The following is a 115,343-nucleotide window of genomic DNA, read 5'->3' as shown; positions in this document are numbered from 1 at the left end:
GCAGCTTCCAGAACCCTTGCCGCGTGAAGCCCGAACCCCGGGGCGTCACGAACAGGGCCCGCGACTCACGCCGACCGAGCATCGCCGGGCGGGAGTTGCCCAGATATTCCTGCGTCTTCTCCACCGCCACGCGCCCCAACGGCACCACGCGCTCCTTGGAGCCCTTGCCCTTCGCCACCAGGTAGCCCGCGCTCAACTGCACGTCGTTGACGCCCAGCCCACACAGCTCGCTGACACGAAGGCCCGTGGCGTAGAGCACCTCCAGCATCGCCTTGTCGCGCAGCCCCGCAGGTGTCCGCTCGTCCGGCGCGGCCAGCAACTGCTCCACCTCTTCCAGCGTCAGGAACGACGGCAGCCTCTTCGCCGAGCGCGGCGTGTCCACATCCTCGGTCGGGTCCTTGTCCGCCAGTCGCTCGGCGACCAGGAAGCGGTGGAAGCTCCGAAGCGCGGCCAGGTGCCTCGCCTGACTGCGCTTGCCCAGCCCGCCCTTGGACAGCGACGACAGGTGCGCCGTCACATCCTCCTGCCGGACCCGCGTCGCATCCTCCACGCCCCGTGCGCGCAGGTCCTCGAAGTAGACGGTGAGATCCGAGGCATAGGCGTCCACCGTCTTGCCGGACAGCCCACGCTCCGCGCGGATGAAGGCGATGAACGCGTCGAGCAATCCTTCCATGCCCCCCAGGCTAGCGGAGCCCCGCGCGGAGGCAATCTGGCGACGTACGTGTCACGACACCCAGGCCCCAGGCCAGCCGACCCCACGGGCCCCGGACTCAGGGATGCGGCCCGCCCGCGCCCTCCGTCGACGCGCGCTCCAGCGCCTGCACCACCCACGGCCAGCCCACCAGGATGTTCCCCGGCGAGCGCAGGCAGGCATCCGCCACCGCGAGCACCTCCGCGGGCCGCGAGCGCACCGCCAGCGCCAGGTGTCTGCCCAGGAACGGATGCGGCAGATAGCTCAGGTTGTGGTGGCGCACGGGAACCCACTGCAGCGTCGGGCGCCCCGTCCACCGCTCCACGGCGTAGGCCACCGCCGAAGCCAGCACCTCCAGCGCGTAGAGCGGCAGTCGGAACGCGCTGACCAGGAAGACCACCAGCGCCGCCGCCGCCACCGCGCCCGCGAAGGACACATTGGCCTGACGGCTCCACACCAGCATGGGCACCAGGCTGGTGATGATGGCCGCCGTCTGCACCCGCCACACGGACGGGCCTCGTCCACCGGAGATGCTCGCGATGCTCCCCACCGACAGCCCGGACACCATGCCCAGGCAGGCCCCCACCGCGATACCCGCCCCGCCCCCGAGCACCGGACCGAAGGCCCCGGCCGCCGTGGCATGCAACCCCACCAGCATGGACAGACTCGCCAGCGAACCCAACAGCACCCCGGCCGCGAGTCCCGATACCTGTGCGAGCGCCAGACCCACGGCCGAACAACACAACGCGGACACCGCCCAGCCGCCGCGAAGTGGAATGCCGGCACAGTACAGCCCCAGCCCCACCAGCGCCGTCACCAGCGGCGAGCCCACCACCAACAAGAGCAACATCCGCCGGACATAGAGCCCCGCGGCGCGTCCACCCTCACCTTGCTCTCGCCACAACTGGCCGATGCGCCCCCCTGGCGCGAGGATTCCCGCCGCCCGGAGCCTGTAGTGCAGGTCCACCGGGCGAAACAACAGCAGCAATAGCAACCTCACAGGCGAAGGGACTTGGTGTGACATGTCCGTTCGCGCTGGCTCCGCGGCCCCTGATTCCACGGTGGCCCCCCTCTTCTTGTTCGAGTTTCAGTCCTCCAGCCTACCCTTGCCCTGCCGGAGGATTTCAAGCGTATCGCCGATGAGTGAAACCACTGTCGACGGTTCGTTCAACGTCACACCCCCGTCAAGGATGAGCTCCAGCCCGTGGCCGAACTCCTCCTTGATCTCCCTTGCGTCCGTGAGCGGCTCACCCTGAGTATTGCTCACCGACGTCGTCACCAGAGGGCGCCCCAGTGCCCGAGCCAGTTCGCGAGCCAGGGGGGCATCCGGGACCCGGATACCGACCTGCTTCTGCTTGGTCATCATCAAATCGGGCACCAATCGCGTCGCTTCGAGGACGAAGGTAAACGCACCCGGGGTGAGACCCTTCATTGTTCGATACGCGAAATTGCTGACGTGGGCGTAGCGAGCGACGTCCGACAGGTCCGGGCACAGGAAGGACAGGGGCTTCTTCTTGTCGCGCCCCTTGAGCTGGTAGAGCCGCTCGATGGCCCGCTTCGAGCCCAGGTCACAGCCCATGCCGTAGTACGTGTCCGTCGGATAGGCGATGAGCCCGCCGCGCTCGAGCACCTCCACGGCGCGCTGGATGTGGCGCGGTGAGGGGTGCTCCATGTCCACCTCGAGGATGGGTGCGGCCATGATGTCCTTCCTGCCTCCTGCGTGGGGCTGTCGAGCCTACGCGGTTCCCGGCGCCTCGTCCGTCCTGACTTCGCCACTGGCCGTCAGTGCACGTCGCGTGAGCACCGGGCCCACGAGTTCGTGCGCGGTGATCATCGCCACGATGAGCACCTCCACATGCGGGCCGAACGAGGGAAACGTCCTCGACACCAGCGCCGCCAACCCGAACGTCACGCCCGCCTGGGAGATGAGCCCCATCCACAGGTGGCTCTTCAACCGAGGATCCTCCTTGGGCGCGAAGCGTCGACAAGCGAACCAGATGGCCGCGCCTCGCAGCACGACGAGCAGCAGCGCCGCCGGCCCCACCGTCACCAACGCATCCAGCTTCAGCCCCGCGCCAGCCGCCGCGAAGAAGAGCGCGAACACCGGCAGGCCCGCGCGTTGAATCGCGTGGTGGATGCGCTCGCCCTCGCGCTCATCCAGGTTGGCGATGAGCGCCCCGGCCGCCAGCGACACCAGCAGCGGCGACAGGTGCAGGCGCGTGCCACCCTCGGCCGCGGCGAAGGACAGGCCCACCAGGAACAGCGGCAGCTCCTGCTTCACGCCCCGCATGTAGACGAGCATCGCCACCGCGAGCAGGCCTCCCACCACCACCGAGCCGAACAGCTCCCACCCCACCCCGCTCAAGAGCCCCGCCACATCCAGGCCGCCGCCGAAGCTCGCGCGCGTGAGTCCCGCCGCCAGCGCGAAGGCCACCATCACGAACAGGTCGCCGATGATGACCAGCGCCATCAGGAACTCGGTGAACGAGCCCCGCGCGCTCGTCTCCTGGACGATGGCGATGGTCACCGTGGGCGAGAACGACACCACCACCGTGGACATCAACGCGCTGACCGCCAGCGCCTGCGGCAGCGTCAGGGGCGCCAGGAAGGGCAACAGGGGCTTGAGCGCGATGGTCGCCCCGAAGCACACGACGAACGTCACGCCACACACGGCCGCGCACAAAAGCGCCACCCGCGCGCCGACACGGCGGATGAGCCCCAGGCGCAGCTCCGTGCCCGCCACCAGCGCGATGAGGCTCACCGCCAGCCCCTTCACCAGGTCCAGGCCCTTCACGCCCTCGCCCGGGATGAAGCCCAGCACATACGGCCCCACCGCCACGCCCACCAACAGATACCCCGTGAGCCGGGGCAACCCCATCCCCTTGGCCACCTTGCCCGCGAACAGGCCACACAAAAGCAGCGCCCCCGCCGCCAGCGTCACCGGCGTGCCGGAGTCCGCGCGCAACACCTGGGCCCGGCTGATGATGGCCAACAGCCCCATCAACAACAGCAGCCGCAACACCGCGCTCTTCATGTCGCCACCCCCACGTCCGGAGGAGCCACGGGCCGCGGGCGGGGCGACGGCGCGGTGACCTGGCGAAAGGCCTGACCGGCCAACAGCTCGTTCACCACCGCGCCCACCACCACCACGTCCAGCACGCGGCGCGACAGTCCCCCCGGGACGAGGAGCTGGTACTCGGCGACCAGACACAACGCGAGGCCGCCCTGGGCGATGAGCGCGTAGCCCACCCGGGGTGGCAGCTCCAACACGCCCTGGGCCAGGCGTTGCGCGAACGTGCCGCCCACCACCTTCCCCAGGAAGCGCAGCCCCACGAAGCCCGGCACCAGCGCCCACGCCGCCCAGTCGCGCGTGTACACCCCGCAGCCGACCAGGAACACCAGCACCAGGAATACCGGCCGCTCCACCCTCCCCAGGGCCCGCGCGACCCGCTCCGTCGTCCGCCCTCCCACCAGCGCCAGCGTCGCCCCGCACGCCACGCCCGCGAGCAGCGCGGACACCCGGAGATACGCCGCGGCGCCGCCCACGAGCGCCACCATTCCCAGCGTCACCGTCGCCAGCTCCGCCGGGTCCTTCAGCGCGTGGGTGAGGTACGCCAGGAGCGCGCCACACAGGATTCCCAGCAGCAGCGCCAGGCACACCAGCCCCAGCCCCTCGCCCACCGTGGGCGCCGCGCCCAGGAGCAGCGCCAGGGCCAGCACCACGAGCCCCACCGCGTCATCCAGCATCGTCAGCAGCGCCACGCCCAGGCCCCGCGCGCGGTCCATCCGCCCACCCCGGTACGCCAGCACCGCGAAGTGCCCCGAGGACAGGCTCGCCGCCGCGCCCAGGAGCGACGCGGCTCCCACCGCCGCATGGAACGACGGCCTCAAGGTCAACAGCAGCGGCACGAACAACGGCACCGCCACGAAGAGGAACGCCGTCCCCGCGTGCGCCAGCGCCGCCGAGTACACCGGCCGGGGCAACAGCCGCAGCAGCCGGGGCTCCAGGTTCAACCCCAGGATGACGCCCGCCGTCCCCAGCCCCAGCGCCATCACCGGCCGCAAGAGGCGCAGGTCCTCCACCGACAACACCCCCACCACCGACGGGCCCAGCACGACGCCGAAGAGCAGGAACAGGAACCCGCCCGCCGCCAGCCGCGCCAGCGCCGGGAATCGCGCGGAGTCCAACGCCGGACTCGAGGCGAGCAGGGACAGCGCCGCGATGGCGAGAAAGACGAGCAGCGCTTGCACGAGACTTGCTTACACCGGCCGCGACTTCACGTCACGAGCGGCGGTGGGTCGGCGCGGCGATCACCGGCAGGGCGACCAGGCGGCCCATGGGTGGATCGTCCGCATCCATCTCCAGTTGCACCCGTTGAATCATCCGCTCCATCTCCTCGGCGGAGACGGCGGGCAACATGCTCACCAGCAACACGCGGTCTTCGTCCGCGCCCAGGGCCAGACTTCGCAGCCCCGCGAACACGGGCACCTCGGCGGACAACGCCGCGGCCGCGCTCCGAGCTCGGACCACCAGCGGCTCCGGGATGCCAAACTCCCGGAGCCGACGGATGGCTCGCTCGGTCCCTTCCATCTGCTCGAGGAACGTGATGACCAGGTACACGCGGCCGTCTTAGCGGGTCCGCGCGCCAGGCGCCACGCTACTCGTTCTGGCCGGGGCCCGCCGTCTCACCGGAAGGAGCCGCCGGAGTCGCAGGAGTCGTTGGAGTCGTCGGTGCGGCTCCCTCTTGCGCCGGTGCCGCGCCTTCCTGGGCCGCCATCGCCGCACGAGCCGCGCGCTTGCCCTCCTCGATGAGCTTCTTCACCTTCTGCCCACCCTTGCGGCCAATCTCCTCGTAGAAGTTCGGCCCGCGGGTGGCCTTGACACGGTCCCCGCCCTTCTTGCCGATCTCCTCGTAGAACTTCGCGCCGCGCTCGGCTTTCACCGTCTCGCCGCCCTTGCGGCCGATCTCCTCGTAGAACGAGCGACCCCGCTCGGCCTTCACCGTGGCTCCGCCCTTGCGACCGATGGTCTCGTAGAACTCGCGACCCCGCTCGTTTCGGACCGTCTCTCCACCCTTACGTCCCGCCTCGGCCACCGTCATGCTGCCCTTGTTGTCTTTGTCCGACATTGCGCCCTCTCCTCTCTTGGCTGCCTGCCCCCATCCCGCGCCTCGATGCCCCTTGCCTGAAACCTTGGGACGGAAGCGCCCCGATGCAAGCAAGCTCCGTACACCGCCAGCCGTTCTCGCCTGACCCACCACACCAAAACCCCAATGGTTTCATGCGGTTGGACAAGCTCGCCCTGCTTACTTTCCGGGCGGAGGCATGCCCGGCAGGACGCTCTCTTGTTGAAAACAATTCCCTCTGCATTGCCGATTCCCGGACCGGCACTCACCTTCATGCCCGCGGCGCGCGCTTCAGGGCGCCCGAGGGAGGCGTTGCGTGGCGCAGGTGGCGAAGACATGGCTCCGAGTCCTGGCACCGATGCTCGTGTCCGTCGGTGGACTGTTGATGCTCCGTCTGCTCGGACCGGACTTCATCGATCAGCGCTACATCGCGGATCTGCTGTCCCCTCTGGGTAAAGCCGCGCCGTTGGCCTACATCGCGTTTCTTGCCGTGCGCCCCCTGACGCTACTGCCCGGGCAGCTCTTGACCGCCGTGGGCGGAATGATGTTCGGGACGCTCGCAGCGACCCTCTATTCACTAACGGGCAGCTTCCTGTCTGCCATGTTGCTCTTCGTGCTGGCACGCAAGCTGGGGACTCGGCCGATGAAGCGCCTGGCTGGGGGCAAATATCCAGCGCTGGTGCGCGCGGCCAAGCGCCACGATTTCCTCTTCGCCTTCATGGCGTGCATCAACCCGCTGTGTCCCACCGACGTCATGCTGGTGGCCGCCGCGGCGAGTGGCGCACGGTTCTGGCCCTCGGTCGCGGGCGTGATGTTGGGCACCATTCCAGGGACCTTTCTCACCGCGCAGTTCGGCAGTGGGCTGGCCCAGGGGCGCACGGTGATGACCGCGGTGTCCGCCGCCGGTCTCGTCGTCTCGCTGGTGCTGGGCGTCTTCATCGGGCGTCGTTTCTACAAGGAGCTCACCGAGGAGTCGGAGGCCACCTCACCCGAATCAGATGCGCGAGACGAGACAACGGTTCCCGGCCTCGGCGGCTCGCCGACGATGCCGCGCACGCCCCCGAAGAGCGATGGTGTTCCAGCCACCTGGTGACGCCGCGCGACGCGGACACCCGCGCGGCATCGAAGGTTCCCCTCAATCCGTGTCGTTCGTCGACTTCGGCTTCGACCCGCGCGTCGTCTCGCGAGTGAGTCACGCGGCGACGGCCGGGAGGCCGCGCGGGTTCTTCACGGCCTCCCGGTGGTGACGACGCGACGTCAGTCGAAGCGGCTGGTGAGCTTCACGGACCACTCGCGCAGCGTGCCGCTCCCCTGCCCCGCGGGGTTGGAGATGTGCAGCTTCCACTTGCCGTTGAGGGTCCCATCGCGCGGGATTCCACGCGTCACCGGGATGCGGGACGGGGGCCTGCCCTCGGTGGGCCCGTTCCACAGCAAGGCCGTCTCACCACCCGGGTCCTCCAGCGTGAGCACCAGGTTGGACGACGAGGAGTGCAGCAGGTCCAGCACCACGGTGATGTCCTCGGGCACGGTGGCGAGGCCCACCACGCCGACCACCGACACCAACTGCACCGTCGAGCCGGGCAGCGCCAGGTCCGAGTAGTTCGTGAAGGTGCCCGCCATCCACGCCGGACGGCAGATGCCCTCGGGAGAGCCGGACTCGGAGCCCGAGCACACCAGCCCCGGCTGGCACGGACGCATCACCGAGCAGCTGTCGCTGTCACCCGCGATCGGCGGGTTGCTCCGGCAGCGCCCGTAGGCGATGGGGCCTCCGAACGCCAACCCCTGACACGCCAGTCCGGCCTGACACGTCGCCGGGCCCGTGCATGGATCACCATCGGGAGCCAGGGCGACATGATTCTTGAGCGCCTGAAGCGCGGCGCCATTCATGAACGCCACCCGCGACAGCTCCACGATGTGGTCGATGCGACGCGCGGCGACGATGGCCTGCGCCTGACTCGCGCTCAGTCCCACGGTGTTCTGGAGGGCCGCCAGGCTCTCCGTGTTCGCCGCGGCCACGACCCGCCGGGCCTCGGCGAGGTTGAAGGCCACGCCATGGAAGGTGCCCACCTGCTCGTCCAGGGGCATCTCCACGCGGCCCGTCCCACGGACGTAGGCCTCCAGCGTGGCCAGCGCGGCCGGGCCCACCTGGGCAATCGCATCCACCTGTTCGATGGAGACGTAGTGGCGATCATCCGCCGTGAACTCCACACCATCTGGACCGTTGCGGTGGGCGATGATGCTCTGCGCGGTGAGCGCGTTGAGCGGAACCCCGAAGTCCAACACCGCCAACGTCGTGGAGCGACTGTTGAGGAAGGCCAGCACCCCGGTGGACGCCGGCGTGCCCGTCGCGAGGGACTGCGCCTGTGTCTCCATGAGGGCGGGCGCCGCCTCCTCGGAAGGAACGCCACAGCTCAACATCAGGGGAAGAACGGAAAGCGGTATAAACCGCATCAAGTTGTAGGTCATGCTCCCCGTGTACTCCAGGTCTCCGACCCTGTGTCCAACAGAGACGTCACAACCGGGCCCCCGAGGGCCTTTCAGGGGGCCTTCAGCCTTGCGGCCGAGATGAAGGCCCCCACGGCGGCGATGAACGTGGCGAAGCTCAGCCAGGGCCCCGCTGGGAGCTGAAGGATGGCCACCAGGCCCCCGAGCACGGAGAGCGAGAGAAAGGCCCGGCGCGCCAGGACCCGGCCCTTGCGCCAATGCCCCGCTGCCACGGTGAAGAGGAACGCGGTGGCCCCCGCGAGGAACTGGAGGCCCAGCACCTTGAGGGACGTGTCCTTCACCAGGCCCACGTAGCCAGTGAACCAGCGCGGCTCGGGTGGGAGCTGAAGGGCCACGGCATCCGGGTGATACATCATCGGGTCGAACGGTCTGTTGACGGGGGCCCCCAGCGTGACGACGGCCACCTGCGCGATGACCACGAGGAACAGCGTCACCAGGATGGTGAGCCACGGCAGACCGGTGCGCTCGCGCTCCCAACGGCGCAGGGCCTCCAGGTGCTGGGGGTCGACCTCGAGTGCGCTCGGATAACCCAGGTCCAGCAAGGCCTTCGTGGCGGCGATGCTCGCGGGCATCTTCTCCGTGCCCAGTCCCACCAGCGCGCCGTCATCCAGGAGCCTGCGCAGCAGCGCCGCGCTCGCGTCGCGCTCGGGCTCCAAGGGGAGTCGGAGCAGGAGCGCATTGAGGTCATCCCCCAGTCGCGCCCCCTCCTCCGCCGATGACGCGGACAGGGCCCGGGGAACCAGGGCCTTGATGCGCTCCGTGGCCGGGGACTCCTCCGCGCCAGCAGGCGCCTGCGCCGTCCTCTGAAGCTCGCCCACGGTGTGCCTCCCACGCCCGCTGACTCCACGGCGCGGAGCCCATCGTAACGAGGGGACACGGATTCGTCACAGCCGGACGGCGACGACACGCTTCTTCACGAATGGAGCACGGGCTCCAACTGCGCCGCGATGCGCGGCGGCATCCGCTCCCCGGGCCCCACTCCGGTGGGCCGCATGATGGCGCGCGCGCGGTCCTCACCGTGGCGGATGCGCATGCGCGTCATCTCCGGTGAGAAGTCGAGCGTGTCGCCCATGGGCGCCGTCGGCTCGATGACCGTGATGCGGCAATAGACATACGGTTTTCCATCCGGAGCCAGGAGCGTGGTGCCCTGTTCGTGGGCCTGCCTGACCATGTCGTTGATGCGGACGAACACGTCCACGTCGTTCATCAGGATTTCGTTGAGGGTGATGTCGGTGAGGCTTCGCCGGGCCACGTCCAGGATGTTGGAGGGATAGCGCATCGGCTCGATGCGGGACGACGAGCAGGCGATGACGACAATCTCCGTGGGTGCATAGCCGAGCGCATCGCCGAGCGGCGTGACGTTGCGCAGCCCACCGTCGACGATGGCCTGAGGACCGATGGGCTCCCAGATGACGGGCATTGTCGCGCTCTGCCAGACGGCCGGGATGAAGTCGCTCGCATCGCTCGACACCAGCTCGTACAGGCCCGAGGTGAGCGAGACGCGACCCACGTGCGCGGGAATGGCGAAGGGACGTCCGGCGAGGTTGCGCTCGACGAGGTCCCTCAAGGGTGTGTTGTCGTAGAACCCCAGCTTGTTGAGCACCCCGAGCCGCAGTGCGACGACGAGCCACGGGAACTTCCGGTACACGTCCGACTCGCGGAGGTTCATCCAGAGGTTCGTGAGTCGCTCATATTCGTTCTGGGCGATGACGGCGGCGTTCAGCGCGCCCACCGACACGCCGAAGACGCGCTCCCATCGAAAGCCATGCACCTCGCGCAGCACCCGCTCCGCGCCCACCTGGAAGGCACCCTTGCCGCCACCACCTGAGAGCACGAGCGTCGCGGGACGATCCGTCATGGCATACCTCGCTGGGGATTCGCGCGAACCGCCCGGAGAAGGCCCGTGCCCGCGCATCAGCGGGACGAGATAGGCACGCCCTCTCCCTTCCAGAATCGCCCCGAGGCACGGGCCCGCTGTCCGGCGGTGGGCCCTGGACTCGTACGCGCGTCAGCCTTCGGCGGCCCGCACCGCGCGCATGAACCGCTGAAGCTTCTCCTCATCCAGGTGCCCGCCCGTGCGCAGCCCACTGCAGACATCCAGCCCGAACGGGCCCACGGCGCGAATCGCCTCGCCCACGTTCTCCGGATTGAGGCCGCCAGCCAGGAACACGGGCACCGACACCGCCTCGCGAATGCGCCGACTGAAGGCCCAGTCATGCACGCGGCCGGTGCCGCCCAGCTCCTTCACGGCCAGGGCCGGGTTGCCCGAGTCGAGCAACAAGGCATCCACCTCACGCGCCACGTCACACGCCTCGTCCACGGAGGCGGCATCGACCACGTGGACCACCTGCACCAGCTTCACCGAGGGCAGCGAGGCCCGCACGTGACGGAGCACCGCGGTGCCCACCCGGTCCACCACCTGCACCGTGTTCACCCGGGTGCGGCGGGCCTGCGCGACGAGACGGTCGGCGTCCTCCTCGCACGTGAGCAGGAAGGTGGAGATGCCAGGGGGCGCCTGGCTGGCCAGTTCCGTGATGAGCCCCTCGTCGATGACACCCGGGCCGCTCGGCATCTTCGACACGAGCCCCAGCGCGGCCGCGCCACATGACACCGCCAGCCGTGCCTCCTCCCGCGAGGAGATGCAGCACACCTTCACCCGGACATGTCGAACCGGTTCCATTTCCGTCCTCCGCGCCAACGCGCCCGACAGGTATCACGCACAGACACCGCGACCACACGGCGCCCGAGCCGCGCGCCTCGGGACGCGAACGCCCCTGGAATTCACGGGCCGTATGGATCCAGGATGTCGCCCCTGGAGACGAGATGAACCGAAAAACACTGTTCGTGGTCGCACTCCTCGCGGTCCTCGTGGGCGCGGTCCTCTGGTTGCGCGGGAGCCCCGCTCCGGTTGGCACTTCAGCCGCCCCTGCTTTGGATGCACCTCCGCTTGCGAAGGCGCCAACGAGTTTGGGAGCCTCGACGGGGACCACGACGGTCGGGACGCCCACGGCGGAGTCGGGCACGCCCCCCGTCACCGACCCGATGCGCGAGGACGAGGGCACCGTGTACGTCGAGGTCCTCGATGGCACAGGTCCCCTCGCGGGCGCCCACGTCACGCTCTACCTCCAGGGACCGCGTGTCCCGGCGACGGGCCGTCCCGCGTGGTTCATCGCGGGCAAGGGCACCACCGATGCCTCGGGCACGCTTCGACTTCCCGCGCGACCGGGGCACTACCTCATCGCCGCGAAGTCCTCGGGACGCGCCCCCGCTCGCGCGGCCTTCACCCGCCCTCGGGGCGAAGCGCGGACGCAGGTGCGACTGGTACTCGGGACCGGAGCCATCCTGGAGGGCACCGTCGTGGAGCGCGCATCCAAGGCGCCCGTGCCCCTCGCGCAGCTCATCCTCACCCCACGCACGCTGCTGTCCTCGGCCGCCAGGGACACCGCCTTCGTTCCCGAGGAGGAGCGCTACGTCACCTCCGCCGATGCGCGCGGCGTCTTCCGCGCCGAGGGCCTCGCGCCCGGTGAGTACCAGCTCGAAGCCCTCGCTCCGGGACATGCCGCCCGGCGACTCGCGCGGGTCCTGGTCCCCACTTCGGGACTCCTCGTCGAGCTGGACGGGTCGGCCTTCATCGAGGGCTTCGTGGAGCTTCCGGATGGCAAGCCCGCGCCCGGAGCACGCATCACCGCCACCGGCATGGGCGAGACGCTCGAAGCCGAGTCGAGCGCGGGAGGTGGCTTCTCGCTCGACGTCCCGCCCGGCGTCTATCGCGTCACCGCGCGACATGGAGACCTGACGGGCACGGCCCCCGAGCGCGTCATCGTGGGCGCGGGGATGACGGTGCGTGACGTGCGCATCCGCCTGGGGACGGCGGCCTCGCTCTCGGGAGTCGTGCGTCGCAAGGGCACCGGAGAGCCCATCGCCGGCGCGAACATCTCCCTCACACCGAGCGCCCTGGCCTTCTCGTTCGACGCGGCGCCCGCCGAGGTCGGCAGCGCGCTCTCCGGCGCGGACGGACGGTTCCAGGTGGGCAGCCTCGCCCCGGGTGCGTACACCGTGAATGTCCAGGCCAGGGGCTTCCGCTCGCTCAAGCGCGACGGCGTCACCGTGCTCGACGGGCAGCGCTTCGAGTTGCTCGCGGAGCTGGATGCGAATGGGCGAATCGAAGGCACGGTGGTGGATGAGCAGGGAAAGCCGCTCGCGGGCATCCACGCCACGCCCGAGCGGCGCTGGCGCATGGCCCCCGTGGAAGGCGCCCTGACGGCGGTGACGGATGCCCAAGGTGCCTTCACGCTCGAAGACGTCCCGCCCGGGGAGATCCACGTGGCGGTCAATCATCCTGGAAGCCAGACCCACGTGCGCGAGCGGGTGATGGTGAACCCCGGGCAGACAAGCCAGGTCCGCATCCAGTTGTCGAGCGAAGGCACACTCGAGGGGACCGTCAAGATGGAGGACGGACGCGCTCCAACGGGCCCCGTCACCGTCTACGCGCTGCGGGTCAAGGACGCGCGTACGGAGGCGCACCAGATCTCCGCGGCGGCGGATGGCGCCTGGTCCATGCGCGTTCGCGCGGGCACGTATCACGTCGCAGCGTGGCTCTCCGAGACAGGCAATCAGAGCGGAGACCAGGAGAAGGTGGTGGAGGTGGCCGCCGGCCAGACGCAGCGCGTGGACCTGCGGGTGCGCGAGGCGAAGCGGGCCCTCGCCGTCACGGTGCTCGAACCGAACGGCGCGCCCAGTGTCTCGGCGACCGTCATGGGCAGCGAGGCGGGCCGCAGCGAAATCCTCCTCGAGGACATGACGGATGCCTCGGGACAGGTCCTGCTCGTCGCGGACTCGCTGGGCACCAAGGCCCTGCACATCTGGGCGACGAATGGCGGACGACGGGGTGACCTGCTCTCCGTGCCCGACACGCAGAGAACCCTGGTCATCCAGCTCCAACCCGGCGGGCGACTGGCGGGAGCGGTGCGCTCGGCGGGAGGACGCGACATCGACGGCTTCAAGCTGGTGGTGTCATCGACGAAGAGCGAGGACGACTTCCTCTCACGTCAGGAGCTGGAGCTCGCGGGTGCTCGCTTCGTCGTCGAGGACGTTCCGGCGGGACAGGTGGCCGTCTCGGTGACGCTGCCGGATGGCCGGGCCGGAAAGGTGGAGGCCACGAGCGTCGCGGGGAAGACCACCCAGGTCGACATCATCGTCGAGGCCGGAGGCGTCATCTCCGGACGGCTGGTCGATGCGACCGGCGCGCCCCTCGCGGCGGCGTTCGTGGATGTAGACGGACTCACCTCTCCCCCCACCGGAGCGGATGGTCGCTTCCGTGTGGAGGACGTCGCGCCGGGTGAGCACCGGCTCATCGCGTGGAGCCAGAAGACGGAGCGCGCGGAGAAGACCCTCAAGCTGACCGCGGGCAAGGCGCTGGACGTGGGCGACTGGAAGCTGGGGCCTCCCCGAGTCGAGCCCGGTCGCCTCGGTGTCTTCTTCAGCATGGATGGAGACGAGGTCCTCGTGCGAGGAGTCCAGGACGGCCTTCACGGAGACGCCATCCGCGCGGGGGACGTGGTGAAGGCCATCGACGGGGCCACCGTCGTCACCGCCGGAGAGGCACGCGAGCGGGAGCTGGGCGCACCCGGCAGTCCCGCCACGCTCCTCATCCGCCGCGACACGCGGACCTACCCCATCACCCTCACCCGCGCCCCCTGAGCGGACACCGCCCCCCAGGGTGAGGCCCCGTGCCCCACCCATCCACCACGCGACATCCCGCGACGGGAATCGTCCGGAGCCCGACGACGCCCTCTCACGAACTCCCCGCGAGGCGCTGCGTCGGGCAGCCTCGACCTCCACCATCCTCGGCAAGTCGCGCCACCTCGCGGCCCCGACTCGGGAGGTCCACCGTGGGAGTCCTCGACCTGCTGTTGCGCTGGCCCGTGCTCCGGCAGCTCGCGCGCAAGGACCTCACCGCGCTGGGCGAGACGGCGATGTCCGAGCGCGGCCGACGGTTGGAGGCGCGCACGGCCCGCGCCGACCGCGTCGTCAAATCCATCTGTCCCTACTGCGCCGTCGGCTGCGGCCAGGATGTCTACGTCAAGGACGAGCGCATCATCGACATCGAAGGGGACACCGACTCGCCCGTGTCACGCGGGCGGCTGTGCCCCAAGGGCTCCGCGACGTTCCAGCTTGTCACCGGCACCCACCGCGTTCAGCACGTCCTCTACCGTCGCCCCGGTGGCACCGAGTGGGAGCGCATCCCCCTGGAGCGCGCCATGGACATGGTCGCCGAGCGCGTGAAGCACACGCGCGACGCGACGTGGGAGTCCACCGACGTCAACGGGCTGAGCGTCCAGCGCACGCTGGGCATCGCGCACCTGGGTGGCGCGACGCTCGACAACGAGGAGAACTACCTCATCAAGAAGCTCTTCACTTCGCTGGGGATCGTCCAGGTGGAGAACCAGGCTCGAATATGACATTCGTCCACGGTGCCCGGTCTGGGCATCACGCTCGGGCGTGGCGGGGCCACGACCTTCCAGCAGGACCTGCGGAACTCTGACTGCATCCTCATTCAGGGCTCCAACATGGCCGAGTGTCACCCGGTGGGCTTCCAGTGGGTGATGGAGGCCAAGGCCCGGGGCGCGACCATCATCCATGTCGACCCGCGCTTCACTCGCACGAGCGCGATGGCGAACCAGCACGTTCCCATCCGCGTCGGCTCGGACATCGCGTTCCTGGGCGGACTGGTGCGCTACGTCCTGGAGCACGAGCGCTATTTCAAGGAGTACGTCGCCCACTACACCAACGCCGCCAATCTCGTCCGCGAGGACTTCCAGGACACCGAGGACCTGGACGGCCTCTTCAGCGGCTTCGTGCCCGAGGAGAACAAGTACGACGTCACTTCGTGGGGCTACGAGGGTGTGCAGGGCCCCGCGCCCGCGGCGGGCCACAAGGAGCTGTACGCGGAGCCCGGCGCCGGCGAGGGAGAGCCCCACGCCACGCGGCTCAAGGACGCGGCGAAGGACTTCACGCTCCAGCACCCGCGCTGCGTCTTCCAGGTCCTCCGTCGTCACTTCCAGCGCTACACCCCGGCCATCGTCGCGAAGGTGTGCGGTGTCCCGGAGGAGCAGTTCCTGAAGGTCGCGGAGACGCTCTGCGCCAACTCCGGACGCGAGCGCACCACGGCGTTCTGCTACGCGGTCGGGTGGACGCAGCACTCGGTGGGCGTGCAGTACATCCGCACCGCGACCATCCTCCAGCTCCTCCTGGGCAACATCGGACGGCCTGGTGGCGGCATCCTCGCGCTGAGAGGCCACTCGTCCATCCAGGGCTCCACGGACATCCCCACCCTCTTCAATCTGCTGCCCGGCTACCTGCCGATGCCGAACGCCCAGCCGTCCCCGCACCTGGACGACTACCTGAAGTCCCACACCTCCGGCACGGGCTGGTGGAGCAACTTCCCCAAGTACGTCGTCTCGCTGCTGAAGGCGTGGTTCGGTGACGCGGCGACGCGGGAGAATGAGTACGGCTTCCGCCACCTGCCGCGCCTCACCGGCAACCACTCGCACATGCAGACGGTGGCCGACATGGCCGATGGCCGCGTGCGGGGCTACTTCGTCATGGGCGAAAACCCGGCGGTGGGCTCCATGAACGGAGCGCTCCAGCGCAAGGGACTGCGCCAGCTCGACTGGCTGGTCGTGCGCGACTTCACGCTCATCGAGACGGCGGAGTTCTGGCGCACCGCTCCCGAAATCCAGCGCGGCGACGTGAAGACGGCGGACATCCAGACGGAGGTCTTCTTCTTCCCCGCGGCCGCGCACACGGAGAAGGACGGTTCCTTCACCAACACGCAGCGGATGCTCCAGTGGCATCACGCGGCGGTGGAGCCGCGCGAGGACGTGCGCAGCGAGCTTCACTTCATGTTCCACCTGGGCCGTCGGCTGAAGCGCCTGTATGCCGACTCGCGCGAGACGAAGGACCAGGCCCTCCGTGAGCTGACGTGGGACTACCCCACGCGGGGCGCACGGGAAGAGCCTGGCGCGGAGGCCGTCCTCCGGGAGATCAACGGCTACACGCTCCAGGATGGCCGACCCGTGAGCGGCTTCACGGCGTTGAAGGACGACGGGACCACCGCGTGCGGCTGTTGGATCTACTCCGGCGCCTACGCGGAGGGCGTCAACCAATCGGCCCGCCGCAAGCCCGGACACGAGCAGACCTGGGTGGCCCCCGAGTGGGGCTGGGCGTGGCCCGCCAACCGACGCATCCTCTACAACCGCGCGTCAGCGGATCCCCAGGGCCGCCCCTGGAGCGAGCGCAAGAAGTACGTCTGGTGGGACGAAGCCCAGCGACGGTGGACCGGCGAGGACGTGCCGGACTTCCTCGTGGACCTCCCACCAGATTACCGCCCATCTCCAGGCGCATCCGGCGTGGAGGCCCTGGCGGGCGATGACCCGTTCATCATGCAGGCCGACGGCAAGGCGTGGCTCTTCGCGCCGAGCGGGATGATGGATGGTCCGCTACCCGCGCACTACGAGCCCATGGAGTCGCCCGTGAAGAACGCGCTCTATGGGCAGCAGTGCAACCCGACGCGGCTGGAGTGGTCTCGCAAGGGCAACCCCTATCACCGGGCCTGGGGAGATCCTCGCTACCCGTTCATCCTCACCACGTACCGCCTCACAGAGCACCACACGGCGGGAGGCATGAGCCGCTGGCTGTCGTGGCTGAGCGAGCTTCAGCCGGAGCAGTTCTGCGAGGTGTCACCGGAGCTGGCCCGCGAGCGCGGCCTGAGCAACGGAGGTTGGGCGACGCTGCGCACGGCGCGGGGAGACCTGGAGTGCCGGGTGCTCGTCACCGAGCGACTGCGGCCCATGAAGCTCAACGGCACGTCGGTGCATCAGGTGGGCATTCCGTACCACTGGGGCGTGACGGGGCGCATCCGAGGGGACGGCGCGAACGAGCTGCTTCCGCTGGTGGCCGACCCCAACGTGGACATCCAGGAGTCCAAGGCCCTCACCTGCGACGTGGTCGAGGGACGCCAGGCCACGAGGGCCCGAGCCGCCACGGGCACCACCCAACCCGCCCTGCCCGAAGGACTGACACTCCATCGACGCGACAGCCTCCGCGCGGGCGAGGTCGACCACGCGCCCTGGCAGGAGAAGAAGAAGGACGAGGAGCGATAGCCCATGAGCCGCAAGGGATTCTTCACCGACTCGACGGTGTGTATCGGCTGCAAGGCGTGCGAGGTGGCCTGCAAGCAATGGAACCAGCTCCCCGACGACGGTTTCCACTTCACGGGGATGTCCTATGACCAGACCGGAGACCTGGGCTGCTCGACCTGGCGACACGTGGGCTTCGTGGAGCGACCGGTGCCCCTTCCGGGCCACGACACCGGCGTCGGGGACTTCTCGTGGCTGATGGTCTCCGACGTCTGCAAGCACTGCCAGCGAGCCGGCTGTCTGGAGGCCTGTCCCACGGGCGCCATCGTCCGCACCGGGTTCGACACCGTCTACGTGCAGCCGGATATCTGCAACGGCTGCGGCTACTGCGTGACGGCGTGTCCCTTCGGAGTCATCGACCGGCGTCCGGATGACGGGCGCGCCTGGAAGTGCACGCTTTGCTACGACCGACTGGGTGAGGGCATGACGCCCGCCTGCGCCAAGGCGTGTCCCACCGAGTCCATCGCCTATGGCGACCTGGACGTGCTGCATGAGCGCGCGGAGAACCGGGTCCGCCAACTGCACGAGCAGGGAATCATCAGCGCGTATCTCTACGGCAAGGACGCGGCGAACCAACCGGGGACGGGCGGGCTCAACGCCTTCTTCCTGCTCGTGGACAAGCCGGAGGTCTACAACCTGCCGCCAGACCCCGTGGTCCCGACGATGAAGGCCCGGGAGGCCTGGGGCGCCGTGGCCGTGGGCGCGCTCGGCATGGCCGCGGTGGCCGTGGGCGCGGTGCTGTTCGGTCGCCGGGGCACACCATGAGTTCGTCAGGGAAAGAGGGGCCGTCGTTCCTCGACACGCTCCAGCGACGGAGCGACGGGCGCAACGTGAACCCTTCGCTGGGGACCCTGCTTGGAGAGGGTGCGCAGCAGCGTGTGACGGACCTGGACGGCGCGAACCCCGCGCGCACGCTGCTGTCGTCGATTCCCTCCCGCTCCGGCGTGGATTCGCCCGATGCGCCCAGCTACCACGGGCTCCCGGTCCTCAAGCAGCCGGTCTGGATTGCCACCGTCCCCGCCTATCTGTTCGTGGGCGGCGTCGCTGGCGCGGCGAGCCTCATGGGGCTGGCCATCGATGTGCTCGGCGAGAAGGCCTTGGATCCGCTCGCGAGGCGGTGCCGTCAATTGGGCACCGTTGGTGACATCCTGAGCGCGGGGCTGTTGATCGCGGACCTCGGGCGGCCCGAGCGCTTCCTCCACATGCTGCGCGTGTTCCGGCCGACCTCGCCCATGAGCGTGGGCTCCTGGGTGCTCGCGCTGTCGGGGGGACTGAACACCGTGGGGCTGGTGTTGGGACGCTCTCGTGGGGTGCTCGGGGCGGTGGGAAAGGTGTCCGGTTACTCGGCCGCGCTGCTGGGCATGCCGCTCGCGGGCTACACGGCCGTGCTGCTGAACAACACGGCGATACCGCTGTGGCAGGCGACGCGGCGCACCCTGCCCCTGTTCTTCATGGCCTCGGCAACGGCGAGCGCGGGCAGCCTGCTGTCCCTCCTCCCCCACTCGCCGAGAGAGGCGGGGGTGCTACGTCCGTACCGGCTCGCGGGCAAGGTGGCGGAGCTAGCCATGGGGTACGCGGTGGAGCGCGACGCCCGACGCGCGCCGGAGGTCGCCCGGCCCCTGGACGAGGGCCTGTCGGGGACGCTGTGGAAGGCCTCTCGCGCCTGCTCCGTGGCGGGGCTGGTGGTGGACGCGCTCCCGGGGCGGCGGCGCTGGAAGCAGGTGGCGGCGGACCTGCTGACCACCGCGGGCGCGGTGACGGCCCGCTTCGCCATCTTCCACGGGGGCAAGGCCTCCGCCCGGGACCCGCAGGCCACCTTCAGGCCCCAGCGCCGGGGCCACGGCGCCGCCGAGGTGTCTGGCCATGCCATGGCCTCGGACGGCAAGCCGTTCAGCTTCCCCCTGCCCGTGGTGCGCTGAGCGGCGCGGCGGGTGCCCGACTCCGGGAGTGACCTGCCCCTGGGGAGGGACGCAGAATTTGCACCCAGGGAGAGAAGCCCACGAGGCCCTCCCCTTTGGCCGCGAGGAGCGATACACCTGGGGGAACCATGGCCGAGACCTCTTCTCTGAACATCCCGACTGTCGACCTCGCAGACCTCGCCTCGGGAGATGCGCCCCGCATCGAGCGCGCCGCGATGGCGCTGCGCGAGGCATTTGGTGTCTTCGGTCTCGTCTACATCAAGAATCACGGCGTCGACACGCAGGCGCTCCATCGCTACTACGACGCCTTCGCCGCCTTCATCGCGCGCCCCGCCGAGGAGAAGAAGCCCTACGGCAGAGCCGACCTCTGGTACCAGCGCGGCTGGACGCCGCCGAACACCGAGGTCGCCGTCGCCGGCAACGGCCAGCCAGACTTCAAGGAGTGCTACTTCGTCGCGCCCTACCCCAACGACGAGGTGGCGGCGATGGAGTTCCCGGAGCTGTATCCGGAGAACGTGTGGCCCTCGGATGCGCCCGCGTACTTCCAGGAAGGAATCATGACCCTGGGCCGCTCGCTCCACGAGGCGGGCCTCCAGTTGCTGCGCGGCTCGGCCATGGCCCTGGGACTCCCCACGGACACCTTCACGTCCCTCTGCGAGAAGGCCCCGCACATCACCCGCGCGCTCCAGTACCTGTCGCTCAAGCCGGAGCAGGTGAACACGGACATCGTCTGGGGCGAGGAGCACACGGACTTCAACCTCCTCACGCTGCTGCCCGGTGGGCGGTTTCTCGGCCCCGACGGGAAGGCGGCGCCGAGCCCCGACGACAAGAGCGGCCTGTATCTGCGCACGCGCGCGACTCCCGAGGAGCCGCAGGGCCACAAGGTGCGTGGCACCGCGCCCGCGGGCTGCATCGTGGCGCAGGTGGGCCAGCAGTTGGAGATCCTCACGGGAGGCACGTTCCTCGCGACGCCTCACGTCATCACCGCGCCGGGCGTCTCCGGCTGGCAGCGCCAGTCCGCCGCGCACTTCATCCACGTGCACACCAGCAAGGTCCTCTTCCCGCTGGAGAAGTTCCGCACGCCCACGGCGATCCGGAGCTACGCGCCCCCTGTCCTCACGGGCACGTACGACATCAAGACGCTGGTCGACATCGGCCTCGCGCCGCCGCACGCACTCGACAAGCTGGGTTACCGGCACTACGACCGGCTCAACCGCCAGCGTTCGGGTGAGTAGACTTCGCGTCTGTCATTGAGCAATCACAGACAAATCAATCCCTGACTTGATAGCGATTGCTTCAGGGGCGCGGTGTAATCGCGCTCCCGTCGAGAGCGCTTGTCCTGACGGCTCGACGCCCTCGACAGGTCGGCCAGCCTGCGTTCGTTGCCCTGCGAGCATGGGTACAAAAATGCCTGATGTTGCGTTCAGGTAGGCATTGCGCGCAAACCTAGGCCAGAACCCTATGCTGATGGGGTCGGAAATGCCTGAAGACGCGTTCATGTAGGCATGGCCCTCCATTTCGAGCGAGAACCGGTGACGAGTTGGGGCCAGACATCTGTTCAGGTGGGCGTCGCCCCCGATATCACCGGCGGATGCGACAGTTCGCCTGGCCAGAACAGGCCATTGGACTCACTGAACATGGGGACATGTAGGCATTGCCGTTCACTGAGCCGCCTGGGCCTGAATCCGCCATCGCGAGCGCCTCTGAAAAATGAAGGGAGCCTTCGGCACGACAGTGTTCGGGCGGGACAGGACTCATGGACCCGCGTGTGAGCCTGCCGGCCCACGGCATGTGCTTCGCTGCGGCCATCCCCACGGTGGGGTGATTGGACAGGGAGGTACCGGGTGGAGACCCAGGTGACTGAAATCGCGCCGAATATCTATCGGCTGTCCACCTACGTCAGCAGCTCCAACATTCTCTTCAACCAGTTCCTCATCGAGGCCGAGGAGCCATTGCTGTTCCATTTGGGGCCGCGGGCGCTGTTCCCCTCGGTATCGGCCGCGGTACGGCGGGTGCTCCCGCCCGAGCGGCTGCGCTGGCTCACCTTCGGGCATGTCGAGGCAGACGAGTGCGGGGCGATGAACTCCTGGCTGGCCACCGCGCCGCATGCCCAGGTCGCGCATGGGGCACTGGGCTGCCTCGTATCGGTGAACGACCTCGCGGATAGAGCGCCACGCCCGCTCCAGGACGGCGAGGTCCTCGACCTGGGCGGCAAGCGGCTGCGGCGAATCGAGACACCCCACGTGCCGCACGGCTGGGATGCCGGACTGCTCCTCGAGGAGTCGACCGGGACGCTGTTGTGTGGGGACTTGTTCACCGCGCTGGGCGACGCGCCAGCCCTGACGGAACAGGACCTCGTCGGGCCCGCGCTCGCGACCGAGGACCGCGCCCTCGCAACCTGTCTGACTCCCGCGACCGGGCCCACGCTCCGTGCGCTCGCGGCGCTGCGTCCGCGAACGCTCGGCCTCATGCATGGTCCCTCATATGTCGGGGACTGCGCGCAGGCCCTGAACGACCTCGCGGCGGCCTATGACGAGCGGCTCGACGCGGCCGTCGCCCGCATGCGTGGGCCGAGGCATTGACCCGGCCCACCCTTTCGCCACGGCGCTAAGCGCCGATTGCCCCGCACGCGAGCGTCAGAGCACGCGCATGAATGCGACCAGGTCCTTCTTCTCCTGCTCGTTGAGCCGGGTCTCCAGCACGAGGTTGAAGAACTCCACCGTATCCTCCAGCGTCAAGAGCCGCCCATCATGGAGATAGGGCGGAGACTCCTTGATGCCGCGCAGCGGGAACGTCTTGATGGGGCCGTCCGCGCCCATCATCGCGCCGTTCACCAGGCGTGGCTTGTAGAAGCGCTCCGCCCGCAGGTTGTGCATCAGGTTGTCCGTGTAATACGGCGGCGTGTGACACACGGAGCACTGTGCCTTGCCGAAGAAGAGCGTCTGGCCGCGCACCTCCGACTCGCTGGCCTTCTTCGGGTCCAGCTTCCCGTCGAAGCGCAGCTTGGGCGCGGGAGGGAAGTCGAGGAGTGCTTGAACCTCCGCCATGAAGTGCACCTGGCTGCCTCGCTCCAGGATGTTGACGCCCTTCTTCGTGGCGATGACCGGATCTCCGTCGAAGTAGGCGGCGCGCTGCTCGAACTCGGTGAAGTCCTCCACCGTCTTGAGGGCTCGCTGCGAGCCGAACAGCCGCTGGATGTTCACCCCACGGAGGGTCGGCGTCTCGATGCGGTGTCTGAACTCCTGGGGGCGGATGTCTCCCACCAGGTGCGTGGCGCCATTGGAGTGGCCATTGACGTGACAGTCGAAGCACGTCACGCCCCTGCTGGGCAGCTCTGAGCGACGGTCAGCGGTCTGATTGAACTGCTGCTGGGGGAACGGCGTGACGAGCAGCCGGAGTCCCTCCAGTTGCTTCGGATTCAGGAGGCCGTTGAACAGCTCCTGGACATTCATGATCGTCACCAGCTTGCCTTGCGAGACATCCCCCAGGTCCGGGCGCGTGGTGAGGAAGATGGGCGGAGGGAACTCCGGCAGCAGGTGGTCCGGCAGGTCGAAGTCGAGGTCGAACCGCGTGAGGTCCCTGCCCTCCTGCCGCTTGATTTCATCGATGTGGAACTTGGGGAAGAGCATGCCGCCTTCCGGATGATTCGGATGGGGCAGCGGCATGAGGCCCCCGGGGAAGACGCCCTTCTCGCGGACCGCCTCCGGACTCATGGCGGCGAGGGAGGCCCAGGTGACGCCCTGCGGGAGCTTCACCCGGACGCCTTCCTGGACGGCCTTCCCACGAGACATGGTGACGCCCTGGGCAGGGCGGTTTCCCAGGTCATAGCGCTGAGTGAGCAACTGCTGGTGGCGCGCGGTGACCTTGGGCTTCTCCGCCTTCATCCGCGACATGACGTCGGCGAAAGGCTCCGTCTGGTCCACGGGCATATAGCTGGTGAGGCCTCGCCCCGATGTCTCCTGCGCGTCGGCCGCTCCCATGGACATCAGGAGCAACCCCATTCCAGCGACTGTGAGATGCGGACGAATCCAGAACGGCTTCATGTGCGCTCCCTCCGTCTGACATCCAGCGGATTGACGCCCCACCGTCCGTGCAAGAGCTATTCGATTTACGCCGCATCCCCCCACATCGCGCGACGAACCGTTGACCAGTTCATTCCAGGCGCACTGTTCTGTCCTGTTGTGTTCCATTGGGCCCCACTCCAAGGCCGGGAATCCAGGCGCGAGGAATGGGGCCCTGGCCCCGTGACGTCAGTCTTCACGTCCCCGGCACTACAGCCGGGAGCGCTCCTCGACCAGGGGCGCGACGTCTCCCGCGGCCTCGGTGGCCAGGCCCTGAGCGCCGACGGCCGGCGGCGTGACGCCCATCCAGGTGTAGAGGCGCGACAAGGCCTGTGTGCGCTCCGCCTCGGGCAGTCGGGTGATGCGTGCATTGGCGTGGTTGGAGTCCGGGACATCGAAGCGGAGGGAATCGTTGCGCTCCCGCACCTCGAAGGCGCCAGCGGACCATGGGTCATTGTCTCCGTAGAGGAACAGCATCCGTTCACCCTCGCGGCGCACCCAGTGCTCCACGCGGCGCATCAAGCCATGGTCGAACCGCTCCTCCACGGGAAAGGACAGGTACGCGGTGGGCACGTCCTCGCGAGGGTAGCGCAGCAGGCGGCGCAGGTGCCTCGTGGGGTAGCCGGTCCAGCCAAGCTCCGTGGCGGACTGGTAGTAGTAGGCCGCGTAGTAATCGAGATCAGCGTCCCCATAGGAACCACTCACGTCGACGACCGCATCGAGGAAGGCGAAGACTGCTTCCGCCGGAGCACCCGGCGCGGGGATGAACTCGCACACCGACGCGTTGGCGTACTGCCAGAAGTAGAAGGGCATCTCGACGACGGCGAATTCGAGGGTCCGATCCAATCCAATCAACTCGAAGGTCGCGCCCGTCGAGGTGGTCAACTCCTCCACGAAGGGGAGCAACTCTTCGCGGCGCGCCTGAGCAGCGTCCAGTCATTGGAAGCCGGTCGCGAGGGACCGAAGAAGCGGTGCTCCAGCGAAAGCTGGTTGGCACCGAGCAGCGCGGTGGGCTCGTACTGAAACGGTCGTGAGTTCAATCCGTAGCCACCGGAGTACAGCACCACGGGCGCGGCCACGGAGCGGTGCAGCAGTGTGCCGCGCAGTTGGAACCGCTCCCCGTTGGGGTTGCGATGGTCCGCCAGTTGCTCGAAGTAGAACTGGAAGAAGCGCGTGCCCGGAAAGGGAGAGACCTGCTCGCTCACCACCGTGAGGCCGGGGACGGACAGGAGCCTCGTGTAGATGTCCTCCGAATCCAACCCAGACTTCATCACTCCCGCGGCCTGCACTGACGGCGCGGAGCTGGGGCCGGACTCCTCCACGGCCGAGCCACCACATGCTTGCATCAGCATGGCAGCCACCAGCAAACACACACCACGGAAAATGCCAGTGCCTCTCGACGGACTCATTCACGCTCCTTGAGGTGAGAGTGACGCCTCTCAGTTGGAATGAACGCGGAAGAGCTGACCGCCATATCAGCCGCTTATGCTGTTTCCGCTGCCACGGCCATGCATTCACCATGGAGTTGCGGCGCATCAAGTCGAGGCCGAAGACAATCGTCTGATTCGCCACAATCGTCATGACCTTACGCGCCCGATACGAGCAGGACAGCGGACGCAATCAGGAGCCCACCCATCACGGCATCGAACGCGCGACGGAAGGACTCCCGGGCCAGCACGGTCGACATCAACGAGCCCAGGGTGGACCAGAGAAGCAGACACACCACGGGGATGACCGTGAAGAGCACGACGAGCTGAATGAAGGCGACGGCCGCCGAGGCTCCGCTTCGCACCGCCGAGGCCGCCGTCAGCACCGTCACCCAGGACTTCGGATTCAGGAACTGGAGCACGAACGTACCGATGAAGCCGTCGGACGAAGCGCGCGTAGGAGTGTCGCCGCCGCTGGCGCCTCTACCCAGGCTCCTCGCGATGAGTCGGGCGCCGAGCCAGACAAGGTACAGGCCACCGCAGCGAGTGATGGCTGTTCCCACCCGAGGGTCCGCCGCGAAGGCCACGCCGACACTGGTCATCAACAGCGTCAGCAACACCGCCGTGCCGAGCACGACGCCCGCGATGGCTGGCAGCGCCCCCACCACGCCGCCACGCCCGCCTGCCCTCATCACCACCATGTTGTTGGGCCCCGGGGTGATGGCCGACACGGCGACCAGACCGGCCACGCCCATCAGCGCGTCCATGTCGTTCCTCCATCTGGCCTGTAACAGGGACCATTCCAGGTCGCGCCGGCGTATCCGTTCATGCGCTGAAAGTAACGGCCCAGGGTGTTCTGAAGGTGGCGATGAATGGTCTAGATTCCAGACCATGAAGGAGCTTCCACTCAACGCGCTCCGCGCCTTCGCGGTCGTCTACGCCAGCGGTGGGGTGCGGGCGGCGGCGCGCGAGCTGGGCATCGCGCACTCCGCCGTCAGCCGGCATCTGGCGGAGCTCGATGCCTGGCTCGGCGTGCCCATCATCCATCCACCGGCCGGACGGCGAGGCCTCACCTTCACGCCACAGGGCGAGGCACTGGGGCGGGCCACCCTCTCCGGGCTCCGTGAAATCGCGCGGGCCGTCGCCTCGATTCGTGAGACGCGCTCCGAGGGCTCGGTGACGATCTCCACCACACCTTCCTTCGCGGCACGGTGGCTCCTGCCGCGCTTGCCCGCCCTCGAGGAAGCGCATCCCCACATCGAAGTGTCCGTGGTCGTGGACTCGCGGATCATCGACCTGGGCACTGGTGAGGCCGACCTCGCGATTCGGATGGGCCGTGGCCCCTGGCGGGATGTCGACTGCGAGCCCTTGATGGAAGACTCGCTCTACCCGGTCATGAACCCGGCGCTCTGGAAGAAGTCTGGCCGCCCGGACAAGCCTGGCGGCCTCACGCGCCTGCGCCTCCTCCATGACCGGGACCCGGAGACCCCGTGGGAGCGCTGGAAGGCGGCCCATGGCCCCGCCTCGCTCGACGTTCACGGTGGCCCTCGATTCGCTTCATCGGATCTGGTGCTGCGAGCGGCCCTGTTGGGACAAGGCGTCGCCCTGGCGCGCCATCAACTCGCGGCCGATGACGTGGCCTCCGGAGCACTCCTCCGCCCGCTGGGTGACCTGAGCGTGGAGCTCGGCACCGCGTACTGGGTCGTGCTCCCCAAGTACTCACAGGTCAAGCCCGCGACCAGGACCGTGGCGGACTGGCTCAAGGATCAGGCATCCCTCTCACCCGTTGGCTGACCTCAAGAGGCCATGAGGGGCTCACCATCGAATCTGCCCCTCGTGGGTGCTTTTGCCTTGCAACGGGGAGAATGGATAGACTCAAGCCCCAGGAGGTGGACATGACACTGATGCTCCAAGCCGCCGTAGTGCTGGCTGTCGTGTTGTCGCTCCTGGGAGCCGGCTGGGCTGTCGTTCTCGGTTACCGCTTCGCGAAGGCACGTCGAGAGGCGGCCGCGGCAGCGGCCATCGACATCTATGGAAGCAGCCTGATCGACCTCACGGGCTTTCGCGGCTGGCTGGCGGATCTGGTCGATGGCAACACCAGCGACGGCTGCGCCTCAAGCTCGGAGCATTCGTCCGACATGTGCGCGGACACGTCCGACTCAGGCGCTCAGTCCACGGACTGACAAGTCCAGCGAAACGTCTCGCGTCACAGGGCTCGGGCAAGCCACGCGCTCGCCCGAGCCGGACCGACCCCGCTACTGGCAGTTCGCGGGCTCCTTGCAGGAGTACGTGACACGCATCGCCGCTTCGTATCCGTCGGCGGGGTTCGAGCCAAAGCGCCTGCAGTCCAGTTCCTCCTCCAAGACATTGCAGGCGCCCGACGGGCAGGTCGTATTCATCCGGACCTCGAGCGCATCCCGCGCGTTCATGAAGGCAATCTGGCAGCGCTCCCCACGCGCGCTCTTGGAGCTCACGTGCCGAACCGCGCCGCAGGTACACGCTTGCGGGCAGTAGGTCCGTCGGTCATCACACTGGACCCAACCACCGCTATCCGCCCCCGAGGAACAGACGTCTTGTGTGGAGGTGCAAGAGATGGACGTCCCATTGGCGCACAGCAGCGAAATGTTACAGCTCAACTCCCCTTCCGAACTCTCCAGGACAGCGTCCTCCTGGACCGGAGTGCCCGCACCACAGGCAGCCAGGGCGACGAAGGACAGGATCACCCCACCACGCGACAGCCAGCTCGATTGTATTTGCATCCATGTAACGCTAGCCACTTGAATGTCCGGCGTTCCATCGTGGATATCCACGACATACGAGGCCACGGTGCCCGTGCGGGTCAGAACGACTGACGCAGCAGGGCCTCCACCGCCGGCTTCCGCCCCGGGCTCAGTCGCAGTCGCGTGCCATCCCTCAGCACCACGACCCAGCCCTTGTCCACGTCGGGCTCCAGCTCGCGGATGCGGTTCACATTGACCAGCGTGGAGCGGTGCACGCGGACGAAGCACTTGGGGTCCAGCAGTTGCTCCACGCGGTTGAGCGTCTCGCGCAGCATGGGACTGCGTCCTCCCGAGTGCAGCACCACGTAGTTGCCCTCCGCCTCGCACCAGTCCAGCTCCGCGACGGGCAGGAGCAGCACCTTGCCGTCCGTCTTCACCGCGATGCGCTCCAGGAAGGGCGCATCGGACGGCCCCGCCTCCACGCCGGCAGGGGTCGGTGCCCGGTACGTCTCCAGCAGCGAGGACAGTCGCTCCAGCAGCGCCCTGTCTCGCCCCGTGGCCCGCTGCCTGCGAGCCCGCTCCAGCGCCTCCTGGAAACGCCCGTCACTGAAGGGCTTGAGCAGATAGTCGAGCGCATTCGCCTCGAACGCCCGCACCGCGTAGCGGTCGAACGCCGTCACGAAGATGACGGGCGGCATCCGCTCCGGCCCCACCTCCTGCAGCACCTCGAAGCCGTCCACCTCCGGCATCTGCACGTCCAGGAAGACCAGGTCCGGGCGGTCGCGGAGAATCGCCTCCACCGCCTCCTGGCCTCCCTCGCACTCCCGGATGGACGTGACGTCGGGCGCCCGCGCGAGCAGGTGCCTCACATTGTCCCGCGCCAGCGGCTCGTCATCCACCACCAGCACTCGCCAGCCACCTTCCACGATTGCCCCCTCACGCATTCAAAACCACGAACGGCAGCTCCACGCGGGCAATCACACCCCCACCCGGCGCATCCTCCAGCGTCAGGCCATACCGCTCGCCATAAAGCTGCTGGATGCGCGCCCGGGTGTTCGCCACGCCAATCCCCGTGCCCCCTGCCCCACCCGCGCGAAGGCCCGGCCCATCATCCCGCACCTCGAGCACCAGCCTGTCCCCCCGTCGCCAGGTCCGCACCCACACGTGCCCTCGAGACGCACGCCGCGAAGTCCCATGCTTGATGGCGTTCTCGACGAGTGGCTGAAGGACGAGCGCGGGAACCCGAGCCATCAACGTCTCTGGCTCCGGCTCCAGGTGCGACTCCAGTCGTCCACCGAAGCGAAGCCGCTCGATGCCCAGATAGCGGCGGACCAGCTCCAGCTCCTCGGACAGCGGCACCTCGTGGTCCCCACGTCCTTCCAAACTGGCCCGCAGCAAATCCCCCAGCTCCACGAGCGCCTCCACGGCCTCCGGGTTGCGCGACTGGCGAACCAACCCGACGACGGCGTTCAGCGTGTTGAAGAGGAAGTGTGGATCCAACTGCGCGCGCAGGGACTGGAGGCGGGACTCGGCCAGCCGCGCCATCAACCGGGACTCCGCCAGCTCCCGCTCCCGCGCCCGACGGGCAGCATTCAGCGCCGCCCAGGCCGCGAGAAACAGCAGGTACTCAAAATATCCCAGCGCTCCCCGCTCCAGGAGGAGCGCTCGCAGCCCCTCGCTGAACGCCACGCCCCGGGCGGCCCACTGTTCGAGCCCGGAGCGCACCAGTGCGAGCAGGAGCGCATGCACCAGGACGAAACCACTCCCGATGGCGATGAGCGGCCCCACCTCGCGAACCCCAGGAGTCGCATCGCGCGTTACACGGCGAAAAGTGGCCAGGATGAGAGGCCCCAGGAGCGCCCAGACGCTGTAGGGCACCATCGCCAGCGCCAGCTTGAAGCCAAAGTCCCGAGGCTCGAGTGCATACGCGCCCACCGCATGAGGCAGCGCGGCGAGCAATCCCGCGCCCATGCCGAACATCCACACGCGCCGAGGGGACAGGGCACGCGTCGGGGCTCGCGCGTCCGGCGCCTCCCCCTGGTTCACGGCATCCCTCGCGGCCACGGTGACGCAGCGTAGCGGAAGCGCCTGGTTTCGAGAGCCCCCCGCGAAGCGAAACACGTGCTTCGGCTATGCTGCTCGCGCTCCGTGAACAGGACCACTCCGGGCCACGAGCCCGATGAAACACGCCCACCGTCTCCACCGTCATCCCATGTGCGCGCCGGCACTCTGTACGAATTGGACGACACACCCGACACCGCCCCTCCTCCTAGCCAGGCCGCGCGAGGGCTCCGTGTCACGGGTATCGGCACGGCCTTGCTCATCGCCCTGGGACTCGCAGTCCCCGGCGTGGCCGCGTTCCTGCTCCGTCCCAGCACCACGCCCCCCCTCACCGCCACCCCGACCGGGAACACCGCGCCTGCGCCCGAGCCCCCGCTTCCCACCCCCACGGGTCCCGTGCGGGTCTGCGTGTTGAAGTTCCGCAACCTGAGTGGAGACACCTCACTCACGCCCCTCGAACTGGCCCTGTCCGAAGCAGTGGTCACCGACGTGGGCCACCAACCCGGGATGCGGCTCATCGAGCGCGGGCAGTTGGACCTCCCGATGGAGGAGCAGGACTTCACGCAGGGCGCGCGGGTGGACCCGGAAACCCGGGCCCGCCTGGGTCGCATCGTCGGCGCGGAGGTGGTGGTGCTCGGCGGCTTCCAGCAGGCGGGCGCCGTGCTGCGCATCTCCGCGAGGTTCGTCCACGTGGAGACCGGCGAGGTGCTCGACACGGCGCGCGTGGAGGGGCCCGCGAGCAAGCCCTTCGAGGTCCAGGACGCGCTCACCGCCGAGGTGCGCGCGCTGCTGCCCCGCCTGCCCGCGAGGCTGAGACCATGAAGGCCCCACACGCGCTGCTGCTCCTCCTCGTGTGCTCCCACCTGGCGCACGCGGCGGCACCCGCGAAGCCTCCGCCAGGGCCCGCGGCGGTGATGCCGTTCCGCAACCTCAACACGGACACCTCGCTGGACTGGCTCGCGCGCGGCATGACGGAGACGCTCATCTCCGACCTGCGCGCCAGCGGACGCATCCAATTGGTGGAGCGCGAGCAGCTCGACGCCGCCCTCGCCGAGCTGGACCTCCAGGACCGAAAGCAGTCCACGGAGTCGACAGCGGTCCGCGTGGGCCGCCTCGTCGGAGCCCGCACCGTCGTGCTGGGCAGCATCCAACGCGCGGATCAACAAGTCCGCATCAACGCGCGCTTCATCGACGTGGAGACCGGCGTCGTGCTGGACACGGCGAAAGTCACGGGCCCCGTGGACCGCATCTTCTCGCTGCAGGACCAGGTGGCGGCCCGGCTGATCGGCTCGCCGGTGAAGCCGCGCGCGAAGCGTCCCTCGGGGAGAGAAGCGGTGCTGGCCCTGGAGACCTATGGTCGGGCACTCCAGGCCCCCACCGAGGACGAACGCGCGTGGCTTCTTCGAGCGACGTTGGCGGGCAGCCCGAGCTTCGAGTACGCCCGAGAAGAGCTCTCTCGTCTGGAGAAGCGGCTTGCCGAGCACGCCCTGCGCGCCACCCCCGGTCGCGAGGCCGCCGACGCGGAGTTGCGGGCCATGATGCTGGACCCCCAACGCGCCTCCGAGGAGCGCTCCTCGGCCGCGTTGCGGTTGTTGGACGCGAACTACATCCGGGGCCGCTGGCGCACGCTGGTCCAGGACACCGAGCGGGTCCTGCCGCTGGGGCTTCCGCTGTATCAACTTCGCCTCCCAGCCGAGACGGCCTTGTGGTTTCGCATCATCGCGCTCGGCAAGCTCGATCAATTGGACGCCGCGCGGGACGCCGGTGACACCTTCCTGCGGACCTATCCCCAGAGCCTGATGGCCGACGGCGTCGACTCCATGATGCGAGCCTCCGCCCTGGCCCGTGCCGCCAACGAGCAATCCCACAAGGCGATGATCGAGGGGCTGGCGACCGAGGAACTCCTCTTCGCCCGGCGCATCGAGGAGCTCGAGCGGAAGGGACAGCCCACCGTCTCCGTGCGGATGGAGCGCGACTACAACCGCTGCTTCAAGCCCGCCACCCATCACGTGAATGCCCAGACCCTGGTGGCCTGCCGGGCCTTCTACGAAACGTGGGGAGGCGGAGCCTCCGCCATCGAGAAGACCTACGCCAGGAACGCACGCGAAGCGGAGATTGCCGCCCTCGTCCGCCTGCGCCGCTACAACGAAGCACGTGAGCGGCTGGCCGCCTACCGCGCCATCGACCCCAACGGGGAACAGGCCAGTGTCGCGCGCGTCCTCGTGGTCAACATCCGCGCCAGCGACGAGGAATGAAGGCGCGGCACCTGTCCGGCGTGCCGCGCCTCCAGTGCCCTGGCTACGGGGCGATCTTCGTCAGGAACGAGTCGGGGGCACCCTGCAGCGTGTTGCCCTCGAAGTTCCCGTCCAGGTAGCCGCCGACGTACATGTTGTCGTTCTGGTCCACCACGACACCCATGCTGCGCACGTCCTTCTCCACGCCGTTGAGCACCGCGGTGGGCTGCTGCTTGATCCACTGGAGCGTGCCGGAGAAGGTCACCTTCGCCACGTAGTTGTGGACCATGCCGCCCGTGGTGTCGGTCGTCTGCGTCACGTCCGCCACCCCGCCGCCCGTCACGTAGATGCCGTCGTCATGGGCGAAGATGCCCATGCCCCACGAGCCAGAGCCCGAGTCCAGCTCCCACACCCACTGCTTGACGCCCGCCGGGTTGAACCGCGCGATGAAGACGTCGATGGCCGGGGTGACGTTGGGCACGCCGTCCATGCCACCGCCGCTGTAGCCCGTCAGGTACACGTTGCCGTTCGCATCCAGCGTGGAGCCATAGAGCCACACGGCCGTGGCGGGAGCCCCCGCCAGCCGCGTCCACTGCTTCACGCCGTCCGCGTCGTACTTGGTGATGAAGGCGTCCTGAGGCCCGGTCAGCGTCTGGCCGTCCAGGTTGCCGTCCGTCCAGCCGGAGACGTAGACGTTGCCGGAGTTGTCGGCGGAGGCCCGCCGCGCATGGGTCGACTTCCCCGCCACGCCCAACAGGCGCGTCCACTGCTTCACGCCCGTCGCGTTGTACTTGGTGACGAACGCATCGTAGTTGCCGGTGCGCACGTTGCCATCCAGGTTGCCGTTGGTGGAGCCCACCAGGAAGGCGTTGTCCGCCGAGTCGAGCGACACGCCGTAGCCCTCCGTCTGCGCTCCCGCCAGGCCAATCTGCCGCGTCCAGCCAAACACGCCGGTGTAGCGGTAGCGGGTGATGAACGCGTCCCGGCCCCCGCTGCTCGTCGCGCCCGGCAGGGCGCCATCCGTGAAGCCCGCGACGTAGATCTCCTCGAACGACCGGTTGCGCGCGATGCCGTAGCCCAGGGTGACAGTGCCCGCCACGCCGAGCTGCTTGTGGAACTGGAGGTTGCCGTTCCAGTCGCGGGCCGTGAGGAAGCCGTCCATCAATCCGGCCATGGGCTGCCCCTCCACGCCCACCGTCGTCATGCCCGTGGAGTACGTACGCCCCGCCGGGTCGCCGGCCAGGTCATGGATGCGGGTGAAGCCACCCGGGGCGCCGGACGTCTTCGTCCACAGGTCCACCACCGTGGGGAACGCGTCACACTGGTACAGCTCCAGCCGACCAATGGACAGGACGACGATGCCCGCGCGGTTGTCGTTGTCGTCCGACACGTTCAGCCGGTACTTCTTGTACTGACCGGGGTGGGCCACGTCGTACTCGCGCCGCTCGTTGGTCCAGCCCGTCACGTTCGTGCGCGTGTCCACCACCACCCAGGTGCTGCCGTTGGAGCCCTCCAGCGTCCAGTTCTTCGGGGACCGCGTGGTGATGGAGCCGTTGGAGTAGGAGATGGCGTAGCGGCGCACCGTCTTCATCACGCCACTGCCGAACTCGTACCCCAGCCATGCGGGCGTCTGGTTGGCCGTGGAGAGCCAGAAGGTGGTGGCGTTGTCGAACGCCTTCCAGGGCTCGTAGGCGGCCGGATTCGAGCCGTACACGCCCGAACTCGTGACGAAGCCCGAGGGCGCCGAGTTGCTCGTCATCACCGGCACCAGGCTGGTGCAGTTGGTGAGCTGCTGCTCCTGGCTCCCCGGCGCGTCCGTCGGGGCATCCTCGCCCGGCTCCCCACCCTGGCAGCCCACGAGCGCCAGCGCGCTCGCCAGGAACATTCCTCGTACCGCGTTCAAGAATCTCATGGTGTCTCCCCTCGTTCCGCGAGCGCGAAGGTGCGCGCGGCCATCCGGCGGCCCTGTGACTCCAGGCCCCCGGTGGACCAGGGAGATACCGACCCCGGGGCGACCCCTGGCGCGGGATGTGACGAAACCGCCCTGGCGCGGGACGAAACCGCCTCACCCGGGGATGAGACCTGAATCACGGTTCATATTTCCCGGAGCATTGCAAGCCAGCCCGAGTTGCACGCGCTGCGTCGAAAGAATCGATCTTGCTCGCGACGAACCAAACCCATTGAATCGCGCCCATGAAATTCCTGCGTGAGCTGCGCTCGGTCCTGAACCTGACGGTGCTGGTGGCCGGGCTCGGCTACTTCGTCGACCTCTTCGACATCACGCTGTTCGGCGTGGTGCGCGCCGCGTCGCTCCGGGACATCGGCATCACCAGTCCGGAGGAGGTGCTGTCGAAGGGCATCCTCATCTACAACTGCCAGATGGTGGGGATGATGGTGGGCGGCCTCTTGTGGGGCGTGCTCGCCGACAAGCGCGGCCGGCTGTCGGTGATGTTCGGCTCCATCCTGCTGTACTCGTTCGCGAACCTGGCCAACGCGTTCGCCTGGGACGTGACGAGCTACGCGGTGTTCCGCTTCCTGGGCGGCGTGGGCCTCGCGGGCGAGCTGGGCGCGGCAATCACCCTGGTCGCCGAGTCGCTCCCCAAGGAGAAGCGCGGCCTGGGCACCACCATCGTCGCGACGCTCGGCATGCTGGGCATCGTCGCGGCGGCCCTGGTGGGGCAGCACCTGCACTGGAAGACGGCCTACTTCACCGGCGGCATCATGGGCCTTGCGCTGCTGTTCGCCCGCTTCAAGGTCTCCGAGTCGGAGCTGTTCACCAAGAAGACGGACCCGTCGCGCGCCAACCCCTTCCTGCTGCTCCAGGGGGGCCGGTTCCTCAAGTACATCTGCTGCATCCTGATTGGCGTCCCCATCTACTTCACCACCGGCATCCTCTTCACCTTCGCGCCCGAGCTGACGGCGGGCCTCAACGTGCAGGGCACCGTCACGGCGGGCAACGCCATCCTCTATGGCTCCATCGGCCTGACGATTGGCGACCTGCTCGCCGGCCTGTTCAGCCAGTGGCTCAAGAGCCGCAAGCGCGCGGTGGCGCTGAACCTGGTGGGTGGCTTCCTGCTGATGCTCGTCTACGGGCTGGTGCCCGGGCTCACCAGCACGACGGTGTACCTCCTCAGCTTCCTCATCGGCATCATGGTGGGCTACTGGGCGGTGCTGGTGACGATGGCGGCCGAGCAGTTCGGCACCAACATCCGCGGCACGGTGGCGACGACGGTGCCCAACTTCGTGCGAGGCTCCGCCGCGATTGCCGCCAGCGGCTTCGCCGTCCTCAAGGGCTACATCTCCGTGCCCATGGCGGCCATCACCGTGGGCAGCATCTGCTTCGGACTCGCGCTGATCGCGCTCACGCGAATCGAAGAGACCTTCCACCGCGACCTCGACTTCGAGGAGGCCGGGCCGGACGCGGCCACCGAGGCCGCCGCGCGCTCCCAGCCCTCCTGAAGGGCCGGCGTCAGCCCTTGCGGGCGCTCACCCGCATGGGCATTCCCCGCTTGGGCACGAAGGTCAGCCGCGTCTGCCACTCCACGGGGTTCTTCCCCAGGTACTCCACGTCGCACTGCTGGAGCAGCGTGGCCAGCGTCTGCACCGTGTCCACCTGGGACATGTGCTGGCCCACGCAGATGCGCTGCCCCGCCCCGAAGGGCACGTAGGCGCACTTGTGCATTCCCGTCATGCGCTCCGGCAGGAAGCGGTCCGGGTCGAACGTGTCCGCGTCCTTCCAGTGGTCCGGGTGCCGGTGGATGGCGTACGGGCACATGAGGAGCTGGGTGCCCTTGGGCAGGAGCACCCCGCCCACCTCCACCTCGCCCGCCGTCTCCCGGAGGATGGTCCACGCGGGCGGGTTCAGCCGATTGATCTCCTGCACGACGCGGTTCGTATACGTCAGCTTCGCCACGTCCTCGTACTTCGGCGGCTCGCTGCCACAGACCGAGCTCACCTCCTCGCGGATGGCGCGCGTCACCTCCGGGTGCTGCGTACACGCGTGCACGGCCCACGTCAGGGAGGTGGCGATCATCTCGAAGCTGGCGCCGAAGAGGTTGACGATTTCGTCGCGCACCTGCTTGTCCTCCATCGGCTCGCTGGTGTCCCGGGCCCGCGCCTCCACGAGCGCGGACAGCAGGGTGATGTCTCCGTCCTGCGTCCCCCGCTCGCGCCGCCGGGAGAGCCGCGCGTAGATCCACCCGTTGATGAGCCACAGCGCCGTGCCTATCCGCTCGGGGTTCGGGTCGAGCCGGGGCAGCAGCTTGAAGTACAGCGTGCCCCAGGGCCCTCGCCGACGACCGAACACGTCGATGGCATCCATGATGCTCGCGAAGAACTCCTCGCGCGGCGTCTCATCGAAGCACGTGCGCCACATCACCCCGAACATCAGGCGGGCCGCCTCCGTGTACATGTCGAAGGACTCGCCCCTGGCGCCCAGGTCGGACCACCGCCGCACGCCCTTGGACAGCTCGTCGCTGAAGATGCCCGCCCACTGCCGGACCTTCTCCTTGTGAAACATGGGCTGAACCATGTGTCGCTGCCGCTTCCAGACGTCCCCCTGGCTCACGGTGAGCCCGTTGCCATTGAAGGGATTGACGATGCGCGGTTTGGGGAAGACCAGGGGCTCGTCGATGAGCACCCGCTTCACGTCCACCGGGTTCCTCAGGAACGCGATGGGGTAGCCGTAGACGCGAACCAGGGACACGTCGCCGTATTCGGCGTGGAGCTTGTTGGCCAGGGCCAACGGCTCTTGGAGCATGGGAAAAAAGCTACCCAGCACGGGCAATCCCCGAGGGCCGGCCTTGCGGCGCACGGAGGGCGAAGGAGCAGAGGTGTCCATGACCCCCGATTTGTTCCGGTCGGCTCCGCACCGTCAAGACCGCCATGCACTGACTTGAAACCGACGTCCCGAAACGGGCCAGTTGCGCTGGGAGGGGGAAGCGCCCTATCCCCTCTACCCAGCCATGGCTTCCGCCCCCATCCGACCCATCCAGAAAGTGCTGTGCGCCAACCGCGGTGAGATCGCCATCCGCGTGTTTCGCGCCTGCAACGAGCTTGGCATCCGCACCGTCGCCATCTACAGCGACGAGGACCGGACGCACGAGCACCGCCACAAGGCCGACGAGGCCTACCGGGTCGGCCACGGCAAGCGCCCCGTGGAAGCCTACCTGGGCATCGACGAAATCCTCGACGTGGCGGAGCGAGCCGGGGTGGACGCCATCCACCCGGGCTACGGCTTCCTGTCGGAGAACGCCGACTTCGCCGAGGCCTGCGAGCGCCGGGGCATCCGCTTCATCGGCCCCCGCTCCGCGGTCGTGCGGACCATGGGAGACAAGGTCGCCGCCAAGGCGCTCGCGCAGCAGGTGGGCGTGCCCACCGTGCCGGGCACGACGCTGGAGGGTGACGACGCCCAGGTACTGGCCCGCGCGCGGGAGTTCTTCTCCACGCACGGCGGCCCGGTGCTCGTAAAGGCGGCCCACGGCGGCGGCGGGCGCGGCATGCGCGTGGTGCGAGAGGAGAAGGAGCTGGAGGCGGCGCTCGCCTCGGCGCGCTCGGAGGCGAAGAGCGCCTTTGGCTCCTCGGCCGTGTTCCTGGAGAAGTTCCTGGAGCGGGTGCGGCACATCGAGGTGCAGCTGCTCGGAGACCTGCATGGGCAGCTGGTCCACCTGCACGAGCGCGACTGCTCGGTGCAGCGGCGGCACCAGAAGGTCATCGAGATCGCGCCCGCGCCCAACCTGGCCCCGGCGCTCAAGCACGCCATCTGCGACGCGGCGGTGCGGCTGGCGAAGGAGGCGGGCTACAGCAGCGCGGGCACGGCGGAGTTCCTCGTCGGCGACGACCACTTCTACTTCATCGAGTGCAACGCACGACTCCAGGTGGAGCACACCGTCACGGAGCAGGTGACGGGCGTGGACCTGGTGCAGAGCCAGATTCGCATCGCGGAGGGCCACGCGCTGAACTCGCCCGAGGTGGGCATCCCCTCGCAGGAGTCCATCCAGCCACGCGGCTTCGCGGTACAGCTGCGCGTCACCACGGAGGACCCGTCCAACAACTTCATGCCGGACGCGGGAGTCATCACCGCCTGGCGCGCGGCCACCGGCTTCGGCATCCGCTTGGATGGCTCGAACGGCTACACCAACGCGCACATCTCCCCGTTCTACGACTCCATGCTGGTGAAGGTCATCGCCTACGCGCCCACCTTCCAGGGCGCGGTGATGAAGGGCCAGCGCGCCCTGCGCGAGTTCCGCATCCGAGGCGTGAAGACGAACCTCCCGTTCCTGGAGAACGTGCTGCACCACCCCGACTTCCAGGCGGGCAAGACTTACACGCGATTCATCGACGAGACGCCGGAGCTGTTCCACCTGGCGCCCCGGAGAGACCGCGCCAGCAAGCTGCTCACCTATCTGGCCGAGGTCATCGTCAACGGCCACCCCACCATCAAGAGCCACCAGCGGCTCAAGCCCACGCAGTTCATGGAGCCGCGCCTGCCGGTGGCGCCTCCCGGCCCCCCGCCCCGAGGCACCGCGCAGATTCTCGCGGAGAAGGGTCCTCGGGGACTGGCCGAGTGGGTGCTCGCGCAGAAGCGCGTGCTGCTGACGGACACGACGATGCGGGACGCGCACCAGTCGCTGCTGGCGACCCGCATGCGCACCCGGGATGTGCTGCGGGTGGCCCCCGCCACGGCGCACCTGGCGTCGGACCTGTTCAGCCTGGAGAGCTGGGGCGGCGCGACGTTCGACACCGCGTACCGCTTCCTCAACGAGGACCCGTGGGCCCGGCTGCGCGCGCTGAAGGCCGCGGCGCCCAACCTGCTGCTCCAGATGCTGCTGCGTGGCGCCAACGCCGTGGGCTACACCAGCTATCCGAACAACGTGGTGGAGGCGTTCATCGACGAGGCGGCCGAGGCGGGCGTGGACGTCTTCCGCATCTTCGACAGCCTCAACGACCTGGGCAGCATGGACGTGTCCATCCGCCGTGTGATCAAGACGGGCAAGGTGGCGGAGGTGGCCATCTGCTACACGGGCGACGTCGCCAACCCCAAGCGCAAGAAGTACACGCTCGACTACTACGCGGACCTGGCGAAGCGCATCGAGGACTCGGGCGCGCACTTCCTGTGCATCAAGGACATGGCTGGCCTGTTGCGGCCGCGCGCGGCGGCCATGCTGATGGACCGGCTGCGCGAGGTGACGAAGCTGCCCATCCACCTGCACATGCACGACACCGCGGGCAATGGCATCGCCAGCTACCTGGAGGCCATCGAGCACGGGGTCCACATCGTCGACGTGGCCCTGGGCAGCATGGCGGGCCTCACCAGCCAGCCCAGCCTCAACGCGCTGGTGAGCGCCCTGCGCGGCCATCCGCGTGAGACGGGCCTGGCCAACGCGCGGCTGCAGCCGCTCGCCAACTACTGGGAGGACGTGCGCGAGTACTACGCCCCCTTCGAGAGCGGCCTCAAGAGCACGACGAGCGAGGTCTACTACCACGAGATTCCGGGCGGTCAGTACTCCAACCTCCGGCCGCAGGTCGCGGAGATGGGCCTGCTCAGCCGATGGAACGACGTGAAGGACGCCTTCGCGCTGGTCAACGTGCTGGTGGGTGACATCCCCAAGGTGACGCCGTCGTCGAAGATGGTGGGCGACTTCGCCATCTTCCTCCTGAAGAACGACCTGATGGTGCGCGCGCCCACGCTGGCGGAGGCCGCCACGCTGACGCACGTGAAGCTCATCGCGGAGGCGCCCCGGTTGGACTTCCCCTCCAGCGTGGTGGGCTACTTCCGGGGCGAGCTGGGCCAGCCGCCCAACGGCTTCCCCGAGGATCTGCGCGCCGCGGTGCTCAAGGGCCTGCCGCGCGTGGAGGGCCGCCCGTCCGCGAGCCTCCCCGCGTTGGACCTGGAGGCCCTGCGCGCCGAGCTGTCGAAGAAGACAGGCCAGCCGCTGTCGCGCGTGGACGCCATCTCCAGCGCGCTCTACCCGCGCGTCATGGCGGGCTACCTGGACGATGCCGCGCGCTACGAGGACGTCTCCATCCTCGACACGCCCAACTACTTCTACGGCATGGAGGTGGGCCAGGAGATCTGGGTGGACCTGGAGCCGGGCAAGACGCTGGTCATCAGCCTGTCCGCGGTGGGCGAGCCGGACGAGGACGGCCTGCGCACCGTCTACTTCGCGCTCAACGGCCACAACCGCACGGTGCAGGTGCGGGATCGCAGCCGCGCGGCTCGCGTGGAGTCGCGCCGTCAGGCAGACCGCGCCAATCCCAACCACGTCGCCGCGAGCATGCCGGGCACGGTCATCGCCGTGCACATCAAGGCGGGGGCCAAGGTGGACGCGGGTGCGCCGCTCGTCACGCTGGAGGCGATGAAGATGGAGACGGTGGTGCGCGCCCCTCGCGCGGGCACCGTCGCGGAGGTGGCGACGACGCTGAAGGCCTCCGTCCAGGGCGGAGACCTGCTCGCGGTGCTCCAGTAGGGCCGCGAGAAGGAACAGCCGGCCGTTGAGTGTGGGCGCGGCCTTTGACATGGTCGCGCCCCATGAAGCGTGCACTCCTGTCCTTCCTGGCCCTGGTGTCCTGCGCCACTCCCTCCAACACGTCGCCGTCGACCTCCGAGACCGCGGCGAGCTCCGGCCCCGCTGGCACCGCGCCCCAGGTGCCCGCGCTCCCGGAAGAAGTCCGGCTGGCGGACCTGCGGCAGATGACCTTCGGCGGAGAGAACGCCGAGGCCTACTGGTCCTTTGACGGCAAGCAGCTCTCGCTCCAGGCCCGGCACGAGGGCATGGGCTGTGACCGCATCTACCGCATGGCGGTGGACCCCACGAGCGGCGCCGCCGCCACGGTGACGCCGGTCTCCAGCGGCCAGGGCGCGACGACGTGCGCGCACTTCCTGCCCGGCGACCAGGCGATCATCTACGCCTCCACGCATTTGGGGGGCGAGGCGTGCCCGCCCAAGCCCGACCACTCCATGGGCTACGTCTGGGCTCTCTACGACACGTACGACATCTTCAAGTCGAACGCGGATGGCAGCGGGCTGACGCGACTGACGGAGACGCCGGGCTACGACGCGGAGGGCACCGTCTGCGGCAAGGATGGCTCCATCATCTTCACGTCCGTGCGGGATGGCGACCTGGAGCTGTACCGGATGGACCGCGACGGGAAGAACGTGAAGCGACTGACGCACACGCCCGGCTATGACGGCGGCGCGTTCTTCAACGCGGACTGCTCCAAGATTGTGTGGCGCGCGTCGCGTCCGCAGGCCGGCAAGGCGCTGGACGACTACCAGGGACTGCTCAAGCGCGGCCTGGTGCGGCCGACGAAGCTGGAGCTGTACGTGGCCAACGCGGACGGCTCGGAGGCGAAGCAGATCACCTGGCTGAACGGCGCCGCCTTCGCACCCTTCTTCCACCCCAATGGCCGGCGCATCCTGTTCGCCTCGAACCACGGCGACCCCAAGGGCCGTGAGTTCGACATCTGGGCGGTGGACGTGGACGGCTCCAACCTGGAGCGCATCACGTATGCGCCGGGCTTCGACGGCTTCCCCATGTTCTCGCCGGACGGCAAGTGGCTGGCCTTCTCCAGCAACCGCGCCACCGCGCAGGGCAAGAGCGACACCAACCTGTTCATCGCCCGCTGGGTGGATGACGTGAAGCCGGCCTCGGGTGCGCCGTCTGCCGCCGCGGACCGCATCCGCGAGGACGTCTCCTTCCTCGCGGCGCCCGCACAGGAGGGCCGGGGCATTGGCACGAAGGGAATCGAGGCCGCCGGAGGACTCATCGAGACGCGGTTCCAGGAGTTGGGCCTGACGCCCGCGGGTGACACCGGGACGTTCCGGCAGGCGTTCCCCGTCACCACCGCCGTGCAGCCCGGAGCGGGGACTCAGGTGCGGCTCGGGAAGACGGTGCTCCCGACGGATGCGTACACGGTGCTCGGGTTCTCCGGGCAGGGCCGGGCGCAGGGCGCGCTGGTGTTCGCGGGTTACGGAATCGTGGAGCCGTCGCTCAAGGTGGATGACTACGCGAAGCTGTCTGTGAAGGGGAAGATTGTCGTGGTGCGCCGCTTCGTCCCGGACGCCCCCGAGTTCTCCGACACGGACAAGCAGCGCCGCTTCGGTGACCTTCGCTACAAGGCCTGGCAGGCGGCGCAGCGTGGCGCGAAGGCGCTCATCGTCGTGGACTGGCCCCAGGCTCCCACGCCCGCGCCCAAGGAGTGGAGGATGCCTCCCGAGGCCACCCTGCCCGTCCTGCATCCCGAGGGCGTGGGCGACGCGGGGCTCCCGGTCGTCGTGGTGAAGCGCGCGGCGATGGAGCCGGTGATGGGCTCACTGCTGGCGCGCAAGCGCGTGGACGCGCAGGTGGACGTGAAGCTCGAGTTCGAGCAGCGCGCGGCCTTCAACGTCGCGGCGGTGCTGGAGGCGGGCGAGGGCAAGCTACCGGGCCTCGTCGTGGTGGGCGCGCACTATGACCACCTGGGCTTCGGTGGACGTGGCTCGCTGATGCCGGACCGGCACGAGGCGCATGGCGGCGCGGATGACAACGCCTCGGGCGTCGCGGCGCTGCTGGAGATTGCCCGCACGCTGAAGGAGCGCCGCGCCGCGCTGAAGCACGACGTGCTCTTCCTGGCGTTCTCGGGTGAGGAGACGGGCCTGCTCGGCTCCACGCACTTCACCCGGCAGCGAGGGGACGCGGGGATGAAGCAGGTCACCGCGATGCTGAACCTGGACATGGTGGGCCGGCTGCGGTCCGGTGGCCTGTCGGTGCTGGGCGCCGAGTCCGCCACCGAGTGGGGGCCGCTGCTCGCGCGTGCGTGCGACGAGGCTCGCGTCACCTGCAACCCGAGCGGTGACGGGTATGGCCCGAGCGACCACTCGCCCTTCTACGCGGCGGGCGTGCCGGTGCTGCACTTCTTCACAGGGACGCACTCGGACTACCACAAGCCGACGGACACGGTGGAGGACATCAACGCCGTGGGAACCGCGCAGGTGGCGCGCATCGTGTCGGCCGTGACGGTGGGCCTGGATGGGGCGACGGCGCTGACGTACCGCAAGGTGCCCTCCCCCGCTCCGCGCGGAGACCTGCGCAGCTTCAACGCGTCGTTGGGCACGGTGCCTGACTATGCGGGCCCGCCCAACGGACAGAAGGGCATGCTGCTCGCGGGTGTGCGCGCGGGAGGCGCGGCGGACCAGGCTGGAATGCTGCGGGGTGACATCCTCGTGCGACTGGGCAAGCACGTCATCGGCGGCGTGGAGGACCTGATGTTCGTGCTCAATTCCTCCAAGCCGGGTGAGACGGTGGAGGCGCGAGTGCTGCGCGAGGGCAAGGAAGTCCCGCTCGAGGTGACGTTCCAGGAGAGCAAGCGCCCTCGCTGAGCCGGTTTGCAGGGAGGCTCGCGCAGAGCCCCAGAAGTTGAATCACAGAGCGGGCCCGGCTTTCGTTCCCATAGGACGCCCCGGGCCCGCGTTGTTTCCGAGCACCTGAGTCAGCGGGACTCAACCCCACGGACCAGGTCCGGGCCGTGTCGAAGCTTGAAAGCAAGACAGTGGGCACGGACACGAGGTCGACAGCCAAAAGCCATCGTCTCTCGTTGGGTCGATCACTCCTTGACTGCCGTTCCTTGACGCCTCGCCTGGACGGGCAGTTGCAGATAGGAGGCGTGCTTGCCGCCGGTGTGGACGACGTGCTGTCCGCTGTTGGCAGGCGTGTACTCGCGGATTCCGGGCATCATCGTTCCCAGAAGGCTCCTGCCGCTGATGACGAAGCGGAGCTGTTCGCCGGAGTGGAACGCGAGGCCGATCGGGAGCAGATCGATTTCGACCTCGACGACCTCACCAGGTGAGAGCTTCTCGACCCTGTCGAAGCTGTGGGCGGGCACCGCATCGGTCGACAGCGTCTCGTCCAGGTGGCGCAGAGAGACACGCAGGCGTCCGTCCGAGCCCTTGTACCGGAGAATCGAGGCGCCGCGCTCGGTGATGTCCTGCACCAGCGCGCTCTGGTTGGGTACGGTGAACTGCTGCAGTGGCGTGCCGTACGCATCGAGCTTCTGGACGAGGATGAAGAGGTCCATGTCGTCCGAGCCGCGTGCTTCGACCCAGAGGTACGCCTTCGGGTAGCCGACCAGGACGGTCTCCTTGTCGAAGCGCGTGATGAACGACACCGCATCGGGGTTGGAGCTCACGTCGTAGACCGCCGTCGCTTCAGCGCTCGGGGCTGTCGTGGTCAAGGCGCGCGAGCGGCCGTCGAGGTAGTACTTCGTCGGCGTGACGTCCTTCGGGGGGAACTCGCCCGCACCGACCGCGACCTGATCGCCGCCTTCGAGATTCAGGACCGAGTACCGGACGCGCGGCGTCTGCTCCCACCCGTTGTCCTCGCCCTTCAGGTAGCGGTCGAAGAAGCGGCGCAGCTCCTCCCGGTTCGCTTCGTCGTAGTAGTCGGGCCACTCCTGGGAGTTGTGGATGCGGAGCCACTTCTCCTTCGAGGCCATCCGGCGCCATGCGCGGAACGTGCCCGCCGTGTGCAGGGTGTTCGAGTAGCTGGCCACCACGTATGCCGGAACGGTGATCTGCTCGAAGCGCGGGATCTTGTTCTCCCACAGCTCGGTCATGAGGGGATACCGCTCGGCCTCCGCGAGGATGTCCTCTTTGCGCCCCTTGCCCCAGTAGCTGTTGTCCTGCAGCTGCCTCGCGAACCCTGTGTCAGGCATGCCGCCGCGCAGGACGAGGTCCCTGTAGACGTCACTGACGCCCTCCCAGGGGTTGATCGCCGCGAGGTGCGGGGGCTGTTCGGCGGCGGTGAACCACTGCGACACCGCGAGATAGGACGTCCCGCTCATCGCGACCTTACCGGTGCACCACTCCTGGACGGCCAGCCACTCGATCAGGTCGTAGCAGTCGCGTCCCTCCTGGCGATCCCAGATGACGCTGTCCCCGTCGGACTCGGCCACGCCCCGAATGTCGGGATTGCAGATCGCGTAGCCCCGCGCGCACCAGTACGCCGGGTCCGGCCCCTCGAACTTCTCCAGCCCCGACACAATCCCGTTGTCGAGCCCGACCATCTGGAAGATGCCCATCACGCTCGGGGAGGTCCCCTGGCCCTTCCCGTACGGGCTCCATGCCACGATGACCGGCACCTTCTGCGTTCCGGCGGGGCGAAGCACATCGACGTAGATCTTCACGCCGTCCCTCAAGGTGACGGCAACGTCCTTCTCGAGGACGATTTCGACCGGCACCGACTGGAACGGGGGCGCGATCTTGAATCCGGCCGGCAGGGTTCGCGTGCCTGGTTCGAACCCACTCAAGACGCCGTACCTGGCGCCCGGCTTCAACGGCTGGGACGGTACGAACACCTTCTGGTCATCGCTCATGACGAACTCCTCGTGTCTCTTCAACCAGGGACCAGCCCCGTGCCGGTCCTCGTCCTTCGGGCCCCGGACATGGATATCCGCGCTCCCGGCCTCCTCGACATAAAGAACGTTCATTCTGTTTGTCAAGTCGAACGGAGGTGTGACGAATCTGTCGTGAGTGGGATTAATCTTCCGTCATGCCCAAGCTGAGCGAAGGTTCGAGGCAGCGGCGGCGCGAGAGCATCGCGGCTGCAGCCATGCGCTGCTTTGCTCGTCAGGGCGTCACCAGCACCTCGATGGCGGACATCATCCGCGAGGCGGGCTCATCCGCCGGCTCGGTCTACTCGCACTTCTCGAGCAAGGCCGAGCTCTTGCGCTTCGCCGCCTCGATGGCGCTGAGCGAGCTGGTCGCGACGGTGAGTGACGAGCTGCCTGCGGAGCGCACTCCCGCCAGCGTCCTCGCGCACCTGCTGCGGTCGAGGAGCGACAAGGCGCACGCGCAGACCCTCCTTCAGATATGGGCGGACGTGCCTCGCGACGCGGAGATTGAAGAGATCGCTCGGGACAGTGTGATCGAGTTTCGCACACTCGTGCGGTCAGCGTTGCTGCCCTGGTGTCAGGCTCCCGCGCGAGCAAGAACGAGGAATCCGGACACTGCCGCGGACGAGATTTCCGACGCCGTCGTCACGGCCGTTCAAGGCTTCGTGGTCAGGGTCAGCATCGACCGTGACCTCGACAGTGAGCTCGTCGCAAGCCGCCTGGTCGCCTTCTTCGAGAAGGTCTGAGCCCATGTCCGAGGAGCGTGGGATCGCACCCGACGCCCGGGGCGTCCCGTTGACCGAGAGGCGCTCTTTCCAAGGCTGCCTGATTAACAGTGCGGGAGGGGCCCGCGTTGCGTGCGGCGAGTCCACCAAGTATGGCAAGGCGTCATGGCAAAGAACTGGTTCAAGGTCCAAGTCGTCACGGGCCACGAGAACAGGGTGAAGGACGCGCTCCTTGAACGAATGAAGGCCTATGACTTGCACAGCCAGATACGGATTCCCTCCGATGGGATGACCCTTCCGGGATACATCCTCGTCGAGCTGGAAACAGATCAAGCCGGGAGAGTTCCAGAACAGATCTGGTACACCATCCGTTCGACTCCCAGAGTGACCGGGATGGACAGTGGGCAGCTCCCCATGCCACTGCCTCCCGAAGAAGTCGCACGGCTCGTACACGGCGTGACGGAAGCGGCCAGCAAACCCAGACACACATTCGTACGCGGAGAGGCAGTGCGCATCCTCTCGGGACAGTTCGAAGGGTTTACTGGCAAGATCGAAGAGGCCAATCCCGACAAGAGAGTGCTGAAGGTCGCGGTGACAGTGTTTGGCCAGTCAGTCAGCCTTGATTTGAGTTATTCGGATGTGGAATAGAGCTATAGTCAGGTGCCCGTCACCTGCTGTCAGGATGCCGTCCGGCAGTCGGTTACTTTAGACTTCTTCAAACGTCGTCCCTGTCGCCCCCATGCGTTCCAAGGCGTCCTTGATGTCCTCCCGGACAATCAGCACGATGGCCCAGCCTTGGGGGCGGAAGATCTTGGCGTCACCCACCCGCGACGAGTCGATACGCATCCCCCGCACGTCTCGGTACTTTCCCAGCTTCTCGGGCCGCCCATCTTCTGGGGTCCATTTTTTGATGTGTCTGGAGACTTGCTCGTCAATGCACTGAATGAGCTGAGTCGCCACGAGAATGAAGAACGGCTCAGGCTGACCCTCAATTTCGACGGGCAGGGTCTGCACCTCCTCGGCTGCAAGTTCCGAGAAGACGGACGCCACTCGGGCATGGACCACCGGGGCCGCGAACGCCGCTCGCGAGAAGTCGAGCGCCCTGCCAGGAACCGTGATGGGGAGCTTCAAGGGCCCCAGGTCCGGGAGTCGCTCGCCCCGGTAGAACATCCACGGGTCTTCCACCTCCCGACCGTGAGCATCGGTGGGGGTGCCGAGCAACCATCGCCCCCCAATCCGCATGTCGTCCTTCAGGTCGAAGTACCGCTTTGGCATGTGGCCCATTGTGGCGGTCCTAGGTGCCCGTCACCAGTCTATTGAGATCACTCCCCGGCGAGGCGATTTCCACGGCGAGGTCGCGAAGTTCAGCGGAGAGAGCCTCGCGACATCGCTGCATGGTGCGGCACCCCTCGGTTGCCTCAGTCAGGCGCTGGAAAACCGCTTCGTGGTACTCCTGAGGGTGGGGCCCCTTGTGGCCTTTGACGCGGACGATGTTGGCCGGGTCATTCAGCGACATGCCCGCCTTGTCGAAAATCGCCTGGAGCCGAGGTGACCACGGCCCCTCATTCTTCGTCGACTTCCACCACTTGTTCGTGGCGATGTGGTGGTCGTGGCCCTCCGCGTCCACCGAAGCAACAGCCGTGCCCGCCATGGACCAGGCCACCGCATCAGGAGCGAGTGCCACGGTGACGGCCCCGCCCGACACGGCCACCGCGCCGACTTCTCCCACGAAGCCAAGGCGGAGGCCCGCGCGGTCCCCAGCCAGCATCGCGGCCTGGGCGGAACCGGGCAGCGTAGGCACCTTGTTCGCGAAACCCGCGGCCGTGTTCCCCACGGCAACCACCGCCAGCAGCGCGAAGGCACGCGCCGCGTTCCGGCCCATGACCTGTCCGTAGCGCTCCCCTGCTTCGCGCAGTTCGTCAAACGTGGTCGCCCGGTCCGCCTCTTCCACGAGTCGCTTGAAGCCCTCAATCAGCGTCCAGAAGGTGTCGACTCCAAGGTAGACAATCGCTGTCGCTGTCATCACAGCAGCCAGGCCCTTGCTCACCGGCTCTGGCACAGACCAGAGAACCATGTAGAGGGTCATGGTCCACAGTGCCGCCGACAGCGCCGCGTGCGGGTCAGCCATGTCCTTGAAGGCGTCCAACATCTCTTCCAGGACCACGCCTTGGGCCAGGGCCATGGTCAGCGCATAGCGCCCGTCTCCGCTCACGGTGGGGCTGTCCACCAACAGCCGCAGGCAGTCGCCCTTGCGTCCAGTGCGCTCGCACCAACGTAGATATGCCCGCGACAGCTCCACCTCCGCAGGCGGCATGTCGGCGGCCAGCGCATCCCCCTCCAGCAGTGTCACCTGTCGGGTGCGCGGGTTGAAGAGGTACACCCCGCTGCGAGACTCCACGCCCAAGAGGTTCCGCGCTGTCCGCTGGGGATTCACCGAGGGCCGAATCTCCCGCGCCAGCCGGGCCACGGCTTCCTTGAACTCACGCCGCTCCAGCTCCACTGGTCCGGCATCGCCGCTGTGAGGTGTGAAGACAACCGATGGCCCCTGCCCCGTCTCCAAGCGCACCAGGCGCCCTGAAGCGCAGCCTGTCAGCCCAACCAACAGCAGAAGCGCGGTAACGCTTTGCACGCTCATCCAGCCCTCCCATAGGAAAGGGCGCCATCTCCGAGAGAGGACCGGACCATTGCTGCGATCTGGACCTGGATGTCCGTAAACTCAAGCTTTATCAGACGCCTGGACCAAGGACGATGCGCTCTACATCGCCAGCAACTCCTCCGGGCTCGTCATCTTCGGCATCAGCGACCCGGCCAATCCCGTGTTCGTGCGCCGCGCCGATGGCCCCCTCTTCAACATCTTCCTAGTCCAGCGGCGACTTGAGTCCCTGGGAGACGACCTGGGCCCGGGCCAAATCCTTCGCCGGCTCCGCGACGCGCCAGGCACTCGCCCATTGAACCCGGCGGAGGGTCGCCGCGAGAATGCGTCCCCCGCGCCTCGCGGCGAAAGCCCCCATGCCCCAAGACCTCGCATCCCTCACCGAGCTCTCCACCCTCGAAGCCCTCATCGACGCCGAGGGGGTGGACGGGCTGCTCGCCGCGCTCAACGACGCGCTCGCCCGGACGCCCGCGGACACGCGCGTGCTGCACGAGGACGGCCCCACCGTGGGGCCTCGGACGCTCGGCGTGCTGCGCAAGGCCGTCACCCTCGACGCGGACTTCCTGCGCGAGCACCCCGAGGCCCTCTTCCAGTGCCTCTACAACCGGCTGCGCTGGTACGACGCGCCAGACGCCGCGCGGCACTTCTCCGTCACGGGACAGGGCCCCTGGGACGACCCGGAGGCGCACCTCCACCAGCTCGCGGCCTGGTGGCGACGGCAGCGCGAGTCCTCCGGCGGCGCGCCCTGGGTGGAGTCCCTCCTGCCGCTGCGTGGCGCGCTGGAGGGTGCCGACGTGTACTTCTGGCACGAGTCCCAGGTGTTGTGCGCGGCCTTCGATGCGACGGGGACGCGGCTCGCCACCGGCTCGTACACCGACGGCTCGCGCGCCGACGGCAACAACGTCCACATCTGGGACGTGGCGACGGGCAAGCAACTCCGGGTGATGGAGGGCCACGAGATGGAGGTGCGCGGGATTGCGTGGAGCCCGGATGGCAAGCAACTGGCCTCGGGCTCCAGGGCGCATGAAGCGCGCGTCTGGGACGTGGAGACGGGAGAGCACCTGCACCTGTTCCGCCGTCAGGAGGGACAGGTGACGTCGGTGGCCTTCAGCCCGGACGGCACGCTGCTGGCGGTGGCCAACCTCGGCTGGCTCATCCACCTGTATGACCTGGACACGGGTGAGAAGGTCCGCACGCTCAAGGGGCACCAGCAGTCCGTGCTGAGCGTGGCGTTCCATCCCTCGGGGCGCTGGCTCGTGTCGGGCGCATCGGACGACACGGTGCGCGTGTGGGAAGTGGCCACGGGCGAGCAGGTGGCGCGGTTGGATGCGCAGCGCTCCGTGAGCACCGTGGCCTTCAGTCCGGACGGCGAGTGGCTCGCGTGGGCGGACCTCGACGACGTCGGCGTGGCGGAGACGAAGACCTGGCAGCGGGTGCGCGGCATCCAGGGGGGCTCGCGCTACTCCCACGTGCAGTGGCTGGGGTCCTCGCGGCTGGGCCTCTTGGGGTACGACCGGCTGGAGGTGCTGGACGTGAAGGACGGCGCCTCGGTGTGGTCGCGTCCCTATTCCTCGGACGGGCACGAGCGCGGCGCGGCCTTCTCGCCAGACCTGAAGCACTTCGCGCTGACGGCCGTCGATGGCGGTGTGCTGCTGAGCCGGCTCGATGCGCCCACGCCCCCCAGGCTCCTCTCCGAGCAGCACCGCGTGAAGCACCTCTGGGGACGGACCGAGGGAACCCTGGCCGTCGCGATGCGGATGGATGGCATGCTCGCCATCGATGCCCAGGGCCACGTGCGCGAGCCACCGCCCGAGACCAATGCATCCAACCTGCATCCCTGGCGCTTCAGCGGGAACGACGCGCTGGCCGCCTATCCCGTCACGAACTACCTGGAGGACGGGTGGCGACGGGGCATCCAGTTGTTCGACCTGGCACGCCTCGCACCGACGATGGAGCTGACCGGCAAGCCTCTGGAGGGGCGGGATGCGTCCAGGAAGATGACGATGAAGCAGGTCATGACCTTCTCCCCGGACACGACGCTGCTCGCGGGGACGTTCGAGCTGGGCGTGGTGCGAGTGTGGCGCGTGGCCGACGGCCAGTTGCTCCACACATTCAAGGGCCCCGAGGCCCCTGTCACGATGGTGGAGTTCACCCCGGACGGCGGCTACCTCGTGTCGGGCCATGAAGAGCCCTCCCGGCTCCAGGTGCACGACGTGAAGACGGGCCGGCTCGTGCTCGACACGCAGGCCCTGATGAAGCCCGCGGTGGCGTACACGGCGGCCGAGCACGTGCCGCGCATCGCGGTGGGACGGGCCTCGGGTGATCTCGAGCTCTTCGACCTGTCCACGGGGTTCCGGCGCTTGCTCCAGGTCTCCGAAGAGCCGGTCATCACCGCGAGGCTCTCCGAGGATGGCCTGCGGGTGGCCGTGTGCGCACTGGACGACCGGGTGCGCATGTATGAAGCGGACACGGGGCGGCTCATGTACGAGATACAGCACCCCGCGCTGCCGTTCCTGGTGGCCATGGACGGGGATGTGCTCGTCACCCGCTCGGATGACCAGAAGACGCGCTTCTTCGACCTCGCCACGGGGGCGCCGAGAGAGGTGCTCGATGGTAGCGCGGAGCCCGATGAGGTGACGCGCCGCACGTACTGGGAGGTGCTCAGCGACGAGCCCGTCGCGTTCCATCGCCGGATGGACACCACGCCCCTGGCGCGCTTCCACGACTCGCTGGAGGAGGCGATCATCCTGCGTGACGGGCTCGTCGTGGCGCGCGGACTCACCGTCCCGGACTTCCTCTACGTGCTGAAGCTCCACGACGCCTCAGGCGAAGCCTGAGGCCCGGAGTCACTGGCAGCCCAGATGCCACTGGCGCTCCACGCCGTCGAGCCGCACACGAGGCTCGGCGGCCCCGCGCATCAGCCTCCCCCGCGGACCGCGGCCTCGATCTTCGCGATGTCGATCTTTCCCATGGTCATCATCGCGTCCATCGCACGCTTGGCCGCCGCCTTGTCTGGGTGGGTCGTCGCATCGAGCAGCACGCGCGGCGTGATCTGCCACGAAAAACCCCAGCGGTCCTTGCACCAGCCGCAGGCGCTCTCCGCGCCACCATTGCCGACGATCGCATTCCAGTAACGGTCGGTTTCTTCCTGGTTCTCGGTGACCACCATGAAACTGACCGCCTCGTCAGGCTTGAACGTCGGCCCGCCGTTGAGCCCGACGAAATCACGGCCGAGGACGGTGAACTCCACGGTCAGCTCGTCCCCCGCCTTGCCATCGGGAAAGTCGGTCGCGGCTTCGTGGCCCGGGCCAACGCGGCTGTTGGGGAACACGCTGGCGTAGAATTCCGCGGCTTTGCGCGCCTCGCCATGGTCGAACCACAGGCAATTGATAATCTTCTCCGCCATTTCGCCTACCCTTTCCTTGCACCGACCAGCGCGAACTCCGCGCCTTGCGGATCGACCCCGTTCATCGAGAAATCGCCGCCGGGGATTTAGTTCGGACCGTTGAGCACCTGCCCGCCAGTGGCCTCGATTGCCACCTTCGCCGCGTCGAACAGCCAAACCAGCAACAACAGCGCGGCAGCGGGAGGCACGTTCATCCATGCCTCCAACAGGATAGCGCTTCACCTCCGTGACATGTCCACACCATGGCCGCGAACCGGACCAGGATGTCCAGAAACTCAAGCTTTGTCCGGCGCCTCCTTCCTGCGACGCTGCGCCCAGGAGGAAGTCCATGCACACCGCACGTGTCGTCGTCCCGCTGGCCGCGCTCTTCCTGGCCGTCGTCGGATGTGGGGGTGAATCGTCACCGGAGCTGGAGCCCAGACAAGAGGTTCACTCGACATCGCACGCCCTCGCCGGCGTCTGCGACGGCGTCACTTGCAGTGGTCATGGCGTCTGTCGTGACGAGGCAGGCACCGCGCGCTGCATCTGTGACGAGGGGTACACCGACGCCGCCTGCGCCACGCGCGGTGGAGACTACGGACGGCGCACGCTGCTCGTCCCGGGGATGGCGGACCCCGACGTCTATAAGGAGCACGACGACCTGTTCTTCCTGTCCGGCACCGGCAACGGGTGGCAGTTGCCCATCTACGAGACGCGAGACCTGACGAGCTTCCAGCTCAAGCGCTCCTATGACCCGTCCGTGGTCGACCCCGTGTATGACTATTGCTTCCTCTGGGCGCCTGACCTCGGCAAATACGACGGCGTGTACCAGCTGTACTTCTCGGCGCACCGAGTCCCCAACGGCGCCGCGTGTCCTCCGTCCGGCCAGGAGGTGACCACCTTCGTGGCCACCGCGCCCGACCTGAACCTCCAGTTCGGCGCGCCCCAGCCCATCAACGCCAACACCACCTGGCCTCGCACCTCCACCGGCACCGCATGCCTGCCGCAGGGCTGCAACCGGAACATCCGAATCGACTCGGCCACGTTCAATGACACATCGGGCCGCTGGTTCTTCTATGTCTGGTTCGACCGGGGCAACAACATCTCCTCCTTCAACTCCGCCGCCCCCGGCACCGTCTACAACCACGCGGGCCCGGCCATCTTCTCGACGCCCTCCTACGAGGAAGGCATCAACGAGGCCCCCGAGGTCTTCAAGCGCAATGGCCAGTACTACCTGCTGCTCAGCGGCGGTTGGTACAACAGCCAGTACGCCATGTATTACGTGATGGGGGACTCCATCCCCCAGCTCACGCGAGCACGGGCGGTGCGGCGGCTCTCGCAGCCCCTGCGCAACACCGCTGGCAGGCTGGTGCAGAGCCACGGCCACAACGTCATCGTCGAGCGCCGGGGTGAGTACTTCAACGTCTTCCACGTCGGCGCCTTCGACGCCTCGGGCAACCTCACCTCGCGCAGCACGTACAAACAACGCGTCGCCTTCAAGCCGGACGGCTCGCTGCACTCGCTCAACCAGGTGAACGTCCGGTGGAACAAGCTGACCGGGTACAGCTACTCGCTTGACGTCGTGCTGCGCGACGGCACGGTGATTGGCCCGTGCCTGTCCGTGGCCGTCCTGGGACAGGCCAACAAGACTGTCTTCGACGGGGTGTGCCGCAGCGCTGGAGACCGCGTGGTGACCAAGGGCGACATCGCCGCCTTCCGCATCTTCTATTCGAACAACAACGTCTGGGGCCCCTTCGTCGAGCGGGCCTATGACGGCATCTCCGACGACGTCACCCTGGACCTGCCGGGTGGCTACACGCCCTTCGTGGACTTGAGCTGGAGCGAGGAGGAGACCACCGCTCAGTACTCCATCGACGTGCAGCGACGAGACACCGGCGCGTGGATTGGCCCCTGCATCGGCGTCACCTCCGTCAACAAGAGCCTCTCCTGGACCTACCTGGGGCGCTGCGACACGCCCGGCATCAACGTGCCCTCCTCCAACATCCAGGCCTTCCGCATCTGCTCCGCGGTGAATGGCGACTGGGCCCGCGCCCGCTGCGGCGCCACGCCGTATGACGGGCGAGGCATGCATTCGCACATCGTCATCCCCTGAGCCGCCTGCATCTCCCCTCCGGGTGCGCATCCGCGACGATGCCACCCGGAGGCCCACACGCCATGTTCCGTGGCATCCGCGCTCGCGAGCACACGGCCGCTTTGACGTCGATCATGTATCTCACCTGCTCTTGACAGCGACCGAGGGCCGCCGCGGCGAGTCTGTCCCGCCCTCACCGCAGCGCACATGCCACCCCTGGACGGCCTCGCAACCCATGGAGTTCCCGGGGACGTACTGGCTCCGGGAGGCACGCGGCAGGCGCCCCGACGGTGACTGCGGTCATCACGAGGATGGCGCCAGACCTCACCGGGGCACTGATCCCCTCGCCATGTGACGGTCCACCTCACTAACGTCCGGTCCGAGGCGCGCCACGTTCGGCGCGGGAGTGGACAGCCATGGCGCGGGACGAGGTCGAGGAAGCGAGCTCCAACGAACTCAGCGAGAGCACGCCGGAGGGCAAATCCAATCCGGAGTTCGAAGCCACCCTCCTCAAGGACCCGGACAACGTGGAAACGTACCTCGTCTATGGAGACTGGCTCCAGCGCCAGGGCGACCCGCGCGGTGAACTCATCGCGCTCCAGCACGCGGCATCGAAGGCCGAGGGCGCGGAGGCCAGCGACCTCAAGCGCCGGGTGACAGCGCTCATCCAGAAGCACCAGGCGCTGCTGCTCGGCTCGCTGGCGACACCGTGGGCCGATGAGGAACTCTCGCTGGAGTGGCACCTGGGGTTCATCCGCGCCGCCAGAGTGGGTCGCAAGGAATACAACTCCACGCTCGATGTATCGGAGACGGTGTCGACGCTGCTTGCCCACCCCTCCGCGCGCTTCCTCAAGTCACTCACCGTCGGCATCGTGACGGCGGACGGGGGTAACGACTACGAAGACGTCACCCAGGCCATCATCCAGGCCAAAGGCTCATCGACGATTCAGAGCCTCTTCCTCGGCGACTTCGACTACCCCAGGGAATTGGAAATCTCCTGGACCTACCTGAACGGCGTCTCGGGGCTCTACGCGGCGCTGCCCCACCTGCGCTCGCTGCGGCTGCGCGGCGCGGCCCTGGACCTGGGCGAAATGGACCTGCCAGAGCTGCGCGACTTCACCCTCGAGACAGGGAGTCTGCCGTTGGCGGTCGTCAAGTCCATTGCCAGCGCGAACTGGCCCAAGCTGGAGAAATTGGAGGTCTGGTTCGGCTCGCGGTACCACGGCGCGGAGGGTGACGTAGAGGACATCCTGCCCATCCTCGACGGCATGGGGCTGCCAGCCCTCAAGTCCCTGGGCTTGTGCAACGCGGAGTTCACGGACGAGCTGGCGAAGGCGTTGCCCACCGCGAAGGTGCTCCCCCAGCTCGAGAAGCTGGACCTGTCCATGGGCTGTCTGTCTGACCTGGGCGCGAAGGTGCTCGCCGACAATGCCGAGGCGTTCAAACACCTCAAGCATCTGGACGTGACGGAGAACACGCTCACCCCGGAGGGGGTGAAGCAGGTGGCGAAGCTGGCGGACACCGTGGCGGCGGGCAACCAGCGCAACTACGACGAGGATGAGCGCTACGTCGCGGTGGGCGAGTAGCGGCCAGGTCTCGTCAGGGACGAATTTTCAGCAATCGCGGAAGCACCTCGCACATCGACAAACCGTGAAAGGGATACGACCGAAGCCAAAGGCTGGCGGCGTATCCCCTTTGTCATCGAGTCGGGCCGGCCCCTCTCGGCGGCACACACGTCTTGAACGGAGAATCCCTGTGCGCGTTGCCTCGTTCCTTGCATTCATTCCTCGCTTGCTCGCCCTGGGGTTGAGCCTCTTCGGTGCCCAGGCACTCGCGGGCTATGCGCCCTACGCTGACGGTCATGTCCTTCGCGCCTCCGACACCACGAACCGCTACGTGGTGGCGGGTGGCGCGAGGTTCCTCATTCCCGCAGGGGAGTGGATCCACTACGTCTTCGCCCCCTCGGTGACGCAGCCCCAGGCCACCATCAACACCTATGAGGTGATTCCCAGAGACGGCACGCTGATCCGCGAGCTCAGCGAGACAGCCATCTACGTCGTGGTGGGCGCGAAGGACTGGTGGGTTCCGAATCCCACGGAGCTGGGCTTCTGGGATGACACCACGAGCGTCAACAACGTCCCGACCGGGTCGCGGGACGTCTTCCCCATGCTCGTGTACAGCGCGCTGATCCAGGACCGCACGTCGAGCGACATCTATCTCTTCGTCGCGGGCGCGGTGTTCGCCGTCACAACCCCCGCGGACCTCGCCTACTTCGGCGGCTCATCCGCCGTGAAGGTCGTTCCCCTGGGCACGGTGGGTCAGTACTCCAATGAGGTGTATTGCGGAACGCTCCTCCGCGAGCGCTCGAGCAGCACCGTGTACTACATGGGGTATCGCTCCAGTTCCCCCACCATGTGGAAGGGCGAAGTGACGGGAGTCACCGCGGATGGCGTCGTGCCGGATGGCGCGCTCTCCTCGTTCCCGCTGCTCCCCGGCATTCCGTCCTGCATCTGGTAGTGCGCTGACTCCGAGGGGGCCGGGAGTTCGCCGGCCCCCCCTTCTCCGTAGAGCCACGCGGCCGCAGTTCGCCAGAAATTCACGTATTGCGACTCTCCCTTTCTTGGTAAACAAGTCAACGAAACAGTGAAACCGACTCAGAAAGGACCCAAGAGAATGCGCGCGCTGAACAAGCTCTTCGTTGCGGCGGTGTTTGTCCTGATGTCTGGCGGCTGCGGAGTCACTGACACGGACCTGGGCGGCGACGATGCCGCCCGTCAGCTCGAGCAGGACTTCGGCGGCCCGAGCGGTCTCATGGAGTTCTTCGAGCACCACACGGAGGAGGAGATCCGGGAGGCGCTCAAGCAGTACGGCGTCGGCTACGTCATCCACGGGGAAGTCTCACAGGCAGCCATCCGCGACTGCCCGAAGTACTTCCCGTCGGCCGACCGGAACATCTGGCACAACTTCGACGGCGAGTACTACTTCATCGACACGGCGGGCCGACCGAGCCGGGCGTACAAGAACCTGCCACCCATCACCGCCGCGCCGCGCGTCGACTCCTGTCAGACGACCGTCGGGCAGTGGGGCGACGCGGAGAACTCCAGCAACGACTATGACGGGGGACACCTCATCGGCTCGCAGCTCGGGGGCTGGGGCGGGCGGGCGAACCTGGTGCCTCAGGATGCCAACTTCAACCGTGGCAACTGGGTGCAGCTCGAGAACAAGATGGCCAAGTGCGGGAGCCTCCCGAGCGGCCGTATCCGCTACACCATCGGCGCGAACTACCCGAACTCCACCACGCTCATCCCCAACAACATGACGATGGAGCTCAGGAACCAGTCCTCGGGCGCCAGCGTGTCCCTGTCCTTTTCGAACACGGACGGCGGCGGCACGAGCGGCACGGCCACGCGGACCCGGGGCGTGGACTGGCTGACCAGCCAGGGCTGCAACTGAGCAGACCGTCGCAGTCGGACGCTATTCGCGCGCTTCACAACCGCGCGCAGGGAAGTCTGGTGTGCAGGCACCCTCCCGCGACACGCACGGGGGGGTGCTCGGAGCGAACGCGGTGGGACGGACATCGGCGAGGGTCGTGAGGACTGACGCCGTGTCGAGCGCCACCCTCTGAGTGCCGGGCGAGGCGCGGACCCCTGGGGACGATGCGTCCGAGGGGGCCGCGCCACAGCCCGTGTTGCTCGGCGACAGCAGCGCGAGGCCCGTGAGGCAGAGGGAATACAGCGCGCAGTCGACGACGTGTCGCAGGAGATGCACCGAGGCAGGTCTTTCGCGAGAGGAACCGCGGCCCAGTGCAAGTGGAGCGCCACGCGGCCTCCCGTCAGGTGTCGTACAGGCAGGTCCTCGCGTCGCGTGCGCGAGGGACGCAGCTCGCAGGCAGGGCGTTCCTCCAGGACGCACACCTCCCGCGATGTGACAAAGCCGCCCTCTGACGGGAGCGGCCGGCCAGGACATGCGCCGGGCCACGCTCGCCACAAGAACGACTCTCCGTGCTGGTACCTGTCCCTGGCGGAAGTCCGCGACGGCGCCGCCCGAAACGAGCGCCATGAAACCCCATTGACAGGTTACGGATTCTCGAACATACCTCCGCTCGTAACCTTCTTATCGGGTTACGGAGTTCATCCGACGCGGAGGCGCACCCATGCAGTTGGAAGGCAGGAAGGTGATTGTCGTTGGGGCTGGCTCAGGCATCGGCCGGGGCGTGGCCATCGCGGCGTCCGAGGCGGGCGCCCACGTGGTGCTGGCGGGCCGCAAGCGCGAGACACTGGAGGCCACCTCGGAGTTGATGAAGGGCCCCCGTGAGGTCCGTGTCCTGGACGCCACGGTGGAAGCAGAGGTGGCGGCCTTCTGTGAAGGGGTGGGCTCCTTCGACCATCTGGTGAGCACCGTGAGCCAGGGCGCCGTCGGACCCCTCTCCGGACTGGGCGCCGCCGCCATCGAGCGAGCCTTCGCCGCGAAGCTCTGGGCTCCCCTCTTCCTGGTGAAACATGCCGCGCCGCGCATCTCCCCGGAGGGCTCCTTCACCTTCTTCTCCGGGTTCCGCGCCTGGAAGCCCGCGGTCGGTACCTCCATCACCAGCCTGGTCAATGGAGGGCTCGAAGCCTTCACCAAGGCCATGGCCGTGGAGCTGGCACCGGTGCGGCTCAACGCCATCTCTCCGGGCGTGGTGGACTCCGGCTCCTTCTGGGACCGGCTCGGCGCCGAGGCCCGCGAGCGGCTCTTCGCGGACTACGCCAGCAAGGCTCCTGCCCGCCGCGTGGGGAGGACGGAGGACCTGGCCGCCGCCACCCTCTTCGCCATGACCAACCCCTTCCTCACCGGCACCGTCCTCAGCGTGGACGGCGGCGGGGTGCTGATGTGAACGGACGAAACCCGATGACTCGAAGCCCATTGCGCGCCCTCCCCACCGTGTCCCTGCTGCTCCTGGCGGTGTTGCTCCCCTCACGAGAGGCGGACGCCGGGGAGAAGTCCTTCAAGGAGCAACTCGTCGGGTCCTGGACGCTCGTCCTGGTCGACAACGTGCTCCCGGATGGGAAACGCGTGCAGCTCTACGGTGCCGAGCCCCAGGGCCTCCTCATGTTCGATGGCCGGGGGCGCTACTCCATCCAGATCCTCCGAGCGGGACGCGCCCGGTTCGCATCCACCGACAAGAACCAGGGGACACCGGAGGAGAATCAGGCCACCGTGCGCGGGACCAACTCCCACTTCGGCCGGTACTCGGTGAACGAGGTGGAGCGCACCGTCACCTTCCACATCGACCACGCCTCGTTCCCGAACTGGGAGGGAACGCAGCAGCGGCGCACCTTCACGCTGACGGGCGACGAGCTGAAGTACATCGTCCCCGCGCCGACGACCGGTGGAACGGGCGCCGTCGGCGAAGTGAAGTGGAGACGCGCGAAGTAGCCGCGACGCCCGCGAGCACCCTCCCCTTTTCGTCCCGGGGGCCTGCCTCTGGACCAGCAGGTGGCGAGTTCCCGCCGATGAGGCGTGTCAGCCGACCAGGAGGCGAGGCTGATCGACGAGGTGCTCCGTGTTGGACTCGTTGCTCGACCGCTCCCGCCTCGCGTTGGGGCGGCGGGCCACGACAGGGGCGCTCCCGCCGAGCCAGTCCCACTTCTCTCCGTCCCAGAGCTGCTCGCGCCAGGTGAGCTGTGCCGCGGCCTCGCGCGCCTTGTCTCCGTGCGCGATGAGCGCCCAGCCCGCGCGTGACTGCTTGCACTCACCACTCTTGAACTTGAGCAGGCGGCGGTGCCCCAGGGCTTCCTCGCGGTCCGCGTCCCAGAGCGCCTGCTGCTTGCCGCCCGGCCCCTCGTAGTCCACGCCGTTCCACTCACACCAGGCGATGACGTCCTTGAGCCGGACCAGCTTCGCGCTCCTCGACAGCGAGAGTTCCGTCACGGCCGCCACGAGGAGGCCTGGGGAGATGACACGCATGGAAGAAGCCCCGTTGCAGGTCAGCGAATGCAGCCAACCTACTGCGGCGGTATAGGTGGAAGGTCCATGGCGACTCCATGCCTTTGTCATGGTTCTGTCATGGCGCACTGAGCGCTTGACTCACGGCGTTGAAATCAGCGCGCGGCGTCATCGCACGACGCACTCCGACAGGGCCCGCGAGCCCCCACTGCCGGTGGCACCGGCGCGCAGCGAGGGTGAGGGCCGGACTGGTGGCACAGGCCGAACACACCTGGAGTCCACGAGCCATCCGCGGCCCCCGTCCTCCCGGGGTGGTGGCTGGAACCGACTCAAGCAGTGATCGGCTGTCTGCCAAAAGGCGTGCGCTCACGGGCTTCAATCAAAGACTGTGATTGCCCATCTCCCTGCCCTTCCTGGATACCCTCCGCATCCACTGACCGGGGCGGGCCCCTCTGGAGTGTTCCCATCCTCGGCACGAAGACGGTGAGGGCTGCCTGAGACGGTGGGTGAGTTCATGGGGGCTCGAAGGACTCGGACGGAGACTCGGGGCGAACCCCGCGAGAACGAGGGACTGTCACTTTCATGGAGTGCTAGCATTCGCCGCCGCCGCGCCGCCAAGGCTCGCACTCCCTCCCGCGTCATGAGCTGGCGCTGGGAGTCAGGTGGGGTCCTGGCGCGCTTCGAGGGTGGGGACTGAATGAGCACAGGTCGTGTGATGGGATTCGAGGCGCGTTGCGCCCTGCTTGCGGTATGGGTCTGTGTCCTGGGGGTGTCGTGTGTGAAGCGCCCCGTGGACTACGCGCGGGAACATGCACAAACCCTCGCGCCAGCGAAGCTGGAGACTTCGTCGCAGTCCTCGGCGGGTCCGGTTCGGAAGGTTCGGGTCCGCGTCTACGCGGATGCGGACTACCGGGAACAGGTGATTCGCTGGCGAAGCAGCATCGTGTCCCAGTTGCAACGCGCGAGCGCGGTGGTGCGAGGGCCGCTGGGCGTTGTCTTCGAGCTCGAGTCGACGCGCGAGTGGGCGCATCGCGGCGTCGAGGGCGAGCTGGAGGGCTCCCTGGCCGCGCTGGAGCTGGCGGACCCGGGTGAGGACGTGGACCTGGTGGTGGGCTTCGTCTCCTCGCTCAAGTTCTTCTCCTCCGCGCAGCATGAGCTGGGCATGGCCCGGATGTTCGGGCGCCACTGTGTGCTGCGCGAGATGGGAAACCCGGAGGAGGTCCGCGCCATGATGGAAGCGCTGATCCACCTGCCGGCGGACGAACAGCAGACGCTCTACCAGCAGCGCAAGGCGCACAAGGAGACGTCCGTCTTCCTCCATGAGTGGGCGCACACGCTGGGGGCCTTCCACGTGCGCAGCTCGCACTGGATGATGTTCCCGAGCTACGCGCCGAATCAGGCGGCCTTCGCGTCGCAGACCCTGGCGTTGCTCGCCACCAGCCTTCGCCATGCGTCCGCGGGTCGTCGAGATGACGAAGCCGCGCGGGCCTGGGCGACCGAGCTGGGTGGGCAACTGGCCTCGACGACCTCGCCGGACTGGGAAGGTCCGGAGAAGCAGGCCGTGGTCGACTGGCTCGCGAAGGTCCGCGAAGGCAAGGCGCCGCTGGTCCAGCACGAGCCCAAGACGACCCTGTCGCCGGACGACCGGCGTCGGCTCAACGAAATCCTCGCGCTCGAAAAAGAGGGGCGTGTCGAGGTCGCCGCCCAGCAGATGGAACCCCTCGCTCGACGATACCCGGAGGACGCCCACCTCCAAGGTCTTGCCTGCTACCTGGACACGCGGGTCGCCCCCAAGCTGCCGGCGACCCGCGAGAAGTGCGAGTCCGCCGCCGAGAAGTTCCCCGACCAGGCCGCCGCCCTGCTTCAGCTCGCCGTCCTGGAGCTCCACCAGGAGCGGCACCTGGAGGCGCAAGGCCACCTCGTGCGCGCGCGGCAGCGGATGGAGGCAAACCCAGGAACGCCGCCAGAAGCCTGGGGAGACCTCGCGGCGCTCTTCAAGCAGTCCTCCGCGCTCACCTGGGCCGAGCAGGCCACCCAGAAGATGGGCAATGGGTCCCGGACCGAGCCGTTGCGGACGTGGGCCCTGCAGACGCGACGATGGATGGCGCTGCCGGTCGATGCGACCGTGAGCGGTGTCGCGGTGGAGCGGGAGGGAGAGCTCATCCGCGCGGTGAAGGACGTCGAGGTGTACCTGGACAAGGGGCCGGCGACGAAGGCGCAGGCGCGGCTCGCCTGGCTGAAGCGGGAGTTCCCGCGCGCGGCGGTGCAGCACGTACTCGACTGCGAGGTCCACATGCGCGCGGGCAGGTCGGGGCCCGCGCGAGCGGCATGTCGGCGGGCGGTGGCCGCGCACGAGGAGGCGGTGCAGGCGCACTTCATCCTCGGCTGGCTGGCCTCCACGTCCGGCCCTCGCGAGGAAGCACGGACACACCTGGAGCGCGTCGTGACGCTGGAGCCCCAGCACATGGAGGCGTGGCGACTCCTGGCGGACCAGTACCGTGCCGTGGGGATGACGGAAGCGCTGAAGTCGCTCCAGGGGCGGTATCGCGAGCGGTTCTCCCAGGAGCTGCGCTGACGCGCGACGCGCCGATAGAAAGCGGAAGCGGGCCCGGCTGGCGCTCCAACAGGACGCCCCGGGCCCGCGGTGTTTCCTGGCGCCAGCGCCGGGCTACGGAGTTCCGGGCACCGTGAAGGCGAAGCGGATGTACTGCGAGTTGGTGCTGGAGCTATGGGCGACGCAGCTCCGAGCCACGCTCGACGCGGGAATCGCGATGTTGAGCTGCTGCGTGTCGGAGTACGTCACCGTGGCGCTCACCGGCGAGCCATTGCAGACAATCTGCCCCACCGAGAATCCGTTGACGCAGCTGAGCGAGTTGAAGCTCGCCGTCCCGATGCTCGGGTTCGAGCTGGTGAAGTTGGAGTAGTAGAGCTCCAGGTAGTGCAGCCCTCCCGCCGCGCCCCGGTCCACCGCGCTCCCCACCGGAAGGGCGGCACAGGGACACCCCTGGGGACTGGTGTTGGACTGACACTGCGTCGCGTTGACCGTTCCCCCACCGCAGAAGCCGCAGCTCAGGTTGCAGACGAACGCGATGGCGGAGAAGCCCGCGGGGCACCCCAGCCCGCATTGCGTGATGGTTCCGCAGTTGGGCGTCACCGCGCACGTCGTCGCGTTCGAGTTGTTGAAGTTGCAGGCCAGCGCGCCACAGGCGAAGCGATCACAGTAATAGGCCGTGGGATGCTGCCCAGGCGGACAGCCAATGCCACAGATGGCCTGCTCGGAGCTCTCCTCGAAGGACGCCTCGTCCTCCAGGTCGGACTCGGTGCCGACACAGCCCACCAGGAGAGACGCCAACAGGACACAGCCAAGGGACTTGAACATGGGTGCCTTTCCGCGCGAACGCGAAGGACGCCCGTTCAGTCAATCCCAGCCCGAGCGCCTGAATTCCAATTTATCATGAAATTCAAGCATTCTCCGCCGGGAGGCATTTCCATCAAGCGTTGCGCGGGAGCAGCTCATGGAGGGCCTCGGCGACGAGCCCCGACGCGCCTCGCGCCGCCGCCACCAGCGTGTCGCGGATGCGGCCGAGGGTGGCGGGCTCCACGCCCTCCAGCGCGCTGAGCGCGGCGCCAACCTTGTCCGGGTTTTCGGCGGACGCCAGTTGGGCTGCCAGGAGCGAGGCGGCCTCCTGGGGAGGCGCCCCGACGCGCAGCAGGGCCACGGCGGCGCAGGCGGCCACCGCGGGGCTCTCATCCTGGAGGCGCTTGCGCAGCGCGGCCACGGTGGACAGCGAGGACAGGCGCCCCAGGCCCAGCAGGGACACCGCCTCCAGGCGGACGGGCGGCTGGGGGTCCTCGGCCGTCTTCAGCAAGACGGGCTCCAGGGAGGCCAGCTCCGGGGCGGGCTTGCCCTCTCGGCGGCCCTCCTCCACCAGGCTCCGCAGCGAGGTCAGCGCCAGGTACTGCCGCGTCCCCTCCGCCCGGCTCACCTGGTCGAACAACGCGGGCAGGGCCACCTCCGGCGCGGCGGAGGCGAGCGAGCCCAGCGACTCCAGCGCGGCCCCCGCCACGGACTCCGAGTCGTCCAACACCGTGAGCAGGCGAGGAAGCAACGACACCGCCGCCTTGCCCACGCGGCCCACACAGCCCGCGGCGACTCGACGGACCGAGGCCTTCGCGTGGCCCAGGGCTCCCTCCAGCGCGCTCAGCGGCAACGGGGCTGCCCGGTAGAGGTTCGCGATGAGCAGCGCCGCTTCATCCAGCTCGGGCGCATCAACGTCGATTCGAGCCACCGCGGTCAGCACCGCCTCCAGCGCGGGCTCGGCCAGCTGCGCCTGCGGCGGCCACCAGGACGTCTGGAGCAGGCGGAGGATGGGACCGTGGGCGGCCGAGCCAGCCCGGGCCAGCTCCTTCACCAGCAGTTGTGCCGCTCGCTCCCGGACCGCCTCATCGTCCGCGCAGAGCGCCTCGCCCAGCACTTCGAGTGCCGCCGCCACGTCCTTCGGGTTCGAGGTGGAAAGGCGGGATACCCACTCATCCAGGGGACGGACACGGTTCACCAAGGCTCCTCGAAGAGAATCACCCGGGTGGTACCACGGGCGGGTGCGCCGAGGGTGCCAACCGTTCCCTGGCGGCGGCGGGACTGTCCGTCAATCCCCTGCACGCGAGCGATAGGCTCGAGGCGAGACGCCGAACGCTCGCGTGAAGCTCGCCGTGAAGTGGGACAGGTCACCGAAGCCGGCCTCCAGGGCGACGTCAGTGACTCGAGCGCGCGTCATCCGCAGGGCCGTCGCCGCCGCTCGAAGCCGCGTGGCGATGACGAACTGTCGAGGCGTCTGCCCTGTCATCGCCCGGAACACGCGCAGGAAGTGGAAGCTCGCGAGCCCCGCGACGTGGGCCAGGGTCTCCAGGGAACAGTCCTCCGCGCTGTGGGTCTCGATGTAGCGCAGGCTCCGCGCAATCCGGCGCGCCTGCGGCTCCGAGACCGCCAGCGACGCCTCCCCCGGCTCACACCCCAGCGTCAGCGCCGTCCCCATCACCGTCAGCGCCGCCTCACGCAGGGCCTCTGGTTCTCCACTCGCCAGGGCGTGATGCGTGAGCAGGACGGCCTCCGCCGAGGCGACCGAAGCGGGGATGCAGACCCGCGCGAAGGGACGCTCGGCATGCGCGTGGCGCCCCAGCGAACGCAATGCATCCTCCAACAGCGACTCCGAACAGTCGAACACGATGGAGCGGTCTCCCCCATCATCGACATGTCGGTACTCGTACGGGGCGGAGCGGTTTCCCAGCAGCAATGCTCCGGGCCCCACCACGGCGGCCCCCTCGCGAGCACGGACGTGGAAGACGCCTGACAACACCACGCTGATCCGGACGCGAGGATGCTGCCCGCCGAAGGCAGGGCTCCGCGCCCCCTCCTGACAGACACAGTCCCTGACGTCGAAGGCCTCGCCCTGCCCGAGCAGGTGATAGCCACCAGGGCGCCCGGGCAGCGTGGACGGAGCCGACGCAAGATTCCCAAAGTTTCGCCTCATGCCCGGATGCTACCGCTGACCTCCCAACGACGGAATGCACGTCCAGGAGGGACTGACGATGACCGGAAGGCAGTGGATGCGAGGGGTTCTCGGAGTGCTGAGCCTCACGACGCTGGCATGTGGCGCCCATTCGGGAAGCATGGCGACGCCTCGCGCCGCCTGTACGCCCGAGCTCTACGGCGCGGGCCTCTTCACCACGGGCGCCTGGGACTTCTTCATGGCCTTCTCGCCAGACCAGCGCCGCGTCCTCTTCGGGAGGGCCGACGACAGCTTCGAGCGGTACACGATGTACGAGACGCGGCTCGGGGACGACGGGGTCTGGTCTCGCCCCGTGCTCCCTCGCTTCGCGGACCAGTGGAGCAACGCGGATCCCCACCTGTCGCCCGATGGGCGCACCGTGTACTTCATCTCCAATCGACCCCAGCCCGGCGAGCCCGGTCCGCGCGCGTCGTATGACATCTGGGCCGCGTCCCTGGGCACGAACGGCGAATGGGAAGACGCACGAAGACTGCCCGCGCCCGTCAATGACGCGAGCCTCGACGAGTGGTCACCCGCGGTCGCCGCCAACGGCAACCTCTACTTCGGAGGCGAGCGCGTGGGCACCCTCGGAGGGAGCGACCTCTGGGTCTCCCGTTGGGTCGACGGCGCATACCAACCGCCAGAGAACCTGGGCGGGGCCATCAACTCCACGGTCCACGAGTTGGAGCCCTGGATTGCTCCGGACGAGAGCTATCTGCTCTTCAGCGCCCTGCGCCGCGCGGACGGGCTGGGAGGGTACGATTTGTTCCTCAGCCGCCGGGTGAACGGCAACTGGGAGCCCGCGCGGCGCCTCTGTGAAGGGCTGAACACGCGCGCGAGTGAGTACAACCACAGCGTGTCTCCCGACGGGAAGTGGCTCTACTTCAGCAGCACCCGCCCCTTCACGGGGGACGTCGGAGAGCGCTTCGACACGCCTCGGGACGAGGGCTCGCTCAAAGGCATCGGGGGCGGCACCGGGGACATGTACCGCATCCCCATGAGCGAGCTGGGGCTGTAGGTCAGTCCTTCGAGCATGGGCCTGGGCGAAGCACTGACGAATGAGGCGGCCTCCTCGGAAGGAAGCCGCCTCGCAGCCATGCGCCGTATTCCTACGGCAACGCGCTCGCAGGCAGCTCGACCACGTACGAATCGATGTCCGTGTCGCTGCCGTTGCCCCAGTTGGAGTTGAAGAGCACCCGCGTGAAGTCACGGTTGACGCTGGCGACCGGCTCCGTCCAGTAGCCGTTCGAGGCGGTGCGGTGGTGGGCGAGCGTGTAGACCGTCGGATTGGCCTTGAGCTGCACGGCCATCACCTTGCGGTGCAGCCACTGCAGGGCGCCGCCGTAGTCGGCATAGGTGCTGACCACCACCCATCCGGGTTTGGCGAACGCCTTGCCGGAGATGTGCAACGCCGTCGCGGTGCCGCTCACGTACGTCGGGAACAACGCCGTGCGAACACCCGTGCGAATGTTCAGCATGAACACGTCGCCCGCGTTCGACTGGTAGTCGACGGCCACGAAGATGTCGTCGCCATTGGCGTCCAGCGCGATGTCCGAGTGCTCGGACTTCGAGAGCAGCTGAGTCCTCGCGCTGAAGTCGCGCGAGAACGCCGCCGTGCCCCGCGCCCCGTCGCCAGACACCACGCAGTAGTTCCCACTGGGGGACATGCTCACGTGGTCGGGACGCTCGCCCAGCGTGTCATATGTGCCCAGGATAGTGTTCGTGTCGCGGTCCCAGGTGAACACGCCCACGCTGCTCCAGTCGCTCGTGTCGACCATGAAGCACCAGTAGCGACCATCCGCCGAGGGAGAGCCCTCCGACTTCGTCCAGGCCGCGTTCGCCGTCGGCCACCGGGCCTTCAACCGCGCGGCGAAGTCCCCCACGACGCGGGTCGCCCCGGTCGTGACGTTCAGCTCGTGGAGCTTCATGCCAACGCCGTTGGTGGGCAGGTAGTACAGCAGGTCGGGGTTCGTCGGGTGCCACTGCGGCTCCGCGTCCCCGGCCGGCCCCGACAGCTGGTTCAGCCGCGCACGGGTGTTGGCGTCGTACACATGCCAGGCCCCATTCAGGGCATAGACCAGTTGCTTCGTGCTGTTCGCGTTGAAGGCCTGACGGCGCGAGTAGTCGTTTCGGGCAAAGCCGGAGACGCCATCCGCGGCGTGGTCGGTGGTCCGTACGAGACACGTCTTGTACGTGGGCTCCGTCACCGCGACGCCCTTGGCGGGCTCCGCCAAGGTGGGAATCGGGTGGGCCTGACGAACGCTGGAGAGCGCGAACCCCGAGGGATAGAACGTGGCACACGCGGGGCTGAGCTCCGGCACCGGCACGGGCTGCGTCTTGCGCTGGCACGTCTTGAACTTGCCGGGCGCCGGGTCCGGATTGAAGAAGCAATACACACTGCCCGCGGCCAGCTCCTTTGTCACCCAGGTCTCGCCGAGTCCGAACCGGACGGTCGACGGCTGGGTCAGCGTGAACGACTGATACTGGTTCGCGACTGTCTCCCATCCCTCCGGAGCGAGCGTCGAGTCGACCGCCGCAGGGAGTGGGCCGGGAGGCACACCGCCCTCGTCCGCTCCGTCGCCGCAGCCCACCAACGCCAGACACACCAATGCCATCACGTCATGCTTCAAGGCAGAACTCATGTTGAACGCTCCTCATTGAGTGGAGACCACGGCACCGCGCCACGCGCGGACACGCATGGGTCATGGATTCGGATGGGAAAGCGGGCCCCCTACCCGCTCGAGCACGGGGGCCCCAAGTGCGCCGCGTCGTTACTGCAGCGCGTTCGCCGGCAGCTCGACCACGTACGTGTCGACGTCCGTATCGCTGCCGTTGCCCCAGTTGGAGTTGAAGACCACCCGCGTGAAGTCGCGGTTGACGCTGGCGACGGGCGTCGTCCAGTAGCCGTTCGGCGAGGAGCGGTGGTGCGCGAGCGTGTAGACCGTCGGATTGGCCTTGAGCTGCACGGCTAGCAGCTTGCGGTGCAGCCACTGCAGTGAGCCACCACCGTCGGCATAGGTGCTGACCACCACCCAGCCCGGCCTGGCGAACGCCTTGCCCGAGACGTGCAGCGCCGTCGCGGTGCCGCTCAGATAGGTCGCGAACAGCGCCGTGCGCACGCCCGTGCGCAGATTCACCATGAACACGTCGCCTTCGTTGGAGCCGTAGTCGATGGCCACGTAGACATCTTCGCCATTGGCATCCAGCGCGAGGTCCGAGTGCTGGGAGATGCCGAGCAACTGGGTCCTCGTGCTGAAGTCACGCGAGAACGCCGCCGTGCCCCCCGCCCCATCGCCGGACACCACACAGTAGTTCCCGCTGGGGGACATGCTCACGTGGTCGGGCCGGTCACCGTGGGTGTCGTACATGCCCAGGATGGTGTTGGTGTCGCGGTCCCAGGTGAACACGCCCGCGCTCACCCAGTCCGTCGCATCGACCATGAAGCACCAGTAGCGACCATCCGCCGAGGGGGAACCTTCCGCCTTCGTCCAGGCCGCCATCGCGGCCGGCCACCGGGCCTTCAACCGCGCGCCGAAGTCACCCACGACGCGGGTCGCCCCGGTCGCGACGTTCAGCTCGTGGAGCTTCATCCCAATGCCATTGGTGGGCAGGTAGTACAGCAGGTCAGGGTTCGTCGGGTGCCATTGCGGCTCCGCGTCCCCGGCCGGCCCCGACAGTTGCTTCAGGCGCGCGCGGGTGTTCGCGTCATACACGTGCCAGTACCCGTCGAGGGCATACACCAGTTGCTTCGTGCTGTTCGAGTTGAAGGCCTGACGGCGGGAGTAGTCGTTCCGAGCAAAGCCGGAGACGCCGTCGGCGGTATGGTCCGTGGCGCGTACGAGACACGTCTTGTAGGTCGGCTCCGAAACAGCGACACCCTTCGCGGGCTTCGCCAATGCGGGAACGGCGGGGGCCTGACGAGCGCTGGAGAGCGCGAAACCCGAGGGGTAGAACGTGGCACACGAGGGGCTGAGCGCCGGCTCCGGCACCGGGTTCTGCTGCGTCTTGCGCTGGCACGTCTTGAACTTGCCGGGCGCCGGGTCCGGATTGAAGAAGCAATACACACTGCCCGCGGCCAGCTCCTTCGTCACCCAGGTCTCGCCGAGTCCAAACCGGACGGTCGAGGGCTGGGTCAGCGTGAACGACTGATACTGATTCGCGACCGTCTCCCAGCCCTCCGGGGCGATCGTCGAGTCGACCACTTCAGGGATGGATTCTGCAGGCACGCCGCCCTCGGGCACCGCGTCTCCGCAGCCCATCAAGGCGAGACACACCAACGCCACCGCGTTGCACTTCGAATCAGGATTCACGTTGAGTTCTCCTCGTTGTTTCAACTTCGAAACTTCGATGAGACTATTCGTGAATAATCCGATCTTCAAGTCTTAGCTGTTTTTCTTGTATTATGAGATATGTGTTGTTTCACTCTGCGAAATGACTGTAATTGCCGCCGTGAGCCGGAATGCCCGGCGCGACCCTCCGGTTGTGCAACCTGAATCGCAAAGCAAGCGTCAGACCAACCAGGGGGCGCACCCCACCCCTGTGAAAACAGGTCGCTCATGCCCGGTGCGACAGGATCATGGGGTGGACTGCTCCCCCCAGACTGCCGGGTGGTCCCCTCATTCTCGGCCCCGGCGGCGACACCGGCACGCACGGAACCGCGAATTGCGTCTGACGCGATGTTTACAGCATGCGCATACCAACAGTTCCTGAGCTGCATCTAGACAGGGATGACGCTCCAGCAGGCCGGTCCGCCACCAGAACCGTCCGGAGAGTGGGAGTGCCACCACGGGCCCGCCTGGCCGGCTGGCGTCCTCCGCACCACCCTGGTCGGCACCAGCCTTCCAGGCGAGGCATGCGAAGCCGCCGGGACCTGCAAGCGCGCTCGCGAATGAATATCGATTCCAGAGCCCATGTGGATCCAGATCGGAAAGAGCAACTCACCCGATTGCGAAGCCGCCGCCCATGAAGCCATCCAGGAGGCACTTCGCGAAGGGGATGACGCGCGCTTCGCCCTCGTCCTGTGCACGGACCAGTACGACGCGGCATCCCTGGCGTCCGCGGTTCAGCGGGAGCTGGGGGATATTCCCTGGGCCGGGTGCAGCGCGGCGGGCGTCTTCGCGGGAGCCGAGTTGTTGCTCCAAGGGCTGGTGGTCGCGCTCTTCCGAGGGAAGGACTTCCAGGTGGGCGTGGGAATGGGCGGGCCCGTCAGCGAGGCCCCCAGGCTGGCCGGGCGCTCCGCGGTGGCGCAAGCCGTCGGAAAGCTGCCCCCCAAGCCCCCCGAACATCGGCGCGCGTTGATCATCCTCCCAGACGCGCTCAGCGGAAACCCCACCGAGGTCGTACGAGGGGCTCAGCAGGAAGCAGGCGCGGGCATCGGCTGGGTGGGTGGCGGCGCTGGCAACAACCTCCAGCTCGTCAAGGCGGCCCAGTTCACCGAGGGCCAGGCCTACCGGGACCAGGTGGTGGTGATTGCCCTCGACACCCTGGCCCCCATCGGCGTCGGGATTCAGCATGGGTGGCATCCGTACGGCCCACCCACCCAGGTCACGAAGGCCCGAGGAGCGACCGCCGTCGAGCTCGAGTACGAGTGCGCGTTCGAGGTCTACCGGCGCACCGCCGCGAGTCGGGGAGACGTGCTCGACGTGAAGGGCTTCGCCCGCTTCGCGATGACCCACCCGCTGGGGATTCCCCAGGCCAATGGGGAGTTCGTGATTCGAGACCCGCTCGCCGTCGAGCCCGACGGCGCTGTCCGCTGCGTCGCCGAGGTTCCGGACGGCTCGCTGGTCCGGGTGATGGAGGGCGAGCGCGCGGAACTGCTCGACGCCGCGGCCCGCGCCGCCACCCTGGCGCGGGAAGCCACCTCAGGCGCGCTGGGCGGCGCGGTGGTGTTCGATTGCATCTCCCGGTACCACATCCTGGGCGAGGAGTTCCGCGACGAACTGGCGCGCTTCCAGGATGCACTCGGGGAGGACACCCCGGTCGTGGGCTGCCTCACGCTCGGCGAGGTGGGGGCCCTGGGGGGAGGCGTTCCACAGTTCCACAACAAGACGGCGGTGGTGCTCGCCCTTCCGGGGTGATGGACCCATGCGGGACATGGTGGACCACGAGGCGAACACGGACCAGAAGCTCACCGAGGAGCGCCTCGCGCTCCTGAGTGTGCTCCAGGAACTCACCGTCGCGGCGCTCGACCTGTTCGATCCGAACAAGTCCGCGGACACCTTCCTGGACCGTCTCGCGGAGCGCTTGAGCTGCACCGTGGCCCTCTGGCTCCAGGAGGATGCGCGGGGGCGGGTCCATCTGCTGGGCGCGAGCGGCCTCTCCGCCGCCTCCCGCCGCCTGCCGATTCCGGGTCCCCTGGAGCAGCCCCTGGCGCCATGCCCCGCCTCGGTGGACCTGCCCTACCCGGAGCTGACCTCGCCGGAACTCGCGTGCTGGTCCGTGCCCGTCATCCCCGGAACGACAGACGCGGGACGCGACTCCAGCGTGCTCCTGCTGTACTTCGACCAGGAGCCTCGGCTGCCGCGCCAGTACCGGGGCATGGTGGAGCGCCTCGGCGGCGTCCTCCGCACCGCGCTCATCCACCGGCGACTCTTCGCGCGCACCCTGGACAGCGAGCGCGACCTCCACCAACAAAAGACGCTGTGGGAGTCCCTGAGCGAAGCCTCCGTCGAGGGCATCCTGATCTCCTCCCCTGGCGGCGGGACGCTCACGCACAACCGCCGCTTCGCGCAGATGTGGGGACTGGAAGAAGACATTCAATCCGCCTCTCGCGAGGCCTTGCTCCGCGCGATGGCGGAGCGCGTGGAAGAGCCCGCACGGTTCACCGCGCGCTCCCGCGCCTTCTCCGAACACGAGAACGCGTCGGGACAGGACGAACTGCGGCTCAAGGATGGCCGGGTGTTCGAGCAGTACAACGCCCCGGTGGTGAGCGAGGACGGTGTCTATTATGGGAGGGCCGTCTACTTCCGGGACATCACCGCTCGACAGCGCACGGAGCGGGAGCTCCAACGTGAGCGCGATTTCAGCTCCGCGGTCCTGGATACGGCTCGCGCGCTGGTGATTGTGCTGGATCCGGAAGGACGCATCGTCCGCTTCAACCGGGCGTGCCAGGAGGTGACGGGCTTCTCCTTCGAGGAGCTCCGCGGTGCGTATTTCTGGAAGCGACTCCAGCCTCCCGAGGAAGCCGCGCGCGTCGAGACGGACTTCGCCGTGCTGGCCTCGGGCATGGGGAACGAACAATACGAGAGCTTCTGGCTGACGCGGGACGGAGAGCGGCGTCTCATCTCCTGGGCCAGCAACGTGCTGCGTGGCGAGACGGGAGAGATTGAGTATGTCATTGGCACCGGCATCGACATCACCGAGCAGCGCCGGGCCGAGCAGGAGCGCGACCAGACGTTCCAACGCGAGCAGCAGGCGCGCGCGCGGGCCGAGGAGCAGGAAGGAAAGTCCGCGTTCCTGGCGGCGGCCTCCGGAATGCTCGCCGGGTCGCTTGCCCCCGAGGACTCCTTGCGGAGCGTGGCGGAGCTGACCGTCCAGCGGTTCGCTGACTGGTGTGCGTTCGATCTCCTGGAGCCGGATCACACGGTCCGGCGAATCACGCAGGCCCAATCCGAAGCGCTTGTCGCCAGGGCTGCTGCGAAGGTCGATCTGCCGCCTCCGGACCTCAAGGCCGCGCAGGGCCCTGGCAAGGTGCTGCGCACCGGCGAGCCGGCGTTCTTCCCGATGGGGGACACCTCGGCGCCCTCGGGAGACGTCCCGTTCCGGTCCTGGATTTCGGTGCCGCTGCTCGCCCGGGGCCGGACGCTCGGCGCGCTCACCCTCGCCCGCGAGTGCGAGGGCTGCCAGTACGGCCCGGCGTCGCTTGTCCTCGCCCAGGAGCTTGCCCGCCGCGCGGCGATGGCCGTGGACAATGCCCGGCTCTATCAGCAGGCCCAGACGGCGGTCGGCCTGCGCGATGAGTTCCTCTCCATTGCGTCCCACGAGCTGAAGACCCCGGTGACGTCCCTTCAACTGTCCGTGCAGGGCCTGCTGCGCCTCTCCCGGCTGGGGACGCTCCGTGCCGCGCCGATGGAAACCGTGGCCCACTCGCTCGAAACCATTGAGCGACAGGCGAAGCGGATGGCCAAGCTCGTGACCACGCTGCTCGATGTCTCGCGCATCCATGCGGGGCGGCTCGACCTCGAGCTCGAAGAGGTGGACCTCGCGGCGCTGGTCCGCGACATCGCGGCGCGCTTCTCCCCCGAGCTGGCCACCTCGGGGGCCCGGCTTCGAGTGCATGCCGACACGCCGATGCCTGGCGTGTGGGACCGCTCACGGCTCGATCAAATCGTCACCAACCTGCTCGCCAACGCCATCAAGTACGGCGAAGGAAGGCCCATCGACATCGCGGTCGAAGGCAACGCCGCGACAGCGCTGCTGGAAGTGAGGGACCAGGGAATTGGAATCCCACCGGAGCGACAGACACGAATCTTCCGGGCTTTCGAGCGTGCGGTGTCGTCGCGACATTACGGAGGTCTGGGGTTGGGCCTCCACATCGTGAGCCAGCTCGTCGAAAGGCTGGGCGGGTCGGTTCGGGTCGAGAGCGAGGCCGGGCGTGGGTCCACCTTCACGGTGGAGCTTCCGCGTCAGGGGCCCCCCGTGCCCCCGTTCACCGCGAGCCGTGGGGCGCCAGACCGTGTCTGACGGATGCAGGTGGCGCAAGTAGGAGAAGATGCGCGCCACCTGCACCATGGCGAGGTAGTTGACGGCGGGCTTGTCATAGCGAGTGCCAGTGGCTTGCTTGTCCTTGAGGTGCCCGACAACGCGCTCGATGACGTTGCGCTGGCGGTCGAGGCCCAGGTCAAATCGAGCACGGCACCGCGCCGCCGCTTGCTGGCGAAAGCTCGGAACGCCCTGCGGAACCGGGGCAACTTCAATCAAGCACGCGCGCATCTGCCCCGGACAGGAATGTTGGAGGTCGGACGGAGTCGAAGTGGACGCGGCTGCACGGTTGCAAACGGTTGCGTCATCGTCTGCCAAAGCGCGGCCTCGAATCGGCGCGGGGGGAGCCCATGAGTCTGAAGGCAGTGACGTGGATGGCGGTCCTGATGACCGCATGCGCATCCATGCCGGAGCAGGTCGGCGACGCAGCGTTGCTCGACAATGGCGTGGAGGACTCCGCGGATTCCTGCGCCAGGTCGGCAGCGTCCGGGGAGGAAGGCGGATGCTATGCGCCCGCCTGTGGCGAGGAGGCGTGTGGACTGTTCCGATGCGAGGACCTCGCGTCGCCTCCGCTCGCGCTGAGGTTTCCACCCGCGCAGACTGGCGGCGCTACAGCCCGCATTCAGCGGTACTGGGGTGGCGCAGTGCCGTTACCAGGGCGGCAGCCCGTCTTCGTCATCCCATGGTACCAGCGCGAGGAGCTGCCGAGCGTCAAGGCGGCGCGGAAGGCCATCGCCGAGTGGACGAGGAGGCCGAAGGAACGTCACCACATCTTCCCCCGCGCCTTCGCTGGGTACTTCGAGTTCGTCGGCATCAACATCCACCAGTACACTCTGCTGGTCGCGGTCGATGAACACCATCGAGTCCACGCGGGCGAGAATGGTGGCCCGTGGAATCGGGACTGGAGGAAGTGGATTGATGCGAACAGGTTCACGGCCACGCGCGACGACCACTTCAAGCAGGGGGCGCGGATGATTTCAAAGTATGGGCTCATCGGAATGCCAATGACGTACTGGCAGACCCTGCGGCTGTACTCCGCCGGAGAATGAGTGATGCGGTACTACACACTGCAGGAACGCGAAACGGTGCGGTGGAGTGGGGGGTACGACATGGGCAGGCGCTGGCAGCTGCCCGGCGTTTCGTGCCCCACATGCGGCAACACGTGGGGAGGAGGAGGCTACGACTACCCAGCAGTGGATTTGTCGAAGCTCGGTGGGGGAGCAAAGGCCCTTGAGCGCCCACGGTGCGTCCCGTGGGCCGAATTCACGGCGCTGCGAGCGAACGTGTTGCCGCTGGTGCCGCGCGGCGCGGTGGTGACGCCGGGGTCGGGCTTTGGCCCGTTGACGGGGCGGGCACAGGGACGGTTCGGTCCCGTGAGCGTCCACATGCCGTGGACACTGCTGGTGCGACCGGACGTCGTGCGGTGTCTCGACGGACTGACCGGAGCTGTTCCGGTCCCAGCGACTTTCCGGCGTGCTCGGAGCGACGGCGAACTGTTCGAGTTGCAGGTGATGCCGGGCGGAAAGCTGGTTGGCGAGGACCGCCACAAGCCGTGCACGACCTGTGGACGTGCCAGCTGGGTCCTTCCGCCGCCCGAGAGGCGGCGCCTGGCTGTTCCACCATCGACCGATTTCGCCCGAGCAACAGCGAGTGTAGTGGTTGTAAGCGAACGTGTTGTTGAGCAGCTTGAGCGGCAGTTGGAAGAGTCCGACGTCGTCGCGCTCGATGTGAGTGGCTCACCAGGGTACGCGAGGCGGTCCAACGTCGTCCCGCCCGCATGATGTCGGGGACTGAAACGGTGCCGCTGCTCTGGAAGGTAGCCGACCACTCACGCGGACATGCCCAGGGACGGGAGCGACGTCGCGTCGCCCCTGCGCACGGCTCCAGGTGACACGCCCATGAAGCGCTTGAACGCGCGACTGAAGGCCGCTTCGGACTGATACCCCATGCGCTCCGCGAGCTCGGCCAGCCCGGGGCGCTCCTCCTTCAGCGCCGTATGCGCGACGTACATCCGCCACCGCGCGAGGTAGTGCATGGGCGGCTCGCCCACCATCCGCGTGAAGCGCGCCGAGAACGCCGAACGGGACATCGCGACCCGCGAGGCCAGCGAGGCCACCGTCCACGGACTCGTCGGCTCGCGGTGGATGAGCGCGAGCGCGCGCCCCAGTTCGGGGTCCTGCAGCGCCCCCAACCAACCCGTGCGCGCACCGGAGCCCTGGGCCATCCACTCTCGGAGCGCCTGGACCACCAACACGTCCGCGAGCCGGGTGATGACCGTCTCTCCTCCGGGCCTCAACTCCTTCGCCTCGTCGGCGATGAAGCGCAGCGTGCTCTGGAGCCAGTCCATACGGGGTGAGCCTGAAGGCTCCACGCGGATGACGCTCGGCAGCAGCGTGACGAGGTGCCGGGCGGCGGGATGGTCCAACCGCACGACCCCGCAGATGAGCGTCGTGGGTGTCCCTCCTCCACCATGCCGCAGGACGGAGTAGCGCTCGCTCACGAGTTCCTCGGGGAGCTCCTCCAGCTTCCGCGTCGGCCCCCCGCGCTCGCTCGACACGCGATGCCCCTCTCCATGGGGCAAGAGCACGAACGTGCCCGGCTGGAGCAGTTGGTCTTCCACACCATCGACCTCGAGCCAGCACTGTCCCGACGTCACGACATGGAACATCAGGCTGCCCTTCATCACCGGCAGCGCGAGCCCCCACGGCGCCGTCAGTTCCGAGCGGCAATAGAACGTGCCGCTCATCCGCAGGAAGTGCAGGGCCTCGCCGAGCGAGTCCACCGAGGGCATCAGGTTCTTCATGTCCCGAGTATCCGCCCCACCCTCCCCGTCGTCCATCCCAACCTGGACGAACGAGCATGAATCAGCGACTTCGCATCATTGAGAGTCCTGGCCCGTGCCCCGATATTGGACTCCAGGCAAGCCAATGCCACGGGGCTCAAGGCCCCAGGGAGCACACATGTTGACGGTGATGGGAGCGACCGGGAACACCGGCAAGAAGGTGGTGGAGTTGCTGCTCGCGGCCGGGCAGGACGTCCGAGCATTGGGCCGCTCCGAGAGTCGACTGGCGGAGCTCGCCACGCGCGGCGCGCAGGTGCTCGTGGGAGACCCGGGCGACGCCGCGTTCCTGGCGAAGGCGTTTGCCGGCGCCGAGGCCGTCTACACGCTGCTGCCAGCGGACCGGGAGTCGCCGGACTACCACGGGGACCAGCGGCGCAAGGGCGAGGCCATCGTCCAGGCCCTCCGGGACAGCGGCGTGCGACATGTCGTCGCCTTGAGCAGCCTGGGCGCGGAGCAACGAGAGGGGACGGGGCTGCTCGCCACGCTCCATGCGCAGGAGGAGCGCCTGAAGACGCTGGCGGACACGAACGTGCTGCTGCTGCGTCCGGTGTCCTTCTTCGAGAACTTCTTCGATGCGCTCGCCGTCATCGAGCACCAGGGCGTCAACGCGGACTCCGTCGAGCCGGACCTCGCCGTTCCGATGATTGCGACCCGGGACATCGCCGACGTCGCGGCGAAGGCGATGCTGCATCGGGACTGGAAGGGCCTCGCCATTCGGGAGCTGCTGGGCCCCAGGGACCTCAGCTATCGCGAGGCCACCCGCATACTCGGAGCGCGCCTGGGCAAGCCTGGGCTCGAGTATGTCCGGCTCGCCCCCGCCGAGATGACCCAGGCGCTCGTGCAGGCCGGAATGTCAGAGACGTTCGCCGGGCTCTATGTCGAGATGACCCTCGCCTTCAACGAAGGACGCGTCAGGCCTCGTGCGGGGCGGACCGCGCACAACACGACACCGACACGGTTCGAGGACTTCGTGGAAGAGTTCGCGCTCGCCGCCACGACGAAGTGAATGGAGACGGGACGGATGATGGAGACGGTGCTGCGAATCCTGACGTGGGTGTCCGTGCTCGGCTGCGGGCTGATGGCGGGCGTGTTCTTCGCCTTCTCGACGTTCGTGATGAACGGCCTGACACGGTTGCCCGCGGCGCGGGGCATCGCCGCGATGCAGGCCATCAACGTCTCGGCGGTGTCGGGCCTGTTCATCGCGGCGTTCATCGGCACCGCGCTCACCTGCGCGGGACTGGTGCTGTCCTCGCCGGGCACCTGGAGTGACCCTCATTCGCGAGAACGGCTCCTGGGAGGCGCCATCTTCCTCGTCGGCTGCTTCGGGGTGACCGCCGCCTTCAACGTGCCGCGCAACGACGCGCTGGCCGCGCTGAACCCGGACAGCGCGGACGCCGCGCTCCACTGGGCACGCTATGTGTCCGGCTGGACCGCGTGGAATCACGTGCGGACGGTGGCGTGCCTCGCGGCGACGGTGCTCCTGACGCGCGCGCTCCGCTGAAGACTTTCGACTCGCGCACTGGCGACGTGGGAACCCCGCCCCGTCGCCAGCACCCGTCAGTCGATCTTCGCCACGCGGCTGCGGTCGCCGAGGAACTCCTCGACACCGTGGGCAATCGCCTTGGCCACGTCCGTCTGGTAGGCGCTGGTGGCCAGGCGCTTCTCCTCGTCCAGGTTGGACAGGAACGCGGTCTCCACGAGGATGGCCGGCATCTTCACGCCGAGCAGCACGTAGAACAGGGCCTCCTTGTGGCCCAGCCCCTTGATGTCCGTGTATTTGGTCGACAGGGACGTCACCAGGCTGCGCTGCACCTGGTTGGCGAGCCGCGAGGACTCCTCGGTGTTCGCCTTCGTCGCCAGGTCCGCCAGGATGAACTGGAGGTCGCTGATGCCCTTCTCGGACGACGCGTTCTCCCGCGCGGCCAGCCGGATGGAGTACCGGTCCGCCGACGTGTTGAGCGTGTACGTCTCGATGCCGCGCAGCTTCCGGCTCGTCGCCGCGTTGCAGTGGACGGAGATGAACAAGTCACCCCGCTCCGTGTTGGCGAACTTCGCGCGGTCCTCCAGGCGGATGAAGCGATCATCCTCTCGCGTCAGGACAACTTCCAACCCGCGCTCGCGCAGTTCGTCCGCCAGCTTGAGGGAGATGGAGAGCGCCACGTCCTTCTCGCGCGTCCCCTCCTTGCCGATGGCGCCCGTGTCGTGACCGCCGTGTCCCGGATCAATGACCACGCGCCGCACCTTGAGGCCCAGCTGCTCCGCCAACGTCAGCTCCGCCCGGCGCGACTGCTTCGCCACCGCCTTGAGCCGCGCCTGCGCGACCTCGTCATCCACGGGACGCGTGATCGGATTGGGCGGCTCGACCACCGCGGCGGCGACCTCGATGCTCTTCGGCGCCACCTCGGCCTTCGGCTTCTCCGCGACAGTCGACACGGCCTGGACGGGCTCGGCCTCCGGGCGACGCTCCTGCGGGCGCGGCGTGGAGACCTTCGACGAGGCCACCTCGACCGGAGCCACCACGGGCTTCGACGCCACGGCGACAGCGGGAGCCTTGGAGGACTGCTCCTTCGCGGCCAGCGCGGCGGCGACGGCTTCATCCAGCCCCTTGCCCTCACCGGACGACTCAACCCCCACGGGAGCGCTGGGGTCCAGGCGGGGAATCATCGGGGACGGCTCGCGGGCCAGCTTCTCGATGGCACCCACCAGCGCGGACGCCGGGCGCTCCGACGGCGTCTCCACCCGAGCGACCGCCGTGGCCTTCTCCTCCTGCACGGGCGTCTTGTTCGGCACCGGCGTGGCGGGCTTGCCGCGCGACGGAGCGGGCGCGACGGGAGCGCCCTTGGGCGTCGGCAGCGAGGCCAGCAGCGTCTTCATCTCCTTCGCCTGGTCGCCCTTGCTGTTGATGGCGAGCATGTCCGCCAGCACGCGGCGCGCGTCCTCGGGCCGGTCCATCCGGTGGACGTGGATGCGTGCCAGCGCCAGCGCGGCGTCGTCCGCCAGCCGGTGCTTGGGGTAGTCGCGGCTCAGCTTGTCGTAGTCGGCGATGGCCGACTTCAGGTCCTCTTCGACGAAGGAGATGCGGCTGAGTTCCTGGAGCAGCTCGCCCGCGGTGAAGAGGGCGTCGGGCGCGCGGTCGGACTTGGGGTGGCTCTTCGCCACCGCCTCGAACTTGTGCACCACGTTGAGCCAGTGGTGGCGCAGCTTGCGCCGGGCCGCGTCGTCCTTCAGCGCGTAGTACGCGCGGCGAGCCCCCTGGTACGCGGCCTCCGCCTCATCCCGCTTCGCGGCCCCCACCGTGCCCGGGACGAGCAACAGCAGCATGGGCAGCGCGAGCAAAAGGCGTGGGCACATGAAGAACCTCCGGCGAACTGGGAGCTACAGGCGTGTGTCACACGGCCCCACGTCACCGGCAAATTTTCGGCCCTACCCGTCAGCTCAGCGCAGCCAGCCGAGCACGCCCGCCAGGTCCTGGTCGATGACCCGCGCCCAGCCGGGCTCCCGAGGCACCACCGCCGCGAGCACCTTCGTCCCGTTGCGCACCGGCGCCCGGCCCGGACGCACCCGCGCGCGGACCTCTAATTTGACGTCCTGCCGGAAGTAGTGGGCGGGGAAGACCACCTCGCCCCGAGCCTCCGGCAAGGGCGCATCCGGCGTGAGCCACACCAGCGCGCCCAGTCGCAGCGGCTCCACTTCCGAGCGCACCAGTCGCCGGGCCTCGCGGGTGAACATGGCCGCCGCCCCGAGCGCGCCCAGCCCCAGGCCAAATGGCAGCCACCCCATGCGCGAGGCTCGGGTCCGCGCGAAGCCGGCTTCACGGGGACGGCCCGGCGCGGCCGGGTCCACCAGCAGCTTCACCACCGCGCCATGGCCCAGCCCCTCCGCGTACTCCGCGAAGGTGCGGACGTCCGACACGGAGTGCTCCACGTTCTGGAAGGTGTAGAGGACCTCGAGCAGGCCCTCGGCGCCGTCGCGCTTGTCCGTCGGGGGGAGCCGCGTGGCGACCAGCACCCCGTCCACTTCCTCCGCCCGCGCGTTGAAGCCGTGCTCCTCCACGAAGAAGCGTCCCGCCCAGGTGGCCCCGGCGCCGAGCAGCGCCATGAAGGCCAGCCCGAGCACGGCATCTCGCGCGAGACGACCCGCCGCGCCGGGAACCTGCGTCAGTCGCACCTTTCGAGGTGCATGTGGAATGGCCAGCTGCATTGGGCCGACAGCCTACACGTGATCCGCGTATCCGCGCGCTACTCGCCTCGGGCGCGCTTCTGGGCCTCCCCCACCATGTGGAAGATGCTGTTGGTACCGGTCTTGAAGTCCTGGCTCAACGTCGAGTGTCGCTTGAGCTGACGCAGCTCACCCTCTTTGCCAGGCACCGTGGCGGGGGGATTCTTGTACTCCCCACACAGGCTGCCCCACACACGCCGGAAGTTGCCCTCGGCGACAAGGGTGATGCGCAGGCCCAGCGAGGCGCTCTCCTTGGACGGAAGGGTCACCTTGAAGACGTCCTTTTCGGGCGTCTGGATGGTGACCTCCGAGCCCTTCACCTTCGCCTCGATCTCCGCGTCCTCGCAATCCAGCTTCGAGCCGTACTGGACCCCTTTGGCGTCGACGGAGATGAGACATTCCGACTTCAAATGCCAGAAGCCCACGGCTTCGAGCCGAGGCTCCGTCGCGCCCTCCGGCTGGGAGACCAACACCTGCACCTGGCTGCGCGAGCGTGAGAAGAAATAGAGGGCCGGCTCCTTGAGGTCGAAAGAGCCGCCGCCCAGCATGGTGAGGCGCAGCGCGGGGGTGAGTTCACACGTCGCCTCCGGTGTGGCGGGGGTGAGCTCCTTGCGTTGCGCGAGCGCGGCCGACGAGACACAGACGCAGAGCAACGCCAGCAGACCAGAGACACGATTCACGGAGACTCCCCGGCGGAAAAGCGGTGATTCTCGCGACGCCGCCGTGGGCCCGTCAATGAGGGAGGACGCTCGTCAGCCCTGTTCCCCCGGGCGAACCCAGATGCCGCGGAAGCGCTTGCGCGCGGGGTCCTTGAGCTTCTTGCACGCCACGCCGTCGAGCGGCCTCGAGCCGTCGTCACTGAGCAGCAGAATCTCCTCCGCGTCCTCGGGTGTGAAGAAGGCCTCCGGGTTGAAGCCCGCCAGGTCCACGTCGCTCGCCAGGACGGGCGCATCGTCTCCGCCAGCCCAGGTGAACAGGTGCGAGGTGCCCCCGCCATCCGTGCCCCCGCTGATGATGAGATAGCGCCCGCGCCACCAGGACATGGAGCGGACGCCCATTCCGCCCAGGTCCACCAGCCGAGGCTCACCCACGCGCGCGGAGGCGCCCTCCAGCACCATCTCCTTCGGATTGAGGAGCGGAACGAGCAGCGCCTTGCCTTGAGGCACGGGACTGCGGAAGCCGATGAGGATGGACGCGCCATCAGCCATCGCCGTCATGCCCTCGATGTTGAGCCCACCTGGCGCCTTGGGGGCCAGGCCCTCGGCGTCCGCGAGCCGGAACGCGCCGAGTTGCGGCGCCGCGAGCAGGTCATCCAGCAGTTGCGTGTAGGGACGGCCCACGAGCTGGGGCAGGCCTTCCTTCTCCTCGGTGGCGAAGAAGCGCAGGCGGCTGGGCGCCTTCTTCCCGGAGCTGTTGCGGCCGTGGGACGTGAGCCAGAAGGAGTACGAGCCCAGGCCCGTGGCGGCCTCGATGTCCGCCTCCGGGGCCTTCTTCTTGTGGGCCGGCAGCTCCAACTCCGGTGACAGGTCCACGCTGCGCACCGGGGCGCCACCGCGCCGGGCGTCATAGACGCGGAGGATGTTGTCCTCGTCGTCACCCACCACGAACAACGAGCCACCGAGCGCCACCGCGCCCGACGCGTCGCACATGCCCTCGAACACGAGCACGTCGCGCCCGGAGCCACCCTCGGCCGGAACGCTCTCCGGCCCTGCCTGGACGCCCCGGGCCGCGCAGCCCGCGATACCGATTCCGACGATGATGGAGGCCAGCCTCATAGACCCCCAGATCTCGTCACGCCTCCCGCATCCGGGAAGCCCCCCTGCACTCGATGTGGGCCGCGAGACAGCCCTGAATGCCAACAAGGCCAAGCACCAGAAAGGCTCGATTTTACAGGAAGTCCAACTTTGCATTGTCAGGTTTTGATAGCTTGTCTTCATGAAGCGTCGAAACGCATCCGCCGCCCCCGCGGAGGTCGTCATCCTTCGCCCGTCCTCAGCCCTCTTTTCGACCCCTCACGTGGGACGCCTCACGGGCATGTCGGAGGAGGGCCTTCCGCTGGTGGACTTCGAGGGGAATCCCTCCGGCCCGGTGCCCGCTCGCGTGCTCGCGGGCGCGAGCACGACACACCTGGAGGAGGTGGCGCCTCAGACGGAGGTCCTCCTCACCTTCGAGGGAGGACTGCCCGGCCGCCCCATCCTCATGGGACTCCTGGAGCCGAGGAAGAGCCTCCTGCGCTCGGTGGAAGCCAAGGTCCCCGCGCTGCCTGTCTCCGCCAGCGTGGATGGCCAGCGCATCGTCCTCGAAGGCCAGGACGAAATCGTGCTGCTCTGCGGCGAGGCCAGCATCACCCTGCGTCGGAATGGACGAGTCGTCATCCGAGGCACCCAGATTGAATCGCACGCGTCAGGCGTCCAGCGCATCAAGGGTGCCGCGGTGAAGGTGAATTGATGGCGGCTCCACGCCGATGCCCCGTCATGTGGGACATCATGGAGGAACACCTGGAGGAGGCGGCCTTTCTCGCGAGTCAATGGCAGCGGGCCCGCCATTCTCCTGACTATCGCTTGCACGAAGTGGCGCAGGGGCCCGAGGCCCGTTTGCTGGCCCATCTGGACGGGCTGGCGTGCGCGGGCCCGGAAGCCCCCGAGCGACTCGTCATTCCCTGGCTGGAGAGCACCCGGCCCGAGGAGGTCTTCGTCGCGGCCCTCGCGCTGATAGCGACGGGCGCGCCCCTGGACTGGCTCCTCCCGTTCTTCTCGGAGGCGCCAGGGCCGCGACAGACAGCCCTCTTCAGGGCGCTGCGCCTGGCACCCACCGCCGAGGTCTCGAAATTCCTGCGACGTCGTGAGCTTCAAGCGACGCCAGGACTCCAGGCCGCGGCGTTGGGCCTGCTGAGCCTTCGTGGCGAAGCGCTGGAGGCTGAAGCCTTGTTGCCGCTGCTGCGCAGCGAGTCCGCCGAAATCAAGACGGCGGCCCTGAGAGCGCTCCGTGAAGACCTTCCAGCCGCGCGTCCCCTGCTGGAATCAGCCCTTGGCGCGCAAAGCCCCGACGTGCGCATCGCCGCCGGTGAGACGGCGTTGGCCCTGGGATATCCCGCCGCGCTCCATGCCCTCCGCAGGCCCGTCGCGAGCACGGCGCCCGAAGCCGCGCGGGTCCTCGCGGTGCTCGCGGCGGCAGGTCACGCCGAGGACGTGTCCCGGATGGCCGCCGCGCTGGACGTGCCCGCCTTGGAGTCAGCGGCCCTGTGGGCGCTGGGTCACTCCGGCTGGCGTCACGCCGCGGAGCTCTGCCTGGAGGCCATGAAGCACGACAGGACCGCTCGCCTCGCGGGCGAGTCCTTCTCTCGCGTGACGGGGCTGCGGCTGGAAGGCGACTTCGCACGGCCCGCCAAGGCCGACGAGGAGCACGGCCTCCCGCCCCTCGCGGAGGACGACCTGGACGCGGACCTCGTCCCTTCCCCTGAAGCCAACCTGCCCCTCCCGGACGCGACCGCCGTCGCCCGGTGGTGGGCGAAGGAGAAGGACCACTTCTCCCCGAAGACGCGCTACCTGCGGGGCCAGCCCCTTTCCCCCGAGGTCGCGTGGAAGGCCCTCTCCACCGAGCCCATGCGCGGGCGCGAACAGCTCGCGCTCGACCTGGCGGTCCAGACCCAGGGCGCCGTGCGCTTCGACACGCGGACGTGGGCGAACCGGCAGACCGCGACCCTGGCCACGGGCCTGACAGCCGCCAGGACGGGCCGACCGCGACTCACGACGCGATGAGCATGCCAGCCAGGGGAACACCGCCATGCTGCAACTCGAGAACACCACCCCCTTCGCGTCGGCGCTCTACCTGTTTCCAGACGAGAAGGGTGTGGACACGCTGTACGTGGTCCTCAAGGCGACCTTCGCCATGACCTCCAGTGGGCTCCACGTCGCCGAGACACAGCAAGCCGTCGCGCACGTGGACGAGCACTGGGGCCCTCCCGGAGAGACCAGCCTCAAGTACTCGGGCGAATCACACCTCATGAAGCGCGGCACGGACGTCGTCCTCGTCGGAGACGCCCACGCACCCAAGGGACGTCCGGCGTCGGACTTTGGCCTGTCCATGTCGGTGGGTACTCTCAAGAAGCTGGTGCAGGTCCACGGAGACAGGACCTGGAAGGCGGGCCTGCTGGGCGCATCAGCGACGACGCCCATTCCGACGACGCGGGTGCCCCTGACGTGGGAGCGCGCCTACGGAGGCCGTCACCAGACGGGCCCTCACGGCTTCCTCGCGGAGATGCGAAACCCGGTGGGCGTGGGCTTTCGGGGACAGCGCGCCGTCAAGGAGATGAACGGCACACCGCTGCCCAACCTCACGCACCCCGGCTTCCCCCTCACCAGCCTGTCCGACAAGACACCGCCACACGGCGTGGGTTTCGTCGCTCCGTCCTGGCAGCCGCGCATGGGGTTCGCGGGGACGTATGACGAAGCCTGGAAGAAGCATCGCGCGCCCTATCTCCCGCGAGACTTCGACACGCGTTTCTTCCAGGCCGCCCCCGAGGGACAGATCTACCCGACCTGGCTGAAGGGCGGCGAGCCCGTGGAGCTCATCAACGCGGCGCCCGAAGGCGTGCAGCGCTTCCAGCTGCCCGAGGTGGACCTGGCAGCCTCCGTGCGCATCGCCGGCAAGGAGGAGAAGCCGCGCCTCCACATCGAGACCCTGCTCCTGGAGCCAGACCAGCACCGCTTCTCGTTGACGTGGCGCGGATGCGTTCCTTGCGACAAGCGCGCCTTGAAGGTCGAGCAGGTGACGCTCGCGGTGAAGCGCATGACGGGGGCGCGCTCGTGAGCGGCGCCATGCCTGGCGTGGAGGTCGTGGGGCTGGGAGCCACCACCCCGGTGGGGCTCGATGTGCCCACCACGGCGACGTCCGTCCGCGCGGGGCTCGTGCGGTTCGCGGAGGCGGGCCTCTTGAACCGTGCCCATGAACGGCAGGTGGTGTCGTTCCTCGCCGAGCACTACCTGCCGCCCCTGGAGGTCGACGGGACGCGCCTCTCCAACACCTGGATTCGCCTGTTGCGCCTGTCCACGTACGCCCTCGCCGAGGCCTGCGCGGGGCTCACGGGTGCGGCGCCCCTGCTCCTGGCCCTCCCCGAGGACCGGTGGGGGATTCAGCTCCCCTCCTCACGGGTGATGATGGAGCAGCTCGCCCGCCAATCGGGAGTGCGGCTCGATGTCGCCAGCAGCCGGGTGTACCGGCACGGCGGAGCGGGCGGCCTCATGGCCCTGCGCGACGCGATGCGACTGCTGTCCACGGGACAGGCCTCCACCGTCATCGTCGGTGGGCTGGACACCTTCAACCATCCCCGGAGGCTGGCCGTGCTGGACTCGGAGGACAGACTGCGCCCCCGGGGCACGGACGGCTTCATTCCGGGAGAGGCCGCGAGCTTCCTGCTCCTGTCGACTCCTGGTGGCGCGCGACGCTCCGGCCTCGAGCCCGTGGCCCGCATCACCCACGTGGGAGTCGGCGCGGAGCAGGGGCACCGCTACTCCGAGGAGCCCTATCTTGGAGACGGTCTGGCCCACGCGGTTCAAGCGCTCTTCGCGGGGATGCCGGGCAACGCGCCCAAGGTGCAGTGCGTGTTCGCGGGCTTCAATGGCGAGAGCCTGCCCAGCAAGGAATGGGGCGTGGCCTACCTGCGAAACGCGGAGCGCTTCCAGGAGGCACATCGCATCGAACATCCCGCGGACTGCGTGGGCGACGCCGGCGCGGCGTTGGGACCTCTGATGCTGGTGCTCGCCGCGGAGCGCCTGCGCGCCGGGCACGTGAAGGGCCCCACCCTGGTCTGGAGCACCTCCGACCTTGAGGGCCGTGCGGCGGCGCTCCTGCAGCCCACCTGAACTGGAACTTGGAAGGAGGAGGACCATGGAGATCGGTGAAGAAGTGGCCGTCTCGGAATTCGTCTCGGAGGAGGTGCACAACGAGAAGACCTGCCCCTGGCACGAGCAAGGCGACGCGCACTCCCAGAAGATGTTGCTGCAGAACCCCGATGATGACGCCGTGGGAGGAATGGCGGCGACGGACGGCGGCGTGCTGGGCAGGAAGATGAAGGCAGCCAAGAACCTCGAGCCCGCAGCGGACAAGGTCTCCCTGCTGTTCAAGAAGGGGGAGGTCGTGACCTATGGAACGGTCAAACGCCCGAAGCTGATTCAGACCTACGCGGAGGACAAGGAGGAGGAGGAATACCCCCTCCAGTACGCACCCCATCACCTCATCCCGGGAAACGAGTCGCTCAAGGGGTCCTCCGTCGTTCCTTTCATGGGAGACGACAACTGCATCGCGGACTACCTCCCTGACAAGGGAGGGCCAGCCATGTCGAGCTACATCAAGAAGGGATATTCCATTGGCTACGACGTCAACGCCGCCGAGAATGGGGAATGGTTACCAAGCCCCTACGCTCTCTCCAACTGCAACGAATGGCCCGCGGACCTGGGACTCAAATACCTCAAGAAGCGCAAGGATGACGTGTTGGGCGAAGAGACAGAAGCATTCAAACCCGCCTACGTCGCGGCCGCCATCGAAGCCTCCGGTGGCAGGCAGTTCCACATGCGTCACAAACCATACTCGGACAAGGCAAGAGCGATTCTTCAGTCGATTGGCGAGCGCCTGGCGGTGATGGCCACCGAGTCGTGCTCCATCGCGATGGAGAGCAAGGCTGAGAACGAGGACAGGTTCGCGCCGCCCTTGGGACTCACCGCACGCCTGAATTCGCTCTCCGAGAGCCTCCGCGGACTCCTGACGAAGTCCGTCTGGCGCCCCCCACTTTATACGGACTCCCTCACTCAAGACTATGCGGATGAAATGGTAGGCATCGGGAAGTTCACCAGGTCCAAGGCCAAGGGCAGCGTCACCAGGATTCTCTGAGCCGTCACGATGCAAGCGATCCCGAAATATTACATTCTCGAGTCGAGCAGCCACGACATGATGCTCATCTATCCCGTGCCAAACCTGAGTCTTCGAGACCGATGGTGGGCCGGCAAACCCTTCCAGCGTCCGCCCTCACAACTCATCGTCGTCGGAATCATCCCTGGCAATGAGCAGGGAGAACTGCTGGACTACTTCAATACGGCCAACCTCATGAGCAATGCGTTCCATGCGGCGCTGCTCGAGGCAGGTGTGGACAGCCTCGACGTCTATGACGCCGTCATCCAGAGCGAGGATGGAACCGTCGTCCACCGGGGCTACAAGGCCTTCAATGTCATCGGGCTGGTGAGGGCCGCGAACCTCGCGGAGACCGTCTTCCACACTCCTGACAGCTCCCGCCTGATCGACGCGAGCATCGACCACCTGGCCATTGATGGTGACAAGCCCCGTGGCCTCAAGCTGTTTCGGCTCGCGGAGAACGTCAGCGCGGTCCTCGTCCACGAGGACGTCAAGCGCGTGCTGGAGTCAAAGGCCTTCCCCCATCTCCGCTTCCTGGAACCCCACGAATTCGTGAGCGCCTGACGGCTTACGACACTCGCGCCCCTTCGAGAAAGGACCTTTCCGTGCCCACCTTCGTCAACGGTCGAGGCGTCACCCATGGTGGAAGCAAGGGACAGAGCATCGTCCTGCCAGACGTCTGCAAGACCCCGTCTCCCGCCGGCCCGGTCCCCATTCCCTACCCGAACGTGGGTCGCTCCGCGGACGCGGCGGATGGCCCCAAGACCGTCACCATCGAAGGGCACATGCCCATGGTGAAGGGGGCCACCTACAGCGTCTCGTCAGGCAACGAGGCCGGCACCGCGGGCGGCGGCGTGGCCAGCAGCGCCACCAAGGGCCCCTGCGAGTTCATGATGTACTCCTTCGACGTGAAGTTCGAAGGCAAGAACGTGTGCCGCCTGGGCGACCCGCTCTTTCACAACAAGAAGAACATCATGGGCTGACCGCGCGTCGCTCAGCCCTCCAGCTCGCGCTGGAGCTTCGCCAGCAGGTTGAGCGCGTCCAGCGGCGTCAGCGTGTTGACGGACACCGCCTTGAGCGTCTCCAACGCCTGCTGATGCGAGGCCGGCAACGTGGGCACCGGAGGGGCCACGGGCGCCGGCTCTCCGAAGAGTCCGAGCTGCCCCGTGGACACCGCGCGCTTCGGGTTCTGCCGCACCGCCACTCGGGGACGTCCCGCCTCGTCCAGTTCGCCTGACTCCAGGTTCTGGAGCAGCTCCCGCGCCCGACCCACGACCTCCGAAGGCAGGCCCGCGAGCTTCGCCACTTCGATGCCGTAGGAGCGGCTGGCCCCGCCGGGAATGAGCTTGCGCAGGAAGATGACCTTGCCGCCCTGCTCCTTCACGGCGATGCACAGGTTCTTCACCCGGGTCCGCTCGCGCGCCAGGTCCACCAGTTCGTGGTAGTGCGTGGCGAACAGCGTGCGCGCGCTCACGTGGTCATGCAGGTGCTCCGCCACCGCCCACGCAATCGAGAGTCCGTCGAACGTCGACGTCCCGCGTCCAATCTCATCCAGGATGATGAGGCTCTTGCGCGTGGCGTGGTGGAGGATGTGGCTGGTCTCCGTCATCTCCACCATGAAGGTGGACTGACCGCGCGCCAGGTTGTCCGCCGCGCCCACGCGCGTGAAAATCCGATCACACAGGCCGATGCGCGCCGCCTTCGCGGGGACGAACGAGCCCGCCTGCGCCATCAGCGCCGTGAGCGCCACCTGCCGCATCACCGTGCTCTTGCCGGCCATGTTCGGACCGGTGATGACCAACAGCTGCGCGTCCTCTGGGTCCATCCGCACGTCGTTGGGAACGAAGGACTCCCCCGCCCCCAGCATCCGCTCCACCACCGGATGCCGCCCGGCGGTGATGCTCAGCACCTCCGACGCGTCGACCTCCGGCCGCGTGTAGCCATACTCGGAAGCACACCGTGCGAAGGACAGCAGCGCGTCCGCCGCCGCCACCGCCTCCGCCGCGGAACGGATGCGCGGCGCCGCCGAGGCGACCTTCGCGCGAAGTTCCTCGAACAGTTGGAGCTCCAGCGCGCACCGCTTCTCCTCCGCGGTGAGCACCAGCTCCTCGTGCTCCTTCAGCTCCGGGGTGACGAAGCGCTCCGCCCCCACCGTGGTCTGCTTGCGGATGTAGTCCGCCGGCACCAGGTGCAGGTTCGACTTCGTCACCTCCAGGTAGTACCCGAAGACCTTGTTGTAGCGGATCTTCAGCGAACCGATGCCGGTCCGCTCCTTCTCGCGCTGCTCGATCTTCAGCAGGATGTCCTTGCCGGACGTGGACAGCTCCACCAGCTTGTCCAGCTCCGCGTGGTAGCCCTGGCGGATGAGGCCGCCTTCCTTCAGCACCACGGGAGGCTCGTCCACCACCGCGCGCGCCAGCAGGTCCGCCAGCTCCGGCAGCGCCGTCAGCGGCCCCGCGAGCGACTGGAGCAGCGCCGTCTGGCACCGCGCCAGGGCCTTGCCCAACCGGGGAAGCTGCGCCAGCGACAATCCCAGCGCGCGCAAGTCTCGGGCGTTGCCCGCGCCCAGCGACAGCCGGCCCGTCAGCCGCTCCAGGTCCGCCACTTCCTTGAGGATGCCGGTCAGCTCCTCGCGCCACACGCTGCGCGCGGACAGCTCCTCCACCGCGTCCAGCCGCGCGTGGATCTCCGGCAGCGAACCCAGGGGCGAGGCCAGCCAGCGCGCCAGCTTGCGCGCCCCCATGCTCGTCACCGTCCTATCCAACACGCCGAGCAAAGAGCCCTTGCGCCCCCCATCCCGCTGCGAGCGCAGCACCTCCAGGTTGGCGCGCGAGGACTCGTCCATCAGCAGGCTGCCGGAGCGCTCCTGGCGGCTGAGCCGGTCCACGTGGGCCGCGGGCGTCTTCTGCGTGTCCTTCAGGTAACGCAGCGCCGCGCCCGCGGCGCCCGTGGCCAGGGGCGAGTCATCCAGGCCGAAGGCGGACAGCGACTGCACCGCGAAGTGCGTGCGCAGGAACCCCGCCGCGCGCGTGGGCTCGAACGCCGCGGCCTCGCTCTCCGCGATGGCGGGCATGCGAGGCAGCCGCGCGCACAGCTGCGCCACCTCCGCCGAGTCACGCTGCCCGCCAGGCACCAGCAGCTCCCGGGGCTCCACGCGCGACAGCGACTCCGCCAGCTCCGCCGCAGACGCCGCCTCCATGGCGAGGAACTCGCCGGTGGACGCCTCCAGCAGCGCCCCTCCCCACCCGCGCTCGCTCCAGCACACGGCGGCCAGGAAGTTGCTGTCCCGAGGCTCCAGCACCTCCTCGTCCAGCACCATGCCGGGGGTGATGACCCGCGTCACCTCGCGGCGGACGATGCCGGGCCCGGTGCCGGCCTCCTCCACCTGCTCGCAGATGGCGACCTTCAGGCCCTCGCCAATCAGGCGCGCGATGTAGCGCCGCGACGAGTGGTAGGGGATGCCGCACATGGGCACCTTGTCGGCGCCCTTGGCCCTGGCGGTGAGGGTGATCTGGAGGATCTCCGAGGCCCGCACGGCGTCCTCGAAGAACATCTCGTAGAAGTCCCCGAGCCGGAAGAAGAGCACCGAGTCCGGGTGCAGCGCCTTCACCTCGAGGTACTGGCGCATCATCGGCGTCAGGGACGCGATCTCCCTCGCGCCCGAGCCGTCGCTCGCCTTCTCCCCTTCCGAGCCGACGTCCGGCGTCGGGTCCACGGGAAGCTCCACTGCTGCTGCCTTGGCTGCCTTCAACTGCTGCGTCACGGCCATCCCCGCCCTTCTCTCATGCCCCCGCCCCGTGGATCAACGAACGGCTCACCCTACCCGCCGAGTTCCCTAGCACGCACGGGTGACATTTCGGCGGGCCCTCGTCCGAAAACGGGTGCGCCCACGGGAAGGCGCGGGCATCTTGCCCCCCACCATGGAGACACCTTCGACCACGCCCTCTCCCCGGACCCGCTCACCGGCGCCCGTGCCCGCGCTCTTCCGGGTGGCCATCGCCCCACTCCAGGCCTTCTTCCGCCTCCAGGCCAGCAGCGGCATCCTCCTGGCACTGTGCTCGGTGGTCGCCATGGTGTGGGCCAACTCCCCGTGGGCCTCGTCCTACGTCGGCTTGTTCGACGCCCGCCTGGAGCTCGGGGTGGCGGGCACCCATGCGTCCTTCACCTTTCAGCAGCTCATCAACGACGGATTGATGACGCTGTTCTTCTTCCTCGTGGGCATGGAGGTGAAGCGCGAGCTGAGCGCGGGGGAGCTGCGCACGATGTCTCGCGCGATGTTGCCGCTCATCGCCGCGCTGGGCGGCATGGTGGTGCCCGCCGCGCTCTACGTCGCCATCAACGCGGGCACCCCGGCCATGGCGGGCTGGGCCATCCCCATGGCCACGGACATCGCGTTCGCCATCGGCTGCCTCACCCTGGTGAAGGCGCGCGTGGGACATGGGCTCATCGTCTTCCTCACGGCGCTCGCCATCTTCGACGACATTGGCGGCATCCTCGTCATCGCCCTGTTCTACGGCACGGGACTGCACGTCGAGTGGCTGCTCGGAGCCGCCGCGGTCGTCGGAGTGCTGATGGCGCTCAACCGCTTCTATGTCCGCAACGGCATCGTCTGGCTGCTGGGCGGCGTGGCGCTCTGGTACACGATGCACCATGGCGGCATCCACGCCACGCTGGCCGGCGTGGTGGTGGGCCTGTGCATCCCCTCGCGCCCCACCCGACCGGGCCGGAACGTGCTGGAGGAGCTCTCCACGTACATCCGCGATTGCACCCAGAACGCCGAGGATGAGTCGATGCGAAGCGCGCAGTTGCTCTACATCGAGGACCGGCTGGAGGAGCTGGAGCCGCCGCTCAACCGCTTCGAGCACCTGTGGCACGGGTGGGTGGCGTACGGCATCGTCCCGCTGTTCGCGCTGGCCAACTCGGGCATCTCCCTGGAGGGTATGGGGTGGAAGGACCTGCTCGCGCCCCTGCCGCTCGGCATCATCGCGGGCCTCTTCGTGGGCAAGCAGGTGGGCATCTTCCTCTTCACCCTGGCGGCGGTGAAGCTGCGGGTCTCCACCTTGCCTGGAGGCGCGGGACTCGGGCAGCTCCACGGCGTGTCGGTGGTGGCGGGCATCGGCTTCACGGTGGCCCTGTTCGTCGCGGGGCTGGCCTTCGCCGGGCAGCCCGAACTCCTGAACGAGGCCAAGCTGGGCATCCTCGTCGGCTCACTGCTGTCCGCGGTGGTGGGCTATGTCCTGTTGCGCTTCGTGGCGAAGCCGGTGGCACAGGCATAACGTCGTACCGTCGCAGCAAGGAGACAGAACCTCCCGTGATTCTCCAGGACCTCAACCGTGTGCGGCAGATCACCGTCATCGCGGCGCGGCATGGCTTTGGCGAGGTGCTCGAGCGCGCGGGCCTGTGGCGCATCCTGGGTCGCCAGGAGAAGGTGGAGGTCTCCCCGGAGGCCCAGCGCGCCTCCACCGCGCGCCGCTTCCGGATGTTGCTGAACGATTTGGGCCCCACCTTCGTGAAGCTGGGTCAGGTGTTGTCCACGCGCGCGGACCTGCTGCCGGCCGAGTTCGTCGAGGAGCTGGCGCTGCTCCAGGACAACGTGGAGCCGATTCCCCTGGAGCAGGTGCTCTCCCAGATTCGCGAGTCGCTGGGCAAGGAAGCCAGCGAGCTGTTCAAGCAGATCGACGAGACGCCGCTGGCGGCGGCGTCCATTGCCCAGGTTCACCGCGCGGTGACGCTGGAGGGAGAGGAAGTCGTGGTGAAGGTGCAGCGGCCGGGCATCGCCGCGAGCATCGACTCCGACCTCGGGGTGCTGCGCAGCCTGGCTCGGCTGCTGGAGGCCGTGGTGGAGGAGACGGGCATCTACACGCCCACGGGCATCGTCGACGAGTTCGACCGGGCCATCCACGAGGAGCTGGATTTCATCAACGAGGCGACGAACGTCCGCGCGTTCCTGGAGAACCACCGGGAGCGGACCTACCTCAAGATTCCGCGCGTGTACGCGTCCCTCTCCAGCCGCACGGTGCTGACGCTGGAGTTCATCCGGGGCGTGAAGATTGCCCCGGAGACGCTGGCCGAGGAGGACCGGAAGGCCATTGCCCAGAACATCCTGGAGGCGAGCTTCCGGCAGCTGTTCGACGACGGGCTGTTCCACGGCGACCCGCACCCGGGGAACCTCCTGCTCCTGGAGGGCAACCGGCTGGCGCTGCTGGACTTCGGCGTGGTGGGACGACTGACGCGGCCGATGCAGGAGACGCTGGTGATGTTGTGTCTGGCCGTGGCGCTGAAGGACAGCGACTCGGTGGCGCGCATCCTCTATCGCGTGGGCGTGCCGGACGCGCGGGCCAACCTGGTGGGGTTCCGCAACGACATCGAGAGCATCCTCGGCTCGCACCTGCCCACCACGCTGGGACAGGTGGACGCGCGCACGCTGCTGAGGGACTTGCTGGACCTGGCGGTGAAGTACCGCATCCGGATTCCCAAGGAGTACGCGCTGCTCAGCCGCGCCTCCATCTCCACCGAGGGCATGCTGCGCAGCCTCTACCCGGAGATGAACATCATCGAGGTGGCGCTGCCCTATGCGAAGGAGCTGCTTGCGGGGCGGTATGACCCGACGCAGCTCCAGGGCGGGCTGATGCGCACGCTGTTGCGGCTGCAGTCGATGGCCCAGGACCTGCCCACGCAACTGTCGCAAATCCTGCTCGACATGGAGTCCGGCAAGTTCACCGTGACGGTGCGCGCGGACCAGTTCGAGAAGCTGAACGAGAACCTGCGCAGCGCGGCGGTGATTGCCTTCATGGGGCTGTGCGCGTGTGGCTTCATCGTGGGCGCGTTCATCTCCTTCGCACCCAAGCCGTGGATGTATGGGAACATCCCGGTGCTCGGCGCGGTGGGCATCGCCCTGGCGGCGGGCCTCTTCGGCGCGGCCATCACCTGGTACCTGTTCGGCGGACGCGGCCTGGGCAAGGTGCGGTTGAGCCGGTTCTTGAAGAAGCAGCCCAAGAAGTAGCTGCCCTGGCAGCTGCGTGGACGGCTCGGCTCGGCAAAGACACCATCCTTGAACGCGGTCGCGGCAGTATGGGCCTGCTCGCCCTTGACTGATTGGCATTGACGTTCAAGGCTCGTTCATCTAGGCACCGCGAGGAGGGCCCTGACGCGAGCACGACGGAGGCTCAAGGCTCGCCGAGCGCATCCACCGCCAGGGGGAGCTATCCCCCAGTGAGAGGCCTCAAGAAATCTTGGGCGGAGCAAGCTGGATCTCAAGATTGAATAGATTCAACGCCTGCACCGTCACTGCGGAGCTCGAAGGGGTTCCATGGATCGGGACGTGGTCAGAGAGTCAGCTCCCTGGCATCAACCCCACAGGAGGATGGGTCATATTGGGATTGAAGTGTCGTGACTGGAGTTCATCACCGACGGCTCGCGTGCTGACCGCATTCTCGTGGGGGCATCATCAGGCGCGACTGCTACTGCTGCCTCTCCTTGTCGCGTCAAGCCCGCTGGCGGGGCATGCCCAGACGCCGCCGACCATGGATGCTGGCACGGGCGGGGGGGATGCGGGAACGGGCGCTGTCGTGGCGGCACCACCGAAGCCCTGGGTCTGTCCCCTGGAGCAGCAAGTCACGGTGTTGCCCAAGGTGTTGAAGAAGCAGTTGGGCGCCGCGACGCGGTTTGCCGAGGTGAAGAAGCTTCTCGAACCACTTCTCCTCGAAACCCGGTGGGACATGTACTCCTCATGCAAGGAGGACGACCCTGTATCCGTGGTGCTCGATGTCTTCCGTGCCCGCATCGTGTCTGCAGAAACGGAGGATGTCGTTCTCCAGGCTCGGGGAAAGATGTGCGGCCAGGAGCAGTTCATCACTGGAGCAGTGCTCCATCCTCTCGCGGAGAAGAACGCCTATTGCTCCATCAACATGCCGTTCTTGCCAGGAAAACCAGAGCAGTCGACATCTTACGACCCCACCAAGATTGTCTTTGCGTTCGAGAACCTCACTGACCCCGTGCGAAAGAACATCAGGGTCGAGCTGGTAGATTGTCCTCGTTTTTGCCACTCTGAGCTCTCCTACTGGGAGGCCCAGGACGGTTCCCTGGTGAAGATCTTCGGCATCGAGTGGGGTAGCGGCGGGGACTATTCTGGGAGCAGTAGCTCCAGCGTGAGCGTCACCGCGGAGGGCAAGGAGTTCCCGCGAAAGCTCCGGCTCAAAGAGTCGTTCGAGAGCTGCGGGTCAATGGTCACGCTGCCGTCAGGAGAGATTGCGCATAGCTCCGCATGCGACGAGGCCTCGAGCGAGGCGATCTATTGCTATCAGCGCAATGGGTCTCAACTGACTGGCACATTCAACGAATGTGGAAGAAGAAATTCCACGTACGATTGAGGGCCTCAAGCGGCGCGTGAAATCCGGCCAAAGAGGAGCTGACCTGCGTGGATCCTCCAACCCACTGATGACGACAGCGGTTCCGACCGGGATGGGTTGGGTAGGCGTCCGGGGCACTCGCGAGGTTCTGCACGGGTGCTGGATTACCGCAAGCGAAGGACGTTGGCCGGGAATTGCCCCATCATGTTCCCCGGAGGGCTATACAAACAAGCCATGGCCGTATAGCCATCTTTCGTAACAACGCCACACCCCAGCTTGGTACTGCTCTTCCAGACCACCGCCGTAAAGTGGCCGGTGTTCATGGAGAAACCAGGCTTCGCGAAGTCGTAATACCTGACTTCATCGTACCACATCTTGACACCCATGGCTGTGAAGTCACCCGGGGACCACGAGCCCACGCCGCCAGTCAGGTTTTCCCCCGCACCGTTCTTGTATGGACATGAGTGGTCTATCGTCTTTTTCGCCGCGTAGTAGTTCGCGCATTTCTCCGCACTGGCAATCAGGCTGGCATCCGACTTCAAGAGCGGGCTGCCGTGTTTCGCGCGGTACTGATTGTGGAGGGAAAGCGCGGCACTCTGGTAGGGCTGTTGGCCGAATGCGTTGGCGACGATGAGCGTCTGCAGGGTGAGCAGGATGAACAAGACTTGATGGTTGCGCATTGCCGTAAACTCCTGATGGAAACTGAACTGCAACGCCTCAGGAACCCGCTATTTGACGTAGCACTGGCCCTGCCTGCAAACGCCATACTGAGGCCTGGGAGGCGGCGTCACAATCATATATCTGACGCAAAACGCGCCATCCGGAAGCTGAGTGCGAACGCTTGCGCTGTTCGCGCATGCGCACTCGACATTGTCGCACCTCTCCACGTCTATCACGCTCATGTCTGGAATGACTTTCTTGGCGGAAGTCCCGTGTTTTTTCTGGCATGCCGCCTGGCATGCGGGCATGGCTCCTTGCGCCCACCTGGGGTCATAGTCGCCAGTCCCCGTTGCAGGGGGCGGACTTGCCTTGGCCTTTGTGTCCGCGGGCTGTGGGGACTTCTTTGCTTGCGAATCCTTGCCGGGGGCTTTTGTGGCTTGTTGTGGAGAGGGGGGCGTTTGAGGGGTATTCGGCGCTGCCATCACGATTGCGGGCTGTGTGAGCAGCGCTACGATTGCGAACACGATGAATTGGCGGACCATGTTGGGTTCCGATGGGAAGGGAATCACATGTATCAGCAATCTACATGCCCGCTGCTTTTTGATGGCGTCAAGAGTGAAAGACGGGGTGAGGTCACTGCGCGGCAAGTGGGTTGACGCGTCAACCGGAAAGACTGACGCGTCAACGGGCTTCGGCGCTGGGTGCGGGGAATGGCCTTCTCCCGGTTATGGTCCCCAGACCGGCCCGCTCGGCGTGACGGTCATCGCCTGGACGCCAGCGCGCAGCGGCGACTGGGTGACCGCGCCCGTGGCGGCGAAGCCGAAGCTGCCGCCCGTGCTCACCATCCCCTTCTCGAAGGTGACCACCGCGCTCCCCCGAGTCGGATGGACCAGCGTCACCGTGTACGCAGTCGACGTCTCGTTGAGCGTGAGCTGAAGGTTCGCACCGCTGGCCACATCCCTGGCCTGCACCACGTGCAGGAAGTGGCTCACCACCTGCCCGCTGGTTTCAATCTCCCCACGGAACTGGCCGACCGGGTACGGGTAGGTGCCATTGGGGCGCACCGGGCCGCGCTCGTCGACGATTCGCCGCGTCGGCGTGGCGGGCACCAGGGTGCTGACCCTCAGCGCCTGACCGCCACTGTTCGCCGACCACGTGTTGCCCGTGAGCACCGGGTTCTCCGGGAAGTGGATGACGAAGGTCTTGTCGACCGCGGCGTTGTCGCTCGCGCTCTCAAGCCGGTCGAACACAATCAAGGTGTCGAGCGGACGGACGAACAGCGTCTCCCGCACCACCCTGCCCGCGTACGGGTTGCCGACCTCGGCCTCGCGGTGGGCCCACTCGTCGTTCAAGTCGTACACACCGGTCAGGTCGACCGCGGCGTAGTTGACCACCGGCGTCGAGTGGAGCCGCAGCATCTGGGGCACGTGGTGGTAGTAGCCGACCGTGCCCATCCCCTCGAACAGGAGGGTGTTGTGCGCGACGGGCGATTCGACGTCGACCGCGCCACCGCCGGCATAGCCGACAATCGAGTTGGCGTAGCCGACTGTCTCGCGCGTCAGGAACTCGCCGGCCCGCCACAGTTGGAAGTTGCCGGCGTCACGGTGGGCATGGCCCGCGTTGGCCGTCATGCCGAACTGCAGGTTGATCATCGTCGCATCGGGCGCCCACGCCGTTTTCGCGTACACCATGCCCAGGCCGGGCGCGTGGTAGTCGAGCGGCAGCTCCGCGAGGTCCCTCGACGGCACCGCCGCCACGGTGTCGCTGTAGACATATCGAATCAGCCGGTCGTCAATCGGGTGACCGGTGAGTTCGAGGAAGCGCTTGGCATAGCCGGCGATCGGCTGGGCAGACCACTCCTCGATGAGCGGGGCGAAGTAGCTGCCCAGCAGCGTCTGCGCGGTGTTGCTGGAGTCCCACCGGGTCAACCAGCGCTCGTCATCGTTGTACGGGAACGTCTCGAACAGCTGGAACTGGCCCATCCGGCTGCGCCCTGGCGTGGTCGAGTAGATGGACCAGAAGACCGACTCCATGAAGTAGTTGGTCTGGTTCCACATGTCGTGCCCATACAGGCCGAGAGTGGTGAACGGCACCGTCATGTAGCCGAACGTCCGGCGGCCGTACGTCGAGCCTTCGTGGGGCGCGCCGCCAGCGGCCGGGCCGTCCAGGTAGGGCCGGAGCGAGAAGTCCCAGCGCGAACTCATCGCGTACTGCAGGAGGTTGTTGGCGTACGGCTGGTTCTCATGCCAGCTGGCAATCGCCCACAGGAGCGAGTTGCGGAAGTAGCCCGTGTAGTAGTTGTTGCCCTCCATGCCGATGCCGCCCCACGGGTTGTCGTTGAGCGCCTCGATCGCGAGGTTCCAGCGCGCAATCAAGGTCGTGCGCTCCGCCGGCAGCAGGTGCGCGAAGCACCAGTCATAGGTGAGGATCACCGCCTCGCCGTACCAACGGGCCGGATCGCTCGACACCGTGTTCTCGCTGATGGGGATTTCGGTCTGCACCGCCCAGGTAATCGCGGAACGACACGACGCCGGAGTGCCGGTGATGAGCGAATGCATCGCCGCGTCGATGGCCTGCTCGGGGCCTTGCACGTTCGCCACCGGGGTGTACGGGTGCTGCGCGAAGTACGCCTGGGCGCGGGCCAGCCGGGACGCGGTGAACCAGACGCGCGGATGCGCCACCGGGATGGCGAGGACTACCGGAGGCCCGTTGGCGATGGTGAGCGTGATGGGCGCGGAGGTCGTGAGGTTGCCGGCGCGATCCCGCGCCACCGCCGTCACCGGGAAGGTGCCATCACCCACCTGCGTGGTGGTGACGTTGATCCAATACGGATAGCTGAGGTCCTCGCGACCGACGTTCTGGCCGTTCACCTTCAACTGCACGCCGGCAATCCTCACGTTGTCGTAGGCGTCGATCTTGATCTGGATGGTGCCGCCCACCGTCACGCCACTCGCGGGCGAGACGATCTGCACCTCGGGAGGAATGGTATCGGGCGGAGGCGCGCTCACGGTAATAGCGACCGGCGCCGAGCTGGCGACGTTGCCAGCGGCGTCGCGCGCCACCGCGGTCAGTTGCCGAAGCCCGTAGGGCTGGAGCGTCTCGGTGTCGAGCGTCACCGACCAGGGGGCGGCCACGTCCGCTTCACCGACCTGGGTGCCATCCAGCTCGACATGCACCCGGGTGACGCCAATGTCGTCGACCGCGCTCATCCGCACCGTGAAGGGCCCGCTCACCGTCTCACTCGCGACCGGCGCGGTGACCTGGACCTGCGGAGGACCCGTGTCGACGAGCTCGTTGTCGATGGTGATGCGCACGGAGGCCGAGGTGGTGAGGTTGCCAGCGGCATCTCGCGCGTGCGCGGTCAGGACGTGGTCGCCATTGCGGAACAAGCGGGTGTCGAGCTGCGATGAGGCGAGGTTGCGGCCGTCGATGCGCAGTTGCACGTTCGCCACGCCTACGTTGTCGCTCGCGGCCACGGTGATTGCGACCACGCCCTCCACCGTCGCGCCTCCCGCGGGCGAGGTGATTGCCACCGTCGGTGGCGTGGTGTCGCTGTTCGGCACGGGAGGGGTGTACTCGATGGTGAGGAGCGGCCGGCGCTCCGGCTGGGTCGCCAGGCTGGTGAACAGCTTGGCCACCTTGCCAACCTTCGAGTTCGCCAGCATCACACCCTGGTTCGTCGACGGGTCATCGACCCACGACTGCACCACCGCGACATCGAGCGGCACGTTGTGCACGCTCACCGTGCTCGGAAACGTAGTGACCTGGAACGAGGAGCCGGCGACGAGGTCCGTCCCCTGCCCCACCGCGCCCAGCCGGTCCCACGCCAGGTCCTCATCCCGGAACTGCCACCCCAGGTCTCCAGCCACCAGGTTCCAGGGCGCCTGCACATACGAGCCACGAATCGCGAAGTCGTCGGTATAGGTCTCCACGGCGAACCGGAGCGTCGCGCTCTGCACCACGGCCCGTTGCGGCACCCCGAGCTGAGGGAAGCGCAGCAGCGCCTCGACCTCGTAGTCCTCGGTCTGGAACACCCCGAGCAGCGCCTCGTTGCGGTGCGCCGAGCCGTTCTGCGTCATGCCCTGGCTGGTGATCGCCACCGCTTCCGACACGCTCACCGGTGACGTCGCGGCCTGCGACACGGTCCCCACGCGGCTCTCGCGCTCACCCTCCTTCGTACATCCGGTAAGCGCGATTGCGGCCAGCACTCCTGCCCATAAAACAGTCGCACTGCTTATTCTTGAGTTCATTGACTGACGGTTCCTAGCGAATCAATGCCGGGAAGTCCACCGCGCCCCTCCTCGGAGCGGCGCGGCCATCAGCCATTCACGACGCCTGCATGCTATGGCGCGGTGACCGGCGGCTTCTCGGGGAGAGCGCTCTCCTTGGTTTCACAGGTCTGACTGACGGCCAGGGTTCCGCCCATCTGCAAGGTGACGGACTCCGTGCGCTTCCAGTAGCCGTTCGCAGGATCGTACACGCTTCCCTTGAGCTCCTGGTCATACCAGCGCTCGGCCGTGGTCTTGTAGGTCGTGCCAGGGGGCAGTTGCCCCAGCTGCACCCACAGCGTCGCGTCGAAGATGCAGTAGGGGGGCACATTCAACTCAACCGTGACCACGAGCGTCGTTTTTTGCGTCTTGGTCAACGACGATTCATCAGTATGCGAATAGACAAAGCCGACGCTGAGTGTCCACTCCTTGGTCACCTCATTCGTTCCCTGGGTCTTCTTGGCCGAGAGCGAATAGCTCAACTGCATGCCCGCCGTGTACTGGTTGGTGGCCGTCACCGTTGTCGTCTGCTCGTCCGTGACGTCGACCGAGAGGGTCTGCTTCTGGACCGCGGAGGAGTCGTTTGGCCAATGCAGACTGTCCGACACCCTCTTCCCGACGGAGTCGGGGACCACGATGTCCACCGGTTTGACGAACGACTGCTTCGGGAGGAGGTTGTTCCAGGAGAAACTGGAGACGGCGTCGTTGAATCCGACCTCCTTGAGATTGCTCACCTCCGAGAAGCTGCCCCAAGCCTTGATGTTCCCATAGGCCGCCCCCGAGCCGTCGTTGTTGTTGAACAACGAGGCCATCTGGGCGTCCACCAGCGCGGGCCAGCGCACGGAACTCGCGCGATCCTTGATGTACCAGCCATCCAGGGCGTAGGTCTTTCCCGCGCCCCACTCCGAGAGGAACAGGACGGTGCGGTTCCCCGCGAAGGCGGCGGATTCGTAGAGTTCGATGGCACCGGCGCTCAGGTCGGGCGTGTGCCAGAAGAACGCCGAAATGCAATCGTTCAGGTTGATCTTCGTGAGATCCACGGCCTCGGTCTGGCCTGTTCCCACGAGGTCGACCACCCTGCCGCAGTTGATGAGGTCATAGACATTGCCGTTGGCCGGGGCGACGTAGTTATCCGTCAGGGTCATGACGGTGCCTACCGGGAGATTGAACGCAATCCAGGTCGCTTCGTCGTGAAGGCTCGACCCGGCGATGGAATGGCGTGTGTCTTTGAGGTAATCACGGGTATTGACTGAGTAGGGCGAGCCTACCCAACCCGCATCTTTGTAGAGCGTGACGGTACCGGAAGGTTGAGCCGGGGGCGGGGCAGCCGGAGCGGGCAGCTTCGAAACCACTGACATTTGGGACGATCCTTTGATGAGCCTTTGATGGCCTCGAGGCAGTGCGAGAAAAAGCACACTGTTCACTCCCAGTCAATTGCTCACTGGTGTCAATGGTAGCCCGCACTCTCACCCGCACCTTGACAGCCATTCCGTCACTCAATCGTGGAGTTCGTGACGGCGATCGGCGTATCCGAGTGATTCGATATCTGGGGATACGTCACGTACCAGGAGCCACCCCGGTTGTTCTGGATGACCGAGCGGTCGATGCGGATGTCGCCTGAATGGTCATTGCTGACAAAGAAGATGGCGCTTCCATGCGCGTTGACTTCGTTGTGCTCGATTCGCGTGCCACACAGGGACAGCGTCATCCTGTCGCCGTCGTTGTAGATGGCGCCGCCGCTGCCCCCTCCCGGGGTGCCTGGAGTGGCGGGATTCGCGCCGTTGCCGATGGCCCGGTTGTGGGAGAAGAGGCTGTTGATGACCGTCCACGACACACCGATGCTGCTGATGCCACCACCGTTGGAGCAGACTCCGCCGAAGCCCTGCTTGCCGCCGAAGGTCGTGTTCACCACGTAGACGGGCCGCCCTTCGTACTGGCTGAACACCCGGAGCGCGCCACCTCCGACGTCGGGCCCGACATCCGCGCACGCGTTGTTGAAGAAGCGGGAGTTGATGACCTTCACCCGCCCACCGCGCACCCAGACCGCCCCGCCTCCGTCGAACTCCGACTCACTCTTGGAGCTGGCATCCACGAACGTGAGGTTCTGGATCGTCAGCCGAGGGTGGTCCTGGTTCTGGCAGTGGGAGGTCGTCCACACCTGCTTCTGGTCACAGGTGTTCATGTACAGGATGCGGTGCCTGCCCGCTCCGCTGAGCGTCACCAGCCCCTTGCCGTCGATGACGATCTCCGGCCCCTTGTCGTTGAAGATCTTCGCCGTCCTGTCGAGCGTGATCGTCACCGGCTCCGGGCCACAGTCGAAGGTGATGACCCCGCCCCGGGCCACTGCCTCGACAAAGGCGGCACTGGTACAGCTCGCGGGCGTTCCCGTGCCGACAACGGTGGTCGGCCTGGAGCTGTCAGCGAGCCCCGCTTCCGCGGGCACGGTGCAGGTGGCCTCCGCGTTCGGATTGCCGGCGGGCGGGCCATCCTTGGGATTGGTCAGCGGGTTGGGCACGTCCACGCCCGGCGCATCCTCGCTCGAACAGCCCGCCACGCTGGCGAGCGCGAAGCCCGTGGCCAGCGAGAACACCGCGCTCACTGCCGACCGATGAAGTCTCTTCAGGTGCATCGTTCCTCCAGGAGGGAGGCAGTGTAGAGCGACGATGCACCCGAGACGAGCGGACCCGGCCCCGCGTGGCTCAGGGGTGGTGCCGACTCTGACCGAGGAAGCGGACCACTTCCGTGTGGAACCACTTCGCCGAGTCCAACATCAGCCAGTGACTGGCGTGCGGCGCCACGGTGCGGGACAAGTCGGCCCGCTGTCCCACCAGCGTCTCCGGCCCCGTGGCCGCCACCAGCGCGTGGGTGGGGCCCTTGAACTGCTCGAACGCCGCGTCCGGGTCATGCGCGAGCAGCGACTCCAGGTTCCCGGCGATGGCCTCGCGACGCGACGTGCGCATCGTCTTCATCACCAACACGCGCGTGGAATCCTTCGCGGCGAGGAGCTGGGGCGTGAGCCAGTGCTCATGGAAGGCGCCGTACTTCGCGGCGCTGAAGTTGTCGAGCCAGGCCTCCGCCTCGGGCTTCGGCATGCGGCGCAGGTCTCCCGGCGCTTCGACATAGAGGAGCCCGGCCAGCCGCTCGGGGTAGTACGCGGCGAAGGCACCGGCCACCGCGGCGCCGAAGCCATGCCCCACCAGGACGAACTTCTCGGGGGACAGCGCGTCGGCGACCGCGACGACGTCCTCCACCGCCGCCTCCACGCCAAAGGGACCGTGGGAGCCGCTGCTCTCGCCCAGCCCGCGAAGGTCGAAGGCCACGCTGCGCGTCGCGAGGCCCGCTTGCGTCTCCGCCCAGTGAGACCGGTCCCCGGCGACATCGTGCACGAAGATGGCGGGGATGCCGCCGTCGCCCTCGACTGTCGCCATCAATCGACCCGCGGGGCCGTTGACGGACACCATCCTGGCTTCCTTGTGCTTCATTGGCCTGACTCCCGGCCCCTGGTACGGGCGCTGCCCGTCCACCCACCGCGCCATCAGTGGCGCCGGGGCCATCACCCACCAAGTCTGCCCTACTTCCCTCCGGGACGCCCCATGCACGCGCCCGCACCTGTCCACCACTGCATTTCCAGCGGAGCGACAGGCACGAGCAAGGACTGCCTTTGACACGGCAGGACTTGCCGGCCGGCGTTGCGCTCGCGTGCCCCTGATTCCTCGCGCTTCCCTCTGAGAGCACGCGCGGCACGGCCATTGCTCATGGACCGGGAGCACGCCGACACGGTCCGCATGCGGTTTCGCGGCGCGCACTTGCATCCCACCCCACCACAACATGAGCGGCGCCAGGCGCGTTGCTCGGGAGAAGTCCCATGAAGCGTATCGTCCCTGGAGTCATGATGATGGTCCTCGCCGCCGGCTGCGGCATCGAGGACGCCGCCACCACCACCGAGAAGACGGAGACGCCCGCGTCGGTGCTGGCGCGCGTGGAGCGCGACAACGGCAACGTGGTCGAGTTCCTCGAGCTGGCGGACGGCGAGGTGATGGTCATGGAGGCCGGCGTCTACCCGAACCCCCCGGCGGCCATCGACGGCATCGGCCCCGCCGCGGCGTGGAGCAAGCTGACCGGCCGGAGCGACGTGCCCCAGGCGCTCGGCATCGCCCAGCAGCGCTACGAGCTGATGCGCACGCCCCCCCGCGACGCCGAGGGTGCGACCGAGCGCGGTGAGTCGATCTTCAAGGACGGCCTGGCCGCCGGAAGCACGAGCGCCGCGGCCTACGGCCCGTGCGACATCACCTGGTTCCAGGACAACTTCTGCAACGCGGCCTACGACTGGAAGATGTGCCTGACCAACTGGGGCGGTGGCGCCTACGCCCAGCGCGGCGGAGTGGACTACCACAAGACCGCCGTGTGCCCGACCTCCGGCAACGTGACGCTCAACATCAGGGACCAGGTCATCCGCAACGTCGGTGCGGGCGGCTACCTCTGGTACTACCGCAGCGGCACCAACTTCGACTTCCGCGCGGACGTGGACAACGCGTCCGGTGACACGTTCCACTTCGCGGTCAACCTCAACTACTGAGCCCTGTCCGCTCCTGGCCTCGCGGCTCCGGGTTCATCCCGGCCGCGAGGCCGGTGTCGTTTCCGGAGTCGAAGGCCGAGCGACGCAATCGCTTGACGCGAAGCGCCGCCTGCTCCTGGCTACGGCGCGGGCATCCAGGCCAGACCCAGGTTCCTGCTGCTGCCCGAGTTCAGGTCCTGGATATCGCCGCCGTCGGCCAGATTGGCGCTCCGGAGCATCCCATCCAGCCAGTCCACCCAATACAACCGCCCGGCCGTGACATCGATGGCAATCCCGTGCACCGTGGTCTGGTTGGTCACCAGGATGGTGGCGTTGGAGCCGTCCAGGTTGGCGACATGGATGTTGTTGCCTCGGGTCGAGTAGTACACCTTCCCGCCGCTCGGGTCGACCGCCAGGCCGACTCCCAGGCCCCCCAGGCCTGAAGCGAGGGTCTCCAGGTGGGTGCCATCGAAATTGAATCGCACGAGACTGGTGTTGTTATAGGTCATCACATACACCTTGCCACTCGGGACATCGAACGCGATGGCGGACGGGCTATCAATGCCGCCGACGACTTGCGTGGGATTGCTGCCGTCCAGCTCGGCGCGCATGATCCGGTTTCCGTTGAAATCGGACCAGTACAGCCTGCGGTTCGTCGAATCGACCGCCAGTGCGGTGGGGTAGCCTCCATCCGCCACGACATCGACCGGGTTCGCCCCATCGCTGTCCACTCGAACAATGGAGCTGTCGCTCGTGTAGTAGAGCGTACGGGTGACCGGGTCGGTGGCAACGAAGCTGGCCCCGCTGATGCCAGTCTTGAGCTCCATGGCATTCGTGCCGCTCACATCAACCCTCCACAGCGAGCCGGCGTTCGTGATCCAGTAGAGGCTCGCAGGACCGGTGACGTCGACCGTGAAGCGGGTGGAGGTGGTGGAGGGGCCGTCATTCACCGAGAGGGTGATGGTGGTGGAGCCGCTGGCGCTGGCGACCGGGACGACGTTGAGGGTGCGGCTGGAGCCGGAGCCGCCCAGGACGAGATGGCTGGCGTCGTTGGGGACCAGGTCGGTATTGGAGGACGTGGCCGTGAGCGTGAGGCTGTCGGCGGCGGTCTCCACGTCGCCCACGGTGAAGTCCAGGTCGCCGGTCGAACCGCCAGCGGCGATGCGCTGGTTGGCCACGAAGGAAATCGCAGGGAGGTCGTTCACCGCGGTGACGTCGACCGTGAAGGTGGTGGAGGCGGTGGCGGAGCCGTCGCTCACCGACAGGGTGATGGTGGTGGTGCCGCTGGCGTTGGCGACGGGAACCACCTTGAGGGTGCGGCTGGTGCTGGAGCCTCCGAAAACGAGGTTCGTGGGGGCGTCAGGCACCAGGGCGGTGTTGGAGGACGTCGCGATGACCGTGAGGCCGTCGGCGGGGGTCTCCACGTCGCCCAGGGTAAAGGCCAGGTCTCCGGTCGAGCTGTCCTCGGCGAGGGTCTGGTTGGCCAACGCGGAGAGCGCGGGCCTGTCGTTCACCGGGGTGATGGTGATGGTTACCGTTCCCTGGGCGCTCTGGCCCTGGCGGTTGGTGGCCCGAAAGACGAGAGCGTCTTCGCCATTGTAATCGGCGCCGGGGGTGTAGGTGATGGCGCCACTGGCGCTGATATCACTCAATGTGCCGTGGTCCGGCGTGTCGACAATGGTGAAAGTGAGCGCCTCGTTGCCGGTGGCCGGCAGGCGCATTTCAAGGGGCGTGTCTTCCACCGTCTCGAGGGTGATGTCGCGGGCCACCGGCGGGAGGCTGGACGGCTTGTTGTCGCGACAAGCGGCGAGGGCGCTGGCGGCCAGTCCAATCACCAATCCCGCGCGCAATGCGGCGGCTGGGGCCGCGAGCCATTTCGAAAGCAAATCTGACATGGAGTTTCCTCGCGCGGGCCCGGTATGGGCGCCGTAAACGCGGAGCGCGGGGTTCTCCGCTGACGCAAGCCGTTCTGTCAATCCAGATCTTGGAGCGTGTTCACGCGCATCCCGGCCTGAGCCTCTTCGTGCGTGAGGGATTCAAACGCGGCCCCTTCCATTTCGGGGAACTCGGCCTCCTCGCCAAAGGCGTGCGCGCTTGCGCCCGGAGTGTGCTCGGCAGGCAAGGTGTCACGAATGAACCAGGATTCCGGGCCGTTTTCACCGGCCGCCCCGGTTCTCCTTGCATGTAGATGCTTCGCAGTCCAAAGACTGATGGATGGCATGGGATCCTCGAGTGTTGAACCCCGACCCGAACGGGCGGGACCCCGCGGACGTCCTGCGTGAGCTGCAGAAGAGGCTGAGTCGCGGCCTCGGACGTCGGCTCCTGCTGGGCTCGATTGCGCTCGTCACGTTGGTGGGCCTGCTCACCAGCTACGCGCAGGTGGAGCCGGACGAGGTTGGCGTCATCCTCCGGCTCGGCCGCTTCGTGGGCACGGTGGAGCCGGGTCCCCACTTCCGGCTGCCGTTCTGGGTGGATCGCATCGTCAAGGTGCCGGTGCAGCGGCAGCTCAAGGCGGAGTTCGGCTTCCGCACGGAGTCCGTCAACTCGCGCGCCACGTCGTATTCGGCGAGCACGTCGGACCTGAAGCGCGAGTCCCTGATGCTCACCGGTGACCTCAACGTCGCCGTGGTCGAGTGGATCGTCCAGTACAAGATCAAGGACCCGTACAAGTACCTCTTCAAGGTGAAGAACGTGGAGGGGATGCTCCGCGATATCTCCGAGGCGTCGATGCGCGCGGTGGTCGGCGACCACTCCGTCAACGAGGTCCTCACCACGGGCCGCCAGACGGTGGCCACCCAGTCCAAGCTGCTGCTCCAGGACCTGGCGGACCGCTACGAGACGGGCGTGGACATCCAGCAGGTCGTCCTCCAGGACGTGAACCCGCCCGACCCCGTCAAGCCGTCCTTCAACGAGGTCAACCAGGCCATCCAGGAGAAGGAGCGCGCCATCAACGAGGCCTACGCCGAGCGCAACCGCGCCATCCCCCGCGCCAAGGGCGAGGCCGAGGAGGCGCTGCGCTCCGCGGAGGGCTACGCGATTGAACGCGTCAACCGCGCCAAGGGCGAGGCCGAGCGCTTCACCCGCGTCTACGAGGAGTACCGCAAGGCGCCGGAGGTCACCCGTCGCCGGATGTACCTGGAGACGGTGAGCCAGGTGCTCCAGGGCGCCGGGCAGAAGGTGGTCATGGATGAGAACCTCAAGGGCTTCACGCCCCTCTTGCGGATGGACGGGGCGGACTCCGTCTCCGCGGGCGCAGCGCAGCTGAAGGAGGCCCAGCAATGAGCCGCGTCGCACTGATTCTCGTCGTCGTCGCCGCGCTCGCCGTCGTGCTGGGCTTCTCCAGCACGTACACGTTGAGCGAGCACGAGCAGGCCGTCATCACCCGCTTCGGCCAGCCCCGGGGCCAGTCCATCACCGAGCCGGGACTGCACTTCAAGCAGCCCTTCGTCGACACGGTGAACCGCTTCGACAAGCGCTGGCTGGACTGGCGCGGGGACCCGAACCAGATCCCCACCAAGGACAAGAAGTACATCTGGGTGGACACCTTCGGCCGCTGGCGCATCGTGGACCCGCTGCGCTTCTTCCAGCGCCTGCGCGACGAGCGCAATGCCCAGTCCCGGCTCGACGACATCATCGACGGCGAGACGCGCAACACCATCGCCTCGTTCGCGCTGATTGAGGCGGTGCGCTCCACCAACCGGCCGTTCGAGGACGACGAGTACACCACCGAGGCCGAGCGCGGTGAGTCGCTGGAGCAGGTCTCCCAGGGACGCGACAAGCTCACCCGGCAGATTCGCGACCGCGCCGCGGAGATCGTCAAGGAGTTCGGAGTGGAGCTGGTGGACGTGCAGATCCGCCGCATCAACTACGTCGACGAGGTCCAGGTGAAGGTGTTCGAGCGCATGATCTCCGAGCGGCGCCGCACCGCCGAGCGCTCGCGCTCCGAGGGCATGGGTCGCGCGGCCGAAGTGCGCGGACAGCGGGAGCGGGACTTGAAGGAGATCCGCTCGGAGGCGTACCGCAAGGCGCAGGAGATCACCGGCACCGCCGACGCCGAGGCGACGAAGATCTACGCGGATGCCTTCGGGAGGGACCCGGAGTTCTACCAGTTCATGCGCACCCTGGAGGCCTACCCCCAGGTGGTGGACCGCTCCACGTCCCTCTTCCTGGGCAGCGACTCCGAGTTCTATCGCTACCTGCGCAGCAGCGCGAAGAAGTAGGGGCAAGGCTCCGCCCCGGGTTCGGGCCGCGCTTCACGCTGGAAACGACAGCGTGAAGCGTGCGCCCCCCAGCGCCGAGCCCAGGGCACGGACGCTCCCTCCATGCACCTCCGCGATGCGGTGCACGATGGCGAGCCCGAGCCCGAAGCCGTGGCGCTCGTCGTCGAGTCGATGGAACGGCTCGAAGATCCGCTCCCGCTCCGCGAGCGGAATCCCAGGCCCGTCGTCGTCGACATGGATGTGAATCACGCGCTCTTCCCGGCTCAGGCTGACCTGGACCCGGGAGTTCGCATGGCGCAGGGCATTGAGAATCAGGTTCGACGTCGCGCGCTCGATGAGCCGGGCCTCGACACGAACGACGAGCGGCTCCTCGTCCGGCCCCGGGGCGGCCAGCACCGCCTTGTGTGGCAGCAGGGTCAGGGTCTCGCAGAGCGCGGCGAGGACAGGACGCACGTCCACCCGGGTCTCCTTGTGCGCGCCGTGCGCCTTCAGGCGCGCATAGGTCAACAGCTCGTCGATGAGCGCATCGAGCTCCGACAGGCTGCGCTCCACCCGGTCGAAGGCGTGCTCCCGCGCGTCGGGCTCTGACGCTTCTCTCGCGAGCGCGAGGCTGAAGTGCAGCCGCTGGCTCGGGGCTCGAAGCTCGTGGGAGGTGTTGTGGAGGAGCTCGTCTCGCAGGGTGATGGAGCGCTGGAGCTCCGCGCCCATGTGGTTCACCGCCGCCGAGAGGGCGCCGATGACGTCCCGTGAGCCGACCTGGGCTCGCGCGCCGAGCTCTCCCCTGCCGAGCGCCTCGGCGGTTCGCCGCAGGTCCAGGAGCTGACGGCGCACGGGGCGAAGGAGCGCGAAGATGCCCAGGGAGAGCCCGCCCACGAAGAACAGGAGGAGCGCGCCGCCTCGCGCACCGCCCAGCGGGAACATGAGCGGCAGCGGCCCCACCTGGAGGACGTGGTTCGTCCCTTCGATGCGCGCATAGAGCATCGACGCGAACACCGGCCCCTCCCGGATGACCTGCCCGCGCGCGAGCCGCTCGGCCTCCTCGGCGTCGAGCGGGGTCCGTGCCTGGGGGATGAGCGCGACTGGCACGCCGAAGCGCTTGGAGGCCTCCTCGGCGGGACCTCCGAAGTCGCCGTGCTCGCGGTAGCGCGCCTCGAACAGCTCGGCCATCAGCCCGACGGGCACCGCGAGGGAGACTTCGAGGTTCCGCGCGAGCTGCGCGTTGATCCTCGGAATCACGAACGCCCTGGCGGCGAGTCCGGCGATGAGCACGCCCGCGAAGATGTGGAGATAGACGCGAAGGAAGAGTCGGTCCACGGGTCAGCTCACGGTGAAGAGGTAGCCGACCCCGCGGACCGTCTTGATGACGTCCGCCTCGCCGGAGGCTTCGCGCAGCTTGTGACGCAGACGCGAGACGCGGAGATCCACGGAGCGGTCGATGTCATCCTGCTCCACGCCCCGAAGCCGCTGGTACATGAGCTGCCGGCTCACGACCTGCCCCGCATGCGTCATCAGCAGGAACAGCACGTCCAGTTCGCCCGAGGTCAGGTCGAGCGCCGCCCCTCGCAGATGGGCCGTTCTGCGAGCCGGGTCGACCGTGAGTTCGCCGACGCGAACGGGGCCAGGCTCCGCCACGGGCGCCGTGCTCGTGCGGCGCAAGAGCGCCCGCAGCCGCGCCAGGAGCACGCGGGGGCTGACTGGCTTCGGCAGGTAGTCGTCGGCGCCGCTCTCCAGCCCCACGACTTCGTCCACCTCCGCCCCCCGCCCCGTCAGCATGAGGATGGGGCCCGGATAGGCCCCCCGAAGCTCCCGGCAGACGGTGAAGCCATCCTTGCCGGGAAGCATCACATCGAGCACCACCAGGTCGGGCCGCGCGGCGAGAATCCGTGGCACCGCCCGGTCACCGCTGACCTCACACTCCGCGGTGAAGCCATGCATCCGCAGGTAGTCGGCGACCATCGCCGTGAGCTGCGTATCGTCATCCACGATGAAGACACGCGGGGTCGACGTCTGACTTTTCAGTTCCATGAGAGTCCCCGTGCCAGGAATGCGTCCCCTGAAGCATACCCCTTCCGTTGCATCCGTTGGCGAGCGAGCCGCTTCGTCTCTCATTGTATCGCTTCGTATCAGTGGGCGGGCTGCCTCATGGCGTATGTCATCGTTCAGCGCATCCACAGGAGGATGCCGTGTCTGAGAAAGCCAGCCTTGAGTCCCCACGAATCGGTCCCATGAAGCCCCTCCCCGCTCCGGAGCTCATCCCCACCACCGACACACTCATCTATGGAGAGACCCTTTATCTTCAAGTGGGCGGCGCGAAGGACCGGTGGCTCACCGGCGGCCGGAGCGACGGCAACAAGCGGGTGTACACCCGCGATGGCGAGGGCGGCGACCTGGAGTCCAGCTACCGGTGGACCCTGATGAAGACCCGCGACACCGTGGGCAGCGGCCCCCTGCGCTACGGCGACATCGTCTATCTCAAGGTGGGCGGCGACAAGCCCCGCTGGCTGACGGGAGGACGCAGCGAGGGCCAGAGAGAGGTCTCCTCGCTCGACGGTGAGGGCGGCGACAAGGAGTCGAGCTACCAGTGGACGGTGATGCAGAGTCGCACGGCGGTGGGCAGCGGCGAGGTCAAACGAGGCCGGGCGGTCTACTTGAAGGTGGGCGGCGCGAAGGACCGGTGGCTCACCGGCGGCCGGAGCGACGACAACATCCAGGTGTTCACCCTGGACGGAGAGGGAGGCAAGACCGAGGAGACCTACCAGTGGACCTCCTCCCCGGTGAACTACTCGCGCGTGTTCGCCGTCTTCGCCGAGGACTCGCCAGACACGAAGACGCTGGAGCCCGGAATGAACACCCGGGTGTTCACCCGCGTGGAGGCGTGTTCGCCCGACCGCTCCATCCGGCTGGACCTGAGGACCGGGGTCATCACGGTTCCCCCCGGGACGTACGACATCTCCGGCTACTCGAGCGTCGTCTACCTCACCGGCCAGGAGGCGGACGGACTGGTGACGAACAAGTCACCCACCGCGAACGGTGGCTACTGCCGGCTGCGCCTCGCTGGGGGCGACTCGGAGACCATCCCGAATGACGACCCCCGGGTGCTCGTCGTCGGCAGCATCTGCACGGCCAACGCGATTCCCAGCATGGTGAGCACCTGGTTCTCCACCACCGTGGAGGCCCGGCTCATCCTGGAGCACCAGAGTGGTGAATCGACGGAGCGAATCGTCCAGCGGCACAAGTCGACGACCGCGCAGGGCGTCAGCTCCACCTGGCACTACTTCGCGCGACTCAGCGTCACCCGCGTATAGGAGGGGCGACACATCTCACGGCGGCGATTGACGGGCGCGGGGCCAAAGTAAGAGGCTCTGCGCCCATATGAGCCAGAACCTCTACGACATCCCGCTGAAGTCCATCGACGGCGCCGCCCTGACGCTGGGCCAGTTCAAGGGCAAGGTGCTGTTGGTGGTGAACGTCGCCTCCAAGTGCGGCCTCACCCCGCAGTACGAGGGCCTGGAGAAGCTCTACGAGAACAAGCACGCCCAGGGGCTGGAGGTGCTCGGCTTTCCCGCGAACAACTTCCTGGGCCAGGAGCCGGGCACCGAGGCGGAGATCAAGGACTTCTGCGACCTGACCTACTCCGTGAAGTTTCCCCTGTTCTCGAAGATCTCCGTCGTGGGCGAGAACAAGCACCCGCTGTACCGCGAGCTGACGAGCGCGGTCCCCGACGCCACGGGCGAAGGGCCGATGCGCCAGAAGCTCAAGGGCTACGGCATCGACGCGAATCCGATTCCGGAAGTGCAGTGGAACTTCGAGAAGTTCCTCATTGGCCGCGATGGTCGCGTCGCCGCGCGCTTCGCCCCGGACGTGACGGCGGAGGACCCGCGCCTGGTCCAGGCCATCGACGCGGCGCTCGCCAGGCCTGCCTGAAGGCCGTGAGCCGCGCCGGGCTTCCTCGAGACGGGAAGCCCGGTACCGGCGACGCCGCTGGCTACACCGGCCGGCGGAAGCTGTCCGCGAGGTCCGCCGGGAGCTGGGAGGCCACCGCGGACACCTCGTCCTCGGGGATGCGGTCTCTCACCGCGGTGAACACCACCTTCATCACCCGGTCCGCCTGGTCCACCGGAATCTTCAGGTGGTCCGCCACGTCGGAGATGAACTCGTCGCGGTGCATGCGTCGCGCATGCGACGGGCCCCGGAGGATGGTGCACTCCCCGACGATGTCGCCGATGTCGGGGCCCAGCGCGCGCATCAGCTTCACGTCCTCGCCGTCGGACAGGCGGCGCGCCAGCGTGCAGAGCACCGCGTGCGCCGCGTCTCGCGCGTCCACCTTGTTGACGCTGACCTCGCGGCTGTTGCCGATTTCGTCGAGGAACGCCTGGAGGTCCAGCGACTCGTCGCGCTCCTTCACCGGGGTGATGGAGGGAGGAAGCTCGGTCTCGTGCGCCATGGGGTCATCTCCTTGCTCGCCGTGGACTCGCCTGCCCATCCACCGACGTGCCCTTGACGATGTCCACGGTGCGCGCGTGCTTCAGCCAGACGCCGTGACGGCGCCTGCCCCCTCGCCAGCGCCTGGGTGAAAGAGGCTCGCGGCGTGAAACCGCGAGCCCCTGACCTCAGCCGTGCGCCGCCGGGCGAGGCTCCTCGCCCCCGGGCCGCGCCTGTGCCGTGGGACCGCCGACCTCGTCATCCGGACGCTTGCCCCGCCACGTGGCCAGCCGCGTCTTCATGCGGTCGGCGACCACGTAGAAGGCCGGCACCACGACGAGGCTGAGCACCGTGGAGACGGAGAGGCCGCCCAGCACGGCGATGGACATGGGCGCGCGCGTCTCGCTGCCCGCGCCCAGCGCCAGCGCCGCCGGCACCGCCGCCATCATCGTCGCCGTGGACGTCATGAGAATCGGCCGCAGACGCACGGGGCCGGCGCGCAGCATCGACTCCACCGCGTCCAACCCCAGCTCCCGCTGCTGGAGCGCGTAGTCCACCAGGATGATGGA

93 protein-coding genes (2 of these 93 only partly in view) are annotated in these 115,343 nt (G+C 67.7%); 46 read left to right on the top strand and 47 right to left on the bottom strand.

The window, feature by feature from the left end; all coding sequences use genetic code 11:
• From xerD to HUA75_RS12195, 7 genes are all read right to left on the bottom strand, one after another.
• Positions 1 to 673, bottom strand: the 5' portion of a protein-coding gene (gene xerD, locus HUA75_RS12225) for a site-specific tyrosine recombinase XerD (protein ID WP_141649342.1). 257 nt of this gene lie to the left of the window's left edge; the window shows 673 of its 930 coding nt (coding positions 1-673); it begins with the start codon at positions 671 to 673; the stop codon falls past the left edge of the window.
• Between the two features lie 97 nt (positions 674 to 770).
• Positions 771 to 1,715: a hypothetical protein gene (locus HUA75_RS12220; RefSeq protein ID WP_174486465.1), complete on the bottom strand. Its 945-nt coding sequence runs from the start codon at positions 1,713 to 1,715 to the stop codon at positions 771 to 773.
• A 63-nt stretch (positions 1,716 to 1,778) separates the two neighbouring features.
• A complete protein-coding gene (locus HUA75_RS12215; RefSeq protein ID WP_141649487.1) occupies positions 1,779 to 2,390 on the bottom strand; it encodes an L-threonylcarbamoyladenylate synthase in 612 nt (203 codons plus the stop codon).
• Between the two features lie 36 nt (positions 2,391 to 2,426).
• The gene (locus HUA75_RS12210) at positions 2,427 to 3,725 is read right to left on the bottom strand and encodes a cation:proton antiporter (RefSeq protein WP_174458348.1); all 1,299 of its coding nucleotides are present in this window, start codon (positions 3,723 to 3,725) and stop codon (positions 2,427 to 2,429) included.
• Positions 3,722 to 4,942, bottom strand: coding sequence for a cation:proton antiporter (locus HUA75_RS12205; RefSeq protein WP_174486464.1), 1,221 nt, complete (start codon positions 4,940 to 4,942; stop codon positions 3,722 to 3,724). Before HUA75_RS12205 ends, HUA75_RS12210 begins: the two co-directional genes overlap by 4 nt.
• Positions 4,943 to 4,973: 31 nt before the next feature.
• Positions 4,974 to 5,312, bottom strand: a complete 339-nt coding sequence (locus HUA75_RS12200) for a hypothetical protein (RefSeq protein ID WP_141648803.1) — start codon at positions 5,310 to 5,312, stop codon at positions 4,974 to 4,976.
• 37 nt (positions 5,313 to 5,349) lie between these two features.
• On the bottom strand, positions 5,350 to 5,820 hold the full coding sequence (locus tag HUA75_RS12195; RefSeq protein WP_141648802.1) for a general stress protein: 471 nt from the start codon (positions 5,818 to 5,820) through the stop codon (positions 5,350 to 5,352).
• A gap of 382 nt (positions 5,821 to 6,202) precedes the next feature.
• On the opposite strand from HUA75_RS12195, the gene HUA75_RS12190 reads away from it, so the two are divergent.
• Complete coding sequence (locus HUA75_RS12190) at positions 6,203 to 6,910, top strand: VTT domain-containing protein (RefSeq protein ID WP_217446058.1); 708 nt, start codon at positions 6,203 to 6,205, stop codon at positions 6,908 to 6,910.
• Positions 6,911 to 7,074: 164 nt separating this feature from the next.
• Here the strand turns inward: HUA75_RS12190 and HUA75_RS12185 are convergent, their stop codons facing one another.
• The 4 genes from HUA75_RS12185 to HUA75_RS12170 form a co-directional block, all read right to left on the bottom strand.
• Positions 7,075 to 8,283, bottom strand: coding sequence for a proprotein convertase P-domain-containing protein (locus HUA75_RS12185; protein WP_174486462.1), 1,209 nt, complete (start codon positions 8,281 to 8,283; stop codon positions 7,075 to 7,077).
• Between the two features lie 71 nt (positions 8,284 to 8,354).
• Positions 8,355 to 9,140 carry a hypothetical protein gene (locus HUA75_RS12180; protein WP_174486461.1) on the bottom strand — a complete coding sequence of 262 codons (786 nt, stop codon included), beginning with the start codon at positions 9,138 to 9,140 and terminating at the stop codon, positions 8,355 to 8,357.
• Between the two features lie 95 nt (positions 9,141 to 9,235).
• Complete coding sequence (locus HUA75_RS12175; RefSeq protein ID WP_174458343.1) at positions 9,236 to 10,180, bottom strand: patatin-like phospholipase family protein; 945 nt, start codon at positions 10,178 to 10,180, stop codon at positions 9,236 to 9,238.
• Positions 10,181 to 10,330: 150 nt separating this feature from the next.
• On the bottom strand, positions 10,331 to 11,002 hold the full coding sequence (locus HUA75_RS12170; protein WP_174486460.1) for a phosphoribosylanthranilate isomerase: 672 nt from the start codon (positions 11,000 to 11,002) through the stop codon (positions 10,331 to 10,333).
• A gap of 287 nt (positions 11,003 to 11,289) precedes the next feature.
• Here HUA75_RS12170 and HUA75_RS12165 point away from each other — a divergent pair, with 287 nt between their 5' ends.
• The 6 genes from HUA75_RS12165 to HUA75_RS12140 all read left to right on the top strand — a co-directional run bounded on the left by HUA75_RS12165 (position 11,290) and on the right by HUA75_RS12140 (position 22,023).
• Positions 11,290 to 14,022 (top strand): carboxypeptidase regulatory-like domain-containing protein, encoded by a 2,733-nt coding sequence (locus HUA75_RS12165; RefSeq protein WP_254627501.1) that lies wholly within the window; start codon positions 11,290 to 11,292, stop codon positions 14,020 to 14,022.
• A gap of 191 nt (positions 14,023 to 14,213) precedes the next feature.
• Positions 14,214 to 17,486, top strand: a complete 3,273-nt coding sequence (gene fdh / locus HUA75_RS12160) for a formate dehydrogenase (RefSeq protein ID WP_220137938.1) — start codon at positions 14,214 to 14,216, stop codon at positions 17,484 to 17,486.
• A gap of 3 nt (positions 17,487 to 17,489) precedes the next feature.
• Positions 17,490 to 18,287: a 4Fe-4S dicluster domain-containing protein gene (locus HUA75_RS12155; RefSeq protein ID WP_174486458.1), complete on the top strand. Its 798-nt coding sequence runs from the start codon at positions 17,490 to 17,492 to the stop codon at positions 18,285 to 18,287.
• A complete protein-coding gene (gene nrfD, locus HUA75_RS12150) occupies positions 18,284 to 19,441 on the top strand; it encodes an NrfD/PsrC family molybdoenzyme membrane anchor subunit (protein ID WP_174486457.1) in 1,158 nt (385 codons plus the stop codon). The genes HUA75_RS12155 and nrfD overlap by 4 nt, the downstream gene beginning before the upstream one ends.
• A 128-nt stretch (positions 19,442 to 19,569) precedes the next feature.
• Positions 19,570 to 20,676, top strand: coding sequence for an isopenicillin N synthase family oxygenase (locus tag HUA75_RS12145; RefSeq protein ID WP_141647991.1), 1,107 nt, complete (start codon positions 19,570 to 19,572; stop codon positions 20,674 to 20,676).
• A 621-nt stretch (positions 20,677 to 21,297) separates the two neighbouring features.
• Positions 21,298 to 22,023 (top strand): MBL fold metallo-hydrolase, encoded by a 726-nt coding sequence (locus tag HUA75_RS12140; protein WP_246137724.1) that lies wholly within the window; start codon positions 21,298 to 21,300, stop codon positions 22,021 to 22,023.
• 54 nt (positions 22,024 to 22,077) lie between these two features.
• Here the strand turns inward: HUA75_RS12140 and HUA75_RS12135 are convergent, their stop codons facing one another.
• From HUA75_RS12135 to HUA75_RS12120, 4 genes are all read right to left on the bottom strand, one after another.
• Positions 22,078 to 23,484, bottom strand: a complete 1,407-nt coding sequence (locus tag HUA75_RS12135) for a cytochrome B6 (protein WP_141647989.1) — start codon at positions 23,482 to 23,484, stop codon at positions 22,078 to 22,080.
• A 228-nt stretch (positions 23,485 to 23,712) separates the two neighbouring features.
• On the bottom strand, positions 23,713 to 24,396 hold the full coding sequence (locus tag HUA75_RS12130; RefSeq protein WP_174486456.1) for a hypothetical protein: 684 nt from the start codon (positions 24,394 to 24,396) through the stop codon (positions 23,713 to 23,715).
• Complete coding sequence (locus tag HUA75_RS12125; protein ID WP_174486455.1) at positions 24,384 to 24,854, bottom strand: hypothetical protein; 471 nt, start codon at positions 24,852 to 24,854, stop codon at positions 24,384 to 24,386. The genes HUA75_RS12130 and HUA75_RS12125 overlap by 13 nt, the downstream gene beginning before the upstream one ends.
• 233 nt (positions 24,855 to 25,087) lie before the next feature.
• The gene (locus HUA75_RS12120) at positions 25,088 to 25,696 is read right to left on the bottom strand and encodes a LysE family translocator (RefSeq protein ID WP_174486454.1); all 609 of its coding nucleotides are present in this window, start codon (positions 25,694 to 25,696) and stop codon (positions 25,088 to 25,090) included.
• A gap of 124 nt (positions 25,697 to 25,820) precedes the next feature.
• Between HUA75_RS12120 and HUA75_RS12115 the strand changes: the two genes are divergently transcribed.
• Together HUA75_RS12115 and HUA75_RS12110 are read left to right on the top strand one after the other, a co-directional pair.
• Complete coding sequence (locus tag HUA75_RS12115) at positions 25,821 to 26,723, top strand: LysR substrate-binding domain-containing protein (RefSeq protein ID WP_174486453.1); 903 nt, start codon at positions 25,821 to 25,823, stop codon at positions 26,721 to 26,723.
• A 101-nt stretch (positions 26,724 to 26,824) separates the two neighbouring features.
• The gene (locus tag HUA75_RS12110; RefSeq protein WP_174486452.1) at positions 26,825 to 27,112 is read left to right on the top strand and encodes a hypothetical protein; all 288 of its coding nucleotides are present in this window, start codon (positions 26,825 to 26,827) and stop codon (positions 27,110 to 27,112) included.
• A gap of 72 nt (positions 27,113 to 27,184) precedes the next feature.
• Here the strand turns inward: HUA75_RS12110 and HUA75_RS12105 are convergent, their stop codons facing one another.
• From HUA75_RS12105 to HUA75_RS47905, 3 genes are all read right to left on the bottom strand, one after another.
• Entirely contained in the window at positions 27,185 to 27,403 is a 219-nt protein-coding gene (locus HUA75_RS12105; protein ID WP_217446023.1) for a hypothetical protein, read from the bottom strand.
• Between the two features lie 365 nt (positions 27,404 to 27,768).
• Positions 27,769 to 28,593 carry a LytTR family DNA-binding domain-containing protein gene (locus HUA75_RS12100; protein WP_174486451.1) on the bottom strand — a complete coding sequence of 275 codons (825 nt, stop codon included), beginning with the start codon at positions 28,591 to 28,593 and terminating at the stop codon, positions 27,769 to 27,771.
• Entirely contained in the window at positions 28,586 to 29,695 is a 1,110-nt protein-coding gene (locus HUA75_RS47905) for a histidine kinase (RefSeq protein WP_217446022.1), read from the bottom strand. Before HUA75_RS47905 ends, HUA75_RS12100 begins: the two co-directional genes overlap by 8 nt.
• Before the next feature lie 270 nt (positions 29,696 to 29,965).
• Between HUA75_RS47905 and HUA75_RS12090 the strand changes: the two genes are divergently transcribed.
• Positions 29,966 to 30,532, top strand: coding sequence for a CsgG/HfaB family protein (locus HUA75_RS12090; RefSeq protein ID WP_217446021.1), 567 nt, complete (start codon positions 29,966 to 29,968; stop codon positions 30,530 to 30,532).
• Positions 30,529 to 31,965 carry a FlgO family outer membrane protein gene (locus tag HUA75_RS12085; RefSeq protein ID WP_174486448.1) on the top strand — a complete coding sequence of 479 codons (1,437 nt, stop codon included), beginning with the start codon at positions 30,529 to 30,531 and terminating at the stop codon, positions 31,963 to 31,965. The genes HUA75_RS12090 and HUA75_RS12085 overlap by 4 nt, the downstream gene beginning before the upstream one ends.
• A gap of 43 nt (positions 31,966 to 32,008) precedes the next feature.
• Here HUA75_RS12085 and HUA75_RS12080 read toward each other — a convergent pair whose 3' ends face one another.
• Positions 32,009 to 33,856 (bottom strand): SBBP repeat-containing protein, encoded by a 1,848-nt coding sequence (locus tag HUA75_RS12080; RefSeq protein ID WP_174486447.1) that lies wholly within the window; start codon positions 33,854 to 33,856, stop codon positions 32,009 to 32,011.
• Between the two features lie 281 nt (positions 33,857 to 34,137).
• Here HUA75_RS12080 and HUA75_RS12075 point away from each other — a divergent pair, with 281 nt between their 5' ends.
• Entirely contained in the window at positions 34,138 to 35,403 is a 1,266-nt protein-coding gene (locus HUA75_RS12075; protein ID WP_174486446.1) for an MFS transporter, read from the top strand.
• Positions 35,404 to 35,413: 10 nt separating this feature from the next.
• Here the strand turns inward: HUA75_RS12075 and HUA75_RS12070 are convergent, their stop codons facing one another.
• Positions 35,414 to 36,784: a cytochrome P450 gene (locus HUA75_RS12070; protein WP_174486445.1), complete on the bottom strand. Its 1,371-nt coding sequence runs from the start codon at positions 36,782 to 36,784 to the stop codon at positions 35,414 to 35,416.
• 124 nt (positions 36,785 to 36,908) lie between these two features.
• On the opposite strand from HUA75_RS12070, the gene HUA75_RS12065 reads away from it, so the two are divergent.
• Positions 36,909 to 40,412 (top strand): pyruvate carboxylase, encoded by a 3,504-nt coding sequence (locus HUA75_RS12065; RefSeq protein ID WP_174486444.1) that lies wholly within the window; start codon positions 36,909 to 36,911, stop codon positions 40,410 to 40,412.
• A 62-nt stretch (positions 40,413 to 40,474) separates the two neighbouring features.
• Positions 40,475 to 43,303 (top strand): M20/M25/M40 family metallo-hydrolase, encoded by a 2,829-nt coding sequence (locus HUA75_RS12060; RefSeq protein ID WP_174486443.1) that lies wholly within the window; start codon positions 40,475 to 40,477, stop codon positions 43,301 to 43,303.
• A gap of 224 nt (positions 43,304 to 43,527) precedes the next feature.
• On the opposite strand, the gene HUA75_RS12055 is transcribed toward HUA75_RS12060, so the two are convergent.
• A complete protein-coding gene (locus HUA75_RS12055) occupies positions 43,528 to 45,294 on the bottom strand; it encodes a CocE/NonD family hydrolase (RefSeq protein WP_174486442.1) in 1,767 nt (588 codons plus the stop codon).
• Positions 45,295 to 45,470: 176 nt separating this feature from the next.
• Here HUA75_RS12055 and HUA75_RS12050 point away from each other — a divergent pair, with 176 nt between their 5' ends.
• Both HUA75_RS12050 and HUA75_RS12045 read left to right on the top strand, forming a co-directional pair.
• Positions 45,471 to 46,058 (top strand): TetR/AcrR family transcriptional regulator, encoded by a 588-nt coding sequence (locus HUA75_RS12050; RefSeq protein WP_174486441.1) that lies wholly within the window; start codon positions 45,471 to 45,473, stop codon positions 46,056 to 46,058.
• A gap of 144 nt (positions 46,059 to 46,202) precedes the next feature.
• Complete coding sequence (locus tag HUA75_RS12045) at positions 46,203 to 46,685, top strand: transcription termination/antitermination protein NusG (protein WP_174486440.1); 483 nt, start codon at positions 46,203 to 46,205, stop codon at positions 46,683 to 46,685.
• Between the two features lie 57 nt (positions 46,686 to 46,742).
• Here the strand turns inward: HUA75_RS12045 and HUA75_RS12040 are convergent, their stop codons facing one another.
• On the bottom strand, positions 46,743 to 47,207 hold the full coding sequence (locus HUA75_RS12040; RefSeq protein WP_371746097.1) for an imm11 family protein: 465 nt from the start codon (positions 47,205 to 47,207) through the stop codon (positions 46,743 to 46,745).
• A gap of 124 nt (positions 47,208 to 47,331) precedes the next feature.
• Complete coding sequence (locus HUA75_RS12035; protein WP_174486438.1) at positions 47,332 to 48,672, bottom strand: AHH domain-containing protein; 1,341 nt, start codon at positions 48,670 to 48,672, stop codon at positions 47,332 to 47,334.
• A gap of 374 nt (positions 48,673 to 49,046) precedes the next feature.
• On the opposite strand from HUA75_RS12035, the gene HUA75_RS12030 reads away from it, so the two are divergent.
• A complete protein-coding gene (locus HUA75_RS12030) occupies positions 49,047 to 51,527 on the top strand; it encodes a WD40 repeat domain-containing protein (protein WP_174486437.1) in 2,481 nt (826 codons plus the stop codon).
• An 80-nt stretch (positions 51,528 to 51,607) separates the two neighbouring features.
• On the opposite strand, the gene HUA75_RS12025 is transcribed toward HUA75_RS12030, so the two are convergent.
• Positions 51,608 to 52,096 carry a VOC family protein gene (locus tag HUA75_RS12025; RefSeq protein ID WP_141646533.1) on the bottom strand — a complete coding sequence of 163 codons (489 nt, stop codon included), beginning with the start codon at positions 52,094 to 52,096 and terminating at the stop codon, positions 51,608 to 51,610.
• Positions 52,097 to 52,424: 328 nt separating this feature from the next.
• On the opposite strand from HUA75_RS12025, the gene HUA75_RS12020 reads away from it, so the two are divergent.
• The 6 genes from HUA75_RS12020 to HUA75_RS11995 all read left to right on the top strand — a co-directional run bounded on the left by HUA75_RS12020 (position 52,425) and on the right by HUA75_RS11995 (position 59,582).
• The gene (locus HUA75_RS12020) at positions 52,425 to 54,188 is read left to right on the top strand and encodes a family 43 glycosylhydrolase (RefSeq protein ID WP_254627500.1); all 1,764 of its coding nucleotides are present in this window, start codon (positions 52,425 to 52,427) and stop codon (positions 54,186 to 54,188) included.
• A gap of 395 nt (positions 54,189 to 54,583) precedes the next feature.
• Positions 54,584 to 55,753, top strand: a complete 1,170-nt coding sequence (locus HUA75_RS12015; RefSeq protein ID WP_174486436.1) for a TIGR02996 domain-containing protein — start codon at positions 54,584 to 54,586, stop codon at positions 55,751 to 55,753.
• Positions 55,754 to 55,922: 169 nt separating this feature from the next.
• Positions 55,923 to 56,684 (top strand): hypothetical protein, encoded by a 762-nt coding sequence (locus HUA75_RS12010; RefSeq protein WP_141646536.1) that lies wholly within the window; start codon positions 55,923 to 55,925, stop codon positions 56,682 to 56,684.
• A 156-nt stretch (positions 56,685 to 56,840) separates the two neighbouring features.
• Positions 56,841 to 57,620 carry a DNA/RNA non-specific endonuclease gene (locus HUA75_RS12005; protein ID WP_174458318.1) on the top strand — a complete coding sequence of 260 codons (780 nt, stop codon included), beginning with the start codon at positions 56,841 to 56,843 and terminating at the stop codon, positions 57,618 to 57,620.
• 700 nt (positions 57,621 to 58,320) lie between these two features.
• A complete protein-coding gene (locus HUA75_RS12000) occupies positions 58,321 to 59,040 on the top strand; it encodes an SDR family oxidoreductase (RefSeq protein WP_141644657.1) in 720 nt (239 codons plus the stop codon).
• Positions 59,041 to 59,054: 14 nt separating this feature from the next.
• Positions 59,055 to 59,582 (top strand): lipocalin-like domain-containing protein, encoded by a 528-nt coding sequence (locus tag HUA75_RS11995; RefSeq protein WP_174486435.1) that lies wholly within the window; start codon positions 59,055 to 59,057, stop codon positions 59,580 to 59,582.
• 87 nt (positions 59,583 to 59,669) lie between these two features.
• Here HUA75_RS11995 and HUA75_RS11990 read toward each other — a convergent pair whose 3' ends face one another.
• On the bottom strand, positions 59,670 to 60,113 hold the full coding sequence (locus HUA75_RS11990) for a hypothetical protein (protein ID WP_141644656.1): 444 nt from the start codon (positions 60,111 to 60,113) through the stop codon (positions 59,670 to 59,672).
• Positions 60,114 to 60,870: 757 nt separating this feature from the next.
• Here HUA75_RS11990 and HUA75_RS11985 point away from each other — a divergent pair.
• Positions 60,871 to 62,667, top strand: coding sequence for a matrixin family metalloprotease (locus HUA75_RS11985; protein ID WP_141644655.1), 1,797 nt, complete (start codon positions 60,871 to 60,873; stop codon positions 62,665 to 62,667).
• Between the two features lie 93 nt (positions 62,668 to 62,760).
• Here the strand turns inward: HUA75_RS11985 and HUA75_RS11980 are convergent, their stop codons facing one another.
• From HUA75_RS11980 to HUA75_RS11970, 3 genes are all read right to left on the bottom strand, one after another.
• Positions 62,761 to 63,471, bottom strand: a complete 711-nt coding sequence (locus HUA75_RS11980) for a hypothetical protein (RefSeq protein ID WP_174478121.1) — start codon at positions 63,469 to 63,471, stop codon at positions 62,761 to 62,763.
• Between the two features lie 112 nt (positions 63,472 to 63,583).
• Positions 63,584 to 64,648 carry a HEAT repeat domain-containing protein gene (locus HUA75_RS47900; protein ID WP_174486434.1) on the bottom strand — a complete coding sequence of 355 codons (1,065 nt, stop codon included), beginning with the start codon at positions 64,646 to 64,648 and terminating at the stop codon, positions 63,584 to 63,586.
• A gap of 90 nt (positions 64,649 to 64,738) precedes the next feature.
• A complete protein-coding gene (locus tag HUA75_RS11970) occupies positions 64,739 to 65,620 on the bottom strand; it encodes an AraC family transcriptional regulator (RefSeq protein WP_174486433.1) in 882 nt (293 codons plus the stop codon).
• Between the two features lie 139 nt (positions 65,621 to 65,759).
• Here HUA75_RS11970 and HUA75_RS11965 point away from each other — a divergent pair, with 139 nt between their 5' ends.
• Positions 65,760 to 66,656, top strand: a complete 897-nt coding sequence (locus tag HUA75_RS11965; RefSeq protein WP_254627499.1) for a Xaa-Pro aminopeptidase — start codon at positions 65,760 to 65,762, stop codon at positions 66,654 to 66,656.
• 91 nt (positions 66,657 to 66,747) lie between these two features.
• Here HUA75_RS11965 and HUA75_RS11960 read toward each other — a convergent pair whose 3' ends face one another.
• Together HUA75_RS11960 and HUA75_RS11955 are read right to left on the bottom strand one after the other, a co-directional pair.
• Positions 66,748 to 68,280, bottom strand: coding sequence for a hypothetical protein (locus HUA75_RS11960; RefSeq protein ID WP_174486431.1), 1,533 nt, complete (start codon positions 68,278 to 68,280; stop codon positions 66,748 to 66,750).
• A gap of 129 nt (positions 68,281 to 68,409) precedes the next feature.
• A complete protein-coding gene (locus tag HUA75_RS11955) occupies positions 68,410 to 69,948 on the bottom strand; it encodes a hypothetical protein (RefSeq protein WP_371746096.1) in 1,539 nt (512 codons plus the stop codon).
• Between the two features lie 600 nt (positions 69,949 to 70,548).
• On the opposite strand from HUA75_RS11955, the gene HUA75_RS11950 reads away from it, so the two are divergent.
• The 4 genes from HUA75_RS11950 to HUA75_RS47895 all read left to right on the top strand — a co-directional run bounded on the left by HUA75_RS11950 (position 70,549) and on the right by HUA75_RS47895 (position 76,119).
• Positions 70,549 to 71,715 carry an FIST signal transduction protein gene (locus HUA75_RS11950; protein ID WP_141644649.1) on the top strand — a complete coding sequence of 389 codons (1,167 nt, stop codon included), beginning with the start codon at positions 70,549 to 70,551 and terminating at the stop codon, positions 71,713 to 71,715.
• Between the two features lie 7 nt (positions 71,716 to 71,722).
• Entirely contained in the window at positions 71,723 to 74,320 is a 2,598-nt protein-coding gene (locus HUA75_RS11945; protein WP_254627498.1) for an ATP-binding protein, read from the top strand.
• A 368-nt stretch (positions 74,321 to 74,688) separates the two neighbouring features.
• The gene (locus tag HUA75_RS11940; protein ID WP_174486430.1) at positions 74,689 to 75,387 is read left to right on the top strand and encodes a TIGR02269 family lipoprotein; all 699 of its coding nucleotides are present in this window, start codon (positions 74,689 to 74,691) and stop codon (positions 75,385 to 75,387) included.
• A gap of 3 nt (positions 75,388 to 75,390) precedes the next feature.
• Positions 75,391 to 76,119 (top strand): double-CXXCG motif protein, encoded by a 729-nt coding sequence (locus HUA75_RS47895; protein ID WP_174464384.1) that lies wholly within the window; start codon positions 75,391 to 75,393, stop codon positions 76,117 to 76,119.
• Positions 76,120 to 76,166: 47 nt separating this feature from the next.
• On the opposite strand, the gene HUA75_RS11930 is transcribed toward HUA75_RS47895, so the two are convergent.
• Positions 76,167 to 77,141: an AraC family transcriptional regulator gene (locus HUA75_RS11930; RefSeq protein ID WP_174486429.1), complete on the bottom strand. Its 975-nt coding sequence runs from the start codon at positions 77,139 to 77,141 to the stop codon at positions 76,167 to 76,169.
• A gap of 157 nt (positions 77,142 to 77,298) precedes the next feature.
• Here HUA75_RS11930 and HUA75_RS11925 point away from each other — a divergent pair, with 157 nt between their 5' ends.
• Together HUA75_RS11925 and HUA75_RS11920 are read left to right on the top strand one after the other, a co-directional pair.
• Positions 77,299 to 78,186 carry an NAD(P)H-binding protein gene (locus tag HUA75_RS11925; RefSeq protein WP_174486428.1) on the top strand — a complete coding sequence of 296 codons (888 nt, stop codon included), beginning with the start codon at positions 77,299 to 77,301 and terminating at the stop codon, positions 78,184 to 78,186.
• Positions 78,187 to 78,201: 15 nt separating this feature from the next.
• On the top strand, positions 78,202 to 78,681 hold the full coding sequence (locus HUA75_RS11920; protein ID WP_141644645.1) for a DUF1772 domain-containing protein: 480 nt from the start codon (positions 78,202 to 78,204) through the stop codon (positions 78,679 to 78,681).
• 56 nt (positions 78,682 to 78,737) lie between these two features.
• Here HUA75_RS11920 and HUA75_RS11915 read toward each other — a convergent pair whose 3' ends face one another.
• From HUA75_RS11915 to HUA75_RS11900, 4 genes are all read right to left on the bottom strand, one after another.
• Entirely contained in the window at positions 78,738 to 80,531 is a 1,794-nt protein-coding gene (locus HUA75_RS11915; RefSeq protein ID WP_174486427.1) for an N-acetylmuramoyl-L-alanine amidase, read from the bottom strand.
• Between the two features lie 84 nt (positions 80,532 to 80,615).
• Positions 80,616 to 81,380, bottom strand: a complete 765-nt coding sequence (locus HUA75_RS11910; protein ID WP_174486426.1) for a DUF3592 domain-containing protein — start codon at positions 81,378 to 81,380, stop codon at positions 80,616 to 80,618.
• Between the two features lie 38 nt (positions 81,381 to 81,418).
• Positions 81,419 to 82,078, bottom strand: a complete 660-nt coding sequence (locus HUA75_RS11905) for a hypothetical protein (RefSeq protein ID WP_174486425.1) — start codon at positions 82,076 to 82,078, stop codon at positions 81,419 to 81,421.
• Positions 82,079 to 82,150: 72 nt separating this feature from the next.
• Positions 82,151 to 83,173, bottom strand: a complete 1,023-nt coding sequence (locus HUA75_RS11900; protein ID WP_174464378.1) for a DUF3616 domain-containing protein — start codon at positions 83,171 to 83,173, stop codon at positions 82,151 to 82,153.
• Positions 83,174 to 83,333: 160 nt separating this feature from the next.
• Here HUA75_RS11900 and HUA75_RS11895 point away from each other — a divergent pair, with 160 nt between their 5' ends.
• Genes HUA75_RS11895 through HUA75_RS11865 form a run of 7 tightly spaced genes read left to right on the top strand, consistent with a single transcriptional unit; the run spans position 83,334 to position 89,284 of the window.
• Entirely contained in the window at positions 83,334 to 83,846 is a 513-nt protein-coding gene (locus HUA75_RS11895) for a DUF6484 domain-containing protein (protein ID WP_174486424.1), read from the top strand.
• Positions 83,847 to 83,872: 26 nt separating this feature from the next.
• Positions 83,873 to 85,156 carry a TIGR02270 family protein gene (locus HUA75_RS11890; protein WP_174486423.1) on the top strand — a complete coding sequence of 428 codons (1,284 nt, stop codon included), beginning with the start codon at positions 83,873 to 83,875 and terminating at the stop codon, positions 85,154 to 85,156.
• 25 nt (positions 85,157 to 85,181) lie between these two features.
• Positions 85,182 to 86,207, top strand: a complete 1,026-nt coding sequence (locus HUA75_RS11885) for a DUF2169 domain-containing protein (RefSeq protein WP_174486422.1) — start codon at positions 85,182 to 85,184, stop codon at positions 86,205 to 86,207.
• Positions 86,208 to 86,215: 8 nt separating this feature from the next.
• Positions 86,216 to 87,259, top strand: coding sequence for a beta-ketoacyl synthase N-terminal-like domain-containing protein (locus HUA75_RS11880; protein WP_174486421.1), 1,044 nt, complete (start codon positions 86,216 to 86,218; stop codon positions 87,257 to 87,259).
• 25 nt (positions 87,260 to 87,284) lie between these two features.
• A complete protein-coding gene (locus HUA75_RS11875; RefSeq protein WP_141644636.1) occupies positions 87,285 to 88,283 on the top strand; it encodes a hypothetical protein in 999 nt (332 codons plus the stop codon).
• Positions 88,284 to 88,340: 57 nt separating this feature from the next.
• Positions 88,341 to 88,865 (top strand): hypothetical protein, encoded by a 525-nt coding sequence (locus tag HUA75_RS11870; RefSeq protein WP_141644635.1) that lies wholly within the window; start codon positions 88,341 to 88,343, stop codon positions 88,863 to 88,865.
• 41 nt (positions 88,866 to 88,906) lie between these two features.
• The gene (locus HUA75_RS11865; RefSeq protein WP_174458294.1) at positions 88,907 to 89,284 is read left to right on the top strand and encodes a DUF4150 domain-containing protein; all 378 of its coding nucleotides are present in this window, start codon (positions 88,907 to 88,909) and stop codon (positions 89,282 to 89,284) included.
• An 11-nt stretch (positions 89,285 to 89,295) separates the two neighbouring features.
• Here the strand turns inward: HUA75_RS11865 and mutS are convergent, their stop codons facing one another.
• Positions 89,296 to 92,070 carry a DNA mismatch repair protein MutS gene (gene mutS / locus HUA75_RS11860; protein WP_174486420.1) on the bottom strand — a complete coding sequence of 925 codons (2,775 nt, stop codon included), beginning with the start codon at positions 92,068 to 92,070 and terminating at the stop codon, positions 89,296 to 89,298.
• Between the two features lie 151 nt (positions 92,071 to 92,221).
• Here mutS and nhaA point away from each other — a divergent pair, with 151 nt between their 5' ends.
• The 3 genes from nhaA to HUA75_RS11845 all read left to right on the top strand — a co-directional run bounded on the left by nhaA (position 92,222) and on the right by HUA75_RS11845 (position 96,670).
• Positions 92,222 to 93,577, top strand: a complete 1,356-nt coding sequence (gene nhaA, locus HUA75_RS11855; RefSeq protein WP_174486419.1) for a Na+/H+ antiporter NhaA — start codon at positions 92,222 to 92,224, stop codon at positions 93,575 to 93,577.
• A 35-nt stretch (positions 93,578 to 93,612) separates the two neighbouring features.
• Complete coding sequence (locus HUA75_RS11850; protein ID WP_174478106.1) at positions 93,613 to 95,304, top strand: AarF/UbiB family protein; 1,692 nt, start codon at positions 93,613 to 93,615, stop codon at positions 95,302 to 95,304.
• A 256-nt stretch (positions 95,305 to 95,560) separates the two neighbouring features.
• Positions 95,561 to 96,670 (top strand): hypothetical protein, encoded by a 1,110-nt coding sequence (locus tag HUA75_RS11845; protein ID WP_217446020.1) that lies wholly within the window; start codon positions 95,561 to 95,563, stop codon positions 96,668 to 96,670.
• A 143-nt stretch (positions 96,671 to 96,813) separates the two neighbouring features.
• On the opposite strand, the gene HUA75_RS11840 is transcribed toward HUA75_RS11845, so the two are convergent.
• The 5 genes from HUA75_RS11840 to HUA75_RS11820 all read right to left on the bottom strand — a co-directional run bounded on the left by HUA75_RS11840 (position 96,814) and on the right by HUA75_RS11820 (position 105,059).
• Positions 96,814 to 97,329, bottom strand: coding sequence for a CAP family protein (locus HUA75_RS11840; RefSeq protein ID WP_174486417.1), 516 nt, complete (start codon positions 97,327 to 97,329; stop codon positions 96,814 to 96,816).
• Between the two features lie 705 nt (positions 97,330 to 98,034).
• Positions 98,035 to 101,460, bottom strand: coding sequence for an Ig-like domain-containing protein (locus HUA75_RS11835; RefSeq protein WP_371746095.1), 3,426 nt, complete (start codon positions 101,458 to 101,460; stop codon positions 98,035 to 98,037).
• A gap of 191 nt (positions 101,461 to 101,651) precedes the next feature.
• Positions 101,652 to 102,935 (bottom strand): hypothetical protein, encoded by a 1,284-nt coding sequence (locus tag HUA75_RS11830; RefSeq protein ID WP_174467035.1) that lies wholly within the window; start codon positions 102,933 to 102,935, stop codon positions 101,652 to 101,654.
• Between the two features lie 134 nt (positions 102,936 to 103,069).
• Entirely contained in the window at positions 103,070 to 104,206 is a 1,137-nt protein-coding gene (locus HUA75_RS11825; protein WP_174464366.1) for a hypothetical protein, read from the bottom strand.
• Positions 104,207 to 104,276: 70 nt separating this feature from the next.
• The gene (locus HUA75_RS11820; protein ID WP_174486415.1) at positions 104,277 to 105,059 is read right to left on the bottom strand and encodes an alpha/beta fold hydrolase; all 783 of its coding nucleotides are present in this window, start codon (positions 105,057 to 105,059) and stop codon (positions 104,277 to 104,279) included.
• 383 nt (positions 105,060 to 105,442) lie between these two features.
• On the opposite strand from HUA75_RS11820, the gene HUA75_RS11815 reads away from it, so the two are divergent.
• Positions 105,443 to 106,153 (top strand): hypothetical protein, encoded by a 711-nt coding sequence (locus tag HUA75_RS11815; protein WP_174486414.1) that lies wholly within the window; start codon positions 105,443 to 105,445, stop codon positions 106,151 to 106,153.
• 119 nt (positions 106,154 to 106,272) lie between these two features.
• On the opposite strand, the gene HUA75_RS11810 is transcribed toward HUA75_RS11815, so the two are convergent.
• Together HUA75_RS11810 and HUA75_RS11805 are read right to left on the bottom strand one after the other, a co-directional pair.
• On the bottom strand, positions 106,273 to 108,027 hold the full coding sequence (locus tag HUA75_RS11810; RefSeq protein ID WP_174486413.1) for an Ig-like domain-containing protein: 1,755 nt from the start codon (positions 108,025 to 108,027) through the stop codon (positions 106,273 to 106,275).
• A 77-nt stretch (positions 108,028 to 108,104) separates the two neighbouring features.
• Positions 108,105 to 108,353: a hypothetical protein gene (locus HUA75_RS11805; protein WP_174486412.1), complete on the bottom strand. Its 249-nt coding sequence runs from the start codon at positions 108,351 to 108,353 to the stop codon at positions 108,105 to 108,107.
• On the opposite strand from HUA75_RS11805, the gene hflK reads away from it, so the two are divergent.
• Together hflK and hflC are read left to right on the top strand one after the other, a co-directional pair.
• A complete protein-coding gene (hflK, locus tag HUA75_RS11800; protein ID WP_141646801.1) occupies positions 108,347 to 109,414 on the top strand; it encodes an FtsH protease activity modulator HflK in 1,068 nt (355 codons plus the stop codon). The genes HUA75_RS11805 and hflK overlap by 7 nt on opposite strands.
• Entirely contained in the window at positions 109,411 to 110,352 is a 942-nt protein-coding gene (gene hflC, locus HUA75_RS11795; RefSeq protein WP_141646802.1) for a protease modulator HflC, read from the top strand. The genes hflK and hflC overlap by 4 nt, the downstream gene beginning before the upstream one ends.
• A 33-nt stretch (positions 110,353 to 110,385) precedes the next feature.
• On the opposite strand, the gene HUA75_RS11790 is transcribed toward hflC, so the two are convergent.
• Both HUA75_RS11790 and HUA75_RS11785 read right to left on the bottom strand, forming a co-directional pair.
• Entirely contained in the window at positions 110,386 to 111,666 is a 1,281-nt protein-coding gene (locus tag HUA75_RS11790) for an ATP-binding protein (RefSeq protein WP_174486411.1), read from the bottom strand.
• A gap of 3 nt (positions 111,667 to 111,669) precedes the next feature.
• Positions 111,670 to 112,377, bottom strand: coding sequence for a response regulator (locus HUA75_RS11785; protein ID WP_174486410.1), 708 nt, complete (start codon positions 112,375 to 112,377; stop codon positions 111,670 to 111,672).
• A 200-nt stretch (positions 112,378 to 112,577) separates the two neighbouring features.
• Between HUA75_RS11785 and HUA75_RS11780 the strand changes: the two genes are divergently transcribed.
• Positions 112,578 to 113,657, top strand: coding sequence for a hypothetical protein (locus tag HUA75_RS11780; RefSeq protein ID WP_174486409.1), 1,080 nt, complete (start codon positions 112,578 to 112,580; stop codon positions 113,655 to 113,657).
• 67 nt (positions 113,658 to 113,724) lie between these two features.
• Positions 113,725 to 114,276: a glutathione peroxidase gene (locus HUA75_RS11775; protein ID WP_174463707.1), complete on the top strand. Its 552-nt coding sequence runs from the start codon at positions 113,725 to 113,727 to the stop codon at positions 114,274 to 114,276.
• Between the two features lie 61 nt (positions 114,277 to 114,337).
• Here the strand turns inward: HUA75_RS11775 and HUA75_RS11770 are convergent, their stop codons facing one another.
• Both HUA75_RS11770 and HUA75_RS11765 read right to left on the bottom strand, forming a co-directional pair.
• Complete coding sequence (locus tag HUA75_RS11770; RefSeq protein ID WP_141646807.1) at positions 114,338 to 114,796, bottom strand: DUF2267 domain-containing protein; 459 nt, start codon at positions 114,794 to 114,796, stop codon at positions 114,338 to 114,340.
• 166 nt (positions 114,797 to 114,962) lie between these two features.
• Positions 114,963 to 115,343 carry the end of an efflux RND transporter permease subunit gene (locus HUA75_RS11765; RefSeq protein ID WP_174458279.1) on the bottom strand. Its footprint extends 2,754 nt past the window's final position, so 381 of the gene's 3,135 nt are visible here — the last part of the coding sequence; its start codon lies beyond the right edge, outside the window; the stop codon is at positions 114,963 to 114,965.

The organism is Myxococcus sp. CA040A, assembly GCF_013336725.1.
Taxonomy (GTDB): Bacteria; Myxococcota; Myxococcia; order Myxococcales; family Myxococcaceae; genus Myxococcus; species Myxococcus llanfairpwllgwyngyllgogerychwyrndrobwllllantysiliogogogochensis.
This window is presented reverse-complemented; position numbering and strand designations above follow the sequence as displayed.

Coding starts and splice junctions, on each gene's coding strand:
- HUA75_RS12050 (WP_174486441.1), top strand. CDS start 45,471: ATGCCCAAGCTGAGCGAAGGTTCGAGGCAGCGGCGGCGCGAGAGCATC.
- HUA75_RS11940 (WP_174486430.1), top strand. CDS start 74,689: ATGAGTCTGAAGGCAGTGACGTGGATGGCGGTCCTGATGACCGCATGC.
- HUA75_RS11785 (WP_174486410.1), bottom strand. CDS start 112,377: ATGGAACTGAAAAGTCAGACGTCGACCCCGCGTGTCTTCATCGTGGAT.
- mutS (WP_174486420.1), bottom strand. CDS start 92,070: ATGGCCGTGACGCAGCAGTTGAAGGCAGCCAAGGCAGCAGCAGTGGAG.
- HUA75_RS12020 (WP_254627500.1), top strand. CDS start 52,425: ATGCACACCGCACGTGTCGTCGTCCCGCTGGCCGCGCTCTTCCTGGCC.
- HUA75_RS12135 (WP_141647989.1), bottom strand. CDS start 23,484: ATGAAGCCGTTCTGGATTCGTCCGCATCTCACAGTCGCTGGAATGGGG.
- HUA75_RS11930 (WP_174486429.1), bottom strand. CDS start 77,141: ATGAAGAACCTGATGCCCTCGGTGGACTCGCTCGGCGAGGCCCTGCAC.
- HUA75_RS11885 (WP_174486422.1), top strand. CDS start 85,182: ATGCTGCAACTCGAGAACACCACCCCCTTCGCGTCGGCGCTCTACCTG.
- HUA75_RS12100 (WP_174486451.1), bottom strand. CDS start 28,593: ATGCGTGAGGGGGCAATCGTGGAAGGTGGCTGGCGAGTGCTGGTGGTG.
- HUA75_RS12170 (WP_174486460.1), bottom strand. CDS start 11,002: ATGGAACCGGTTCGACATGTCCGGGTGAAGGTGTGCTGCATCTCCTCG.
- HUA75_RS12055 (WP_174486442.1), bottom strand. CDS start 45,294: ATGAGCGATGACCAGAAGGTGTTCGTACCGTCCCAGCCGTTGAAGCCG.
- HUA75_RS47895 (WP_174464384.1), top strand. CDS start 75,391: ATGCGGTACTACACACTGCAGGAACGCGAAACGGTGCGGTGGAGTGGG.
- HUA75_RS11895 (WP_174486424.1), top strand. CDS start 83,334: ATGAAGCGTCGAAACGCATCCGCCGCCCCCGCGGAGGTCGTCATCCTT.
- HUA75_RS11960 (WP_174486431.1), bottom strand. CDS start 68,280: ATGAGTTCTGCCTTGAAGCATGACGTGATGGCATTGGTGTGTCTGGCG.
- HUA75_RS12185 (WP_174486462.1), bottom strand. CDS start 8,283: ATGACCTACAACTTGATGCGGTTTATACCGCTTTCCGTTCTTCCCCTG.
- HUA75_RS12025 (WP_141646533.1), bottom strand. CDS start 52,096: ATGGCGGAGAAGATTATCAATTGCCTGTGGTTCGACCATGGCGAGGCG.
- HUA75_RS12145 (WP_141647991.1), top strand. CDS start 19,570: ATGGCCGAGACCTCTTCTCTGAACATCCCGACTGTCGACCTCGCAGAC.
- HUA75_RS11875 (WP_141644636.1), top strand. CDS start 87,285: ATGGAGATCGGTGAAGAAGTGGCCGTCTCGGAATTCGTCTCGGAGGAG.
- HUA75_RS11830 (WP_174467035.1), bottom strand. CDS start 102,935: ATGTCAGTGGTTTCGAAGCTGCCCGCTCCGGCTGCCCCGCCCCCGGCT.
- HUA75_RS12015 (WP_174486436.1), top strand. CDS start 54,584: ATGGCGCGGGACGAGGTCGAGGAAGCGAGCTCCAACGAACTCAGCGAG.
- nrfD (WP_174486457.1), top strand. CDS start 18,284: ATGAGTTCGTCAGGGAAAGAGGGGCCGTCGTTCCTCGACACGCTCCAG.
- HUA75_RS11780 (WP_174486409.1), top strand. CDS start 112,578: ATGAAGCCCCTCCCCGCTCCGGAGCTCATCCCCACCACCGACACACTC.
- hflC (WP_141646802.1), top strand. CDS start 109,411: ATGAGCCGCGTCGCACTGATTCTCGTCGTCGTCGCCGCGCTCGCCGTC.
- HUA75_RS12195 (WP_141648802.1), bottom strand. CDS start 5,820: ATGTCGGACAAAGACAACAAGGGCAGCATGACGGTGGCCGAGGCGGGA.
- HUA75_RS11945 (WP_254627498.1), top strand. CDS start 71,723: ATGCGGGACATGGTGGACCACGAGGCGAACACGGACCAGAAGCTCACC.
- HUA75_RS12070 (WP_174486445.1), bottom strand. CDS start 36,784: ATGGACACCTCTGCTCCTTCGCCCTCCGTGCGCCGCAAGGCCGGCCCT.
- HUA75_RS11970 (WP_174486433.1), bottom strand. CDS start 65,620: ATGAGGCGAAACTTTGGGAATCTTGCGTCGGCTCCGTCCACGCTGCCC.
- HUA75_RS12005 (WP_174458318.1), top strand. CDS start 56,841: ATGCGCGCGCTGAACAAGCTCTTCGTTGCGGCGGTGTTTGTCCTGATG.
- hflK (WP_141646801.1), top strand. CDS start 108,347: ATGGCATGGGATCCTCGAGTGTTGAACCCCGACCCGAACGGGCGGGAC.
- HUA75_RS12080 (WP_174486447.1), bottom strand. CDS start 33,856: ATGAGATTCTTGAACGCGGTACGAGGAATGTTCCTGGCGAGCGCGCTG.
- nhaA (WP_174486419.1), top strand. CDS start 92,222: ATGGAGACACCTTCGACCACGCCCTCTCCCCGGACCCGCTCACCGGCG.
- HUA75_RS11990 (WP_141644656.1), bottom strand. CDS start 60,113: ATGCGTGTCATCTCCCCAGGCCTCCTCGTGGCGGCCGTGACGGAACTC.
- HUA75_RS12060 (WP_174486443.1), top strand. CDS start 40,475: ATGAAGCGTGCACTCCTGTCCTTCCTGGCCCTGGTGTCCTGCGCCACT.
- HUA75_RS11805 (WP_174486412.1), bottom strand. CDS start 108,353: ATGCCATCCATCAGTCTTTGGACTGCGAAGCATCTACATGCAAGGAGA.
- HUA75_RS12210 (WP_174458348.1), bottom strand. CDS start 3,725: ATGAAGAGCGCGGTGTTGCGGCTGCTGTTGTTGATGGGGCTGTTGGCC.
- HUA75_RS11950 (WP_141644649.1), top strand. CDS start 70,549: ATGTGGATCCAGATCGGAAAGAGCAACTCACCCGATTGCGAAGCCGCC.
- HUA75_RS11880 (WP_174486421.1), top strand. CDS start 86,216: ATGCCTGGCGTGGAGGTCGTGGGGCTGGGAGCCACCACCCCGGTGGGG.
- HUA75_RS12085 (WP_174486448.1), top strand. CDS start 30,529: ATGAAGGCCCCACACGCGCTGCTGCTCCTCCTCGTGTGCTCCCACCTG.
- HUA75_RS12120 (WP_174486454.1), bottom strand. CDS start 25,696: ATGGACGCGCTGATGGGCGTGGCCGGTCTGGTCGCCGTGTCGGCCATC.
- HUA75_RS11840 (WP_174486417.1), bottom strand. CDS start 97,329: ATGCGCAACCATCAAGTCTTGTTCATCCTGCTCACCCTGCAGACGCTC.
- HUA75_RS11815 (WP_174486414.1), top strand. CDS start 105,443: ATGAAGCGTATCGTCCCTGGAGTCATGATGATGGTCCTCGCCGCCGGC.
- HUA75_RS12115 (WP_174486453.1), top strand. CDS start 25,821: ATGAAGGAGCTTCCACTCAACGCGCTCCGCGCCTTCGCGGTCGTCTAC.
- HUA75_RS11915 (WP_174486427.1), bottom strand. CDS start 80,531: ATGTGCCCACGCCTTTTGCTCGCGCTGCCCATGCTGCTGTTGCTCGTC.
- HUA75_RS12030 (WP_174486437.1), top strand. CDS start 49,047: ATGCCCCAAGACCTCGCATCCCTCACCGAGCTCTCCACCCTCGAAGCC.
- HUA75_RS11965 (WP_254627499.1), top strand. CDS start 65,760: ATGGCGACGCCTCGCGCCGCCTGTACGCCCGAGCTCTACGGCGCGGGC.
- HUA75_RS12075 (WP_174486446.1), top strand. CDS start 34,138: ATGAAATTCCTGCGTGAGCTGCGCTCGGTCCTGAACCTGACGGTGCTG.
- HUA75_RS11980 (WP_174478121.1), bottom strand. CDS start 63,471: ATGTTCAAGTCCCTTGGCTGTGTCCTGTTGGCGTCTCTCCTGGTGGGC.
- HUA75_RS12215 (WP_141649487.1), bottom strand. CDS start 2,390: ATGGCCGCACCCATCCTCGAGGTGGACATGGAGCACCCCTCACCGCGC.
- HUA75_RS12065 (WP_174486444.1), top strand. CDS start 36,909: ATGGCTTCCGCCCCCATCCGACCCATCCAGAAAGTGCTGTGCGCCAAC.
- HUA75_RS11825 (WP_174464366.1), bottom strand. CDS start 104,206: ATGCACCTGAAGAGACTTCATCGGTCGGCAGTGAGCGCGGTGTTCTCG.
- HUA75_RS12190 (WP_217446058.1), top strand. CDS start 6,203: ATGCTCCGTCTGCTCGGACCGGACTTCATCGATCAGCGCTACATCGCG.
- HUA75_RS12000 (WP_141644657.1), top strand. CDS start 58,321: ATGCAGTTGGAAGGCAGGAAGGTGATTGTCGTTGGGGCTGGCTCAGGC.
- HUA75_RS11920 (WP_141644645.1), top strand. CDS start 78,202: ATGATGGAGACGGTGCTGCGAATCCTGACGTGGGTGTCCGTGCTCGGC.
- HUA75_RS11995 (WP_174486435.1), top strand. CDS start 59,055: ATGACTCGAAGCCCATTGCGCGCCCTCCCCACCGTGTCCCTGCTGCTC.
- HUA75_RS12175 (WP_174458343.1), bottom strand. CDS start 10,180: ATGACGGATCGTCCCGCGACGCTCGTGCTCTCAGGTGGTGGCGGCAAG.
- HUA75_RS12220 (WP_174486465.1), bottom strand. CDS start 1,715: ATGTCACACCAAGTCCCTTCGCCTGTGAGGTTGCTATTGCTGCTGTTG.
- HUA75_RS11810 (WP_174486413.1), bottom strand. CDS start 108,027: ATGTCAGATTTGCTTTCGAAATGGCTCGCGGCCCCAGCCGCCGCATTG.
- HUA75_RS12045 (WP_174486440.1), top strand. CDS start 46,203: ATGGCAAAGAACTGGTTCAAGGTCCAAGTCGTCACGGGCCACGAGAAC.
- HUA75_RS12040 (WP_371746097.1), bottom strand. CDS start 47,207: ATGTTCTACCGGGGCGAGCGACTCCCGGACCTGGGGCCCTTGAAGCTC.
- HUA75_RS12110 (WP_174486452.1), top strand. CDS start 26,825: ATGACACTGATGCTCCAAGCCGCCGTAGTGCTGGCTGTCGTGTTGTCG.
- HUA75_RS11770 (WP_141646807.1), bottom strand. CDS start 114,796: ATGGCGCACGAGACCGAGCTTCCTCCCTCCATCACCCCGGTGAAGGAG.
- HUA75_RS11925 (WP_174486428.1), top strand. CDS start 77,299: ATGTTGACGGTGATGGGAGCGACCGGGAACACCGGCAAGAAGGTGGTG.
- HUA75_RS12155 (WP_174486458.1), top strand. CDS start 17,490: ATGAGCCGCAAGGGATTCTTCACCGACTCGACGGTGTGTATCGGCTGC.
- HUA75_RS11890 (WP_174486423.1), top strand. CDS start 83,873: ATGTGGGACATCATGGAGGAACACCTGGAGGAGGCGGCCTTTCTCGCG.
- HUA75_RS12035 (WP_174486438.1), bottom strand. CDS start 48,672: ATGAGCGTGCAAAGCGTTACCGCGCTTCTGCTGTTGGTTGGGCTGACA.
- HUA75_RS11820 (WP_174486415.1), bottom strand. CDS start 105,059: ATGAAGCACAAGGAAGCCAGGATGGTGTCCGTCAACGGCCCCGCGGGT.
- HUA75_RS11870 (WP_141644635.1), top strand. CDS start 88,341: ATGATGCTCATCTATCCCGTGCCAAACCTGAGTCTTCGAGACCGATGG.
- HUA75_RS12125 (WP_174486455.1), bottom strand. CDS start 24,854: ATGCTGATGCAAGCATGTGGTGGCTCGGCCGTGGAGGAGTCCGGCCCC.
- HUA75_RS11900 (WP_174464378.1), bottom strand. CDS start 83,173: ATGAGGCTGGCCTCCATCATCGTCGGAATCGGTATCGCGGGCTGCGCG.
- HUA75_RS11910 (WP_174486426.1), bottom strand. CDS start 81,380: ATGCAGCTGGCCATTCCACATGCACCTCGAAAGGTGCGACTGACGCAG.
- HUA75_RS11775 (WP_174463707.1), top strand. CDS start 113,725: ATGAGCCAGAACCTCTACGACATCCCGCTGAAGTCCATCGACGGCGCC.